This is a genomic window from Martelella sp. FOR1707 (assembly GCF_053484265.1).
This window is the reverse complement of the sequence record NZ_JBAKFP010000010.1, coordinates 111,652-193,285: the sequence shown is the minus strand read 5'-3', so window position 1 is coordinate 193,285 and position 81,634 is coordinate 111,652. Positions and strand designations below refer to the sequence as shown.

Here is an 81,634-nt window from a genome sequence, read left to right as displayed (position 1 = left end):
TCCCGGCCAGCGATCCCGTTTCCGCCAGCATCACCACGACGCTTCCCAAAGGCCAGACGGGCAGGAACTGATTTGCGCTCACTGCCAGGAACATTTGCCCGGACGCCCGGTTAGGAACAGGTCAACACGCCAGTAAGGGAGCAACATCCATGGCTGAGAAGACACTCAACGACCTGTTCTACGAAACGCTTCGCGACATCTACTACGCCGAGCGGAAGATCGTGAAGGCCCTGCCGCGCATGGCCCATGCCGCAAACGAGGACAAGTTGAAACAGGCCTTCGACCACCACCGCGAGGAGACCGAGGACCACATCAGCCGCCTCGAGGACATTTTCGAAATTCTCGGGAAGCCGGCGCGCGGTCGCACCTGCGACGCGATCAACGGCATTCTCGATGAAGGCGATGAGGTGATGCAGATGTTCAAGGGAACCGCGGCTCTGGATGCCGGTCTGGTCGCGGCGGCGCAGGCCGTCGAACATTACGAAATCGCCCGCTACGGCACGCTCAGAACCTGGGCCAAGCGCCTTGGCCATGACGACGTGCGGGCGCTGCTGGAACAAACGCTTTCGGAAGAAAGCAACGCCGACAGCAAGCTGACCGAGATCGCCGAAACGGCAGCCAATGCCGAGGCGGAAAACAAGGCCGCGTAAACAGCCGGGAGTGGGTGCGCCACTTCGAAGCCCGTCGCCTGCGAGCGGCGGGCTTTTTCGTGCGCGAAGCAATGTCAGCCTGCGGAAACGAACGGGCAGACGGCATGTCCCGCCGCCCGCCCAAATCGGTCACTCGTTGTTGTTCAACTGAGAGGCCGGAGAATCGAAGCTTCCCTCGGTCCTGACCCTCAGATTGTTCTGTACATGGGTAACGCCGGACACGCTGTCGACGCAGTCTTCCGCGCGGCGTTTCTGCCACCGGCCGATCACATAGCCGTCGAGTGTGACCTCGCCATTGTCGACCGAGACCGAGATGTCGCTGGCATCCAGCGTCGGCTCGTCGGTCAGGCGGTCGTGAACGTCCTCGTTGATGCGATCATCCGACCGTTTGTAGCCGCGCGGCCCCTTGCCGCGATGATCGGCCTCGCGACGGCGCTCGGCATCATCGTCGCCGAACCACGACTGCACCTCGTCCGTGGCCCTGTCCCAGAAATCGCGATCGTCACGCCCGCGCCCGCGAGGTTCGTCCCATGACCGGCGGGGGCGGGCCCGCGCCGGCGGGTAGAGACCGGGAAAAGCCGGATAGCCGAATTCGTCATAGTCGGAATAGTAGCGGTCTTCCTCGTAGCGCGGATTGCTCGGGCGACCGCGATGATCGGTGTAACCCAGATCATCCGTCTGCCAGTCTTCGGGCGCGGGTCGTCCGCGCCAGGGCCGCGACGGCATTTCCCGTTCACGGTCGCGCATGCGTCTGAATCTGTCATTAGCCATTTTTCTACTCCCTGTTTCCTCAGGATCGAGGTAGCGTCCCAACAGGGAAAACAGCTGAATGTTCCGCGACAGCGATGATCGAATCGCGCCTCAGGAAAACTGGCTACTGCACCTCGCCAAGTTCTTCGAGAAGCAGTTGACGCGCGCGGTTTACCCGGCTTTTCACGGTTCCGATCGCGCAGTCGCAGATCTCGGCGGCATCGATATAGCTCTCGCCGAGCACCATCACCAGGACGAACATTTCGCGGTAATGCGGGGGAATGCGCGCCAGCGCATCCAGCAGTTCCTGCCCCCTGACCGACCAGTCCTGCGTCGCGTCATTCTGCGGCAGACTGGCGACGCAATCTTCCTCCCCGGGCGCCTCGCGATTCCTCACTTTGATCTGGGTGTAGAAGGTATTGCGCATGATCGTGAACAGCCAGGATTTCAACCTTGTTCCCGGCTTGAACTTGTCGAGGTTGGCGACACCCTTCAGCATCGTCTCCTGAACCAGGTCATCGGCGTCGTTGGGATTGCGGCAGAAGGTTCGGGCGAATGCCCGCAATGCCGGGATGAGGTCCACAATCTCCTGACGTTGCCGGCTCCTCAGTCTCACTTCTTGCTGGTTCATCGTGGGCTCCGTCTGGATTTGGTCCCTCTGAACCTAACGAAGCTGACGGGGCGGCGGTTCCTCTCTTTCTGTTTTCTTTCATAGTTCAGGCGCTGACGCTGCGCCGGGTGGTTGTCGCGGCTGTGCCGGATTCCGGAACGTGAAATGGCGGCCGGGGCCGCCATCTGTTCGTATCGCGCCGAAATCATTGCGCTCAACCGCCACCAGTGACCGGGAACACCTCGCCGGTGATATAGCTCGCCGTGTGCGGCGAAGCGAGGAAGACATAAGCGGGGGCCAATTCCTCCGGTTGCGCGGGTCGTTTCATGGGCACAGATCCGCCGAACTGCGCAACGTCCTCCGCTTCCTTGTCCGAAGGATTGAGCGGCGTCCAGACCGGCCCGGGCGCTACGGCATTCACCCTGATGCCGCGCGGAATCAGGCTCGAGGCGAGCGAGCGGGTGAAGGCGTGAATTCCGCCCTTGGTGATAGAATAGTCGAGCAGTTGCGCCTTGCCATGGAGACCGACGACGGAACCGCTGTTCACGATCGCGCCGCCATTGGCCATATGCGGGACGGCGGCCGCGCACATGTTGTAGAGGCCGTAGAGATTGGTTTTCATCGTCTGGTCGAAATGCTCTGGGGAAAGATCCTCCAGCGCATTCGCGTGGACCTGAAATCCCGCATTGTTGACCAGTATATCGAGCTTGCCGAGCGTGGTCACAGCCTCGTCGACGAGGCTGCGGCAATAGGCGGGGTCGGCGATGTCGCCGCGGCTCAGGATGCAGCGGCGCCCTTCCGCTTCGACCGCACGCCTGGTCTCCTCGGCATCGGCTTCTTCGGAGAGATAGGAGGCGACGATATCGGCACCCTCGCGGGCATAAAGGATCGCGACGGCGCGCCCGATGCCGGAATCAGCACCCGTGATGATCGCCACCTTGTCTTTGAGCTTTTCGGAGCCCTTGTAGTAGGGCGCGCCATACATCGGGCGCGGCTCGAGTTCGTGCTCCTGGCCGGGCTTTGGCTGTCGCTGCTCGGGAAGCGGCGGCACGGGATAGCGCCTCGCGCCAGCTTGCATGGCACCGCCGGCATCCGATGATGTTGCGCGCTGATCGCGGCGGTGGATTTCATCCTGAATCTCGCGCTGGAGATTTGAAGTCCGTTCGCTCGATTGCTCGTTTGTCATGTCTGGTCCTTTCGCTGGTGTTGACCTGGCCCGGCGCTCGGGCTTTCCGGCTCATCGCCTTCCTCGTCGTAGAGACGCTCGACGGAAGCATCGCCCTCCGCCCGTTCCCGGCACGAATAACCACGTTCGCGGTACCTGCCATAGGCGATGGCGCCTCCAAGCAGCACCGCGCCGATGGCAACCGAGAAAGCCAGAGAGCTACGGAGAGAGATATTGGCTTTCCTTTCGCTCCTGATTGCGCCCGAACAGGAACAGGGGCTCGATGTTCCCGCTCGCGACCGACAAAAACGGGAACAAGCTCCGGGCACACCAGTTCTGAGGCACCTCAGTTGCAAGAAAGGAATGAACATGCCCCCAACCTTCCGTCGCTATTCAAAAGAAGCCGCCACCCGCGACACGGTTCTCCTGCGCGTGATCCAGCGCGGCGATCGCCCCGTCGGCTTTGTCGATTCGATCGACTTCGGCAATGAGGACACGCCCTTTTATCCGACCGAGGAGATGTCGATGCCTGAGGCAATCCGGCTCGCTGAGAACCGGAACGACACGGGCGGACCGATCATGGTGAAGCTGGAGGAAGACGCAGAATGGGATCCGCGATGGGGCAAGCTGGAATGAGCACGCTTGAAAAGCCGACCATCTTTCAAGACAGGACCCTCGCACTTCTGCGCGAGGGTTACCTCTTCCTGCCGCGCCGCCTCGCGACGCGAACTCCGCCGATCTGGCGCACGCGGCTGATGCTGCGCGACGTCGTCTGCATTTCCGGTCCCGAAGCCGCCGAACTGTTCTATACCGACGATACGGTGACCCGGCGCGGCGCGATGCCCGGCACGACGCTGCGCCTGCTGCAGGACAAGCACAGCGTCCAGCAACTCGACGGGGAGGCGCACCGCCATCGCAAGGCGATGTTCGTGCGCATGCTGGTCAATCATCCCTCGAATGTCGACGATCTGGTCGCCCGTTTCGAGGACGCCTGGCTGCGCAGGCTTGCAACATGGGAGAGGCGAGGGCGGATTTCGCTCGCCGCCGCCGCGGAAACAACGCTCGCCGAGGCAGCCCTGTCATGGGTCGGTCTGCCGGCCAATCAGGAATCGATAGAGCGTGACGCGCCCGTGCTTGCGGGCATGGTCGAAAATGCGGGCCGCTTCCGTCCGGCAACGGTCGCTGCCCTTCTGCGCCGCCGCCGGATGGAAAGGCGCCTGCAGGCAGAGATCAGGGCAGTCCGTTCCGGCGGGCGCAAGGTTCGCGAAGGCGCGCCGATCGCTGAGATCGCCGGCTATCGCGATGCCGACGGTCGACCGCTTCCGGCTTCCGTCGCGGCGGTCGAAGTGCTGAACCTGTTGAGGCCGATCGTGGCGGTTGGCCGCTATATTACCTTTGCCGCGCTGATGCTGCACCAGAAGCCCGCCTGGCGCGAGCGTTTCGCCGATGGCAGCCGCGAGGGCCTCATCCAGTTTACCGAGGAGGTGCGCCGCTATGCGCCGTTCTTCCCCTTCGTTGGCGGCATACTGACGCGTGACGCCGAGTGCTACGGCTACCGCCTGCAGAAAGGTCAGTGGCTGTTGTTCGATCTCTATGGAACCTGCCACGATCCGCGCTGGTTCGCGGAACCGGACGCGTTCCGTCCCGAGCGGGACCTTTCCTGGCAGAAGGACAGGAAACGCTTTGTTCCGCAGGGCGGAGGAGAAACGGCGCAATCGCACCGCTGCCCCGGCGAGAAAGCGACGGTCGCGCTGATCGCAGAGGCCGTGCGGCTGCTGACATACCATATGGCCTTTGATGTGCCGGAGCAGGAACTGGATGTTCCGCTGGGAACCGTGCCGACAGGCCCCGCAAGCGGCTTTATCCTTGAGAATGTGCGAAAACGCTGAGAAGCGTCGTTTGGCGGAGTGACTGTCTTTGCCGGTCGGCCGCGAGCGTTTCCGGAGCGTCGGGCAAAGAGCTGGTCGCTCACCCGCCGCGCCGGAACAAGCAATCTAGAGCATTGGGGGATGATGCGGCCTGGGACCGGTAGCGCCCGGCATGAAATTGCGGGCACGCCCCGAATGACCGCTGAAAAGCCCGGCCTCCAGGGCGGCGGCGATGAAGGCCTCCCGCGACATTTCCAGCCAACCCGGCTGTGCAACGGCGTGCTCGCAGCAGTTCACGGCCGCATGGTAGTGCCGCCCGCGTCGGTGCGGCCAGTTTTCCGCGAGCAGGTCGCGGGCCTGGGACGGCCCTTTGACGGCAAGCGGACCGTCTTCGCCGAAGCCAAGATATACCGGCGCGACCCACCTTGCGAAATGTCCCATTGCGGTCTCCTCCTTCATTTGTCTTCAGCCGGGCCTTCGGAGGGCCGGTCCCTATCGTCACGTCTTGTTTTCATGGCGTCGGAAAGATCGCGCTTGCGGGGATGATCGAGATTTTCCCGCATGGCATCGCGGTCCTTGCCGGGGTCGTCCTTGGCGGGCTTGTACGCGCTCGGCCGGCTTTCTTCAGGGCCTTCCCAGCGGGGCCGCTCATCGCTGGTGCCCGGAGCGGCGCCGGATGGTTTATCGGTCATGGTGTGTCCTCATGTTTCTCCAACCAGCGCCAAACCAATTCGGGCGGGTTTTGTTCCGGTCTCTTTTGCTGGAACAGGCCACGGAGGCGCGGATTGGGCATCCATGAACGAAGGCACCTTCGACTACGCAGAAACGTGAACGCCCACGGCGATCTAAATCGACCTCGGTTGCGTAAAGTGAGCGCTAACAGTTAAAAGGCTATCTGACGAGAAAACGCTCATAGATCATGGCTATCCGAGAGTTTCCTCATCTGGAAACGTAGAATTTTTTCCGCAAGCAACGATTTGCTTCTGCCAACCGATTGTGCGAGACAAATTAAATCCACCGGCGATCTGGAAACGTAGTGTCGTATGACAACTCAAAGATTATGCGCGAGAACAAAGTAAGGCAACAAGATGGCAGAAAGCAGCGATAAGCATAAAGTTTCGGAAGACCATTCCGAAGCGTTTCTGGATAGCAGGACCACAGAACTCCTCTCCCAGATCAAGCGGGAGCCTGTACCCGACCGGCTGCTCGAGCTTGCTGTGAAACTTCAGCAGGCGCTGAATGAGCGGGAGAACAAATCCTGATAAGCCAAGATTGCCGGAGACCTCGCGGAAACGCCGTGCGGATCGCACGGCGTTTGTGTACTCGGGAACTGCCGGTTTTCATCGCATCAGGAAATTGTCCGGGTTGTCCGCGAAAGCCTCTGCGTCATATGTCGGTTGCGCTTCGAGTTCTGTCTCGCTGAACGGGGTAAAGACTGCAAAATCGTCGCCGTCGCGCCGCACATCGAGATTTTGCGAGGCGATCGCCACCTCCTTCTCACCGATGCCGAGAAAGCCGCCGACATCGACGATATATGCCTGAACTTCGCCCTGTGGCCTAAGAATCACGTCACCGATGTCGCCGATTTCATCGCCACTCTCGCCATAGACCACGGCATCAAGCAATTCGTCGGCCCTCAGGTTTGCGTGGGCGACCGGCTCGGTGTCGCGCCAGGCCATACCGGCAGGCGATTGGGCAAACGCATTGTCGGCCATCCTGTCTTCGAAAGCCTGCGCATGGCCACTGTCGTTGCCTGACGTCTGATCTGTCGGCCTTGTCGAGGTTGTGTCGCCGTCGTCGCGGGAAATGTCGGTTTGCAGGTCTGCCGAGGGCCTGACCGTGCCATAGTCGAAATCAGGCGCGCTTTCCAGTTGTTCGCGGCTCGTGGCGAGCGTCAGGTACAGCATGCCTTGGTCGTCACGGTTCTGCTCGACCTTGTCGAATGGAACGGCGACGTTCTTCTCGCCGATTTCCAGAAAACCGCCAACGCCGATAATCAGACCAACAATTTCCCCATCCTGACTGATGAGCAGATCGTCGACATCGCCGACAGCTTCGCCGGTGGGACCCGGGTTGGTGTAGACCGTGCCGCCCATCAGATCCGTTCCGAGGATCTGGTTTTCTGACACCTGCACGGAGTTGATATCGGTCGTCTGCATGGCTGCCGTGTTTTGCATTGTGTCGGCATCAGTTTGGCTCTGGGCCCAGGCGCTGCCCGCCAGAACGGCGCACACGGCGGTGGTGGCTGTGAACTTGGTCATGAACATATCAATGTCCCCTTCTGTTGTTGCAGATTCTCGCAAACGGAAACGATGAATTCTGTCCCGCCCACTGACCTGCCAACCGTGAACGCGACGCGATGTTCCCGACAAACCGAGGGCGCTTTTGGGCCGCTGGAACAAAACCGGCATGCGCCTGTTCGGCGCCAAACGGACATTCACAGATGGAGATTGTGACGTGGCGAAAGAGAACAAACCGGCCAGCGATCAGACACGTGGATCGACCATCCCGCAAGAGAAGGCGAAACAGGGAACGACAGTCCTTCGAACGCGCTTTGCACGGATCGTCTTCGTTGGCGGACTCGTCCTCTTCATCTTGCTGGCCCTCTCAACGCTCTTTTTCCCATGGCGTGAGGACACAGGTCAGCAGCCGGCGAGCATAACGTTGCCGGAGTGACGACCCGAGGGCAGGGGCCGCGAAAGGCGGTCTGTGTCTTAACCGTGCGAAAACATAAGAATGGAAACTCGAACTCCACCCAAAAGGGCCAGGCGTGCGCGCCGCTCTCCAAGTTTGCATGATCCTCGCCATCTCGATCGCGCTGGCTGTGCTCGCCTCAGCAGTAGCGGAACTCTACTGCCATCTGGCGATTGCTCGGCGGATCCGATGGAGAATGCCGACCCTTCGGCCCTCGACCGGCAGACGACGTCCTCCGAGGAAAGAGCGCTGCCCCCGGTTAATGAGTGACAAGGCCGGAGAACGGAAGGCCGCAGGCGTGGCTCAGGATTTGTGTTCAGGTTTTCCCTTGCGCTTTCCGGATGCCAGATCGTCCAGCTCCTTCTGCGACATTGACTTTTCCATCTGCCGCGCCGGCCCCTTGAGGTCGCTTTTCTTCTGTTCGCCGCGCTTTGCGGCAAGCGCCGCGCCGGCGGCCTTCTGCTGGGATTTTGATTTCGCGGGCATGTCAGCTCCTCGGTCTGATGGGCATTGCCGCCCAACAGGCGAGGCCGGCATATGTTCCCGCCGCGAACAAAAAAGCGTTTCAGCCGTTTGGTCACACCATCGATTGAGACAATTCAAGAGGACATCCCATGGCCGATATCGTTCGAACTGCGAGTAAAGACCCGACGCGGAGATTTTTCGGGAACCAAACCGGCGAGCTGATGATTGGGCAGGGCGAACATTGCAAAGGAGTGTCCGTATGACACAGACCACGACAGATCACGCAGAAATCCGCCGCTGGGCCGAAGCCCGCGACGGTCGGCCAAGCATCGTACCGGCGGGTGGCGAAGGCGGCATCCTGCGGATCGATTTCGCCGAGCCGGAGGAGAACCTGGAGCCCATTGAGTGGGAAGAGTTCTTCCGTATCTTCGAACAGAATGATCTCGCCTTTCTCTATCAGGAAGAGACAAGCGACGGCGAGACGAGCCGGTTCAACAAATTTGTTTCGCGGGCATGAGGCCCGACGGCCGGACGACCGCGAGCCTGCCTCGCGGCCAACTCCGGACCTGAGTTTCAACGATCAAGGGAGCATTAAATGCTGAAATGGGCACTGATTTTTCTGGTCATCTCATTGGTGGCCGGCTTTTTCGGCTTTACCGGCGTATCAGCCGCCGCCGCCAAAATCGCGAAAATCCTGTTCTTCATCGCGATCGCGATCTTCCTGATTCTGCTCGTGCTCGCGCTGCTGGGCATTGGCGCCGCTATCTAGCGCCGAGACCTACGAAAGCCGCCGCGCGCCTTTCAGAAAGGCGGTGAGGCGGCTTTCGGAAACGCGCAGACCGTTGATCGGCTTTGCCGGACGCGCCGCCTGGCGCATCAGCAGGCGGCGCTCCGCCGCGTCATTGGAAAGCGCCAGCACGGCGGGATGGATGTAGCTGTTGCGGCAAATGGTCGGCGTGTTGGAAAGTTCGCTCGCGGCAGCTTCCGACATGGTCTTGATGAGCGGCGTCTCGCCGTTGCGGATATCCCGTTGCGCCACGTCGAAGGCGGCGACGGTCCCGCCCCAGGTGCGGAAGGTCTTTGCCGAGAATGGTGCGCCGGCAATTTCGGCGAGATAGGCGTTCAGCTGTCCGGAACCGATGGACCGCGGCGTGCCGTCCTCCTCCCGCCAGCCGAAGAGCTGGCGGCCGGGCAGGTCCGCGATCCGCTCCAGGACACGCTGCAGGCGCGGCGCCTGCAGCCGGCGGCGCGCCCGCCGTCCGCCCTTTCCGGCAAATTCGAGCTCCAGGTGATCGCCGAAGCGCACATGCCGCTTGAGCAGAGTCGAGGCGCCGTAGGTGCCGTTTTCCTCGAGATAGGAACGGTTTCCTATTCTTAAGTGCGCGGCGTCGAGAAGCATTGTCATGGCGCCGAGAACGGCGCGCGGCAGATCATCGAACTGTTCGGCATCGCTACGGGCGCGTCGGCGGATCCGCGGCAGGGCCGCCGCGAAATCGACGAGCTGGTCATACTTCTTTTCCTCCCGAAGAGCCCGCCAGTCCGGATGATAGCGATATTGCTTGCGCCCGCGCGCATCGTAGCCTGTCGCCTGCAGGTGGCCATCAGGACGAATGCAGATCCAGACGCGCTCATGGGCGGGCGGGATCGCCAGTGCATCCAACCGCCGACGCATTGCCTTGTCGCGCACCAGAGCGCCGTCTGGCATCCTGTAGCTGAATCCGCGGCCGCGGCGTTCGCGCGAGATGCCGGGGTCCCGGTCGCTGACATAGACAAGGCCGGCCTGTTCCAGAATGTAGACCTCATCGTCCATTTCGTCTTTCACTGAAGATGTCCTCGCCCCAGTGAACATGGGAAGGATCCGGGCCTCGCCCCGCCATTGCCGCCTTCAGACGGTCGCGACGATTTATGCGCTTCGCGCTGAACCAGGAACATTCGCAGGTCCTTCAAGTTTGATGAGCAATGAAACGGCATCCAATGCCGAAACACGCGCTATGGATTGGATAAATCATGTTCAAGAACGGTCTCTCCCCGCTTACTCTGGCCCTCGTGGTGGCGGTTCTGATGCTGCTGGCGGTGGTCGGTGTCTATCGGTTCAACGCAGCGCCGGTTGAAGCGCCGACCCGGCATCCGCCCATCGAAGACGTGCCGCCGAGCGCCACGGGCGACGCCGACACCCCTTGAGCGGGCGTCGGCGTCGATATTTCTCAGGCCACGCTCAGTACCACCTTGCCCTGCGTATGCTGGTTTTCCAGAACCGCCTGGGCCTTCGCCGCTTCGGAAAGCTGAAAGGTGTCCTGAACGGAAATCCGCAGCTTGCGCCGCTCGACGAGTTCGGCGATCTCGGCGAGCTGGCCGCCGTTGGGCTTGGCCATGTAGCCGGCGGTGCGGACCTTGAATTTCGAGGCGGTTTCCCGGTCGGGCTCGCCAAGGGTGGAGACCATGATGCCGCCTTCCTTCAGCACCTCAAACGAACGCATGCGCGTTTCGCCGCCGATCAGGTCGAACACGAGATCGACCGGATCAAGGACGTCCTCGAAGATTTCCGATTTGTAGTCGATCACCTGATCGGCGCCGAGCTTGCGCGCGAATTCCATGTCTTCGGGCGAGACCGTCGTCGCCACCCAGGCGCCCTTCGCCTTTGCGATCTGAACGGCAAGATGGCCGACGCCACCGCCGCCGCCATGGACGAGGACGCGTTGGCCCTCCTGAAGCCCGCCGTGATCGATGAGACCCTGCCAAGCGGTGAGGCCTGCAAGCGGAACGGCCGCGGCTTCCTCGGCGCTCAGCGATTGCGGCACGGCGGCGAGATGCTCTGCTGGCACCGCCACATACTCGGCATAGCCGCCGCGGCCCATGTCGAGGAAGGCGAACACGCGGTCGCCGACCGCAATGTGCCCCACCCCTTCGCCAAGCGCCTCGACGTCTCCGCAGATATCGCGGCCAAGGATCATCGGCAGCCTGTCCTCGCCAACGGCGCCGTAATCGCCGGAACGGATCTTCCAGTCTACCGGATTGACGCTCGCGGCAAGCACCTTGATCAAAACCTCGCCAGCGGCCGGCTCCGGCCGCTCGACCTGCTCGAGCTTCAGAACCTCGGGCGTCCCGAAATCGTGGATGCGGATCGCTTTCATTTCTGCCGTCTCCTTTGTTGGTGCGGCGGTCACACCGCCGTCATTCTGTGCCCAAACGATTGAAACGGCGGATTGTTCGCACCGTCGTCCAAACGACAAGAAGATTCCGGAACCAAACGGGATGACTTCAGTTAGGCGCTCAACCAGGGATCGACCGGGAAGGCCGCGCGGCGAGCGCGCGGCAACCGGGGCCCCAACAGGAGGACGCCCAATGAAAGCTCTGCGTTGGCAAGGAAAACACGATATCCGCTGCGAAGCCGTGCCCGATCCCGAGATCGAGGATGGCCGCGATGCAATCATCAAGGTCACGGCCTGCGCCATCTGCGGCTCGGACCTCCATATCTACGAGGGCACGATCCCGGAAATGCACCATGGCGACGTCATCGGCCACGAGGCGATGGGCGAGGTCGTGGAAGTCGGCCGCGACAACAGTAACCTCAAGGTCGGCGACCGGGTTGTCGTGCCCTTCACGATCGCCTGCGGCGAATGCTTCTTCTGCAAGCGCGGATATTTCTCCGGCTGCGAACGCTCGAACCCCGACAGGGACAAGGTCAGCAAGCTCTGGGGCAATTCCCCCGGCGGCCTCTTCGGCTATTCGCACCTGCTCGGCGGCTATAGCGGCGGCCAGGCGGAATTTCTGCGGGTGCCCTTTGCCGATGTCGGCCCGGTGAAGGTGCCCGAGGGTCTGAATGATGAACAGGTCCTGTTTCTCTCCGACATTTTCCCGACGGGCTACATGGCGGCCGAAAATTGCGACATTCAACGCGGCGACACCATTGCGATCTGGGGCTGCGGGCCGGTCGGCCAGATGGCCATCCGCTCGGCTTTCCTTCTCGGCGCCGAACGCGTTATCGCCATCGACACCGTGCCCGAGCGACTGGAGCTCGCCCGAAAAGGCGGCGCGGAGACGATCGATTTCCGTGAGGACGACGTCTACGACCGTATCATGGAACTGACCCGCGGCCGCGGCGCCGACGCCTGTATCGACGCTGTCGGTACAGAGGCCGATGCCTCGGCTAGCTGGGACTCGCGCTGGGATCGGATCAAGGTCGCGACCTTCATGGGCACCGACCGTCCGCACGTCCTGCGGCAGGCGATCCATTGCTGCCGCAATTTCGGAACGGTCTCGATTGTCGGCGTCTATGGCGGCTTTCTGGACAAGGTGCCGATGGGCTCCGCCATCAATCGCGGCCTGACCTTCAAGATGGCGCAGACCCCGGTGCAGCGCTACCTGCCGAAGCTGATGGACCTCATCGAGCGCGGCGAAATCGATCCGTCCTTCGTCATCACCCATACGGCGTCGCTGGAGGACGGTCCCGAACTCTACAAGACGTTCCGCAACAAGGAGGATGGCTGCATCAAGGCCATCATGAAACCATGAGCAATGATCAGAAGAATGAGCTTGCCGTCATTACCGGCGCATCGTCGGGCATCGGTTTCGAGCTGGCGAAATGTGCGGCCGAAGACGGCTACGACCTTGCGATCGCGGCGAACGAGCCAGAGATCCAGGCCGCCGCCGACAAGCTGACGGCAATGGGCGTGAAGGTCTATGCCGCGGAGGTCGATCTGGCAACGCGGGAGGGTGTCGCCCGCTTCGCCCATGCGATCGAGCAGACCGGGAAGCCGGTCGGGTTGCTGATGGCAAACGCCGGACGCGGTCTCGGCCACGCCTTCCTCGATCAGGCGCTGGAGGACGCACAACAGGTCGTTGTCACCAATATCAGCGGCACGATCACGCTGGTGCATGAGCTCGGCCGGCAAATGCGCGAACGCGGTGAAGGCCGGATCCTGTTCACCGGCTCGATTGCCGGGCTGATGCCCGGCAGCTTCCAGGCGGTCTACAACGGCACCAAGGCCTTCGTGAATTCCTTCTCCTTCGCCCTGCGCGAGGAGCTGAAGGACACGGGCGTGACCGTCACCTGCCTGATGCCGGGCGCCACCGATACTGCGTTCTTCGAACGCGCCGGGCTTACCGATACTGCGATCGGGCAGGGCGACAAGGACGATCCGGAAAAGGTCGCCAGGGCCGGTTACGACGCGATGATGGCAGGGGAGGGCGATGTCGTTGCGGGCTGGAAAAACAAGGCCATGGCCGCCGCTTCCGGCATGGTATCGAGTGAAAGGCTGGCGGCCCAGCACCGCAAGATGGCCGAACCGGGCTCCGGCAAAAGCTGAGCGCAAGGGGTAGCGGCGCGGTGGCTCCTGGCTCCCCCTGAATGATGTAAGGAAACCTCCGGCCCGGGAGGCCGGAGGCGCCGACCTCAGATTTTGCTGACGGCGTCCTTGCCCTTCATGCCGTCGCGGCTGTGCCCGAGATCGAGGTCCGTCTCGGGCTCGGCTTTCAATTCGTCCGGAACCATCTGGCCGGGGCCGCCCTTGGCGATCGTCGTGCCGCCATCGACATACCATAGCGCGCCGGTAACGTTCGACGCCTCGTCCGAAGCGATGAAGGCGTAGACATTGGCAATTTCCTCCGGCGTGCCCCGGCGTCCGAGCACTGTCCCGGCGAGCGTCATCTTCTCCATCTGATCGTTCATCGGACCGGTATCGGTATGGGTCCAGGCCGTGTCCACCGGTCCCGGGCAGACGCAGTTCGCCCGCACGCCGTATTTGCCCTGCTCGAACGCGACGCCGCGCATGAAGGCGTGCACGAAACCCTTGGTCCCGCCGTAGGGCGTGTTGTTCGCTTCGCCGACCTCTCCGGCTTCCGAACCGGCGGATATCACGACGCCGTGGGTCTCCTGCAGATGCGGAAGCGCGTATTTGGTCATCAGGAATACCGAGCGGACGTTGTCGGTTATGGTGCGGTCGAAATTCTCGACGGAGTAGTCCTGGCACTCAGCGGCCTCGAGAAACACCCCCGCATTGTTGATCAGGATGTCGAGACGATCATACCGCTTGATGGCTTCCGCAACACAGGTTTCGGCAACGCCATGGTCGCCGAGATCGCCGGGGAAGGTTTCCGCCTCGCCGCCCTTGTCGCGGATTGCGGCGGCGACGTCATCGATCGGATCGCCGGGCAGGCCGGCAAGCAGCAGCCTCGCGCCCTCCCTGGCGAATTTGTGCGCGATGGCCTCGCCGATCCCTGTACCGGCTCCGGTGATGAGGGCGATCTTTCCGTCCAGTCGTCCAGCCATGATCTTGTCCTTTCCTGTCATGTGGTTCGCCCGCCCAACTGAATGGACTGGGCGATGTTCCGAGAAATGGTGAGACCACGATCAGGACAGGACCAGTCGGATGACGTATCCGAGGGCAAGCATCGCCGCCACGCCGATCAGCCAATAGCAGACGAACCAGCCCAGGCGCTTCAGCCACTTCTGTCGGGGCATCAGTGATAGCCCTCGGAGAGGTCGACCTTAAACGCAGGGAACTCTCCGGAGCGGCGGCCTACTCGATGGTGAGCGCGCCGGGCACCATATAGGGGTAGAAGGAAATGCCGAGGCCGGCATAACTCAGGACGAACATGCCCAGCGCCGCGAGAAACGGCTGGAGATGCTTTTCGCGTTCCAACCCGATCCAGAGCCAACAGGCGCAGGCAATCACGGCGAGCGGCACCAGCGCCGAGAAGAAGGCCTTCGGCCAGCCGAACCAGCGTTCGAAATAGACCCGGTTGATGAACGGGGTCCAGAGCGAGACGATGGCGATCGCGGCGATCATCGCATTGATGGGCAATCAGACGATGTTCAGCCGTCCGCCGCCGGCCCGCGCTGCGGAAGCGGCGGACAGTGGTCCTTGCCGCCCCTGATATTGCAGCGCGGCATATTGCCTGCCGTGTTGGCCACCATGAATTCCTCGATCCGCCGTCGCCTCCGGCCCGAACGGATCTGGGTCGCGGCATAGCGCCGCGGCCGAAGGATGGTCTCGTCTTCCACGAGGTCAAAGGTGCGCTCGGCGGCGATCAGGCTTTCGCGGGCGGTATAGGAGGCAACGGCGATCACCGTAAGCGACTGAATCGCTCCGAAATCCGCGTTGCCGATCTTCTGAAGTTCGCCTTTTCGGAACCGTTCGATGATCGAGCGGTAGGAGCCGATATCGCTGAGCTCTCCACTTGAAAGCGGTCCCTGATACCATTTCTGGGGGCTGCTTCCGTTTGGGCTGCCGGCTCCGACCTCGGAAAGCGCGAAGGTCTGGTCGCCCTTGTCGCCGACGACATGGAGCAAGACAGATTCCAGGTAGATCGGCTCGGCGCTCATATTGGTGATGATGCAATGCGTGTCGGGTGTGTCGCCGCCGGCCCGGTTGATGAGGATTTTAGGCCGCGAGCGATGCCGGTAGGTGGTGAGCAGAAGCTGAAAGTACAGAACCCACACGACCAGGGTTGCGCCGCCGAGCAGGCTGTCGATTGCCGCGCCATGTTGATCGAGCCATGTCCACATGGTCTTCACGCCCTTTGCTGATCCGGTTGATCGGAGCCTCAGAACCTCCCTCGCGGCGCATTGTTCCGACCTGGAGCATCGGGCGCGGCTTCTTCCGGAACCTTTGGCGTCTTTCCCAGTTCGAGGGCTCAACCAGGAAAGGAGTTGAGATGACGTTATTCCCGAACGATCAGAGCGACATCATGGAACGCATTTCGGCCCGCAGCACCATGCGGGCTGCCCTGGTGACCGGACCGGGGCGCGTGCATATCGAGGAGAGGCCGCTGCCGACGCCGCAGGCGGGCGAAGTCCGCATCCGGCTGCAGGGTTGCGGCGTCTGCGCTTCCAATCTGGTGCCATGGTCGGGTCCGGAGTGGATGGAGTTTCCGCTACCGCCGGGCGATCTCGGCCACGAAGGCTGGGGGCATGTTGACAGCATCGGCGCGAATGTCGATCCCGGCCTACTCGCCCAGCGCGTGGCCACACTTTCCCATGCGAGCTATGCCGAATACGACATTGCCCGAGTGGATGAAATCGTCCCCCTGCCGAAGGAACTGGATGGCCGTCCCGTGCCGGGCGAGCCGCTCGGCTGCGCCGTGAACATCTTTCATCGCAGCGGTATCCGGCCTGGCGATCGGGTGGCGATCATAGGTATCGGCTTCCTCGGAGCTTTGCTCACGCAGCTTGCGGCCAATGCCGGAGCGAAGGTGATTGCGATTTCCCGGCGGCAATCCTCGCTCGCGCTCGCCGAACAGTTCGGCGCGGCAACGACGATTGCGATGGACGACCACTGGCAGATCATAGAAACCGTCAGCCAACTGACCGAAGGCCGGTTCTGCGACGTGGTCATTGAAACCGCAGGAAAGCAGTGGCCGCTCGATCTTGCCGCAGAACTCTGCGCCGAGCGTGGTCGCCTGATTATCGCCGGCTACCACCAAGACGGTCCGAGGCAGATCAACATGCAGCTCTGGAACTGGCGCGGCCTCGACGTCATCAACGCCCATGAACGCGCGCCGGAAGCCTATCGCAAGGGCACGACGGAAGCGATCGAGGCCGTGGTCGCGGGACGGCTGAATCCCTGGCCGCTCCTGACCCACAGCTATCCGCTGGATCGTCTCGGCGAGGCTCTGGACGACGCGGAGGCCAGACCCGACGGTTTTGTCAAGGCTTTCGTTAGTTTCGACTGACGTGGCCGTCTACCGCTCATCCTTCTTCGGCTTTTCCGCCTTCTTCGGCGGTAGAGGGTGGACGGTAGCGTCCTCCGACCCGGTGATCACGGTCGGCTTGGCGCTGGCCACGCCATCGCTGTCACCGCCGGATTGCTTCTTTGCGAATTGCGGTTTGGCATCCTTTTCGATGCGCTTCTTGGACTTCGAATGATCGGACATGGTCACTCCTCGGTGGGTTTTTCTGGCTCTTCTGTCGATCCGCAGCCGACGGTCCCACCGTTTCCGCGCGGCGGGCTGTTCAGAACCGGTGAGCTGGAGAAAGGTTCCGGGATCGCCGTAAGCCGCGCCTTTTGCGAGGGACGAGCCGCCTATCGCGGAATGATGCTGACACCGCCGTCCGCTTCGAGAACCGCCGACTTGATCTGGTCGAGGCGTTCAAGCCCGTGAAGCTGTCGCGCTGTCGCCAGGACGTCCTCCAGGCTCACCCGGGACCGTTTCAACGCCCTCAGGTCGGGTCTGCCGTCGGATATCAGCACGGTCGGCGTGCCATCCAGGAACAATGCAAGCCTTGGCGTACACCGCTTGACGTAGGAAAGACCGATATCAATCGTGAACAGCACGATGATAAGAATGACCGCGTTGGTAATCGAAAAATCGTCCCCGAGAAGCGCCTGTTGGGTGGTTTCCGCGACGATCAACAGGAGGACAAAGTCGAAGGGCGTCATCTGGGCCACGGCGCGCCGGCCGGAGAAGCGCAGGATCGCTAGCAAGGCGATATAGATGGCGAAGCCGCGAATAACGGTTTCCATGGTGACCTCACGGTAGAACCAATGTTGAGAATTGAACGGGCGCTTCTTCGTCCACGGAGATGGCAAAACGCTTCCAGCCCGGCGACTGGGCGCGTAGATTGATGACGACAGAGCCCTGCTGATCGCCATTCGCGGCAAATAAAAGCCGATGACCGTCCTCTGCGAGCTCCGTTCGGGTCGGAGGCGGCTGGGTGCTCTCGATCTGAAAGGCGTCCTCGAAAGCGGCGCTGAGCAGGACAGTATGTCCAGCAAGGGCTTGCTCGAAGTCGATCTCCATCCTGTCGGAAGTCTGCCAGCGCGTCACAGCCGGGAGCTGAATGGTCGCCACGCCGCTGCCCTTCGTGGCGGCGGAGAACGGGCCGCCGGACCCGGTGAAGCCCAGCATCGCCAACAGCACAAGACCGATAAATCCGAGCCAGGCGCACCGTTGAGCAGACCAGAACCGCTCCTGGAAGGTCCGGTTCTCGTCAAGCTGCAGGCCATCGAGCCGGATCGGCGGCGTGCGGCGAGCGGTCGGCGAATGAGCGTCCGGGACGTCGGATATGCCAGTCTGTCGTTTTCCCATGCATTTTCTCTGAATGACCCAAAGACGGATAGAGCGTGTTCGGCCGATTGCGCCTGCGCTGCCAAGAAAACGATCGTATCGGTTCGAATGTTCCTCGCTCGCAGGCGATCATCCGTCCCGTCTGTGGCTCTTAAACGGACCGCCTTCATCAATGGGAACAAAAGCTTCAACGCCCGGTTAGGAGCATCTTCGCCGAGGACGACCAAGGCTGGACATCGACGGGCCCCCCGCATGATCCGCCTATCCGGTTGCTGTCGGACAAGCTTCTGCAATGACATGGCGGGCCACTGCCGTGGCGGTGCCTTGCCGCCGCGCGCGCAGCCCATAATTGAGGACTTCAAACGATGCCGAAAATGACAGAGCGACCAAAACACATCATTGTTGCCGGCGGCGCCGGTTTTCTTGGCTCGCATCTTTGCGAACGCCTTCTAGCGGAGGGACATTATGTCATCTGCGTTGACAGCTTTGTTTCGGGCGACAAGGCCAATCTGAAGCATTTGTCGCGCAAGATGCGGTTCCGCTCCATCGCCCACGACATCTGCTCGGATCTGGAAATCGACGGGCAGATCGACCAGATCTATAACCTCGCCTGCCAGGCCTCGCCGCCGCGCTACCAGCAGGATCCGACCCATACGTTGATGACGAGCGTGATCGGGACGGACAAGCTTCTGAAGCTCGCCAGCAAACATTCGGCGCGGTTCCTGCAGGCTTCGACCAGCGAAGTGTATGGCGACCCGCAGCAGCACCCGCAAAAGGAAGATTACTGGGGCAATGTCAACTGCACCGGTCCGCGCGCCTGTTATGATGAGGGAAAGCGCGCCGCGGAGACACTCTGCTTCGACCGGCTGCGTCGCGGCGAGGCGGATGCACGGATCGCCCGCATCTTCAATACCTATGGCCCGCGCATGCGGCCCGATGACGGGCGGATCGTTTCCAATTTCATCCTCCAGGCTCTCCGCGGCGAACCGCTGACGATCTATGGCGACGGCAGCCAGACCCGCTCCTTCTGCTTTGTCGACGATCTCGTCGATGGTCTCGTGCGGTTAATGAACCACCCCGAAAATCCCGGCCTTCCCGTGAATCTTGGCAATCCCGGCGAATATACGGTGCGGGAGGTCGCCGAGAAAGTGGCTGAGCTGACAGCCACGGAGCTTAACCTGGAAGACAGGCCGCTGCCGGTGGATGACCCGCAACGCCGCCGCCCGGATATCGGCCGCGCCTTGTCCCTGCTCGGCTGGAGACCCGTCACGGAGCTTTCGGACGGCCTGAAACAGACGATCGACTGGTTCCGTGGAGGCGCGCCCGTGCTCCCAATGCATGCAAGCGGTGCAGGCCGGTCTCCCGCGCCCGCCCTGTCGGCAAATGCCGAGCGGCGCTGACAACGCGAAAAGAGGCGGATCGTTCTGGAAAACGATCCGCCTCTCGGCTGAGTGACAGCACAATTCTGCTATTTCCGGTCCTTGACCCGATGAGGCTTTCCATCCCTGGCGGTTTGCGCACCCACCTTGTCCGCCTGCTTCTCGACGCCGTAGGGCGACGGGCTGACGGCGCCAAGGTCGGCGGAATCGCCAACGCGCTCTGAAAGCGGCTGGTCGGTATCGTCTGCGGTCGGCGTCGTTTCGCCCTCCTTCCAGACCTCTTTCGGTTTCTTCAGGTCGACGGCCTCGGCGGAGGCTTTCGGCCTTTCGTGCTGTGTCTGCGGCGCGGGAAGCGGTCCCCTCGCAGGGCTTGCTTTCGGATCTGCCATTTCTGTTCTCCTGTCAGTTTGCGTTCGCCGTGAGATAAGGCCGGACCAAACTGGTCCGGCCACAGGCTTCGTCTCATTCTGCCGGCTCGAGAACGGCGCAGGCGAGGCGGTCGCCCGCGTCGCCCGAGGGCTGCGTGCTGTAGTCGTCGGGACCTGCGTGAATGATCACGGCCGATCCATCCTCATCGAGGATGCGCTGATTGCCGGTCCGCCCGAGCGTGAAGCCGCGAACGAAAACATCGGCCTTGGCGATGCCGTCGGATCCCACATGCAGGTTCGGCATATCGCCGGGATGAGGTCCGTTTTGGCTCATGATGCCGTGATCGAGCCCGCGCGCAAGATGACCTCCAGCGCTCTTGAAACCGTTTTCGCCATCGCACTGGCCGACTTCATGCACGTGAAAGCCGTGCTCTCCTTCCGGCAGCCCTTCGGCATCGATCTCGACGAGCACGACGCCGGAAGCGGTCTCCAGCATGGTCACCGTTCCGCTGATGTTGTCTCCGGCAAGACTGCCCTGAACGCGGTCCCCATCCGCAGCCATTGCGAGGTTGGAAGCCAGCGCCGCCACTGCGACGGTCAGCGTAAAGTTCTTCGTTCTCATGAAACAATCTCCTCTTGTTGCGGGCCTTAGCCCGGTGCGTGCCTAACAGCGAGGGAGGGAAATTGTTCGCAGATCCGTCGCCGACATTCCGCTGGAACATTCCGCGCGGCCTGCAGTTGGGCGGGCTCCAAGGAGAAAACGCCAAGGAGAAAACGATGCGAATTTCAGAAATCATGACACGCGACGTCGCCCTTGCGAAACCCGACGACATCATTGTCGAAATCGCCAGGCGGATGACGAATGAAGATATCGGCTTCCTCCCGGTCGGAGAAAATGACCGGCTGGTCGGCATGGTGACGGACCGCGACATCGTCACGCGCGGCGTTGCCACCGGCCTCGACGGGCGCAGCAAGGTGAGCGAGGTGATGAGCACCGACGTCAAATATTGCCGCGACACGGACGAGGTGGATGACGTTCTCGCCAATATGGGCGATATCCAGGTGCGCCGCCTCGTCGTGCTGGACGACAACAAGCGCATGTGCGGTATCGTCTCGCTCGCGGATGCCGCCCGCAGCAGCCTCAGCCATACCGGGCGCAGCGTGAAGGGTGTCGTGCGCGACGGCGGCAGCCATAACCAATCCGCCGCCTGAAGGCGATTTCAGGCGCCATCGCCGAACAACCGGCGATCCGAACAATCAGCTCTGCCGCCCCACTCCCGCCGCCCATGTCTTCGTTCGCGATCAACACAGCGGCGCGTGCGAGCGGCAGACGCTGAGGGAATTGAGACCGGAGCACGGGCGGTGCTTTCAACCGCTCTTTGCAATCGGAACAATCTGCCGTCCCGCCGGTTCAACCTATGAACCCTGCCGCATCATCGCGGCGCACGCACAGGTTATCCTCCACGAGCGAGCGACATCATGCCCGAAGACGGCAAAGGCCGCGAAAACCGAACACAGCTTATTGGTTGGGCAATTGCCATTGCGGTTCTCTTGGCAGGCGGCGCTGTCGCCGCCTTCAGTTTTTTCTGGTCCTCGAATGAGACCCAGGCGGAAGCGCCGGCCGCGCCCTTGGTCAAGGTCGCCAGCGCCGTCGAACTGGACCAGCCTCTGACCATCTCGCAAACGGCGCTGGTCCGTTCGGGCGCCGAGGTGGTTCTGGCGCCCGAGGTTGGCGGACGCATAGAACGGATCGGCGAAAATTTCGCGGTTGGCAGCCGACTGGCCGAAGGCGATCTCGTCATCGAACTCGATGACGCCCGTTTCCGATCCGATCTGCAGGCTGCACAGGCCGCCGTTGAAGAGGCCGAGGCAAGCCTCGATGAAGCCCGCGCCGATCTCGATCGCCAGAACCAGCTTGCCGAGCGCGGCGCAACGCCGGAAGCTACGACCGAGGATGCCGCCGCACGGGTCAAACGCGCCCGCGCCAGCCTGTCTTCGGCGCGCGCGCAACGCCAAAGCGCGGAGATCGCGCTCGACGATACGCGCCTGGAAGCGCCGTTTCCCGCCGTCGTGCTGAGCGCCGATGCGGCGCGGGGCCAACTGGTCAGTGCCGGCACAAGCGTCGGCACGGCAGCGCTCGCGGGATATGCGGAGGCGGCTGTGGGGCTTTACGAGCGCGATTTCGCGCTTCTGGGCGGTGAGGCCACGCTTCTGGGCAAGCCCGTCGGCATCCGCCCCGTGCGGGCGGACGGCAAGGACCAAGCCGTCCGGATCGGCACGGTCACGGCCGTCATTCCGCGTATCGAGTCATCCGCCAGAACCACCGAGGTCATTGTCAGCATCGGCAATCCCTTCATCGCCGACGAAGGCGCGCCGGCGCTCAGGATCGGAGAGGTCGTTCGCGTCCATTTCGCCCTTCCTGATGAAGAGAGCCCTTTCGCAGCCCCGTCAGGTGTCGTGCAGGCCGGCCAGCAGGTGTGGGGCGTCGACAGCGACGACAGGCTGGTCCGGCTGGAGGCAGAAGTGCGCCGCCGAATCGAGGGCGCGGTCTTGCTAAGCGGCAATCTCGAAGGACGACGTTTGTTGCTGACGCCGGTCGACACGCCGGTCGATGGGCTGAAGGTCAGGGTTGATGGCGAGACGCCGGTCACTGTCGGCGATCTCTCCGACCCGGTCGCGGACCGGATCGCCACGGCCCCATCAGGTCTCGTCCATGTGCCGGATGACATTGCCTCCGGCTCGGCGTCCTCCGCCACAGGCGCAACCGCAACCGGCGGCAACAATGCCGCCGGCGCAGATACGGCAGGTGGCGCGGCGCAATGAACTGGCTGATCAGACGCGTTTTCGAGACGGGCGTTTTTGCAAATCTTCTTCTGGTCGGCCTGGTCGCGGCGGGGCTTCTGTCGCTCGCCACGCTGACGGTCAAGAACTTCCCAGACCTTTCGACCGGCACCATCAGCATCACCGTCACCTACCCGGGCGCAACGGCACAGGATGTCTCCGATTCCGTGGTCGAGCCGATCGAATCGGCCATCCGCAGCATCGAGGGCATCCGCAAGATCACCGCCACGGCGAGCGAAGGACAGGCAAGGGTGATCGCGGACCTGACGCGCGGGGCGGACCCCGAGACGGTGAAGGACGATATCCAGACCGAGGTCCGAAGTCTCACCTCGCTGCCTCAATCCGCCGAAGAACCGGTGATTGTCGAGGTCGAGCCGGAGGAACTCGCGATACAGTTCGCCCTTTCCGGCGATCTGCCCGCGGACACGCTGAAGGCCATCGCCGTTTCCGCGCGCGAGGACCTTCAGGCCATCGATGGCATATCGCAGGTGAGGATCAGCGGCGCGCCGGAGGATCGTATTTCGGTCGAGGTGCCGCAGGCGCAGCTTCTCGCCTATGGCACGACGCTCGGCGCGCTTGCCGAGCGCATCGGCAATGCGACCGCCGACTATTCCGCCGGAACGCTTGACGGGCCGGAGGACCGCGTTTCGGTGCGCACCGCCGGCGAACGCGATACTGGGGCGGCGATCGGGGATATCGTGATGTTTTCCTCGCCGGCTGGCGCGCAGGTGCGGCTTGAGGATTTCGCTGAAATTTCCGACGGGCTTGCCGAAGACCCCGTGCTGGCCGAGATCGACGGCAAGCCCGCCGTCTTCGTCAATGTTTTCCGCGCCGGAAGCGAACCGCTGCTCAACATCGTCAGCCTGACGCAGGACTATCTCGAAAACGAGCTCGAACCGCGGCTGCCGGAAACCGTGACGCTCACCGAGTGGCGCAATCAGGCGACGTCGCTTCAGGGCCGGATCGACCTCCTGGTCAAGAACGGCATCATCGGCGCGGCGCTGATCCTGGTCATCCTGACGCTGGCGCTCGATATCCGCATCGCGGCCTGGGTGTCGGTCGGCATCGCCGTGTCCTTCATTGGCACCTTCGCGCTGATGGCTTTGTTCGGCGTCAGCATCAGCCAGCTTTCGCTATTTGCCTTTATCCTCTCGCTCGGTATCGTGGTCGACGACGCCATTGTGGTCGGGGAAGCCATCTATACCGAGCGGCAATCGGGAAAAAGCGGGCCCGAGGCCGCGTTGGACGGAACGCTCAGGATGGCGCGGCCGGTTTTCTTTTCGGTAGCGACAACCGTTCTCGCCTTCGTGCCGCTGCTGTTCATTCCGGGCCTTTCCGGCTCCTTCCTCGCGCCGGTGGCCGCCGTGGTCATCATGGTTCTCGGTCTGTCGCTGGTCGAGAGCTTTTTCGTGCTTCCCACGCATCTCTCCCATCTGCGCTCCGGCGAGCCGCGCCGGTTTTCGCCAAGACGTCTTGCCGATCCGCTGCGCCGGCAGGTCGGCGGGCGGATCGACAGTTTTGCCGATACCCGGTTTCGCCGGGTCGCCGAAACGGTCGACCGTCATCCGGGCCCGACGCTGGTGCTCTGCCTCGGCCTGCTTCTCGCCTCGCTGGCGCCGCTGTCGTTCGGCTTCGTCCGTTTCGTGTTCTTTCCCGATATCGAAGGAAACTTCGTCTCCGCCGAACTGCAGATGAGCGATGGCTCATCCGTGGCGGCCACGCGCGCGGAAGCCAAAAAGCTGGCCGCAGCGATGGACCGGGCGGCCGGCCAACTGGCCGATCAGACCGGCAGCGATGCCGGCGATATCCGCCAGGCAAGCGCCATCCTGATCGGCGTTCCCGCCGTTTCCGGCGGTCCGCCGGGCGGGACGGAAAGTACAGCCGCCAGCACGGCGCGCATCGAGGTCAAGATCGCCGATGCCGAGAGCCGCGACTTTTCCGCCGGCGAGCTGGTCGAGCTCTGGCGCGCGGAGGCGGGCGAGATCGCCGGCGCGCGCTCGCTGAGCTTTTCCACCAGCGAGGTCGGCATCGGCGCGGATATCGTCCTCAATATTGCGGCCGGCACGCCGGAGGCGCGCGCAGCCGCGGTCGACCGGATCAGGAGCGCGCTCGTTGAAAAAGCCGGCGTCACCGCCGTCAGGGACAGCCGGGGCTTTTCCTCCGAAGAAGTCGTCGCCACGCCTTCCGATCAGGGGCGGGCGCTTGGCGTTGAACTGAGCTCTGTGGCGCGCGGGCTTCGCAATGCGCTGTTCGGCGCGGTGGCCACGGAGTTTCAGCGCAACCGCGAAGAGGTGGAGGTGCGCGTGCGCCTGCCGGCATCGGATCGCGATACAATTGCCGATCTTCAGAACCTGCGGCTGCCGGCGGAGGGCGGGCTGGTTCCGATCGGCACGGTGGCCAACCTCGCTTTCCAGCCGGCGCCATCGACGATCACAAGGATCGACGGCAGTCGCGTGACCACGGTCACCGCCGATGTTACGGGCGGCTCGACTACCGGCAGTGAAGTGACGGATCAATTGATGACGGAAGCCGTGCCGCAGCTGCGCCGGGATTATCCGGACCTCGAAATCACGCTGGGCGGCGAGCAGGAGGAGCAGAGCCGCTTCGCGCCGGCGCTGCTGCGCAATGCTGTCCTCGCGCTTTTAGGGATTTACGCCCTTCTGACGCTGGCTTTCGGTTCCTATACGCGCCCGCTGATCCTGCTGACGGTTCTGCCCTTCGGTCTCGTCGGCACCATACTCGGGCACTGGGCGCTGGGGCTCGAACTGACGCTCCTGTCCATGTTCGGCCTCATCGGACTGATGGGTATTCTGCTGAACAACGCCCTGCTGCTTGTGATCCGCACCTTCGAATGCGCCGAAAGCGGCAGTTCCAGGCCGGTGGTTGACGCCATGGTGGAGCGCCTGAGGCCGATCATCCTGACAACCGTGACGACCTTCCTCGGCGTCACGCCGCTCATTCTGGAAGCCAGCCTGCAGGCCCAGTTCCTGATCCCGACCGCGGTCGCACTCGGCTTCGGCATCCTTGTCGGCTCATTCTTCACCCTCGCCGTCGTCCCCGCCGTCAGCGTGCTCTATCTGAGGCTTTCCGGTCACAAAAAGACAACGGGTTGATTCTCGGTCGATGGCCGACGCGCCGAAAGTGTTGACCGTTTCAGTCAGAACAGCCGCCGTAATGGCGCTGCGATCAATAGAACTCGAAGCCGTACAAGCGAAGTCCGCCCCCCTTGGAAGAGAGGCGGACCTTTTGTCGGCCATTCAAGGCGCGTTTAATGCTCGAAAGCTTCCGTCAGCTTTCGGGCAGACCATAGGCGATGATCGTGTCGCTGATCGGCGTCTCCATGAAGTGATGGCCGCCGGGATAGATGATCACGAACTGCCTGCCCGCGACTTCGACCACGAGCGGATTGGCCTGGCCGCCGCCCGGCAGTCTGTCGCTCCAGAGCGTTTCGCCGGTTTCAGAGTCGATCGCGTGGATCAGATTATCCGTGGTCGCCGCGATGAAGATCAGCCCGCTTGCGGTGACAGCCGGACCGCCATTGTTGGGCGTGCCGATGGTGATTGGCAGCATGGAGTGGATGCCGAAAGGCCCGTTTCTGGCGGCCGAACCGAAGGGCCGGTCCCAGACCGTATCGCCGGTCGCCAAATCGATGGCGCGAATTCCGCCATAAGGCGGCTCCTTGCAGAGCAAACCGGTAAATTTGACGCGCCAGCCGGCATTGACGTCGATCGCATAGGGCGCGCCGATCTGCGGGCCCGCTTCGCCGAGCGGGGATTCTCCTTCCGTCGGCGGCTCGTAAATCGCCCGCAACCCGGCTTCGTCTGCCTCTTCGCGCGGCACCAGCCTGTTGTGGTTCGGCATGTTATTGTAATTGGCGATCAGTAGGCCGCGCTCTGGATCGACGGCGACCGAGCCCCAGTCGTTGCCGCCATTGTAACCCGGATATTGTATCCAGTATTGCTCCGTCGTGGGCGGGGTATAGATGCCGTCATAATGCGACCGCTTGAACTGGATCCGGCACCAGAGCTGGTCAATCGGCGACATGCCCCACATGTCTTTCTCTTCCAGCCGCGGAAAGGCCAGCGTGTGATAGGCGGAGAAAGGCTGCGTCGGCGAAATATAGTCAGGCTCAACGCCGCCGCCAGGGACCGGACGTTCCTCCACGGGAAACAGCGATTCCCCGGTTTCGCGGTTGAGGATGTAGATATCCCCTTGCTTGGAGGCGAGAACCAGTGCCGGGACGGAGCCCTCGTCGGTCGGAAAATCGACCAGTGTCGGCTGGCTGCCGAGGTCGTAGTCCCAGACGTCCCGATGGACGGTCTGGAAATGCCAGACTGGCTGGCCCGTCGTCACATCGATCGCGACTAGGGACGTCGAATATTCGTTCTCCTCTTCGCTGCGGTTGGAGCCGTAATAATCGACCGCGGAATTGCCGAGGGGGAGGTACACATAGCCGAGTTCCTCGTCGCCGGCGGCAATGGTCCACATATTGGGCGTGCCGCGCGTATAGACCTCGTCGGGTCCGGCCTGGCTTGTATCGCCCGGCCGGCCCATATCCCAGGCCCATTCGAATTCGCCGGTAACCGCATCGAAGCCCCGGATGACGCCGGACGGCGAATCCTCCGCATTGCCGTCCGTCACCTGGGCACCGACAACCACCACACCGCGCACGATGGTGGGCGGAGAGGACATCGCATACCACCCCGGCACGGTCTCGCCGAGGCCGCGTTCGAGATAGACCATGCCATTGTCGCCGAAGTCGTTGCAACGCTGGCCGGTTTCGGCATCGATGGCGATTAGGCGGGCATCGAGCGTTCCCCAGATGATGCGCGTCGCGCAAGGATCGTAGGGACCGGCGTCAGGCACTTCAAAATAGCTGACGCCGCGGCAGGTTGCGCCATATGGGATTGCATCTGCGGGCACGTCAGGATCGAATCGCCATTCCTCCTTGCCCGACTGCGCATCGATCGAGATGATATTGCCCATGGGGGTGCAGGTGAACAGCTTGTCGCCGATCTTCAGCGGCGTATTTTCCGGCGAGTATTTCCCCTTGGCTTCCGGTCCGGGAAGATCTCCGGTGTGGAATTCCCAGATGCGCTCCAGCTTGCCGACATTTTCGGGCGTGATCTGGGTGAGCGGCGAGTATTTGTCGCCACGGATGCTGCCGCCCCAGGCCGGCCAGTCTTCTCCCGCCTCGCGCATCGCCAGTGCCGGCCGGGTTTCGCCGACTTCCGCTGCGTCGGCGTCGCTCTGCGTCATCGATCGCTTGCCCGGCTCGTTCTCCGGCTCCAGCACAACGCCGCCACGCAAATCGGCAGGCGTTTCAGGCGCGGATTGCGTTTCTTCACTGGTGTCCGCCTGGGCGAAGGCGGGTGGCCCTGCGGACCATTGCGTGGTCAGCGCGCCGAGGCCGATTGCCGCAAGCGCCGCTGTCGCCGCTGTCGTGCTCCGGCCCCCTCTCCACAGCGCCCGATCGCGGCGGCGCAGCTCAGGCACCGCAAGCGCGACAAGCGCGAGGATAACGGTGGGCGCCACCAGACGCGGCACCAGAGGCCAGCCCTGCAGCCCCACTTCCCACAGGGCCCAGACAAGCGTGAAAATGTAGGTCGCGCCATAGACGAGCGCGCCAGAGATCTTGCCTTTTGTCATCAGTACGCCTGAAGCCACAAGGCCCAATCCGGCGATGAGATAGTACCAGGAGCCGCCAAGCGATATCAGCCAGACGCCGCCGGCGCCGATTACGGCGCCAAGCAGGACCAGCAGCGCTCCAAGCAGGATGGCATACCAGTGGGCTATGGGGTGGCGGGATTGTCGATGCTCTGTTTGATGTGACATGAACCTGTCCCTTCAGATTTTCGCTATGGGTGCTGCGGTTTTCGGACGCCGTCGAATGCCAAGGCAGAAAAGTCGGGGCGCCAACAGGTTTCCGACGCCCGCCTTGAGCGGGACGTCCGTTGTTTGGTCCGATGCCTTGCCGATCGGCCGAAGCCGGGTTCGCAGTTTCTCGCGTGATGCAGCAGCGCGTTCCGCTCGGGTATAAGTCCGTGCCGATAACGAAAAACCGGAGACCGGCACCTCTGCGCCGGCTCCGGCTTTCGCCAGCGTCAACTACTGCGTCGCCGACTGCTGCTCTTCATTCCGGGCGGCGACCGAAAGATCATATTGATTCGGCGGTAGTCTCCATCCACTCCCGATGACGCAACTCGTCTTGATGCGCCTTCGTAAAGAATGCCTTCGATTGCGGGATCGCATCGTCATGCCGCGAGGCGCGCTCGTAAGCTGTGACGGTGTCGTCCTCGTTTGTCTTCATCGCCTTTATGATCGCGGAATCGCCCATCAGGTCCGCGAGGGCGATCTTGCCCGTGGTCAACATCTCCTTCATGTCGCCTTCGCTCGGCGCTTCAATGCCGAGTTCGCGCGCCATTTCGTTCAGGACCTCGACGTGTTGGAGATGATCCTCTCTGAATTCGGCGATCTTGGCGCTGAGCGACTTGTCATTCAGCCGCTCAATGCAGGAATCGTATGCAGCGATGGCATCGTGTTCGAGAGACAACAAATCCTCGACGAGTTTCTCGATGCCTCCTTCGTTGCCGACCATGGTGACCATGAGCTTCTCTCCTTTGCCGTTATGGGGACCCTACAACAACAGTGGAGATGAAATGTTCCGCCCGGATGTTGGAAAGCTCAACAACCGATTTTCCCACGCTTCGCCTGTCTCACGGGGACACGGCCGATAAAAATTGCTCGGTCTTTACCAACTCCAGCTGGGCTGAGAAGCGCTCGCCCAGCAGGTTAATTACGGCGTCGTGGGTTTCGTCGGCACCACTACAGACGGCATCGCTCAACACGATCACGTGAAACCCGAGATCGATGGCACCAAGCACGGTCGCGAGCACACAGACATCTGTTTCGCCACCGGTGACAACGACGGAGTCCACGCCCTCCTGTTGCAGGCGGGAATAAAGCCTGCCATCGACCCAAGGAGAATAGGTCATCTTGTCGAAGATGCGAGCGGGCGGAACAAGTGCGTGCAGAACGGGCATCAGCTCGACCATTTCTTGCGGCAGATGCTCGCCAGCCATCATCCACCATTTCTGGTAATAGACCTTCCAGCCCCCTGTTAAATCTTCCTTACGCTGCGGAGGAATGAAGCGCGTGAAAATTGTCCGGTCGACGTGATTTGCGGACACTTCAAGGAGCTGGGGCAGCACCTTTGCCATCCAGGGTAAATGCCACGGCGTGTCTTCAGCGAACATGCGTTGGGCATCGACACAAATATGCCGCCAGTTTGCGATTTCTCTCATAACCTCGTCCTCCAAACTCTGGCCAAAACTGAAACGCCATGGTCAACCGGGAGCCTTTTGTTTCAACTCCGTCAGCACACGTGCGTTCCCGTCAGAAAGCGCTCGTCAGATGCGCAGCGATTGGGTTGTTTATCTGCGCGACCATCCGGCGCCGGTGGAGCCGGCCGATCTCAGCGCCCATTGCTGTAGCGCCTACGCCGACGCGTATGGCAGGCTGTCGCCCTGATCATTCGAGCACGATGGCCGCGCGGTGACGGTTAAGTCGGGTCGGGGACTGGTGTTCATCGATATTGGCGACAATCATGTAATGCTGCCAGTGGAAGACGCGAGGTGCGTCGCCTTTGAAGATAAAAGCTATCTGAAGATGCGCGTCGACGTGGAAATCGCCACGCCCGATGATGCTGTTACGACGCTTCAGGCTGACCAGGCCGATATCGTGCTGGCTTTAAACATGAAGCCCCAGCGCGATATACATGTCCTCTGGACCGACGACCTGCCGCTCCACTGCATCGCCGCGCCCCGCCGCGCCGTCATGGCGCAAATCGTGGAAATGCAGGTCTTCAATTCCAAGCAGCTTGCAAGCTTGCGTGAAGTTCGCTGTGATTGCATCCGGGGAGTAGGGGAATATCTCCGATTTACGCTTGGGCATGCTGTCGGTGATACGGATAGCTTCGTCGGGGTAGGTCGACCCATGTATCATTGCCGAGCTTCTCACCCGGGGGCTTCATGTGCCTTCGTGCGTCCGATTTCTTTGAGGCTTCTTCAATATAGCGCTCGATGCTTCGGACAGTGGTGGATTTCGCGTGTTTACTCCTCCAGTGCGCCAAGCCTGAGCAGTTCTTTCGCGCTCTTCTTTCCAAGGAGTTGCGGCAGGGCGTTTGGCAAAAGTCTTGGTCTCATGATAGGACGTTCGCTCTCGCATCACTCGCATGCGCGCACGGCAGCTGCTGCTGCCAGCTTTGCGTTTGCGTGTCCTGATCGAGCCCCTGGTGATCTCCTGATTTGGTACTCGATGTCTATTTGGCACTTTGTACCCAGGCCAGTGTTGAGATAGACGCCTTTGGCACCGAATGAGCGGCAAAGAGGCAGATAAAGAGTTCCTATAAGTGGCTGAAAAAACTAAAAAACGAAAGTTTCCAGCGGCTTCCCGCTTTGCCGTTGCACCCATGATCGATTGGACGGATCGGCATTGTCGGTTTTTTCATCGGCAGGTGATGATGCGCGGGCAGGTGTATACGGAGATGATCGTGGCCGATGCTGTGCTGCGTGGCGATCGCGAGAGGCTGCTGGGCTTTTCGCCGGTGGAGCATCCCGTGGTGCTGCAGCTTGGCGGGTCCGATCCGGTGAAGCTTGCGGAGGCGGCGGCGATCGGCAGCGATTTCGGGTATGACGAGATCAATCTCAATGTCGGTTGCCCGTCGGACCGCGTTCAGTCCGGCACGTTCGGTGCCTGCCTGATGAAGACGCCCGAGGTCGTGGAACGGGCGGTTTCGGCGATGAAGGCGGCTGTTTCGGTTCCCGTCACGGTCAAATGCCGGATCGGCGTGGATGATCAGGATCCCGAGACGGTGCTTCCGGATTTCGTCGACCGGATGGCGGGCGCCGGGGCCGATGCTCTATGGATTCACGCCCGCAAGGCATGGCTGAAGGGGCTGAGCCCCAAGGAAAATCGCTCGGTTCCGCCGCTCGACTACCCGCTCGTCTACGCCATGAAGGCGCGGCATCCCGATTTCTTCATCGGTATCAATGGCGGCATCCTGACCATGGATGCGGCCGAGGACCATCTCGAAAAAGTCGATGGCGTGATGATGGGGCGGGCGGCCTACCAGACGCCTGCAATTCTGGCTAACGTCGATCATCGACTGTTCGGCGAGCCGCGCCGGGCGCTGAACCGGGAAGCGCTGCGCGACGCTATGATGGCCTATGCGGACCGTGAACTGGCAGCGGGCACCCGGCTATCCCAGATCACGCGCCATATGGTTGGCCTCATGAACGGCTATGCCGGCGCGCGCCGCTATCGCCAGATTCTCTCGACCGAGGCGACCAAGCCTGGCGCCGGGCCGGAGGTCATCGCGCGGGCTTTCGCAGCAGTCGCGCTGGATGAAAAAGCGGCCTGAGCCGGCCGCTTGATCCAGACGCGAAGCAGGAGCGTCACAAACAAGACCCCCGCAAGGTTCAAGTGGACCGTTGCCGGCCTCAGCCGGCAAGCGCTGCCCGCACGGCATCGATCGCGGCATCGGCATTCGCGCCATCGGGGCCGCCGGCCTGGGCCATGTCCGGACGTCCGCCGCCGCCCTTGCCGCCGACTGCGGCAGAGGCCGCGCGCACCAGATCGACCGCGGAGAACCTCTGCGTCAGGTCTTCCGTCAGCGACACGACGACGCTTGCCTTGCCGTCTTCCGCCACGGCGATGAAGGCGACGGCGGTATGATCGCGGTTGGTCTTGGCGGTGTCGGCCATGCCCTTCAGGTCTTTCGCCGCCACGCCTTGCAGCACCTTGGCCACCAGATTGATGTCGCCGATCTTCTCGGCTTCATCGGCCGATCCCGAGCCGCCGAGGGCAAGCTGCTTGCGCGCTTCGGTCAGTTCGCGTTCCAGCCGCCGGCGTTCATCGAGCAGCGCCTCGACGCGAGTGCCGACGTCGTCAGGCTGTACCTTGAGGCTCGCGGCCAGCGCCTTCAGCTTTTCGTCCTGGTCGGTGAGATAGCGGCGCGCATCGATGCCGGTGAGCGCCTCGATGCGCCGCACGCCGGCGCCGACCGCGCTCTCGCCGACGATGCGGATCAGGCCGATATCGCCGGTGGCGCGCACATGAGTGCCGCCGCACAGTTCCAACGAATAGGTCTTGCCGGCCTTTTCACCCGACGTCGCGGTACCCATCGACACGACGCGCACCTCTTCGCCGTATTTCTCGCCGAACAGCGCCATGGCGCCTTCCGCGATCGCGTCGTCGACGCTCATCAGCCGGGTTGCGACCGGGGCGTTCTGAAGCACGATCTCGTTGGCCATGTTTTCGACGTCGGTCAATTCCGCCGCGCTCAGGGGCTTGGGGTGCGAAATATCGAAGCGCAGCCGCTCGGGCGCCACCAGCGAACCCTTCTGGGCGACGTGGTTGCCGAGCCGCTCGCGCAACGCCTCATGGATGAGGTGGGTGGCCGAATGGTTGGCGCGCAGCCGCGACCGGCGCGCATGATCGACTTCCAGCGAAACCGGTTCGCCGCGGGTGATTTCGCCCTTTTCGACGGTGGCGTAATGCACGAACAGGCCGCGGCCCTTTTTCTGCGTGTCGGTCACGCGCAGAACGGCCTTATCGGACCGGATCGTGCCGGTATCGCCCATCTGGCCGCCGGACTCGCCATAAAACGGCGTCTGGTTGACGACGACGGCGACGGCATCGCCCTCCCGTGCGGCTTCCACCGAAGCGCCATCCTTGACGAGCGCCAGGGTAATGCCCTCGGCCTTTTCGGTATCGTAGCCGAGAAACTCGGTTGCCTCATGCTTCTCGCCGAGCTCGAACCAGATCGTCTCGGTCGCCTTGTCGCCGGAGCCCTGCCAGTGGGCACGCGCTTCGGCGCGCTGGCGGTGCATGGCGTCCTGAAAGCCGGTGAGGTCGACATGGATGCCGCGGGCGCGCAGTGCATCCTGGGTCAGATCGAGCGGGAAGCCGTAGGTGTCGTAGAGCTTGAAGGCGGTCTCGCCGTCCAGGCTGTCGCCCTTCTTCAGGTTGCTGCTCGCCTCGTCGAGAAGCGTCAGGCCGCGGTCTAGGGTCTTGCGGAAGCGGGATTCCTCAAGCTTCAGCGTCTCGGAAATAAGCGCTTCTGCGCGATGCAATTCGGGATAGGCGCGGCCCATTTCGCCGACCAGCACCGGAAGCAGCTTGTAGAGCACCGGCTCGCGCGCGCCGAGCAGCTCGGCATGGCGCATGGCGCGGCGCATGATCCGGCGCAGGACATAGCCGCGGCCTTCATTCGACGGCAGAACGCCATCGGCGATCAGGAAGGCGGAGGAGCGCAGGTGATCGGCAATCACGCGGTGGCTGGCGCGATGCTCGCCCTCGGCCTTCACGCCGGTGAGATCCACCGATGCTGCGATCAGGTTGCGGAACAGGTCGATGTCGTAATTGTCGTGCTTGCCCTGCAGCACGGCCGCGACCCGCTCCAGGCCCATGCCGGTATCGATCGAGGGGCGCGGCAGGTTCTCGCGGCGATCGGCGGAAATCTGCTCATATTGCATGAACACCAGGTTCCAGATCTCGATGAACCGGTCGCCATCCTCTTCCGGCGAACCGGGCGGGCCGCCCCAGATATGATCGCCATGATCGTAGAAGATTTCGGAGCAGGGGCCGCAGGGGCCGGTATCGCCCATCGACCAGAAATTGTCCGAGGTCGCGATCCGGATGATGCGTTCGTCGGGCAGGCCGGCGATCTTCTTCCAGAGGTTAAAGGCCTCGTCGTCCTCGTGGTAGACGGTGACCAGCAGCTTGTCCTTCGGAAGCGCGAATTCCTTGGTGATCAGGTTCCAGGCAAGCGAGATCGCCCGCTCCTTGAAGTAATCGCCGAAGGAGAAATTGCCCATCATCTCGAAGAAGGTATGGTGGCGCGCGGTATAGCCGACATTGTCGAGGTCGTTGTGCTTGCCGCCTGCGCGAACGCATTTCTGCGCGGTGGTCGCGGTCGAGTAGGGCCGCGATTCAAGCCCGGTAAAGACGTTCTTGAACGGCACCATACCGGCATTGGTGAACATCAGAGTCGGGTCGTTATGCGGCACCAGCGGACTGGACGCGACAACTTCATGTCCATTCTGCTTGAAGTAGTCGAGAAAGGTCGACCGGATTTCATTCACGCCATTCATGCTGCGCACGTCCCTTTGAATTCTGGTGTGTCCGTTTCCCGGCTTTTAACGACAGCCGAAGATACTGTCCAGACAAGAGAAAACAGCGGCCCGAGAAAGCCGCTGTTTAATCGAAATCATGAAATGACCTTACAACAGATCTCAGTCGTCGTTGGTGCCGGTGGCATCGTCGCCGTCTTCATCCGTATCGAGCAGACCTTCGGAAAGCAGACCGGCATTCTGACGCAGCGCAAGCTCGATCTCGTCGGCGATCGCAGGGTTTTCCTTCAGGAAAGTCTTTGCGTTTTCCCGGCCCTGGCCGAGACGCTCGCTGTTATAGGAGAACCAGGAGCCGGACTTTTCGACGATGCCGGCCTTGACGCCGAGATCGATCAGTTCGCCGGTCTTGGAAACGCCCTCGCCATACATGATGTCGAACTCGACCTGCTTGAAGGGCGGGGCCATCTTGTTCTTCACCACTTTCACGCGGGTCTGGTTGCCGACCACCTCGTCGCGGTCCTTGACCGCGCCGATCCGGCGGATGTCGAGACGGACGGAGGCGTAGAATTTCAACGCGTTGCCGCCGGTGGTGGTTTCGGGCGAGCCGAACATGACGCCGATCTTCATGCGGATCTGGTTGATGAAGACAACCATGCAGTTGGAGCGGGAGATCGAGCCGGTGAGCTTGCGCAGGGCCTGGCTCATCAGGCGGGCCTGGAGACCGGGGAGGCTGTCGCCCATCTCGCCCTCGATTTCCGCGCGCGGAGTGAGGGCGGCAACCGAGTCGATCACGATCACGTCGAGCGCGCCGGAGCGCACCAGCGTATCGGCGATTTCAAGCGCCTGCTCGCCAGTGTCGGGCTGAGAGATCAGGAGGTCGTGCAGGTCGACGCCGAGCTTGCGGGCATAGACCGGATCAAGCGCATGCTCGGCATCGATAAAGCCGCAAATGCCGCCATTCTTCTGGGCCTCGGCCACCGTCTGCAGCGCCAGCGTGGTCTTGCCCGAGCTTTCCGGGCCGTAGATTTCGATAATGCGTCCCTTGGGCAGGCCGCCAATGCCGAGCGCGATATCGAGGCCGAGCGAGCCGGTCGACACCGTCTCGATCTCGACGACGCTGTCATTGGCCCCGAGCTTCATGATCGAGCCCTTGCCGAACGAGCGCTCGATCTGGGAAAGTGCCGCTTCCAGCGCCTTGCTCTTGTTCACCGATTTTTCCTCGACGAGTTTTAGTGAATTTTGTGCCATGGACCTTATCCCTTGTTGTCGCTGCCGCCTAGACGATTTCAGAACTTACATATTTGTACTCCATTTGTTCCATTCCTGCAAGCCCCTGTCAAATCATTGTTTTATATATAGAAAGGCAACAATGTTCCGGTTATGTATTTCCGCTTGAAAGCCTGTGTATGGCGTTGCGGGAGAAGGAAGGCGCCCGTGGTGCCGGCTTCAGTCCGCCGTTTCATTTTTCTCGGCTTCGATTCGTGCGGCCGCCTCGTCGAGGGTGGCGCAATAAGCGACGCGCGGTTCTGATATCCCGTGGCTTTCGAGGATAGACCGGACGCCCGGCGTCGCGCCGGCGAGAAGAACCCGAACCCTGCGGTGTTCGGCCTTGCCGATCGTGCCCTCCAGCACGTTGGCGGCGGAGGAATCGACATAGGGCACATCGGAAAGGTCGAGCACGAAATTGCGCGCGCCGCCGGCGACCCGATCGAGCACGGAGCCGACGGTGGCGGCCGCGCCGAAGAAGAACGCGCCGGAAATGCGGTAGACCACGGTGTCGGGGTCGGTGTTGGCGATCGGGGCTTCCGGGCGGGTGTTGTAGTCGGAATAGGGGTTTACGGCGACATTCTTGCCCATGCGGTCGATGAACATGACGGCGCCGAGCGCGAAACCGGCGACGATGCCCTCGGTCAGGTCGCGGAAGACGACGAGCAGCAGCGTCACAAGCAGGATGACGGCATCGCCGCGCGAGGTGCGCAGCAGCGTCCGGATAGCGGCCTTCTCCACCATCGTCCAGGCGACGACCGCCAGAACGCCGGCAAGGGTCGCAAGCGGAATGAAGCGGGCCAGCGGCGCTGCGACGATCATGAACAAGAGCAGGAAAAGCGAATGCAGCATGCCTGAAAACGGGCTGGTCGCGCCGGCGCGCACATTGGTCGCGGTGCGCGCGATCGTGCCGGTCACGCAGATGCCGCCGAACAGGCCGGAGGCGATATTGGCCACGCCCTGGCCGACCAGTTCCATGTTGGAGCGATGCCGGCGCCCCGTCATGCCATCGGCGACGACGGCGGAAAGCAGCGATTCGATCGAGCCCAGCAACGCGAAGGCGAAGGCATCGGGCAGCACGGAGATGACCTTCTGGAACGACAACGCGGGCAGGGCCGGGGCCTGTAGCCCGCGCGGCAATCCGCCGAACTGGCTGCCGATGGTTTCCACCGGCAGGTTGAGGGCAAAGGCCGCAAGGGTTGCAACGGCAACGGCGATCAGCATCCCCGGCCAGCCCGGCCGGAAGCGCTTCACGGCTACGATGATGGCGATGGTCAGCACCGCTATGGCAACGGCCGAAATATTGGTGGTGCCGACATATTGCGCCAGATAGGCCACCTTTTCGGCGAAGGGCCCCGGCTCCTTTTCCGGCAGATCGAGACCGAAGATCGCTGAAAGCTGGCTGGCGAAGATGATGATGGCGATGCCCGCCGTGAAGCCGACCGTCACCGGATAGGGAATGAAGCGGATATAGGCTCCGAGCTTGAGATAGCCGGCGGCGATCATGATCAGCCCGGAGAGAATCACGGCGATCAGCAGTCCGTCAATGCCATGGCGCTCGACGGAGGCCGCGACCAGCACGATGAACGCACCCGCCGGGCCGCCGATCTGGTGGCGGCTGCCGCCCAGCAGCGAGACGAAGAAGCCGCCGATGATCGCCGCGTAAAGCCCCCGGTCGGGCGAGACGCCGGAGGCGATCGCGATTGCCATCGACAGCGGCAGGGCCACGATGGCGACTGTCAAACCGGAAATGGCATCGCTTTTCAGACGGGAAGCGGAATAACCTTCGCGCAGAACGCTGATGGTTTTGGGAACGAGACGGGTGGGCATGGTCATTTCACCTGAAGGCCGCGGAAGGGCGACAGGATCATTGCACCCGGTGGGCGACTCCGTCAATCGGAGGCCTGCCGGACAAGGGAACGCGCGCTATTTCTCGCCAAGCTTCAGCGCCGTAACCGCATCGCCGCTATCGGCAATGTAGTCGCCCGCGTCCTGCTGGCGCTGGAGCAGCAGAATGAAGATGAAGTCTGTGAGCATCAGCTGGGCATCGCGCGCGGTGATCGCCGAGGAGCGCACCTTTTCCTCGTCCGCAATGGTGTAGAGATTGAGATCGGCGACGCGGGCGATGGCGTTCTGTTTCGGGCCCGTGAGCGAGATCACGGTGACGGCGCGCTTGCGGGCGAGCTCGGCGATCCGCACAGTCTCAATGCTCGCGCCGGAATAGGAGAGCGCGAACAGCACATCGCCGGGCCTGGCGGCCGAGACATTGGCCATCTGCACGTGACTGTCGGAATCATGCAGCGCATAGCGGCCAAGCTTCTGCAGCTTGTAGCAGAAATCGCGCGCCACCAGCGAGGAAGCGCCGACGCCGGCCACATGAATGCGTTGCGCCGCGTCGGTGATTTCCAGCGCGCGGGCAATCGCGCCCTCGTCATTGGCGGCCAGCGTCTGTTGCATGGCGTGCATCTTGCTGGCAAGAAGCTTCTGGGCGATCGTCGCGTGGCTGTCGTCCAGCTCTATGCTCGCATGCAGCGCGCCCGGCGCGCGCCATTCGCTGGCCTTGGCCTTGCTGACGGCGATTTTCATGTCCTGATAGCCGGAAAAACCCAGTTTCTGCGCGAATTTCACCACGCTCGACTGGCTGCGCCCGGTCTTCTCGGCAAGGCTTGCGGAAGACAGCCGCAGCACCTCGTCGGGATGGGCGAGGATGAAATCGCCGATCTGCCGGTCGGCCGGCGCAAGGCTTTCGAGTTGGGCTTCGATGATGCTGAGGACGGACACGGCCTGCCTTTCCGAAAGGGTCGATCGGCAAGAATAATAAATTCCTGAATTCGGGAATACAATGGAATTGTTGCAAATTGGTTTCGCGATTGCGTGGTCCGTTTTGGAATAAATTATTCGCGATATTATTTGACAGTTGGAATTCTCGATTATAGCCTCTGGGCAAGATAGAAGGCTGCCGCTGCGGATTCGTCCACCGGCAAGCCTTGAAGGGCAGGGGAATTCCAACGTGAATCTGTTGAATGGCGAGCTCGACAAACTGGTCTCTGAAGGGCGCAATCCGAAAAGCGTCGAACTGGATCTTCTGAGCACGCGCGAGATCCTTGAAACCATCAATGCCGAGGATGGGCTGGTCGCCGGCGCGGTCGCCCGCGAGATCGCGCCGATAACGGCAGCGGTCGATCGCATCGTTGCCGCCTTCAATGCCGGCGGACGGCTGATCTATATCGGCGCCGGCACCAGCGGCCGTCTCGGCGTGCTTGATGCTTCCGAATGCCCGCCGACATTCTCCGTGCCGCCGGGCATGGTGGTCGGCCTGATCGCAGGCGGCAATGCGGCGCTCACCACTGCCGTCGAGGGCGCGGAGGATGACCCTGCTTTGGGCCGCGCCGATCTTGAGGCCGTCAATCTTTCAAAGCGCGACGTCGTGGTCGGAATCGCCGTCAGCGGGCGCACGCCCTATGTAATCGGCGCACTGGAATATGCCCGGGTGATCGGGGCCGGCACGGTCGCGCTCTCCTGCAACCCGTCTTCCGCCATTGCGGCCATTGCCGAGATCTCGATCGCGCCCGTGGTCGGCCCCGAGGTCCTGACCGGCTCCACCCGCCTGAAATCCGGAACGGCGCAGAAGCTGGTGCTCAACATGCTGAGCACGGCGAGCATGATCCGTATCGGCAAGGTCTATCAGAACCTGATGGTCGATGTGACGGTCAGCAACGCCAAGCTTTACGCCCGCGCGGTGCGCATTGTCATGGAGGCGTCGGGCGCCGGCGCCGGCGCGGCGGCGGCGCTGCTGGAGCAAACCGGCAATGACGTAAAGCTCGCCATTCTATTGGCGCTGACCGATATGGAATTGCAGGAAGGCCGCGATCTTCTGACGACATCGGGCGGCTACCTGCGCAAGGCTATCAACCAGAAGACGGCGCAAGGCCGCGAAGACTGAAGTCGCTCCGGTCGCAGGACCGGCAACAATCATCATCTCGAGGGAATTGATCATGGGAAGAGTTCAAATCAAGACAATCGCATCGGCGCTGGCGATTGCCGCCGCGCTCTCGGCAGCGCCAGCTTCGGCGGAGACACTGAAAATGGCATGGTCGCAGGATGCGACCGGCCTCGACCCGCACAAGCAGACCGCTTTCGCGTCGATCCGCCTGCTGGAACTGGTCTACGAGCCGCTTGTGCGCACCGATGCTGAACTGAACGTGGTGCCGGCCATCGCCGCCTCCTGGGAGTTTTCCGAGGATGGCAAGACGCTGACCTTCAAGCTCGATCAGAATGCAAAATTCTCCAATGGCGACAAGGTGATGCCGGCGGATGTGAAAGCTTCGTTCGAACGGATTCTGGATGAAGCCACCAGTGCCGCGGCCCGCTCCAACTTCCTGTCGATCGAAAGCATCGATACGCCGGACGATGAAACCGTCGTCTTCAACCTGTCGCAGCCGGATGTTCCGTTGCTCACCGCAATGTCGTCGATCAACGCGGCGATCGTGCCCGCTGCGGCGATCGAGGCCGGCACGCTTGGCACCGAGACCCTCGGTTCCGGTCCGTTCGTGCTTGACAACTGGGAGCCCAATTCCAGCGAGACGCTGACGGCCAATGAAAACTGGGCTGGCGGCGAACTCGCTATCGACGGGCTCGAGATCTCGGTCCTGCCGGACGAGACCGCGATCCTCGCGTCGCTGCGCACCGGTCAGGTCGATTTCGCGCTGATCAACGATCCGCTGGTCGCGACCCTTGTGCCGTCCAATCCCGGCCTGACGCTCGATCGCGAGCCGGTGCTGTCCTATCACGTGCTTCAGCTCAATGCTGAGGAAGGCGCGATGCAGGAGCTGAAGGTCCGCCAGGCGATCTCCTGCGCGATCGACCGGCAGGATGTGCTGGATGCAGCACTTCTGGGCGAGGGCAAGGTGACCGGCCCGCTGACCATGCCAGCCTTTGCCACCGAGCCTTCCGAACTGTTCTGCTACACGCAGGACCTCGACAAGGCTAAAGCGCTGATGGAGGAGGCCGGTTATGCGGACGGCTTCTCCGCCAAGGTGATGGCCGCGACCGGCGAGCCGCCGACGGCTGCCGCGGAAGCCCAGGTCATCCAGTCGCAGCTTGCCGAAATCGGCATCGATCTCGAGATCGAGATGATGGAGCTGAACGTCTATATCGACCGTTGGCTGAAGGGCGATTTCGATATGGCCGTGGCGCTGAACGGTGGCCGCACCGATCCCTACACCATGTATAACCGCTACTGGACCAAGGACGGCAACCTCAACCACGTCGCCCACTATATCGACGACGAGCTTGATACGCTGATGAATGAAGGTCGCGTGGAAACCGATCCGGCCAAGCGCAAGGAAATCTTCGCGGAATTCTCCAAGCACATCACCGAGGTTTCGCCCTGGGTCTGGCTCTATACCGGTTACAGCTACACCGCCAGCACCGACAAGGTGAAGGGCTTCGAGGCGATGCCGACCGGCTCGCTCTTCGGCCTCACCGCCGTCACCATCGGCGAATAAAGAACGACACGAGGTCAACGCCCCATGAACTATCTGACCCGAAGACTGGTGACCTTTCCTCTGGTCATGCTCGGGGTGTCCGTCCTCGTGTTCATTTCGATCAGGCTGGTTCCCGGCGACGCCATCACGGCGATGCTGGGAACCGAGGCCGGTCTGCTGACGCCGGCCCAGCGGGCCGCGCTCGAAACCTATTTCGGCATGGACCAGAGCTGGTTCGGCCAATACTGGCACTGGCTCGGCGGCGTGCTGCACGGCGATCTCGGCATTTCGGTCACCTATGGCAAGCCGGTGCTCGACGTCATCCTCCGGGTGTTTCCGCTGACGCTGGAACTGGCGCTCTTGTCGATGATCGTGGCGCTCGCCATCGGCCTGCCGGCGGGCATCTATGCCGCGACCCATGCCGAAAAGCCGTCCGATCTCATCGTGCGCGTTGTCGCGATGATTGGCCAGTCGACGCCGAGCTTCGTGGTCGCGCTCTTGGCGATTTACGCGCTCTCCGTCTGGTTCGGCGTGCTGCCCGCCATGGGCACGTTCACGCCTCTGTTCGAAGACCCGCTGAAGAACCTCGCGCAGATGATCCTGCCGGCGTTGACGCTCGGCTTCGCCTTCGCCGCCGCCGTCACTCGCATCTCGCGTTCCGCCATGCTCGATATTCTTTCCGACGACTATGTCCGTACCGCCCGCGCCAAGGGCGTGCCGCAGCGTCAGGTGATCTGGCATCACGCGCTGCCCAATGCGCTTATCCCGGTGGTCACCGTCTCCGGCGTCGAGTTCGGCTATCTGCTGGGCGGGGCGGTGATCGTGGAACAGGTGTTCGCGCTGCCGGGCCTCGGGCGCACGGTTCTCGACGCCATTTTGCAGCGCGACTATGCGCTGGTGCAGGGCAGCGTGCTGTTCATCGCGCTCAATTTCATGATCGTCAATCTGCTGGTCGATCTCGCCTATGCGGCGCTTGACCCGCGCATCCGGCTGGGAGCGCAGTAATGGCTCTCGTCCGTTCCATCTTCGCCCATCCGAGTGGCCGCATCGGCGGCGCGATCGTCGGGCTCTATATCGTGATCGCGATCCTCGGTTTGATCGGCGTCACCCCGCACGACCCGCTGGCGCAGTTCCGCCTTGATCGCCTTCATGCGCCATCCGCGACCTACTGGATGGGCACCGATCTGCTGGGCCGCGATGTCGCGAGCCGGCTGATGATCGGCATCGCGCAATCCTTCATCGTGTCGTTTTCCTCCGTGGCGCTGGCAACGATCGCCGGCATCGTGCTCGGCCTTGCCGCCGCGTGGTTCGGCGGAAACTGGGATGGCGCGATCATGCGGCTGATGGATGTTCTGCTGGCATTTCCGGCAATCCTGCTGGCGCTCCTGATCATCACCATTGTCGGCCCCGGCACATGGACCAGCGTGATGGCGATCGCCTTCGTCTACACCCCGATCTTCACCCGCGTGGTGCGCGGCCCGGCGCTTTCGCTGAAAACTCGCGAATTCGTCGATGCCGCCCGCACCTTCGGCTCATCGCGCTCCTATATCCTGTCGCGCCATATGCTGCTCAATCTGGTCGCGCCGCTCACCGTGCAGGTCACGCTGGCGCTCGCCTGGGCGCTTCTGACGGAGGCCGGGCTTTCCTTCCTCGGCCTCGGCACCCAGCCGCCGCAGGCCTCCCTCGGTCTGATGCTGAGCGAGGCGCGCAACCTGATGGAGATGGCGCCCTGGCTGCTGATCTTCCCCGCGCTTGCGATCATGCTCGGCATTCTCGGCTTCAACCTGCTGGGCGATGCGCTGCGCGACATTCTCGATCCCCGTTCCAGGAGGGCAGAGGCATGAGCAAGCTTCTAACCGTCTCCGATCTCCGCGTCGGCTTTGGCAAGAATCCGGAGAAGAACGAGGTCGTGCGCGGCGTGGGCTTCGACCTTGCCGCCGGCGAGACGCTCGCGATCGTCGGCGAGAGCGGCTCGGGCAAATCCGTCACCTCGCTCTGCCTCAACCGACTTGTCGATTTCGGCGGCGGCAAGATCACCGGCGGGCGGATCGATTACACGCTCTCGGACGGCAACACTGTCGATCTGGCGAGCCTGCCCGAGAAACACCTGACCGGCATTCGCGGCCGCGAGATCGGCATGATCTTCCAGGAGCCGATGACTTCGCTGAACCCGGTCCACACGATCGGCGAGCAGATCGCGGAGAGCTTCCGCCTGCATCACGGCCTGACCGGCAAGCAGGCGATGAATGCCGCGAAGGACGCGCTCGAGCGGGTCCGCATCCCGGATGCCGCAAGACGGCTGAAATACCATCCGCACCAATTTTCCGGCGGCATGCTGCAGCGGGTGATGATCGCGACCGCGCTGTCCTGCAATCCGCGCCTGCTGATCGCCGACGAACCGACGACGGCGCTCGACGTGACCGTACAGGCACAGATCCTGGCGCTTCTTTCCGAGCTGAAGCGCGAAAGCGATATGGGCCTGATCTTCATCACCCACGATATCGGCCTCGTCGCCGGCATTGCCGACAAGGTTATGGTGATGCAGGCCGGCGAAGTGGTGGAGCAGGGTGCGACCGACACGGTTCTCGACAACCCGCAGCACGCCTATACCCAGCATCTGCTGAAGGCGGTGCCGCATTTTGCCAAGGGTCGGGCTGTGCGCAGCGACTTCACACGCAAACCTGATACGAAGCCGGCGCTTGCCGTCGAAAACCTGACCGTTCGCTTTCCCGTCGCCTCCGGGTTTTTCAGAAAACAGACGGGCGCCGTCCATGCCGTCGATGGCATCGATTTCGACCTGATGCCGGGCGAGACGCTGGGTATCGTCGGCGAAAGCGGTTCCGGCAAATCTACCACCGCGCGGGCCATCATGGGCCTCACCAAGCCGACGCGCGGCAATTTCGCTTTGGGCGAGGGCGGTTCGGTCGCCGCCCATGGCGATCCGATCCAGATGGTGTTCCAGAACCCGTATGCCTCGCTCAATCCGCGCCTGCGCGTCGACAGCATTCTCGCCGAACCGGTGATTGCAACCGGCGGCCGGCTGAACGCCGAGACCCGCGCCCGCATGGCCGAACTCCTGAAACGGGTGGGCCTGCCGGAAAACGCGCTGACCCGCTATCCTCACGAATTCTCCGGCGGCCAGCGTCAGCGGCTCTGCATCGCCCGCGCGCTGATGCTGAAGCCCTCCGTCGTGGTGCTCGACGAGGCGGTCTCCGCCCTCGACGTCTCGGTGCAGGCCATGGTGCTGGAACTCTTGACCGAGCTGCAGCGCGACATGAACCTTTCCTATCTGTTCGTCACCCACGACATGGCGGTGGTCGAACGCATCGCCCACCGCATCGCGGTGGTCTACGCCGGTCAGATCGTGGAGATCGGGAATGCCCGTTCCGTGCTTGCCGATCCGCAGCATTCCTATACAAAACGGCTGATCTCGGCGGTGCCGAGCATCGACCGCCGCCGCCAGGACTACCAGATCGACACCACCGAGGTCCCCTCGCTGGTGCGCCCCGCGGGCTACGAGCCGCCACAGGCGGATTGGATATCCTATGGTGATGATCATCTGGCGAGGGCCGAGCCATGAACGAGACCCGTTTCGACAAGGCGTTTACCGCCCTTGAAAAGTCCGTTTCCGACGGATGCATTCCCGGCGGCGTGCTGGGCCTCGTGGACCGCGAGGGCAACCGGCTGACGCGCGCCGTAGGCCGCGCCGCGATCGTGCCGGAAGTGCGTCCGATGACCATCGACACATGGTTCGATCTCGCCTCGCTCACCAAGGTGATCTTCACCACGTCGCGGATTCTGGCGCTGGCCGAGACGGGAGAGATCGATCTCGACGCGCCGCTGACCTCCGTGATCCCGGATTTCCGGCAATATGATCCGAATTGTTGGGAGCGGCAGGTGACCTTCCGCCAGTGCCTCGGCCACCAGACGCGTTTTCCGGCGGTGGAGCCGATCTACACCTATGGCGGCGATCCCGATCGTCTGAGGGCCTTCGTGCTGCAGCGGGAATGGAAGCGGGTGGAAACGCCTGTCTATTCCGATATCAACTTTTTCCTGCTCGGCATCGCGCTGGAACGGCTGTCCGGCAAGACAATCCGCGATCTCGACCCCGGCTCGGGCTTCGCCTGGTCCGCCGCGCCGGAGAAAACGGCCGCGACCGAGCGCTGCACATGGCGCGGCCGGGTTATGGCCGGCGAGGTGCATGACGAGAATTGCTACGCGCTGCAGGGCTCCGGTCATGCCGGGCTGTTCGGCCAGATCGATGCCGTACTGGATTTCGCTCACGATCTTCTGGATCGCGAGGGCGACGCATCGGTCAACCTGATGCGGCAGCCATTGTCCGAACGCCGCACCCATGGCTGGGAGCGGCCCTATGAGGGCTGGCATGGCGGTGCCTTGTGCTCGCCCGCGACCATCGGCCATACCGGCTTCACCGGCACCTCGCTCTGCGTGGACTTCGAACGAGGCCACGCCTGGACGCTGCTGACCAACCGCGTTCACCCCAGCCGCCATTTCGAAAGCGGCATCATGGCGCTGCGCCGCGCCGTCAGTGATTTCATAAACGGAGCGGAGTGATGGCCGAGGAATACAAACCTGTCTGGGCCGTGGGCCTGATGACGGGCACCGTGCTCGACGGCAATATCGACGTCGCGATGCTGAAGACCGATGGCGTCAGCGTCGAGCAATTCGGCGCCTATACGCTGGCGCCCTATCCGCAATCGACCCGCGATCTGCTGGAAGAAACGCTCGCCGTCGCCCGCAAGTGGAATTTCGAGGGCCCGGAACCCGCGATTTTTGCGAAGGCCGAAGAGGTGCTGACCCGCGCCCAGTCCGCTGCCGTGAAGGCGCTGGTCGAAGCCGAGGGCCTGACCATGGCCGATATCGGCGTTGTGGGTTTCCACGGCCAGTCGGTGCTCCATCGCGCGCCGACGAAGGCGCGGATCGGCGACACCCGCCAGCTCGGCGATGGCGCGCTGATGCACGACCTGCTCGGCTGCAAGGTCGCCTATGATTTCCGTACCGCCGATATTCGCGCCGGCGGGCAGGGGGCGCCGCTTTCAGCAGGCTATCACCAGGCCCTGCTGCGCGGCCTCGACACGACGGGCGAAACCGCCGTCCTCAATCTCGGCGGCGTTGCCAATGTCACCTCATGGGATGGCGGCGACCGGCTGATCGCCTTCGACACCGGTCCGGCCAATGCGCCGCTCAACGATTTCATCAAGACAAACGGCCTCGGCGAGATGGACCGCGACGGCAAGCTTGCTCTTTCCGGAACCGTCGACGAGGAACGGCTCGCGCGCCTTCTCGAACGTCCCTATCTTTCAGCGCCTTATCCGAAATCCCTCGACCGTTTTGACTTCACCGCGGAAATGGCCGATGGCCTCGATCCGGCCACGGGCGCGGCAACCTTGACCGCCTTCACCGCGGCCGCCGTCGGCAAGGCGCTCGACCTTTTGCCGGTGCGTCCGAAACGCCTGATCGTCTGCGGCGGCGGGCGGCGCAACCCGGCGATCATGCAGATGCTCGGCTCGCGCGCCGGCGTCGAAGCCGTGCCGGCGGAAACGGTCGGCTGGCGCGGCGATGCCATTGAGGCCGAGTGCTTTGCGTTTCTTGCGGTGCGGACGCTGCGCGGTCTCCCGATCAGCTTCCCGACAACCACGGGCGTTCCCGCGCCGATGACGGGCGGGCGGCTTGCCGGATAGGCGGATGCCGGTGCATTCTCGCGGGGTGACTCGTTTCGCCAAGCCGGGGAGGGACCGGGACTATGACCCGTGAAACATTGCTGGCCCTGTTCGGTTTTGCGGTTGCGGCCTCGTTTACGCCAGGGCCGAATAATTTCATGGTATTTGCCTCGACGGTGAATTTCGGCTTTTTGCGCACGATCCCGCATATGGCCGGCGTCGTGATCGGCTTCATGGTGCTGCTGGCCTCGATCGGCGCCGGGCTTGGCGCGGTCGTCGCCGCCTTTCCGAGCCTTCTGATCGTCGCCAAGGTCGCGGGCGCTGCCTACCTCATATGGATCGCCTGGAAGATCGCCAACACAAGGCAGATGGATTCGGGCCGGACGGTTTCCGGAAGGCCGCTGACCTTCCTCCAGGCAGCCGCTTTTCAGTGGGTCAATCCGAAGGCCTGGATCATGTCGCTGACGGCGATCTCGGTCTATACCGATCCCGAAAACTATGCGTTTTCGGTTGCGCTGGTCTCAGGCATGTTCGGCGTGGTGTCGGTGCCGAGCCTTTCGATCTGGGGCGGCTTCGGCGCGGGGCTGCGCGACTGGCTGTCCGTGGGAAACCGGCTCAGATGGTTCAACATTGCCATGGCGCTCCTGCTGGTCGCAAGCCTCTGGCCGATGCTCGCCTGATAGCGTGGCTGCCAGCCTGCGGCGCGCTCGTGACAGGCGCGACATCACGGTGCCGAGCGGAATGCCAAGTCTTTCCGCGATCTCCTCATAGCCATAACCCTCGATGTCCCTGAGGATCACGATCGCCCGGAAATCGGGTTCGAGCGCGTCGAGCGCGGCCTCGACGCCGAGCCGGTCGATCTCGATGGTTTCAGCCGAATTGTCGGCAACTCCGCAATCTTCCTCCAGAACCATCATAGGAAGCACGCGGTCATGACGGCGGCGGTTGGCATCGATGTGGCGCATGATCGCACAAAGCCAGCCGCCGAGATTTTCGCCGCGCCACTGGTCCTGACGCTCGAAAGCGACCATCAGCGTATTCTGCAAAAGATCGTCGCCGTCAACGGCCGATCCGGCCAAAGCGCCGGCGATGCGGTGAAGCTTCGGCAATTGCTCGAGCAACTGAGTCTCGAATGCGGTGCGCGACGGCGCAGCCTCGCAAGGATGCTGCGCCGTTTCGGCGCGATCATGCCGGGCGCGCCACCTGCCAGTTGCCGTGATCGGCGTTCTGGCCGGTGATGTCGCCGGATTTCTTGTCCGCAGAGCGGAAGTAGAGAGGTTCGCCATTCAATGCCCACTGTCTCTGGCCATCCTTGCGCACCACAAAGCTGTAGTTGGCGAAGGGTTGCGCGGATGAGTTGGCGAGATATGGGGGCCATTCCTTCGCGCAGCTACCGTAGCAAACGGATTGGTGGTTTGCGTCCTTGTCATAGGTGTAGAGCGTCTGGCCGTTCTGTCCGGCGAGAACCGGCCCGTCCGCCGTGTTGATCGCCTGGAAGGTGGTGGTGCCGGCATGGGCGATCCCTGCAAAGGCTGCAAGTGCTGCGGCTGCGAGGATCGGGGTCTTCTTCATCATGGTTGTCGTTTCCGTGTTGCGATAACCGCAGATTGCGGTGGTTACGAGTTATAGACACCTCAACATCGCGGTTTATTCCCGCGCGCTGCGATTTTTTGTTGCCCACGGATGGCGAATCCTGCCAATTCACGCTCATGGACTTTTCGCCGCAACAGGATGAAGCGCTACAGGCGGTCGCCCGATGGCTGAAGGAGGGCCGGGCGCCGGTCTTTCGCCTTTTCGGCTTTGCCGGAACGGGAAAGACCACGCTTGCGCGCTATTTCGCCGAACATGTCGATGGCGAGGTGCTGTTTGCCGCCTTCACCGGCAAGGCCGCGCAGGTGCTGCGCTCGCGTGGGGCCACCAATGCCCGCACCATCCATTCGCTGATCTATCGCCCCAAGGGCGAGGAGATGATCGAGGACGAGGAGACCGGCAAGACCTCTGTCTCGCCGATGTTCACCCTCAACCGCCAGAGCCCGCTCGCCAAGGCGGCGCTGATCATCATCGACGAATGCTCGATGGTGGACGAGAAGCTCGGCCAGGACCTTGTCTCCTTCGGCACGCCGGTGCTGGTGCTCGGCGATCCCGGCCAGTTGCCACCGGTTTCTGGCGGCGGCTATTTCACCAATCACGAGCCCGATTACCTGTTGACCGAGATCCATCGCCAGGCCCGCGACAACCCGATCATCGAGCTCGCGATGAAGGTGCGCGAGGGTCAGGAGATCGGCTATGGCGATTACGGCCTCGCGCAGGTGATCTCCAAGCATGACGTGACCCAGGAACTGGTGCTGGAGGCCGACCAGGTGCTGGTGGGCACCAACCGCACACGGCGGCGCTATAATCAGCGCCTGCGCGAGCTGAAGGGCTTTTCGCAGGTCCATCCGCAGGCCGGCGACAAGCTGGTGTGTCTGAGAAATGATCCGGCGAAGGGTCTGCTCAACGGTTCTCTCTGGAAGGTGATGTCCGCCTCGCGCGAAACGGTGAAGCCCGGCATCAACCTGCTGGTGAACCCGGAGGAAGACGATCCCGATCGCGGCGCGTCTCGCATCAAGCTCCTCAAGGCGGCGTTCGAAGACAGCGAAACCGAAATTCCGTGGTCGACGAAAAAACGCTATGATGATTTCGACTACGGCTATGCGCTGACCGTCCACAAGGCGCAGGGCTCGCAATGGAACAATGTCGTGCTGTTCGACGAAAGCTGGGCGTTTCGCGATACGCGGGAGCGCTGGCTCTATACGGCGATCACCCGCGCGGCCGAAAAACTGACCGTCGTCATGTAAAGACGCAACCGTGTGTTGCCGCAAGGCGCGCTTTGGCGCATACACGGCGAGGCGCCTTTCGGCGCGGTACATCTGGAGGGAGCCATGGTCGCCAAGCTTTCCGTTAATCTGAATGCGATTGCCCAGTTGCGCAACCGGCGCGATCTGCCGTGGCCGAGCGTGCGCCATTTCGGCAGGCTCGCCCTTGAAGCGGGCGCGCATGGCCTGACGGTGCATCCGCGCCCCGACCAGCGCCATATCCGGTTTTCCGATCTTCCGGTGCTGCGGGCGCTGATTGATGACGAGTTCCCGCAGGCGGAGTTCAATATCGAAGGCTATCCGAGCGATTTCTTTATCGGGCTCTGTCTGGAAACCGAGCCCGAGCAGGTGACGCTGGTGCCGGATGACCCGGCCCAGGCAACTTCCGACCATGGCTGGAAATTCGCCGATCATCGCGACCTGCTGAAGAAGTCGGTCGAGAAGCTCAAGAAGAAGAATATCCGGGTTTCGATGTTCGCCGATGGCGACGCGACCGCCGCCGAGCTTGACGTGGCGCGCGAAAGTGGAGCGGACCGGATTGAACTCTATACCGGCCCTTATGGCGCGTGTTTCGATGATCCCGACAGGGAGGCCGCGCTCGCCAGGCAGTTGGGCGAGACGGCCGGTCTTGCGCTCGAACGCGGCCTCGGCGTCAATGCCGGCCACGACCTGACCGTCGCCAACCTTCCGCCGCTTGTGGCCGCGATCCCGGATCTGGCGGAGGTCTCGATCGGCCACGGCCTGACCGCCGACGCGCTGGAATACGGCATGGCGGAGAGCGTTCGTCGCTTCCGCCATGCCTGTGGCGAAAAGGTCTGAGCGGGCGCTGTTTCAGGCGGACAATGCTTCGCGGTTGTTCTCGAAGAAGGCGCGCAGCGGCCTCGGCTTGCGACCGGTGAGGCGCTCGAAATCATCATTGACGATGTCGAAATTGCCGGCGCGGATGTTGTCGTCCGTGCTGACGAGCATGTCCACGAGGAAGGGCGGCAGGCCCGCGCCTTCCAGGGTCTTGCGCAGCGTGGCGCTGTCGACATGCTGCACCGCGAGCGGCTTGCCGCTGAATTCGCGCGCCAGCGCCGCCACATCCTCGATGGTGTGGCCTTCGGGGCCGACAAGCGTGTAGATCGCGTTCCCCTCGGTCTCCGCAAGCAGGGCCGCGGCCAGCGCCCGGGCGCAATCCTCGTGAGCGATGTAGCTGAGCTTACCCTGACCCGCCGCCGACATGATCACGCCGTGCTCCAGCGCCTGCGGCAGGCTCATCAGCAGGTTCTCCTGATACCAGGTGTTGCGCAGGATGGTGTAGTCGAGGCCGCTTTCCTTGACCGCCTTCTCGCTGCCCAGATGATCGCCCGCGAAGCTGATCAGCGAGGTCTCGGGGCCCGGCATCGAGGTATAGATAATGTGACGGACGCCCGCCGCCTTGGCAGCGCTGACGGCAGCGCTGTGCTGGGCGACCCGATCGACCCCGGGGAAAACGGCATCGGTGGAGATGATGGCCACCCGCTCGGCCCCTTCGAAGGCGGGGCCCAGGGTTTCGGGCGCATTGAAATCGGCCTGCCGCACGATCACGCCTTTCTCGGCATAGTCGGCAAGCTTGGTCACGTCGCGGGTGGCGGCGATGATCCGGGCGGGGTCCTTGCCGGAGGCCAGCAGAAAGTCCAGCGTTTCGCGGCCGAGCTTTCCGGACGCGCCGGTGACGAGGATTGTCGGGTTGTTCATGTGTGGTATCCCGATTAGAGTAAAGCTGTGAACGAACTATAGTCTCAAAAAGAGACCATGAACCATCTAATATGACCGTCGTCGTTGTAAAGACGGGTTTTATTTGTGCGGTGGTTACACGGTTGTGACCGGGAGAAAGAAATGGCCGACGATCTTCGCTTGTGGAGTCGCGCGCAGCTTGCCGAGATCATCGCCGATGACGGGGCCGGGAACTGCCCGGTGCGCGATGTGCTCAACCAGGTGTCCGGAAAATGGAGCAGCCTGCTGCTGATGGCGCTTTCGAGCGGACCGCTGCGCTTTGCCGAGCTCAAGCGCATGACGCCGGACATCTCGCAACGCATGCTCACCAAGACATTGAGAGACCTTCACCGCGACGGCTATATCACCCGCACCGTGTTTCCCACCAAGCCGCCCAGGGTGGTCTACGAACTGACGGAGACGGGCCGGTCGTTTCTCGAACCGTTCTCGCTGCTGGTCACCTGGGCGAAGGAAAACCACAGGCAGATCAGCGAGGCGCGTAGCGCATTCGATCGCGCCGAAAACGAATTGATCTTTTGATAGGGCAAAAAATAAACGCCCCGGAGCAGGGGGTGCCGGGGCGTTTACTTGGGGGTCACTTACGAACTTATAGACACGAAACGCTGCCCGTGTCCGTCTAGTTCCCATATATGGTTAATTTTCCGGCGATTTGAAGGCGAAGCGGATTTCGGCCCTTGCCGGACGAAGCGCGCAACCGCCGTTGGCGCCCGAACTTGCCTTGAAATGCCGGAGGAGAGCGGAATCAGAAGCTGCGGCCGAGCCCGATGCCGCCATAGGTCAGGCCGCTATTGGGGGAGGCCAGTTCGGCGTTCGAGGAATGACGCACGGTTGCCGTCAGGCTCCAGTTTTCGTCAAGATTGACGCCGAGCGCAAGATATTCGTGAAACAGCAGGTGCGAGCCGACGCCGGGACCGCGACCGCCTTCGTCAATGTCGGCGTTGGTCAGCGCGCCGCCGAAACCGATATCGGCGAAGGTTGGTCCGAGCAGCGGAAACTTCCAGCTCGCGCCCGCCATGATCTGTGACGATTCGTCTTCGGTCGAGATGCTGGCGCTCAGGAAGAAACGGGGGTGGAAAACCTTGTCGAATCCTTCCCGGCCTTCGCTGTGCAGCGGATCGAAGAACACGCTCGGGATCAGGAACACGCCGCTTTCGAAATCCGACTTGGCGCCGAGCGAGGCGGCCACTTCGAAGCGGACTTCATCGAAAATGCCGTCGGTGGAAACGGGCGCGGGCGAGACGCTGGGGGCATTCATATCGGCGCCGGAGGCAGTCGTCGCGGTTATCAGGGCAAACGCAATTGCTGCCGCCGACGTCGAAAATCTGTTCACATGCATGGGGCCGACCTAATCGAATCAATATGGCAGCAATCACACGCCGCCTTATTTTTTCCTAATACTGAACATTCTGACGTTCAGGTCAAGCCAAACGTGCGCCGTTTCAGGCAACCTCAATCTGTCCAAGCGCGGCCTCGAAAAGGCGGCGGCCGTCGGTGCCGCCATGGGCCGGTTCGATCAGGTTTTCGGGGTGCGGCATCATGCCGAGCACATTGCCGGCTTCATTGACGAGGCCCGCGATATCGTTGACCGAGCCGTTGGGGTTGGTGCCGTCGGCATAGCGGAACGCCACCTGGCCGCGATCTTCCAGGCCTGAAAGCGTGTCGGCATCGGCGAAGTAATTGCCGTCGTGATGGGCGACCGGGCAGCGGATCACCTCGCCGGCAGCGTAACCGCTGGTGAAGACCGTGCGGTTGTTGGCAACCTTCAGGCGGACTTCGCGGCAGACGAATTTCAGCGATGCATTGCGCATCAGCGCGCCGGGCAGAAGGCCGGCCTCGAGCAGGATCTGGAAGCCGTTGCAGACGCCGATGACGCGCACGCCCGCGCGGGCCTTGTCGGCAACCGCGCGCATGACCGGCATGCGGGCGGCGATCGCGCCGCAACGCAGATAATCGCCATAGGAGAAGCCGCCGGGGATCACGATGAGGTCGACATCCGGCAGTTCGGTCTCGGTCTGCCAGACGGTGACCGGTTCGGTACCGGAAATCTGGCTCAGGGCTGCGAACATGTCGCGGTCGCGGTTGAGACCGGGAAGCTGGATAAGAGCGGATTTCATGGCGGCTCCGATCAGTTCAGTTCGATGGCGTAGTTTTCGATCACCATATTGGCCAGCAGCTTCTCGCACATCTCCGCGACGTCGGCTTCGGCCTTGGCGCGGTCATCGGTATCGATCGCGAGGTCGAAGACCTTGCCCTGGCGCGCGCCGGCAAGGCCATCGAAGCCGAGGCCATGCAGCGCGCCTTCGATTGCCTTTCCCTGCGGATCGAGTACGCCGTTTTTCAAGGTGACGATGACGCGTGCGTTGATCACTGGCTTAACCTCAGCTTGTGTTCGAAAATTCTATTTGACCAGAACGGGACCGGCGGCGCGCGTCGGCTCGTTCTCATTCATGATGCCGAGCCGCCGCGCGACTTCGGAATAGGCGCTCGCGGCAACGCCGTCGCCGCCTTCGACGCGCGAATCGAGACGCTGGCGGGTCGCCAGATCCATCAGGCGACAGCTGTCGGGCGAGATCTCGTCGGCCAGGATGATGCGCATCATGTCGCCTTCGAAAAGGCGGCCGCATTCGATCTTGAAATCGACGAGTTGCATGCCGGCGCCGAGAAACAGGCCGGACAGGAAGTCGTTGATCCGGATCGCCAGCGCCATCATGTCGTCGAGCTCGGGCGGCGAGGCCCAGCCGAAGGCGGTGATGTGTTCCTCGGTCACCAGCGGGTTGCCGAGCTCGTCGGAATTCAGGCTGAACTCGACGATCGAGCGGGGCAGGGGGACGCCCTCCTCAATGCCGAGCCGGCGCGACAGCGAGCCGGCGGCGACATTGCGCACGGTGACGATCAACGGGATCATCTCGACTTCGCGCACGAGCTGCTCGCGCATGTTGAGGCGGCGGATGAAATGGGTGGGAATCCCGATCGCGTTCAGATGCCCGAAGACATATTCCGAAATGCGGTTGTTCAGAACACCCTTTCCGTCGATCACGTCGGCGCCCGCACCCGGTTCGGTGCTGGCGTCGTCCTTGAAGAACTGGATCAGGGTTCCGGGCTCGGGGCCCTCATAGAGGACTTTACCCTTGCCTTCATAAACCCGGCGGCGACGACTCATCTCTGTCTCGTATACGTTGGCGCGCCAAGCGCGCTGAAATCCTCAGTTTCGCTGCAATAGCGAGTTTGCGCCGCTTTCTCAATCAAAACCACGTGTTTTTCAAGGCAATTGCGGTTTTGCACGATTTGCTGATGACAAAGCGTCGCATGCGGGCAAATTTTGAAGCAAATGCCGGTTTTTTTCTTCTCAATTGCGCAAAGACATACCATCTTAGGTAAGTAGGACTATCAGGGAGGCCAACATGGCAGATCGAATTTTTGCAGACCGCGGGCGCGCGCACGAGGCCGCCTACACGGCGGAACAGCATGCGCATTTCAATACGCTCGCCCGGCGCAACCGCATGCTGGCAAACTGGGCGGCAGGACTTTTGGGCCGTGAAGGCGATGAGGCCTATATCAGCGAAGTGATGGCCAGCCATTTCATCGAGGCCGGCGACGCCGATCTGACGGGAAAGCTGATGGCGGACTTCAACGCCGCCGGCGTCGAAATGGACGAGCAGACCATTCACGCCAAGCTGAACGAGTTCATGATCGCGGCCGCCGCCCAGGAAAAGGGCTCGGCCTGAATCGACTTGAGCGGTCCCGGCTTTTTCGGAAGGCGTGACCGCTCTGCCTCTTTTTCGAGGCGCGGCCGATAGGGCCGCTCCCCCGGCGCATCGCTCAGCCGAGGTGCACGATCCGAACAGCCTCGCCCGCTTCAACCGCTTTGGCATGGGGCGGGCGGACGATCAGGCAATCCGCTTCGGCAAGCGTGGCCTGTAGGGATGAATCCTGCCGCGCGAAGGGCGCGATCCGGCCCTCGGGGTCGAAACGGCCGCGCATATAGTGCTGGCGCGGTCCGTTTTCCGCGAGCGCTGATGCGGCGATGGCCGTGGTCTCGCGCTTGCGCGGCGGAAAAAGTCCGACATGGCGGATGAGCGGCTCGGCAAAGAGCAGGGCGCAGACAAAGCTCGAGACCGGGTTGCCGGGCAGACCGAGCACGCGCATGTCTGCGAGCCGGCCGACCATTAGCGGCTTTCCCGGCCGCATCGCGATCTTCCAGAAATCGAGTTCCATGCCCATCGCGGAAAGCGTGGGGCGGATCAGGTCGTGATCGCCGACCGACGCGCCGCCGATCGTCACCAGAATATCGGCCTTCGCCTCGATCGCCTTTTCGACTGCGCCACGAATCTCGGCTTTGCTGTCGCCGGCAATGCCGAGATCGATGACATCCGCGCCATTGTCGCGGGCGAGAGCGGCAATTGCGACGCTGCCGGAGGCCGAAATCTGGCCGGGGCCGGGAAGTGTTCCGGGCGGCACCAGCTCATTGCCGGTGGCAAGCACGGCGACGCGCGGCCGGCGGAAGACGGACAGCGTTGCTTGGCCGCCGGCTGCGGCAAGCGAAAGGGCGCGGGCGTCCAGCGCGCGGCCGCGGCGAAGCAGGATATCGCCCGCGGCAAAATCCTGTCCGGCGTCCCGGATATTGTCGCCCACTTCGGCTGTGGTTTTGACGAAGGCGCCGGCATCGCCGCGCTTCTCGGTATTTTCCTGTATCACCACGCTGTCGGCGCCTTGCGGCAGCGGCGCGCCGGTGAAAATCCGCATCGCGGTTCCGGCGGTCACATGCGCATGCGGCATCGCGCCGGCGGCGACCTCGCCGATCACCTGAAGCTCCGCGCCTGCGGGCCCGATATCACCCGCGCGCACCGCATAGCCATCCATGGCGGAGGCCGAAAAGGGCGGTTGGGTGATGCGTGAGACGATATCCTCGCCAAGCACGCGCCCATTGGCATCGGCAAGCGCGACTGTTTCCGTGTCGTTCACCTGCGCAGCATGCTCCAGCAGGATCTCGCCGGCTCTTTCAACGCTCAGCAGGGGATCGGCCATGGCTCAGGCTCCGCGTTTGAAGTCGCCGCTTGCGCCGCCGGATTTCTCGACAAGTCGGATTGCGCCGATTTCCATTTCGCGGTCGGCGGCCTTGGCCATGTCGTAGATCGTGAGGCAGGCGACGGAAACCGCAGTCAGCGCCTCCATCTCCACGCCGGTCCGGCCGCAGAGCGAGGCTGTGGCGACGACCCTGAGACCCGGAAGCGCTGCGTCGGCGTCGATGTCGACGGCGATCTTCGTCAGCATCAGCGGATGGCAGAGCGGGATGAGGTTCGCCGTCTGCTTCGCGCCCATGATCCCGGCCAGCCGGGCGGTGGCGATGACGTCGCCCTTCTTGGCATTGCCGCTTTCGATCAGCGCGAGCGTTTCGGGCTTCATCCGGACATGGCCTTCCGCCGTGGCGGAGCGGACGGTTTCGGCCTTGGCGCCGACATCGACCATGCGCGCCTCGCCGGTCTCGCCGATATGGGTCAGTCCGGCGGGCTTGTCGGTCATGGCGCGGCCTCGGCGCTGCCCTTCAGCAGTGCGCGGGTAGCGGCGGCGATATCGTCCTTGCGCATCAGGCTCTCGCCCACGAGGAACGTCGAAATGCCGACCTGTTTCAGCCGAAGGCAGTCGTCATGAACGAAAATGCCGCTTTCGCCGACGATCAGCCGGTCATCCGGGATCATCGGAACGAGCCTTTCGCTGACCTCCAGCGAGACTTCGAAAGTGCGCAGGTTGCGGTTGTTGATGCCGATCAGCGACGAGGAAAGCTTCAGCGCGCGTTCGCATTCGGCTTCGTCATGGACCTCGATCAGCGCGTCCATGCCGAGTTCGAAGGCGGTTTCTTCCAAGCGCCGGGCCTCGTCATCGGAAAGGCTCGCCATGATGATCAGAATGCAATCGGCCTGCCAGGCGCGGGCCTCATAGACCTGATAGGGTTCGAACATGAAGTCCTTGCGCAGTGCAGGCAGGGCGCAGGCGGCCTTGGCGGCAGCGAGGAATTCCGGCGCGCCCTGGAAGCTTGGCGTATCGGTCAGCACCGAAAGGCAGGCAGCGCCGCCTTTTTCATAGGCCGCGGCAAAGGTCGGCGGATCGAAATCCGGGCGGATCAGGCCTTTGGAGGGGCTCGCCTTCTTGATTTCGGCGATAAGACCGAATTCGTCCGCGGCCTTCCTGGCGAAAAGCGCATCGGCAAAGCCGCGCGGTTTGTCGAGATCGCGGCTTCGCGCCTTCAGCTCATCAAGCGGCACGGTGCTTTTTGCAGCAGCGATTTCCTCGCGCTTGTAAGCTTCGATCTTCTTCAGGATATCGGTCATGGCCGGGCCTCATGCTCTGGCTTGCGGTTCGACACGGCCACCAGACGGTCGAGCGCGAGCGCGGCCTTGCCGCTCTCCAGCGCTTCCGTTGCAATCGCCATGCCGTCTGAGATCGTATCGGCCTTGCCGGCGACAACGAGGGCGGCTGCGGCGTTGCAGAGCGCGATATCGCGATAGGCATTCTTTTCGCCGGAAAGCACCCTGCGCAGCGCCGCCGCATTGACCTTGCCGTCGCCGCCGCGCAGCGCCCTGAGTTCGACCTCCGGTACGCCAAAATCGGAGGGCGACAGCGTGAACTCCCGGATCTTGCCGTCGGCAAGCTCGGCCACCAGCGTCTCGCCCGTGGTGGTGATTTCGTCTAGGCCCTGGCCGTGGACGACCCAGACCTTTTCCGAACCATGATCGCGCAGAACCTCGGCGAGCGGCCGCACCCATTCGGCAGCAAACACGCCGAGCAATTGCCGTTTGACGCCCGCGGGATTGGAAAGCGGGCCAAGGAGATTGAAGATCGTGCGGGTGCCGAGCTCGACGCGCGACGGGCCGACATGACGCATGGCGGCATGATGCTTCTGCGCGAACATGAAGCCGATGCCGGCCTCCTCAAGACAGGCCTCGATCAGGGCCGGCGTGATATCGAGGTCGACGCCGAGTTCCGACAGGCTGTCGGCGGTGCCCGAGCGGGAACTGAGCGCGCGGTTGCCATGTTTGGCGACCGTGACCCCGGCGCCGGCGGTGATGATCGCCGCCAGCGTGGAGATGTTGTAGGTTCCAGCACCATCGCCGCCGGTGCCGACGATATCGATGGCATCGGCCGGCGCTTTGACGGGCGTCATCTTGGCGCGCATGGTCGAGACCGCGCCGACGATCTCGTCGACCGTTTCGCCCTTGACCCTCAGCGCCATCAGGAAACCGCCGATCTGCGATGGCGTGGCCTCGCCCGACATCAGCAGATCGAAGGCCCGGCGGGCTTCGTCACTGGTAAGCGACTGGCCGCTTGCGACTTTCGCGATGAAGGGCTTCAGCTCGGACATTGTTCGCTCTTCTTATCTGAGGTTGATAGCCTGCTGGGCCAGCGTCTGGTTGATCGTGACGCCATATTCGCCCTGCAGCTTGTTGATCATTTCGTCGAGAATGTCATCGCCGGCATAGGATGCGATGGCGTTGACCGCCTGGTCGTCGCCGGATGCCGCCAGCGTGCCGACCGGGTTGACGACGGCCACGACCTTCAGCACCACCTGCTCGGTGCCGCTGTCGCGCGGTGCTGTGGCCACGGTGCCCAGCGGACCGCTGAAGGCTGCGGCGACGGCTTCCGGACCGAGATCGTCATTTTGCGTGGTGCGGGTGACGGAGGTCACGCTGTTGACGTCGATCGCCAGTTCATCGGCAATCTGCTGCAGCGACTCGCCGCCTTCGACGCGCGCCTGCAACTCGTTCGCCTTGTCGGCCAGGGCCTCGCGCTGCTGCTCGGCCGCCCAGTCGACCTCCACCTGGCTGCGGACCTCGTCGAATTCGCGGTCGCGCGAGGGGGTGATGTCGACGACCTCGTACCAGACGACGCCGCCGTCATTGAGCGTGAGCGGCAGGTTTTCGACGCCGATATCGCTGTCGAAGGCTGAAGCGACAAGCTCGGTGCCAAGCGGAATGTCTGCAACAGGCGATCCGCTTTCATCATTGCCCTGGGCGTCGATGGCGTCGATGGTCACCGGCTCGAGGCCCAGGCTTTGGGCTGCTTCGGCCATCGAAGCGCCGCCGGCGCGCTGGTCCTCGTACTGGTTCTCGACATTCAGGATATCGTCCGTTGCCTGCTGCTCGGCGAGTTCCTGACGGATCCGGTCCTTGACCTCGTCGAAGGGCGTGACCTGTTCGGGCGAGATCGCGGTGACGCGCAGGATCACCGGGCCGAAATTGCCTTGGACGACTTCGCTGGTGCCGCCCTCGTTCTCTATGGCGAAGGCCGCCTCGTCGATCGAGGCGTCCGGAAACTGGCCCTTGGTGAAGATGCCGAGGGTTACGTCGCCGGTTGTCTTGCCCTGTTCGCTGATAAGCTGGTCGAACGTCTTGGTGCCGTCGGCAAGCGCCTGGGCGGCCTGTTCGGCTTCGGCCTGATCGGAGAAGGTGAGCTGCTGGATACGGCGTTCCTCCGGCGTGGTGAAGCTTGAAATCCGGGCGTCGTAATCCTCGCGCACGGCGGCATCGGTGATGGCGTCGGGATCGGCGATATCGGACGGATGAAGCGCCACATAGGAAAGCTTGCGGTATTCCGGCGCGCGGTAGGCGGCCTTGCGCTGCTCGAACCAGGGCTTCAGCACCTCGTCGCCCGGCGATTTCACCGGCTCGATGAAGGCGTTGTTGAGGACGATGTAATCAACGCCGCGGGACTGGTTGCGGTATTCGCTGATGGCATCCACCAGCGTTTTCGGCGGGACGAAGCCATCGGCGATGCCATCGACGACCTGGGAACGCACGGCAACCTTGGAGCGTTCGGCGACATAGTCATCCTCGTTGAGGCCGACATTGCGCAGCAGCGCGCTGAAGCGCTGGCGGTCGAAACGGCCATCGGCATTCTGGAAGGCGGGGTCCTGGGCGATGATCTCTGCCAGGCGGTCCTCGGAAAGGCCGAGATTCATGTCGTCGGCAAGCTGATCGAGAGAGGCGCCGGCAACGAGCTGGGCGTTGACCTGCTGGTCGACGCCGATCATGCGGGCTTCCTCGCCGGTCAGCCGCCGGCCGAACTGGTTGCTGAGACTATTGAGCTGGCGCTGATAGGCGAGGCGGTATTCATTGGCCGAGACGGTCTTGTCGCCGACCTTCAGCACCACATCGGAGTTGCCGGACAGGAACGCGCTCGACGCCCCCCAGACGCCGAAGGATATGATCAGCAGGATCAAGAGGAGTTTCGCGACCCAGGTCTGGGCGCCTTTGCGCAGTGTCTCAAGCATTCTTGTGCAGTCCCTGTTTGCCGGTCCTTCGGTTTGTGACGCTTCATAGACGAAGATGCAACCGAATTGAAGCCGCAGATGCAATGGCCGGCCGGGCAGAGGTGATAACCATTCATTAACCATAAATGTTAAGCATGTTCGCAAAAGCACGCATGGCAATAGGTTCTTAAGGACCTGCAACCAGAATCACTTCAGTTTTTGTAAAGGCGTCCGATTCCCAGTTGTAGCGGATCGGCTCGCAAGGGGTGGGTAATGCGTGGTTTGAAATTTCGGCAGGGCGCTGCCAGAGCATTGTTTCTGAGTTCCTCTGCACTTCTGGTGGCCTGGAGCGCGCCGGGACTGGCCGCCGACTTCAACTGGACGGGCGCGACCTCCACAGACTGGTATACAACGACAAACTGGACCGTGGGCGGCAACCCGCCGCCGCTTCCGCCGAAATCCGGTGATAACGTAACCATCAATACGCTGAACAATGCTCCGGTGCTGACCCCCGACCGCGGCACGGAATACATAAGCAACTTCATCGTGGGCGACACGGCCGCCGGCAAGCTGACCTCCAACGCCACTGTTCAGGGTGAGGTGCTTACCCTTGGCGCATCTACCGGCGGCAACGGGACCATCATCGTTCAGGGCGCGGGCAGCGCGATCCAGTTCGACAAGCTTGTCACGGTCGGCGGGGCCGGTGCCGGCGTCCTGACGATGCAATCGGGCGCCAGGGCGGAGATAGGCGCAATCACCATCGGCAACGCGGCGAGCGGTGAAGGCACCTACACGCTCGACGGCGCGGGGACTCAGGTGCGCACCTACGGCACCGGCGCAAACAGCGTCGTGATCGGAAACCTTGGCGAGGGTACGCTCAATATTACCGGTGGCGCACGGCTCGAATCGAATCAGACGATCATGGGCCAGGGGGCCAGCGGCGACGGTACCGTGTTGATCTCGGGGGCGAACTCCGAATGGAACGGCTATGGTGATCTAACGGTCGGTCTGTCCGGGACCGGCTCGGTGACCGTGAACAATGGCGGCCATGCCATCAGCGGCTCGCTCAGCATCGGCCAGAACAACAGCTCCACCGGGAACACCGCCACGGTGACGGGCGCGGGCTCGCTCTGGAACGTCTACAACGACATCGCGATCGGCGGGAGCGTCGCCGGCGGCGGCTCCGGCGGCGAGGGTGAGCTGTCCGTTCTCGCCGGCGCGACGATGACCGCCAGCAACATGACGGTCGGCTATGTCACCGGCGGCGAAGGCACGGTCACGATTGATGGCGCTGGCACGCAGCTGCAGCTTTCGGCGGCGCTCAAGGTCGGCAATTCCGGCGATGGCGGCCTTACCGTATCTAACGGTGCGACGGTTACCGCTGACTACGCGATGCTGGGCGTCAATGCTACGGGCTATGGCGGTGCCGTGATTACCGGCGCCGGCAGCAGCGTGACGCTGACCAACAGGATGACGGTCGCCGCCAGGGGCGATGGCGCGCTCGGCATCTTCGATGGCGCGACGCTGACTTCCAATGGCGGCGTCATCGGCCGCGACGCCGACAGCGAGGGCGGCGTCGCGCTGACGACCGGCGGCGTCTGGACCAACACCTCCAATCTCACCGTCGGCCAGGATGGCACAGGCCTTCTCGGAATCGCCAGCGGCGCGAAGGTCACCAACAAGACAGCCGTGCTCGGCGCTTCTGCGACCGGTAGCGGCGGGGTACTGGTCGCGGGCGCCGGCTCGAGCTGGGATGTCGACGGCAGCATTACCGTCGGCGCAAGCGGCACAGGTCTGTTCTCCGTCACGACCGGGGCGACGGCCACCAGCACGGCAAGCGTGGTTGCCGATGCGGCGGGATCGTTCGGCCTCGCCGAAGTCTATGGCGGCAGTTGGACGGTCAATGGCGATCTTGTGGTCGGCAATGGCGGCTCCGGCGTTCTCAACGTAGCAGAGAACGGCATCGTCACGGCCGACAGCCTGATTCTTGCCGCAGAGAGCGGTTCGCAGGGCGGCCTCGTCATCGGCGGCATTCCCGGTGTCGGCAGCGCTGTCGCGCCGGGCGAAGTGGCGATACCCACCGTCGCTTTCGGCGAGGGCACCGGCCTTATCGTCTTCAATCACACCTCGTCTGATTATGTCTTCGCGCCGACCATCAGCGGGGCGGGGCAGATAGCTGCGTTGTCCGGCACCACGATCCTGACTGCCGACAACACCAATACAGGCCTGACGACGATCGGCTCCGGCGCTGAAATCCAGGTTGGCGCGGGCGGCACGACGGGAACGCTCGGCGGCGATGTCGCGATCGATGCCGGCGGCACCCTGAGCTTCGCCCGCTCCGACGATATCGAATTCCGCGGCGCGTTGAACGGCGGCGGCGCTCTGGTTCAGAAGGGCCCGGGCGAGCTCAACCTTTCCACCGACAGCGCGGACTTCACCGGTTCGCTTGAAGCGGCCGGCGGCACGCTCGACATCGACGCCGATCTGCGCGGCGCGACCGCCGAAGTGGCGAGCGGCGCGACGCTTGGCGGTTCCGGCATCATCGGCGATACGCATGTGAGCACCGGCGGCACGTTCCGCGCCGGCGACAGCAAGGGATCGATCACGGTCGATGGCGATCTCGATTTCGATCCCGACGCCACCTATGTCGCCGTGATCACGATCAATCAGGAGCCGGCGATCGTCACAGGTACCGTCGCCTTCGACGACACCGCGATCGATCTCGACTTCGATCAGGGCGGCGTGCTGAAGAAGGAATATACGCTGCTTCAGGCCGGTAACCTGACCGGCACCTATGATCCCTCGCTTGATTCGCTTCCCTCCCAGTTCCGCGGGACGATCACCGACGAGGACAATGCGCTGAAGCTCGGCCTTGCCTATGTCGGCGGCAATTTCAACTTCTCGGCGCTCGGCCAGGGCGTCAACACGGCGCTGGTCAACGCGTTCAACGATGGCGTTCCGCTGCAGGGAACGCTTGCGGCCGGCATGCTGCAATCGGGCGAGGCCTATGAAGCGGCGATGACGACGCTCGGCGGCGAGCTCGGCATCAACGCGACGATGACGGCGACGCTCGGCATGGATAATTTCCTGCGCCGCTCGTCCAATCCCAACCGTCTGCTGGCCGGCTGGCGGCCGATCGAGAAGGATAGCGGTGACGACACGGTGCAGAACGCGCCGGCGGCGACATCGGGTCTCGCCTACTGGGCGGTCGGCGGCTATGACGGCTATGCTGGCGCTGCCGGCGATCCGCGCTGGGACTGGTCCGCGGCGCGACGCAGGGGGATTTACGCCGCGCTCAACCCGGTCAATACCGGCTGGCTCGAATATAACGGCGGCAGTTCGAGCGTCGACGGCAACGCGCAGGCCGGCAATTCCGGCGCTGATATCGACAGCAGCATGATCGAGGGCGGCTATCTGGCGCGGCTCGACGATGCCAACGCGATCGGCATCGTGTTCGGCGGCGGCAGTTCGACCTACAAGCAGACGGATCAGGGTGGCAAGGCGGATTCGCAAAGCTTCCACGCCGCCATCAACGGCGTCACCCAGTCCAAGGAAGGGTTTTATGCCACCGCTGCCCTCGGCGGCGGCGTTGACAGCATCGACACCAAACGCACGGTCGCATTCGGCGATGCCGTCGACCAGTTGCGCGGCTCATATTCTGCGACAACCGTCGGCGGGCGGATCGAGGCGGGCGGCCGCATCGTCCAGAACGGCGTGGCGCTGATGCCGTTCGTCGGGGCGAGCGCGGTCTACACCCACGCGCCTGATTATCAGGAAGAGGTCGAGGCCGGTTATGGCAATGCCGCGCTTGCCTATTCCGATGTGGGCCTGTTCCGCGGCACTGTCGAGGCCGGGCTCGGCTTCGATACCGCCGCCGGCGACGTGGCGCGCCGGTTCGCGCTCAATGGCCGCGTTTCCTATCTCTACCGCTATGGCGGCGGCGGCGATGCCAGCGCGCGCTTCCTGGCGTTGCCGGGCTACGGCTTCTCGATCTCCAGCAATGCGCCCACCGGCAGCGCCGTTGCCGCCAATGTCGCTGCCAGGATCCAGCTCACCTCGCAGGCTGACCTCAACCTTGGCGCCTATGGCGAATGGGGCGCGGGCTATTCGGCGCTGATCGCCTCGGCGAAACTGCGTTACGTCTGGTAGGTCTTCGCGCAAGCCCGTGCGCTCCTTCTTGAGGCGCGGGCGTTTCTGTGCCATCAAGAGCGCCGAAAAGGAGGGGCCATGTCTCTTTCCCACCGTCCTCTTGATCATCTGGTTCTGCCGGTCGTTGACCTTGCGACCGCGCGGCTCAGGCTTTCCGCGCTCGGCTTCGCCGTGGCGCCGGAGGCGCGGCATCCGTTCGGTACGGAGAATGCCTGCGTCTATTTCGCCGATTCGACCTATCTCGAACCGATCGCGATCGCCGATCAGCAGATCTACGACCAGAATATCGCGAAAGCCGAATTCGTCCGCCGCGACCGCGCCTATCGCTTTCGCAACGGCGATGACGGGCTCTCCGCCATCGTCTTAAAGAGCGAGGATGCTGAAGCCGATCATGCAGAATTCGCCGAAGCCGGTATTGGCGTGGGCGATCTGTTCAGCTTCCAGCGCCCCTATAAGCTTGCCGACGGGACGGAAGCGACAGCCGGCTTCCGGCTCGCCTTCGCCGCCGATTTACGCGCGCCGGATCTGTTCTTCTTCACCTGTGAACGCCTGCAGGCCCTGGCACCCGATGAAACCCTCATGGGCCATCAGAACGGCGTGACCGGCATTTCGGGAATTCTGCTCGGCGCGGACTACCCGATGGAATTCGAGCCGCTGCTGCAGACGCTCACCCGCGCCGGCGAGGCCGATATTCATCCCGACGGCTTCACCACGGATGCGCTGACGGCTAGGTTCTCGGTGTTTTCCCACGACCATCTCGAACGGCAGTATGGCATCGCGCGGTCGGGCACGGGGCGCGGGCTTGAAGCCGCCGCCGTCGTGTTCGAGGTGGCCGATCTGGAAAACCTTGCCGATATTCTGAAAACCAACGAAATCGCCTCACGGCAGGCCGGCGAGAGCATTGTCGTGCCGCCGGCGCCCGGTCAGGGCGTGAGCTTCATATTCAGGGAAAGCTAGAATGACCCACCGAACCGTGACCGCCGGCGCTGGCGAAAAAGCCGTCAGCTTCAGCAACGCCGGAAAGCTGTCGCTGATCGCCGGACCATGCCAGATGGAAAGCCGCGATCACGCCTTCATGGTGGCCGGCCGGCTCTCCGAAATCTGTGCTGCGGCCGGCATCGCGCTGGTCTACAAATCCTCCTTCGACAAGGCCAACCGCACCTCGCTCAAGGCGACGCGCGGCATGGGTCTCGACAAGTCGCTCGAGGTTTTCGCCGACCTGAAGAAGGAATTCGGCTTTCCGGTGCTCACTGACATTCACACCGAGGCGCAATGCGCCGAGGTGGCGACCGTCGTCGACGTTCTGCAGATCCCGGCCTTCCTGTCGCGCCAGACCGACCTTCTTGTCGCCGCCGCCAAGACCGGGCGCGTTATCAACGTCAAGAAGGGACAGTTCCTGGCGCCCTGGGACATGAGGAATGTGCTCGCCAAGATCGTCGACAGCGGCAATGACAATGTTCTGCTGTGCGAGCGCGGCGCCTCCTTCGGATACAACACGCTGGTCTCCGACATGCGCGCTCTGCCGATCATGGCGTCGACCGGCGCGCCGGTGATCTTCGACGCCACCCATTCGGTGCAGCAGCCGGGCGGGCAGGGCGGCTCCACCGGCGGCCAGCGCGAATTCGTCGAAACGCTGGCGCGCGCCGCGGTCGCCGTCGGCGTTGCCGGCGTTTTCATCGAAACCCACGAGGACCCGGACAACGCGCCGTCCGATGGCCCGAACATGGTGCCGCTCGACGACATGCCGCGGCTTCTGGACAAGCTCCTGGCTTTTGACGCCATCGCCAAGGGAAGGTAAGTTCTTTCGAAATCGGATGATCGTGCCGCAAATATGCGCGGCTTGATCGCCAAAATCATTCATTCGTCATAGTGCTGGCGCACGAACTGCATTAAGCAGAATTCCAGCGACGCGATCCGCCTGCCCAAGGGGCGGACCCTCGCAAAGTTCCAGCGCTTCGACGCGGTCGTTTCAATTTCTTGTAGCAAGGTCGACAGGTAGACAGACATGACGACAATCACCGACATTCTCGCCCGTGAAATCCTCGACAGCCGTGGCAATCCCACGGTCGAGGTCGATGTGTATCTGGAAGACGGCACGATCGGCCGCGCCGCCGTTCCCTCCGGCGCCTCCACCGGCGCCCACGAGGCCGTGGAGTTGCGCGATGGCGGCGAACGCTATCTCGGCAAGGGCGTTGAGAAGGCGGTCGACGCCGTCAACAACGAAATCCTCGAGGCGATTGTCGGGCTCGATGCCGAAAACCAGATGGAAATCGATCAGACCATGATCGAGCTTGACGGCACCTCCAATAAGGGCCGCCTCGGCGCCAACGCCATTCTCGGCGTTTCGCTCGCCACCGCCAAGGCTGCGGCCACCGCCTGCGGTCTGCCGCTCTACCGTTATGTCGGCGGCGCTTTTGCCCATCTGATGCCGGTTCCGATGATGAACATCATCAATGGCGGCGAGCATGCCGACAACCCGATCGACTTCCAGGAATTCATGATCATGCCGATCGGCGCCGATACGCTGCGCGATGCGGTGCGGACCGGCTCGGAAATCTTCCATACGCTGAAGAAGGAATTGTCCGCCGGCGGTTACAACACCGCGATCGGCGATGAGGGCGGCTTCGCGCCGGCGCTTCCGAGCACCACCTCGGCGCTCGACATCATCATGAAGTCGATCGAAAAGGCCGGCTACAAGCCGGGCGAAGACGTCTATCTCGCCATGGACGCCGCCTCGACCGAATTCTACAAGGGCGGCAAATACGTGATGGAAGGCGAGGGCAAGACGCTCGATTCCGGCGAGATGGCCGCTTACCTCGCCGAACTTATCGGCAAATACCCGATCTTCTCGATCGAGGATGGCCTTGCTGAGGACGACTGGGATGGCTGGAAGGAGCTGACCGCGCTGATCGGCGACAAGTGCCAGCTCGTCGGCGACGACCTGTTCGTCACCAACACCAAGCGCCTGAAGGACGGCATCAAGATGGGCGTCGGCAATTCGCTGCTCGTCAAGGTCAACCAGATCGGCTCGCTGACCGAAACGCTCGACGCCGTCGAGACCGCCCACAAGGCCGGTTACACCTCGGTCATGTCGCACCGCTCGGGCGAGACCGAGGACGCGACCATCGCCGACCTCGCGGTCGCGACCAATTGCGGTCAGATCAAGACCGGCTCACTGTCGCGCTCGGACCGTCTGGCCAAGTACAACCAGCTCATCCGCATCGAGGAAGAGCTCGGCGGCCAGGCCGTCTACGCCGGCCGGTCGATCCTGAAGGGTTGATTTTTCGGGGGGCGGCGGCCGCATAGCCCCCAATCAATCTCCCCCCTTGAGGGGGAGATGCCCCGACAGGGGCAGAGAGGGGTGAAACCTCTCCGAGAGCACCGAGTTTGCGGCTTTTAGGGCTTACGCCCTTTACCCCTCTCTGTCGCTTTCGCGACATCTCCCCCTCAAGGGGGGAGATTGTAGGCGGTCAGGTCCTTGGGTGGCGCCGACGTCGAGCAAAACTGAAATCCCAGCGGGTATGAATACTCCTCAGCCGGTCCCGATTGCCGGTCCGGGTTCGCTACGAAAGCCGCAATTCCTCCCATCCCGCCCGCGCCCGGTTTAGCCTTGGTTAAGGTTCACGCGTTAATGTGAATCCATTGTATTGCGTAGCCTTCCGGACAGCCTCATGTGGACCCGACATCATAAATCCCGGTTTTACGGCCGCCTGATCGTACCCGCGATCACCGTCTGCTTCATGAGCTACTTCATCTATCATTCGATCCATGGTGATTACGGCCTGATCGCCGGCGAGCGGTTTGCCGCCCACAAGGCGCTCAACGAGCGCAAGCTGGAGAAGCTCGTGGCCGAGCGCGAGGCCATGGAAAAGCACGTCAAGATGCTCTCCGATGGCTCGCTGATGAAGGATGCGCTCGATGAGCAGGCACGATACGCGCTGAACCTGCTGAAAGCCGACGAGATCGTGATTTTCGAGCGAAATCTTCAATAAACTGAAATCAAGTTAATAGCTATTTTAATAAGCAATTACAATGATTTGATGCGGCACATGTTGTGCTAAATCTAGCATTGCCGTGTCGCACAAAAGCGCTTAATGTGACTGCCAATTCCACGTCTTTCCTTAACGAAGGAGACCCTGATGGCGTCCCAAGCGTCCGCTTCACGGAAATCACCCAAAAAAGAAGATAACAAACGGATCACGGAATTCGACCGTGATCAGGAAATGCATGCTCTTCGTGAGATGCTGATGATTCGCCGTTTCGAGGAAAAGGCCGGCCAGCTTTACGGCATGGGCTTCATCGGCGGTTTCTGTCACCTCTATATCGGTCAGGAAGCTGTCGTTGTCGGCATGCAGATGGCCTTGCAGGATGGTGACCAGATCATCACCAGCTATCGCGACCACGGCCATATGCTGGCCACCGGCATGGAAGCGCGCGGTGTTATGGCTGAGCTTACCGGCCGCCGCTCGGGCTATTCCAAGGGCAAGGGCGGCTCGATGCACATGTTCTCCAAGGAGAAGGCGTTTTACGGCGGTCACGGCATCGTCGGCGCGCAGGTTCCGCTCGGAACCGGCCTTGCCTTTGCCAATCGCTATCGCGAGGACGACAAGGTCGCCGTGGTCTATTACGGCGACGGCGCGGCCAATCAGGGTCAGGTCTATGAAAGCTTTAACATGGCCGAGCTCTGGAAGCTGCCGGTGGTCTATGTTGTCGAAAATAACCGTTATGCCATGGGCACCTCCGTCTCGCGCTCGTCGGCCGAGACCGATTTCTCCAAGCGCGGCGCCTCGTTCGGCATTCCCGGCAAGCAGGTCGACGGCATGGATGTGCGCGCCGTGAAGGCGGCCGCCGAAGAAGCGGAAAGCTTCGCGCGTGAGGGCAATGGCCCGTTCATCCTCGAAATGATGACCTATCGTTATCGCGGCCACTCGATGTCTGACCCGGCGAAGTACCGCTCCAAGGACGAGGTCCAGAAGATGCGCGCCGAGCACGATCCGATCGAGCAGGTCAGGAAGCGGCTTCTGGACAAGAAGTGGGCGACGGAAGACGAGCTGAAGGCGATCGACAAGGATGTGCGTTCGGTGATCTCCGACGCCGCCGATTTCGCCCAGACCGATCCGGAGCCGGATGCGTCCGAGCTCTACACCGACATCCTGCGCTAAGACGGGGAGGGATACCATGCCTACCAATATTCTCATGCCGGCACTCTCCCCGACGATGGAAGAGGGCAACCTTACAAAGTGGCTCAAGAAGGAAGGTGACAGCGTCGCCGCCGGTGACGTGATCGCCGAGATCGAGACCGACAAGGCGACGATGGAAGTCGAAGCCGTGGACGAAGGCACGATCGGCAAGATCCTGGTTGAGGAAGGCGCCGAGGGCGTCAAGGTCAACACGCCGATCGCCGTTCTGCTGGAAGAGGGCGAAAGCGCCGACGATATCGGCAAGGCCGACGCCGCCGAGCAGCCGAAACAGTCCGAAAAGGCCCCCGAGGTCGAGCAGGAAGAAAAGCCGCAGGCCTCTGCTTCGAATGCACCGGCAGAGCCGAAGGCCGTCGAGGTCGCCTCTGATCCTGATATTCCGGAGGGCACCGAAATGGTTTCGACCACGGTGCGCGAAGCGCTGCGCGACGCCATGGCCGAAGAAATGCGCGCCGATGGCGATGTCTTCGTCATGGGCGAGGAAGTCGCCGAATATCAGGGCGCCTACAAGATCACCCAGGGCCTGCTGCAGGAATTTGGCGCCAAGCGCGTTGTCGATACGCCGATCACCGAGCACGGCTTCACCGGCGTTGCCGTGGGTGCGGCCCTTGCCGGCCTGAAGCCGATCGTCGAGTTCATGACCTTCAACTTCGCCATGCAGGCGATGGACCAGATCATCAACTCCGCCGCCAAGACGCACTACATGTCCGGCGGGCAGATGGAGAGTTCGATCGTGTTCCGCGGCCCGAACGGCGCGGCGGCCCGCGTTGCAGCGCAGCATTCGCAGTGCTATGCCTCGTGGTACAGCCACATTCCGGGTCTCAAGGTGGTCATGCCCTATACGGCCGCCGACGCAAAGGGGCTGCTGAAGGCGGCGATCCGCGATCCCAATCCGGTGATCTTCCTCGAAAACGAAATCCTCTACGGCCACAAGTTCGATGTGCCGAAGCTCGATGATTTCGTGCTGCCGATCGGCAAGGCCCGTATCCACAAGACCGGCAAGGACGCAACGATCGTCTCCTTCGGCATTGGCATGACCTATGCTGTGGAAGCGGCGGCCAAGCTTGAGGAAGAAGGCATCGACGTCGAGATCATCGATCTGCGCACTATTCGCCCGATGGATCTGCCGACTGTCATCGAATCGGTGAAGAAGACCGGCCGTCTCGTGACTGTCGAGGAAGGCTTCCCGCAGTCCTCCGTCGGCACCGAGATCGCGACCCGCGTCATGCAGCAGGCATTCGATTATCTCGATGCACCGATCATGACGATCGCCGGCAAGGATGTTCCGATGCCCTACGCCGCCAACCTCGAAAAGCTCGCCTTGCCGAACGTCGGTGAAGTCATCGATGCGGTTAAGGCCGTCTGCTACAAGTAAGGGAGCGCCAAGATGCCCATCAAGATTACGATGCCGGCGCTTTCGCCGACCATGGAAGAGGGCAATCTTTCCAAGTGGCTGGTCAAGGAAGGCGACAGCGTCTCGGCCGGTGATGTGATTGCCGAGATCGAAACCGACAAGGCGACGATGGAAGTCGAAGCCGTCGATGAGGGCACGGTCGCCAAGATCGTGGTGCCGGAGGGCACCGACGGCGTCGCGGTCAACGCCCTGATCGCGATCCTTGCCGAAGACGGCGAGGACGCTGCCGAAGCCGCCAAGGCGGCCGAAAGCGGCGGCGAGGCTCCGGCCAAGGCGGAAAAGCCGAAGGAAGACAAACCGAAGCAGCCCGCCAAGGAAGAGGCCGAGAAATCGTCCTCCGACGAAACGGCCGAAAAGGTCGCCAAGGGCGGCATTCCGTCTTCCGATACGCCGGTTCCCGAGCCCAAGGCGCCCGCCGCACCCAAGGCTGATGGCGAGCGCATCTTCGCCTCGCCGCTCGCCCGTCGTCTGGCCAAGGAAGCCGGTCTCGACCTCGCGCAGCTTTCCGGTTCCGGCCCGCATGGCCGAATCGTCAAGCGCGATATCGAGAAGGCCGAGAGCGAAGGCGTCGGCAAGGCTGCCGCCAAGCCGGAAGCAGGCAAGGAAGAGGCTGCCGCCGCTCCGCTGCCGAAGGCGACTTCGGAAGAGGCCGTTCTCAAGCTGTTCGAGGAAGGCTCCTACGAACTCGTGCCGCATGACGGCATGCGCAAGACGATCGCCAAGCGCCTCGTCGAATCCAAGCAGACCGTGCCGCATTTCTATGTCACGATCGATTGCGAGCTCGATGCGCTTCTGGCGCTCAGGAGCCAGCTTAACAAGGCAGCGCCCGTCAAGGACGACAAGCCGGCCTACAAGCTCTCCGTCAACGACATGATCATCAAGGCCATGGCGCTGGCGCTGCGCGATGTCCCGACCGCCAACGTCTCCTGGACGGAAAACAACATGGTCGTCCACAAGCATGTCGATGTCGGCGTCGCCGTGTCGATCCCGGGCGGCCTGATCACCCCGATCGTACGCCGGGCGGAGGAAAAGCCGCTCTCGGTCATCTCCAACGAGATGAAGGATCTGGGCAATCGTGCGCGCGACAAGAAGCTGAAGCCCGCCGAATACCAGGGCGGAACGACGGCCGTTTCGAACATGGGCATGATGGGCGTCAAGGATTTCGCCGCCGTCATCAACCCGCCGCATGCCTCGATCCTCGCCGTCGGCGCGGGCGAGAAGCGTCCGGTGGTCAAGAACGACGAACTGGCGATCGCGACCATGATGTCGGTGACGCTTTCGACAGACCACCGCTGCGTCGATGGCGCGCTCGCGGCCGAAGTGCTGGCGGCGTTCAAGGGCTATATCGAAAACCCGATGTCGATGCTGGTCTGAGGGCGGTCCGATGAAGACGGTTCTTTGCTATGGCGATTCGCTGACCTTCGGGCATGACCCGAACGGAGAGCAGCGGCATGCGCATGAGGACCGCTGGCCGATGGTGCTGCAGAAGGCTCTGGGGGAGGGCGTCCACGTTCTCTCCGAGGCGCTGGGCGGCCGCACCACGGCGTTCGACGATCACACGGCGGCGGCGGACCGCAATGGCGCGCGGGTACTGCCCACGCTGCTTGCCAGCCACACGCCGCTCGATCTGGTCATCATCATGCTCGGCACCAACGACCTGAAGCCCTGGACCGGCGGCGGGGCGTTGGCGGCCAGAAACGGCATGAAGCGGCTGATCGAGATCGTACGGTCGCATCCCTATCCGTTCGATCATGCCGCGCCGGATATTTTGGTGGTTGCGCCGCCGCATGCCGTGCCCACGGCCAACGATACCGGCATGGGCTTTCTGAAGGGCGTGGTCGAACAGTCGCAGATGCTTTCGACCTTCTACAGCGAACTGGCCGACGAACTGGGTTGCGGTTTCTACGACGCGGCCTCGGTCGCAAGCGCGAGCCCGGTGGACGGCGTTCACCTTGACGCGGAAAACACCCGCGCCATCGGCCGCGGTCTCGAGCCGATCGTCAGGATGATGCTCGGCCTGTGATTTTTTTGATTAATATCAAGGAGTGGACACGAAGCGCGGATAGGGTGGATATCAACCACAACAGAGGAGATATCCATGTCGAACACCCCGCACGAACTGGCCGATGAATTCCCGGAATTTGCCGACCGGATTCACGAATTGAAGGTCGAGGATGCGCATTTTGCAAAGCTCTTCGACGACTATCACGAGGTAAACCGCGCCATCCACCGCGCGGAGGAAAACATCGAACCGACCGATGACGTGCATATGGAAGAAATGCGCAAACGCCGGATGGTTCTGAAGGACGAAATCTACGGGATGCTGAAACAGTAGCTGCGGCGGCATCCCTCAAGCGGGCCGGGCGGGCAACGTCCGGCTCCCCTTAAAGGAGATGAACACCGTGTCTGAGACCTACGATGTCCTCGTCATCGGCGCCGGCCCCGGCGGCTATATTGCAGCCATCCGCGCCGCCCAGCTCGGCCTGAAGACCGCCGTTGTCGAACGCGAACACATGGCCGGCATCTGCTCCAACTGGGGCTGCATCCCGACCAAGGCGCTGCTCAGATCCGCCGAGGTGCTCGACAACACCAATCACGCCAAGGAATACGGGCTCGTGATCGAAGGCCAGGTCAAGGCCGATCTGGATGCGATCGTGAAGCGCTCGCGCGGCATTGCCGAGCGGATGAATGCCGGCGTGATCTATCTCATGAAGAAGAACAAGGTGGACATCATCTGGGGCGAGGCGACGCTGTCGAAGCCCGGCGAGGTCACCGTCTCCGAGGTCAAGAAGAAGATCGTCGAGCCGCAGGCCCCGACGCCGAAGGGCGCCAAGGGGCCCGGCACCTACAACGCCAAGCACATCATCGTCGCGACCGGCGCGAGGCCGCGCGCGCTGCCCGGCATCGAGCCCGACGGCAAGCTGATCTGGACCTATTTTGACGCGCTGAAGCCCGCCAAGATGCCGAAGTCGCTGCTGGTCATGGGTTCGGGCGCGATCGGGATCGAATTCGCCTCCTTCTACCGCTCGCTCGGCGTCGAGGTGACGGTGGTCGAGGTGATGAAGCAGGTGATGCCTGTCGAGGACAACGAGATCGCCAAATTCGCCCAGAAGCGGCTGGAAAAGCGCGGCATCAAGATCATGCTGGAAGCCAAGGTTTCCAAGGTTGAAAAGGGCGGGGACAACATCACTGCCCATGTGGAGACCAAGGACGGCAAGGTCGAAAAGATCACCGCCGATCGGATGATTTCTGCCGTCGGCGTTCAGGGCAATATCGAGAATATCGGGCTGGAAAAGCTCGGCATCAAGACGGATCGCGGCTGCATCGTCATCGACGATTACTGCAAGACCAATGTCGAGGGCATCTATGCGATCGGCGATGTCGCCGGCCCGCCGATGCTCGCCCACAAGGCCGAGCACGAGGCCGTCATCTGTGTCGAGAAAATCGCCGGAGAGAAGAATGTCCATCCGCTGGACAAGCTGAAAGTACCGGGCTGCACCTACTGCAATCCGCAGGTTGCCTCGGTCGGCCTCACCGAAGCCAAGGCCAAGGAAGCCGGCCGAGAGGTCCGCGTCGGCCGCTTCAGCTTTAACGCAAATGGCAAGGCCGTCGCGCTCGGCGAGGATCAGGGCATGGTCAAGACCGTGTTCGACAAGAAGACCGGCGAACTGCTCGGCGCCCATATGGTCGGGGCGGAGGTCACCGAACTGATCGAGGGCTTTGTGGTCGCCATGAACCTGGAGACCACCGAGGAAGAGCTGATGCACACGATCTTCCCGCACCCGACGCTTTCGGAAATGATGAAGGAAAGCGTGCTCGACGCATATGGCCGTGTACTTAACGCATGATTCCTCTATGTTATCGTTAGCGGGAACGACAGAACCTGCTTTGACGTCTAGCAAAAAAGGGAGACGCATTACATGGAAGAACAGGGTGTAGGCTGGATTGCCGCCATCATCATCGGCGGTATCGCTGGATGGCTCGCCGAGAAGTTCATGAAGTCCGAAATGGGCATTTTCATGAACATCATCCTCGGCATTGTCGGTGCCATTGTCGCCAACGCAATTCTGGGCGTGTTCGGCATCGCCCTTGGCGGATGGCTGGGCTATCTGATCGCCGGCTTTATCGGCGCGGTCATTCTGATTTTCGTCGGACGTCTGATCCGGCGCTAGAGCATTTCGCTGTCGGGTGAAATCCTGACATTCGCGAAAATGCCGCAAGAACAAGATAGACCGGGTTCGAACACCACGAATCCGGTCTAACGAAAAACGAAGTCGACCGGGCCGGAGAGGCCCACCGGCGGTCAAGGACGAACAGATGGTTACGCTTCTCGATACGACAAGTGACGCACAAAAGCGCGTGCGCCATCCCGAAAAGGCCCACAGGCCCGATACCGAAGTGCTGCGCAAGCCGGACTGGATCCGCGTCAAGGCGCCGGTCTCTCGCGGCTATCAGGAAACCCGCGGCATCGTGAAGGAGAACAAGCTCGTCACGGTCTGCGAGGAAGCCGGTTGTCCGAATATCGGCGAGTGCTGGGACAAGAAACACGCCTCGTTCATGATCATGGGCGAGATCTGCACCCGCGCCTGCGCCTTCTGCAATGTCGCGACCGGCAAGCCCGGCGCGCTCGATCCGAACGAGCCGGAAAATATCGGCAAGGCCGTCGCCCAGATGGGGCTGATGCATGTCGTGATCACCTCCGTCGACCGCGACGATCTGGCCGATGGCGGCGCTGAACATTTCGAGAAGGTGATCTACGCCATCCGCGCGGCTTCGCCGGCCACGACGATCGAGGTGCTGACGCCCGACTTTCTGCGCAAGCCCGGCGCGCTGGAGCGCGTGGTGGCCGCGAAACCGGACGTGTTCAACCATAATCTCGAAACCGTGCCGTCGAACTATCTGACGGTGCGTCCCGGCGCGCGTTACTTCCACTCGATCCGGCTTTTGCAGCGGGTCAAGGAACTCGATCCGAACATGTTCACCAAGTCCGGCATCATGGTCGGTCTCGGCGAGGAGCGCAACGAAGTGCTCCAGCTCATGGACGATCTCAGAACCGCCGATGTCGATTTCCTGACCATCGGCCAGTATCTGCAGCCGACCCGCAAGCATCACCGGGTGGTCAGCTTCGTGACGCCGGACGAGTTCAAGTCCTATGAGACGGTCGCCTATACCAAGGGCTTCCTGATGGTGTCCGCAAGCCCGCTGACGCGCTCGTCGCATCACGCCGGCGAAGACTTCGCCCGGCTGCGCGAAAACCGCGAGAGGAAACTTGCCATGGTGGCGGCTGAATAGGCGCATCAGAGGGAATGGGGTTCAAAGATTGCCGCAAATGCTCAACCATGCGCTGATCGTCGCCATCGGCGGCGGTCTTGGCGCCAGCGGCCGCTATCTCGTCGGTGTTTTTGCCATTCGCTTTTTCGGCCACGGTTTTCCGTGGGGCACGTTTATCGTCAACGTGCTGGGCTCGCTTCTGATCGGGCTTCTGGTGGAGGCGGTGGCGCGCCTTCTGAACCAGTCTGCGGAGATGCGCATGTTCCTGGTCACCGGCTTTCTTGGCGGCTTCACGACGTTCTCCTCGTTTTCGCTGGATGCGATGAACATGATCGAGCGCGGCGATTACCTGCCGGCCGCTCTCTATATCGGCGCAAGCGTCGCATTGGGGCTGATCGCCGTCTTCGCGGGCCTCGCGATCGGGCGGTTGGTATTTTAGCCCGTTTCATTCCTGTCGATCATGCGATAGAAGCCTTCTCCTGAGAACAAGGGCGTACCGCATGGCAGGCATCGAACATATCAAGGTGGATCAGGACGAGGCGGGCATGCGCCTCGACCGCTGGTTCAAGCAGCATTATCCGGGCCTCGGCTTCGGCGCGCTGCAAAAACTGCTGCGCTCCGGGCAGATCCGCGTCGATGGCGGACGGGTGAAAACCGATACCCGGGTCGAGCCCGGTCAAATGATCCGCATTCCGCCGATGAATGTCGACCCGAAGAAATCCGGGCCGATCCCGGGCAGGGACCTCAAGCACTCATCGGACGGCGATCTGCTGTCGCGCATGCTGCTGCATGAGGATGAGCGGGTGTTCGTGCTGAACAAGCCGGCAGGCCTTGCCGTGCAGGGCGGTTCCGGCGTGGTGCGGCATATCGACAAGATGCTGGAGGCCTGGACCAACAAGAAGGGCGAAAAGCCGCGCCTCGTTCACCGCCTCGACCGCGACACCTCCGGCGTGCTGGTAATTGCCCGCTCGCGCCGCGCTGCGCAGTCGCTCACCGAAGCTTTTCGCCAGCGCACCACCAAGAAGACCTACTGGTCGCTGGTCAAGGGCGTGCCGCGCAAGCGCGAGGACAAGATTTCCACCTGGCTGGTGAAGGAGCAGACGCCGGATGGCGACCGGATGCGGATCGCGAAACACGGCGAGCCGGGCGCCGATCACGCTGTCTCCTACTACCGCGTGGTCGATACCGCGGCCCACAACCTCGCCTGGCTGGAGATGGAACCCTATACCGGGCGCACCCATCAGCTGCGCGTCCACGCCCATCACATCGGCCACCCGATCATCGGCGATCCGAAATATTTCGATGACGACCCCAACTGGGAGTTTCCGGGCGGCATCCAGAAACGGCTGCACCTCCACGCCCGCCGTATTGATGTGCCCCATCCCGATGGCGGCCGGCTCCGCGTAACCGCGCCGCTGCCGCCGCACATGGTGCAGAGCTGGAACCTGCTCGGCTTTGACGCCGACCGCGAGGATCTCGATAAGGAATAACATGAAACTTGTATTGTTCGATTGCGACGGCACGCTGGTGGATACGATCGCCATCATCCAGGAATCGATGGCGCGTACCTTCACCCATTTCGGATACCCGGTTCCGGCCATCGAGAAGACCCGCGCGACCGTTGGTTTGACGCTCGATACATCGATTTCGCTGCTGCTCGGCCGCGAAGGGCCGGACGAGGAATGCCGCGAGATGATGGCTTATTACCGTTCGCTGTTTTCCGTCGTGCGCGCCGATCCGGCCATGCAGGAGCGGCTGTTCGAGGGCATCGCGCCGATGCTGGAGCATCTTTTCCTGCAGGATGACCTCCTGATCGGGGCCGTGACCGGAAAATCGCGGCGCGGACTCGATCACATGCTCAATCTGCATGGCTATGCCAGCAAGTTCGTGGTTTCGCGCACCGCCGACGACTGCCCCTCCAAGCCGCACCCGGCGATGGTGCTGGAATGTTGCGTGGAGACCGGCATCGAGCCGGCCGAAACCGTGGTGATCGGCGATTCCGTCTACGACATGCAGATGTCCCGCTCCGCAGGCGCCGATGCGATCGGCGTCTCGTGGGGCTATGGCGCAACCACGGACCTGACGACCTCGGGCGCCTCCGCGATTGCCGAAAGCCCCGACGATATCCTCAAACTCGTGCTGAAGAGCGCCCAATGACCGAGACCGACCCGATCCGCCGCTCGCAGGAACTGATGCGCGCCGAACTGCCGAAGAAATTCTATCAGACCGCCACCGTCGAACGGGACGGCGAAGGGTTCGCAATCAAGCTCGATGGCCGCGGTGTAAAATCGCCCGGTCGCAATCCGCTGATCCTGCCGACGGCAGACGCGGCCGAAATGGTGCGCGCCGAATGGCAGGCGCAGGAAAAGGTGATCGATCCGGCGAAAATGCCGGTCACACGGCTTGCCAATACGGTGATCGACGGCGTGGCGCAAAACGCCGAGGCGGTGTTCGAGGAGATCATCGCCTATGCCGGCAACGACATGCTGTTCTATCGCGCCGAAAGCCCCGAGGAGCTTGTGGCCCGGCAGGCAGAGCGCTGGGACCCGGTTCTGGACTGGATGGCGGAGGAAATCGGCGCCCGATTCGTGCTCGTGGAAGGGATCATGTTTTCCGAGCAACCCTCTGAAAGCGTTTCTGCTTTCCGTAGCGAGCTCGATCGTCACCGCGCGCCCTTCGCCCTTGGCAGCCTCCACGTCATGACCACGCTCACCGGCTCGGCCCTTGTCACCCTTGCGCTGGCGCGCCGGCGCTTGACGCTTGACGAGGCCTGGGCGCTCGCCAATCTGGAAGAGGACTGGACCATCGAGCACTGGGGCGAAGACGCCGAAGCCGCCGCCCGCCGCGCCAAGCGGTTCGAGGACATGAAGGCCGCGCATGATTTGTTCGTGGCGCTGGGGTAGCGAACTGGGTTATGCGCGGGCCCGGTGGTAGGCTTGATACATACCTGACAGATGTTCGTAGACAGGCCTGGCACACCCCGAATTGCAATCCGGCTGGAGCGTCTGTGAAATCACGCCATCGGTTCCTGCTCGGCCGTCACGCCGGCCGAGCAGGAGAACAGCCTCGCGCTACCAGCGCTGGTGCACGTGGGGGGCGATGCGGGTGCGGTAGATTTCCGTCATCGCGGCCATGACCTCGTCGCCGATGACCGGCAGGTCGGAGGCGGACGCATTGGCTTTTGCCTGTTCGGCGTTGCGCGCGCCGGGAATGGCGACGGTCACCGCCTGGTTCATCAGGATCCAGCGCAGCGCGAAGGCTGCCATGGCCGTGCCGCGCGGTACGTGCTTGCGGACTTCTTCCACGGCGTCGAGCGCGATTTCGAACGGCACGCCGGCAAAGGTCTCGCCGACATCGAAGGCATCGCCCCCGCGATTGAAGTTGCGGTGATCCTCGCTGTCGAACACGGTGTCGCGGGTGATCTTGCCCGACAGCAGCCCGCTTGCCAGCGGCACCCGAACGATGATGGCAATGTTCTTGCGCTTTGCTTCCGGGAAGAACAGCGAGGCCGGGCGCTGGCGGAAGATGTTGTAGATGATCTGCACGCTGGCGACGCCCGGAAACTCGATCGCCTTCAGCGCTTCCTCGACCTTTTCGACGCTGACGCCGTAATTGGCGATCTTGCCCTTGGCCTTCAGCGCGTCGAGCGCCTCGAACACTTCCGGACGGTAAAACGCCTCGGTCGGCGGGCAGTGGAGCTGCACGAGGTCGAGCCGCTCCATCCTGAGGTTCTTCAGGCTGCGGTCGACGAAAGCCTCAAGATTTTCCAGATTGTAGCCATCGGCGGTATGCGGGTTAAGCCTGCGACCGGCCTTGGTGGCGACGAAGGGCTTCTGGCCGCCGCGATCGGCGAGCACATCGGCGATGATCTTTTCGGAGCGGCCGTCGCCATAGACATCGGCCGTATCGACGAAGTTGATGCCCGAATCAAGGGCTGCGTGCAGGGCGGCGCGGCCATCCTCCTCGCTGACCGAGCCCCAGCTGCCGCCGATCTGCCAGGCGCCGAAGCCGATATTGGAGACGGGCCGCCCGGTGCGGCCGAAATTGTGATAGTGCATGAATTCCTCCGGTGATGGCCAGCCCGCGAAAATGCGGGCGGGATAAAGCGCGACGCCGGCGCTTTTGGGTTGAAGTGTCGTCGCGAACTCTTTTACCCCTTTGAGACGAGAAGACAAATGAGGGAAACTTGACCAGCTTCCGTTTCATCCACGCCGCCGACCTGCATCTGGGAAGCCCGCTCTCGGGACTGGCGCTCAAGGACCGGCAGATCGCCGAGCGCTTCGCCGCCGCCGGCCGTGACGCCTTCACGGCGCTGATCGACTGTGCGATCGAGAACGAGGTGAATTTCATGGTGATCGCCGGCGATGTCTATGACGGGGC

The 81,634-nt window shown here is 62.6% G+C and carries 83 protein-coding genes and 2 pseudogenes (1 of these 85 cut by a window edge); 46 read left to right on the top strand and 39 right to left on the bottom strand.

The window, feature by feature from the left end:
- Positions 1–149: 149 nt before the first annotated feature.
- Positions 150–650, top strand: coding sequence for a YciE/YciF ferroxidase family protein (locus V6765_RS23140; protein ID WP_448432963.1), 501 nt, complete (start codon positions 150–152; stop codon positions 648–650).
- Between the two features lie 129 nt (positions 651–779).
- Here the strand turns inward: V6765_RS23140 and V6765_RS23135 are convergent, their stop codons facing one another.
- The 3 genes from V6765_RS23135 to V6765_RS23125 form a co-directional block, all read right to left on the bottom strand.
- On the bottom strand, positions 780–1,421 hold the full coding sequence (locus tag V6765_RS23135) for a BON domain-containing protein (protein ID WP_448432962.1): 642 nt from the start codon (positions 1,419–1,421) through the stop codon (positions 780–782).
- Positions 1,422–1,524: 103 nt separating this feature from the next.
- Positions 1,525–2,031 (bottom strand): sigma-70 family RNA polymerase sigma factor, encoded by a 507-nt coding sequence (locus V6765_RS23130; protein WP_448432961.1) that lies wholly within the window; start codon positions 2,029–2,031, stop codon positions 1,525–1,527.
- Positions 2,032–2,224: 193 nt separating this feature from the next.
- Entirely contained in the window at positions 2,225–3,196 is a 972-nt protein-coding gene (locus tag V6765_RS23125; protein WP_448432960.1) for an SDR family oxidoreductase, read from the bottom strand.
- A 213-nt stretch (positions 3,197–3,409) separates the two neighbouring features.
- Here V6765_RS23125 and V6765_RS23120 point away from each other — a divergent pair, with 213 nt between their 5' ends.
- On the top strand, positions 3,410–3,811 hold the full coding sequence (locus V6765_RS23120) for a hypothetical protein (protein WP_448432959.1): 402 nt from the start codon (positions 3,410–3,412) through the stop codon (positions 3,809–3,811).
- Complete coding sequence (locus V6765_RS23115; RefSeq protein ID WP_448432958.1) at positions 3,808–5,064, top strand: cytochrome P450; 1,257 nt, start codon at positions 3,808–3,810, stop codon at positions 5,062–5,064. Before V6765_RS23120 ends, V6765_RS23115 begins: the two co-directional genes overlap by 4 nt.
- Positions 5,065–5,169: 105 nt before the next feature.
- Here V6765_RS23115 and V6765_RS23110 read toward each other — a convergent pair whose 3' ends face one another.
- Positions 5,170–5,484 carry a DUF982 domain-containing protein gene (locus V6765_RS23110; RefSeq protein ID WP_448432957.1) on the bottom strand — a complete coding sequence of 105 codons (315 nt, stop codon included), beginning with the start codon at positions 5,482–5,484 and terminating at the stop codon, positions 5,170–5,172.
- 14 nt (positions 5,485–5,498) lie between these two features.
- The gene (locus tag V6765_RS23105) at positions 5,499–5,735 is read right to left on the bottom strand and encodes a hypothetical protein (protein ID WP_448432771.1); all 237 of its coding nucleotides are present in this window, start codon (positions 5,733–5,735) and stop codon (positions 5,499–5,501) included.
- A gap of 396 nt (positions 5,736–6,131) precedes the next feature.
- On the opposite strand from V6765_RS23105, the gene V6765_RS23100 reads away from it, so the two are divergent.
- Positions 6,132–6,305, top strand: a complete 174-nt coding sequence (locus V6765_RS23100) for a hypothetical protein (RefSeq protein WP_448432956.1) — start codon at positions 6,132–6,134, stop codon at positions 6,303–6,305.
- Between the two features lie 78 nt (positions 6,306–6,383).
- Here V6765_RS23100 and V6765_RS23095 read toward each other — a convergent pair whose 3' ends face one another.
- A complete protein-coding gene (locus tag V6765_RS23095) occupies positions 6,384–7,310 on the bottom strand; it encodes a PRC-barrel domain-containing protein (protein ID WP_448432955.1) in 927 nt (308 codons plus the stop codon).
- Between the two features lie 142 nt (positions 7,311–7,452).
- Here V6765_RS23095 and V6765_RS23090 point away from each other — a divergent pair, with 142 nt between their 5' ends.
- The gene (locus V6765_RS23090; protein WP_448432954.1) at positions 7,453–7,719 is read left to right on the top strand and encodes a hypothetical protein; all 267 of its coding nucleotides are present in this window, start codon (positions 7,453–7,455) and stop codon (positions 7,717–7,719) included.
- A 321-nt stretch (positions 7,720–8,040) separates the two neighbouring features.
- On the opposite strand, the gene V6765_RS23085 is transcribed toward V6765_RS23090, so the two are convergent.
- Complete coding sequence (locus tag V6765_RS23085; RefSeq protein WP_448432953.1) at positions 8,041–8,223, bottom strand: DUF3008 family protein; 183 nt, start codon at positions 8,221–8,223, stop codon at positions 8,041–8,043.
- A 238-nt stretch (positions 8,224–8,461) separates the two neighbouring features.
- Between V6765_RS23085 and V6765_RS23080 the strand changes: the two genes are divergently transcribed.
- Entirely contained in the window at positions 8,462–8,719 is a 258-nt protein-coding gene (locus tag V6765_RS23080; RefSeq protein WP_448432952.1) for a hypothetical protein, read from the top strand.
- Between the two features lie 78 nt (positions 8,720–8,797).
- Positions 8,798–8,971: a DUF1328 domain-containing protein gene (locus tag V6765_RS23075; protein ID WP_200337643.1), complete on the top strand. Its 174-nt coding sequence runs from the start codon at positions 8,798–8,800 to the stop codon at positions 8,969–8,971.
- A gap of 9 nt (positions 8,972–8,980) precedes the next feature.
- Here the strand turns inward: V6765_RS23075 and V6765_RS23070 are convergent, their stop codons facing one another.
- Complete coding sequence (locus tag V6765_RS23070) at positions 8,981–10,012, bottom strand: DNA topoisomerase IB (RefSeq protein ID WP_448432967.1); 1,032 nt, start codon at positions 10,010–10,012, stop codon at positions 8,981–8,983.
- 197 nt (positions 10,013–10,209) lie between these two features.
- Here V6765_RS23070 and V6765_RS23065 point away from each other — a divergent pair, with 197 nt between their 5' ends.
- A complete protein-coding gene (locus V6765_RS23065) occupies positions 10,210–10,383 on the top strand; it encodes a hypothetical protein (RefSeq protein ID WP_200337644.1) in 174 nt (57 codons plus the stop codon).
- Positions 10,384–10,406: 23 nt separating this feature from the next.
- On the opposite strand, the gene V6765_RS23060 is transcribed toward V6765_RS23065, so the two are convergent.
- Complete coding sequence (locus tag V6765_RS23060) at positions 10,407–11,333, bottom strand: NADP-dependent oxidoreductase (RefSeq protein ID WP_448432951.1); 927 nt, start codon at positions 11,331–11,333, stop codon at positions 10,407–10,409.
- Between the two features lie 211 nt (positions 11,334–11,544).
- Here V6765_RS23060 and V6765_RS23055 point away from each other — a divergent pair, with 211 nt between their 5' ends.
- Entirely contained in the window at positions 11,545–12,714 is a 1,170-nt protein-coding gene (locus V6765_RS23055; protein ID WP_448432950.1) for a zinc-dependent alcohol dehydrogenase, read from the top strand.
- A complete protein-coding gene (locus V6765_RS23050; RefSeq protein ID WP_448432949.1) occupies positions 12,711–13,508 on the top strand; it encodes an SDR family NAD(P)-dependent oxidoreductase in 798 nt (265 codons plus the stop codon). The genes V6765_RS23055 and V6765_RS23050 overlap by 4 nt, the downstream gene beginning before the upstream one ends.
- Before the next feature lie 86 nt (positions 13,509–13,594).
- Here V6765_RS23050 and V6765_RS23045 read toward each other — a convergent pair whose 3' ends face one another.
- From V6765_RS23045 to V6765_RS23035, 3 genes are all read right to left on the bottom strand, one after another.
- Entirely contained in the window at positions 13,595–14,470 is an 876-nt protein-coding gene (locus V6765_RS23045) for an SDR family NAD(P)-dependent oxidoreductase (RefSeq protein WP_448432948.1), read from the bottom strand.
- Between the two features lie 250 nt (positions 14,471–14,720).
- A complete protein-coding gene (locus tag V6765_RS23040; RefSeq protein WP_448432947.1) occupies positions 14,721–15,005 on the bottom strand; it encodes a cytochrome d ubiquinol oxidase subunit II in 285 nt (94 codons plus the stop codon).
- An 11-nt stretch (positions 15,006–15,016) separates the two neighbouring features.
- A complete protein-coding gene (locus V6765_RS23035; RefSeq protein ID WP_448432946.1) occupies positions 15,017–15,718 on the bottom strand; it encodes a hypothetical protein in 702 nt (233 codons plus the stop codon).
- Positions 15,719–15,858: 140 nt separating this feature from the next.
- On the opposite strand from V6765_RS23035, the gene V6765_RS23030 reads away from it, so the two are divergent.
- Positions 15,859–16,875, top strand: a complete 1,017-nt coding sequence (locus tag V6765_RS23030; RefSeq protein ID WP_448432945.1) for an MDR/zinc-dependent alcohol dehydrogenase-like family protein — start codon at positions 15,859–15,861, stop codon at positions 16,873–16,875.
- Between the two features lie 9 nt (positions 16,876–16,884).
- On the opposite strand, the gene V6765_RS23025 is transcribed toward V6765_RS23030, so the two are convergent.
- From V6765_RS23025 to V6765_RS23015, 3 genes are all read right to left on the bottom strand, one after another.
- Positions 16,885–17,076 (bottom strand): hypothetical protein, encoded by a 192-nt coding sequence (locus V6765_RS23025; protein ID WP_448432944.1) that lies wholly within the window; start codon positions 17,074–17,076, stop codon positions 16,885–16,887.
- 149 nt (positions 17,077–17,225) lie between these two features.
- The gene (locus V6765_RS23020) at positions 17,226–17,666 is read right to left on the bottom strand and encodes a DUF421 domain-containing protein (RefSeq protein WP_448432943.1); all 441 of its coding nucleotides are present in this window, start codon (positions 17,664–17,666) and stop codon (positions 17,226–17,228) included.
- A 7-nt stretch (positions 17,667–17,673) separates the two neighbouring features.
- A complete protein-coding gene (locus V6765_RS23015) occupies positions 17,674–18,231 on the bottom strand; it encodes a hypothetical protein (protein WP_448432942.1) in 558 nt (185 codons plus the stop codon).
- Positions 18,232–18,575: 344 nt separating this feature from the next.
- On the opposite strand from V6765_RS23015, the gene V6765_RS23010 reads away from it, so the two are divergent.
- Entirely contained in the window at positions 18,576–19,610 is a 1,035-nt protein-coding gene (locus V6765_RS23010) for a UDP-glucuronic acid decarboxylase family protein (protein WP_448432941.1), read from the top strand.
- Positions 19,611–19,678: 68 nt separating this feature from the next.
- Here V6765_RS23010 and V6765_RS23005 read toward each other — a convergent pair whose 3' ends face one another.
- Positions 19,679–19,978 (bottom strand): hypothetical protein, encoded by a 300-nt coding sequence (locus tag V6765_RS23005; protein ID WP_448432940.1) that lies wholly within the window; start codon positions 19,976–19,978, stop codon positions 19,679–19,681.
- 73 nt (positions 19,979–20,051) lie between these two features.
- On the bottom strand, positions 20,052–20,579 hold the full coding sequence (locus V6765_RS23000; RefSeq protein ID WP_448432939.1) for a superoxide dismutase family protein: 528 nt from the start codon (positions 20,577–20,579) through the stop codon (positions 20,052–20,054).
- Between the two features lie 155 nt (positions 20,580–20,734).
- Between V6765_RS23000 and V6765_RS22995 the strand changes: the two genes are divergently transcribed.
- The 3 genes from V6765_RS22995 to V6765_RS22985 all read left to right on the top strand — a co-directional run bounded on the left by V6765_RS22995 (position 20,735) and on the right by V6765_RS22985 (position 25,911).
- Positions 20,735–21,169 (top strand): CBS domain-containing protein, encoded by a 435-nt coding sequence (locus V6765_RS22995; protein ID WP_448432938.1) that lies wholly within the window; start codon positions 20,735–20,737, stop codon positions 21,167–21,169.
- Between the two features lie 267 nt (positions 21,170–21,436).
- Complete coding sequence (locus V6765_RS22990) at positions 21,437–22,780, top strand: efflux RND transporter periplasmic adaptor subunit (protein ID WP_448432937.1); 1,344 nt, start codon at positions 21,437–21,439, stop codon at positions 22,778–22,780.
- Complete coding sequence (locus V6765_RS22985; protein WP_448432936.1) at positions 22,777–25,911, top strand: efflux RND transporter permease subunit; 3,135 nt, start codon at positions 22,777–22,779, stop codon at positions 25,909–25,911. Before V6765_RS22990 ends, V6765_RS22985 begins: the two co-directional genes overlap by 4 nt.
- A gap of 175 nt (positions 25,912–26,086) precedes the next feature.
- On the opposite strand, the gene V6765_RS22980 is transcribed toward V6765_RS22985, so the two are convergent.
- The 4 genes and pseudogenes from V6765_RS22980 to V6765_RS22965 all read right to left on the bottom strand — a co-directional run.
- Complete coding sequence (locus V6765_RS22980) at positions 26,087–28,633, bottom strand: membrane-bound PQQ-dependent dehydrogenase, glucose/quinate/shikimate family (RefSeq protein WP_448432935.1); 2,547 nt, start codon at positions 28,631–28,633, stop codon at positions 26,087–26,089.
- A gap of 322 nt (positions 28,634–28,955) precedes the next feature.
- Entirely contained in the window at positions 28,956–29,405 is a 450-nt protein-coding gene (locus tag V6765_RS22975; protein ID WP_448432934.1) for a DUF892 family protein, read from the bottom strand.
- A gap of 109 nt (positions 29,406–29,514) precedes the next feature.
- Positions 29,515–30,102, bottom strand: a complete 588-nt coding sequence (locus V6765_RS22970) for a cysteine hydrolase family protein (protein ID WP_448432933.1) — start codon at positions 30,100–30,102, stop codon at positions 29,515–29,517.
- Between the two features lie 520 nt (positions 30,103–30,622).
- Positions 30,623–30,836, bottom strand: a pseudogene (locus tag V6765_RS22965) (site-specific integrase); the annotation flags it as partial.
- Between the two features lie 372 nt (positions 30,837–31,208).
- Between V6765_RS22965 and dusA the strand changes: the two are divergent.
- Positions 31,209–32,219 carry a tRNA dihydrouridine(20/20a) synthase DusA gene (dusA, locus tag V6765_RS22960; protein ID WP_448432932.1) on the top strand — a complete coding sequence of 337 codons (1,011 nt, stop codon included), beginning with the start codon at positions 31,209–31,211 and terminating at the stop codon, positions 32,217–32,219.
- A 79-nt stretch (positions 32,220–32,298) separates the two neighbouring features.
- Here the strand turns inward: dusA and alaS are convergent, their stop codons facing one another.
- The 4 genes from alaS to V6765_RS22940 all read right to left on the bottom strand — a co-directional run bounded on the left by alaS (position 32,299) and on the right by V6765_RS22940 (position 38,979).
- Entirely contained in the window at positions 32,299–34,953 is a 2,655-nt protein-coding gene (gene alaS, locus V6765_RS22955) for an alanine--tRNA ligase (RefSeq protein WP_448432931.1), read from the bottom strand.
- Between the two features lie 141 nt (positions 34,954–35,094).
- A complete protein-coding gene (gene recA / locus V6765_RS22950) occupies positions 35,095–36,180 on the bottom strand; it encodes a recombinase RecA (RefSeq protein WP_448432930.1) in 1,086 nt (361 codons plus the stop codon).
- A 198-nt stretch (positions 36,181–36,378) separates the two neighbouring features.
- Positions 36,379–38,028: a SulP family inorganic anion transporter gene (locus V6765_RS22945; protein ID WP_448432929.1), complete on the bottom strand. Its 1,650-nt coding sequence runs from the start codon at positions 38,026–38,028 to the stop codon at positions 36,379–36,381.
- A 96-nt stretch (positions 38,029–38,124) separates the two neighbouring features.
- Positions 38,125–38,979 carry a MurR/RpiR family transcriptional regulator gene (locus V6765_RS22940; protein WP_448432928.1) on the bottom strand — a complete coding sequence of 285 codons (855 nt, stop codon included), beginning with the start codon at positions 38,977–38,979 and terminating at the stop codon, positions 38,125–38,127.
- 229 nt (positions 38,980–39,208) lie between these two features.
- On the opposite strand from V6765_RS22940, the gene murQ reads away from it, so the two are divergent.
- The 8 genes from murQ (at position 39,209) to V6765_RS22900 (ending at position 48,045) form a co-directional block, all read left to right on the top strand.
- Positions 39,209–40,141: an N-acetylmuramic acid 6-phosphate etherase gene (gene murQ, locus V6765_RS22935; RefSeq protein ID WP_448432927.1), complete on the top strand. Its 933-nt coding sequence runs from the start codon at positions 39,209–39,211 to the stop codon at positions 40,139–40,141.
- 52 nt (positions 40,142–40,193) lie between these two features.
- Positions 40,194–41,705 carry an ABC transporter substrate-binding protein gene (locus V6765_RS22930; RefSeq protein ID WP_448432926.1) on the top strand — a complete coding sequence of 504 codons (1,512 nt, stop codon included), beginning with the start codon at positions 40,194–40,196 and terminating at the stop codon, positions 41,703–41,705.
- Between the two features lie 24 nt (positions 41,706–41,729).
- Complete coding sequence (locus tag V6765_RS22925) at positions 41,730–42,689, top strand: ABC transporter permease (RefSeq protein ID WP_448432925.1); 960 nt, start codon at positions 41,730–41,732, stop codon at positions 42,687–42,689.
- A complete protein-coding gene (locus tag V6765_RS22920; RefSeq protein ID WP_448432924.1) occupies positions 42,689–43,528 on the top strand; it encodes an ABC transporter permease in 840 nt (279 codons plus the stop codon). Before V6765_RS22925 ends, V6765_RS22920 begins: the two co-directional genes overlap by 1 nt.
- On the top strand, positions 43,525–45,264 hold the full coding sequence (locus V6765_RS22915; RefSeq protein WP_448432923.1) for an ABC transporter ATP-binding protein: 1,740 nt from the start codon (positions 43,525–43,527) through the stop codon (positions 45,262–45,264). The genes V6765_RS22920 and V6765_RS22915 overlap by 4 nt, the downstream gene beginning before the upstream one ends.
- Positions 45,261–46,259, top strand: coding sequence for a serine hydrolase domain-containing protein (locus tag V6765_RS22910; protein ID WP_448432922.1), 999 nt, complete (start codon positions 45,261–45,263; stop codon positions 46,257–46,259). The genes V6765_RS22915 and V6765_RS22910 overlap by 4 nt, the downstream gene beginning before the upstream one ends.
- Positions 46,259–47,386 (top strand): anhydro-N-acetylmuramic acid kinase, encoded by a 1,128-nt coding sequence (locus V6765_RS22905; protein WP_448432921.1) that lies wholly within the window; start codon positions 46,259–46,261, stop codon positions 47,384–47,386. Before V6765_RS22910 ends, V6765_RS22905 begins: the two co-directional genes overlap by 1 nt.
- 62 nt (positions 47,387–47,448) lie before the next feature.
- Positions 47,449–48,045 carry a LysE family translocator gene (locus V6765_RS22900; RefSeq protein ID WP_448432920.1) on the top strand — a complete coding sequence of 199 codons (597 nt, stop codon included), beginning with the start codon at positions 47,449–47,451 and terminating at the stop codon, positions 48,043–48,045.
- 24 nt (positions 48,046–48,069) lie between these two features.
- On the opposite strand, the pseudogene V6765_RS22895 reads toward V6765_RS22900, so the two are convergent.
- Positions 48,070–48,651 (bottom strand): annotated as a pseudogene (locus tag V6765_RS22895) (RNA polymerase sigma factor); the annotation flags it as partial.
- Positions 48,551–48,940 (bottom strand): COG4315 family predicted lipoprotein, encoded by a 390-nt coding sequence (locus tag V6765_RS22890; RefSeq protein ID WP_448432919.1) that lies wholly within the window; start codon positions 48,938–48,940, stop codon positions 48,551–48,553. The pseudogene V6765_RS22895 and the gene V6765_RS22890, both read right to left, overlap by 101 nt.
- Positions 48,941–49,074: 134 nt before the next feature.
- Between V6765_RS22890 and V6765_RS22885 the strand changes: the two genes are divergently transcribed.
- Both V6765_RS22885 and V6765_RS22880 read left to right on the top strand, forming a co-directional pair.
- On the top strand, positions 49,075–50,202 hold the full coding sequence (locus V6765_RS22885; RefSeq protein ID WP_448432918.1) for an ATP-dependent DNA helicase: 1,128 nt from the start codon (positions 49,075–49,077) through the stop codon (positions 50,200–50,202).
- A gap of 84 nt (positions 50,203–50,286) precedes the next feature.
- Entirely contained in the window at positions 50,287–51,039 is a 753-nt protein-coding gene (locus tag V6765_RS22880; RefSeq protein ID WP_448432917.1) for a pyridoxine 5'-phosphate synthase, read from the top strand.
- A 12-nt stretch (positions 51,040–51,051) separates the two neighbouring features.
- Here V6765_RS22880 and V6765_RS22875 read toward each other — a convergent pair whose 3' ends face one another.
- Complete coding sequence (locus V6765_RS22875) at positions 51,052–51,939, bottom strand: SDR family oxidoreductase (protein ID WP_448432916.1); 888 nt, start codon at positions 51,937–51,939, stop codon at positions 51,052–51,054.
- A 141-nt stretch (positions 51,940–52,080) separates the two neighbouring features.
- Here V6765_RS22875 and V6765_RS22870 point away from each other — a divergent pair, with 141 nt between their 5' ends.
- Positions 52,081–52,497 (top strand): winged helix-turn-helix transcriptional regulator, encoded by a 417-nt coding sequence (locus V6765_RS22870; RefSeq protein WP_448432915.1) that lies wholly within the window; start codon positions 52,081–52,083, stop codon positions 52,495–52,497.
- A gap of 223 nt (positions 52,498–52,720) precedes the next feature.
- Here V6765_RS22870 and V6765_RS22865 read toward each other — a convergent pair whose 3' ends face one another.
- From V6765_RS22865 to V6765_RS22850, 4 genes are all read right to left on the bottom strand, one after another.
- On the bottom strand, positions 52,721–53,233 hold the full coding sequence (locus V6765_RS22865) for an acyloxyacyl hydrolase (protein ID WP_448432914.1): 513 nt from the start codon (positions 53,231–53,233) through the stop codon (positions 52,721–52,723).
- Between the two features lie 184 nt (positions 53,234–53,417).
- Positions 53,418–54,092, bottom strand: a complete 675-nt coding sequence (purQ, locus tag V6765_RS22860) for a phosphoribosylformylglycinamidine synthase subunit PurQ (RefSeq protein ID WP_448432913.1) — start codon at positions 54,090–54,092, stop codon at positions 53,418–53,420.
- Positions 54,093–54,103: 11 nt separating this feature from the next.
- On the bottom strand, positions 54,104–54,346 hold the full coding sequence (gene purS, locus V6765_RS22855; protein WP_448432912.1) for a phosphoribosylformylglycinamidine synthase subunit PurS: 243 nt from the start codon (positions 54,344–54,346) through the stop codon (positions 54,104–54,106).
- Positions 54,347–54,376: 30 nt separating this feature from the next.
- On the bottom strand, positions 54,377–55,138 hold the full coding sequence (locus V6765_RS22850; protein ID WP_448432911.1) for a phosphoribosylaminoimidazolesuccinocarboxamide synthase: 762 nt from the start codon (positions 55,136–55,138) through the stop codon (positions 54,377–54,379).
- A 241-nt stretch (positions 55,139–55,379) separates the two neighbouring features.
- Here V6765_RS22850 and V6765_RS22845 point away from each other — a divergent pair, with 241 nt between their 5' ends.
- Positions 55,380–55,703 (top strand): DUF1476 domain-containing protein, encoded by a 324-nt coding sequence (locus tag V6765_RS22845; RefSeq protein WP_448432910.1) that lies wholly within the window; start codon positions 55,380–55,382, stop codon positions 55,701–55,703.
- Between the two features lie 94 nt (positions 55,704–55,797).
- Here the strand turns inward: V6765_RS22845 and V6765_RS22840 are convergent, their stop codons facing one another.
- The 5 genes from V6765_RS22840 to V6765_RS22820 are packed head-to-tail and all read right to left on the bottom strand — an operon-like array spanning position 55,798 to position 61,243.
- Positions 55,798–57,003 (bottom strand): molybdopterin molybdotransferase MoeA, encoded by a 1,206-nt coding sequence (locus V6765_RS22840; protein WP_448432909.1) that lies wholly within the window; start codon positions 57,001–57,003, stop codon positions 55,798–55,800.
- A gap of 3 nt (positions 57,004–57,006) precedes the next feature.
- Entirely contained in the window at positions 57,007–57,498 is a 492-nt protein-coding gene (moaC, locus tag V6765_RS22835; protein ID WP_448432908.1) for a cyclic pyranopterin monophosphate synthase MoaC, read from the bottom strand.
- Positions 57,495–58,304, bottom strand: coding sequence for an indole-3-glycerol phosphate synthase TrpC (gene trpC / locus V6765_RS22830; RefSeq protein ID WP_448432907.1), 810 nt, complete (start codon positions 58,302–58,304; stop codon positions 57,495–57,497). The genes moaC and trpC overlap by 4 nt, the downstream gene beginning before the upstream one ends.
- Complete coding sequence (trpD, locus tag V6765_RS22825; protein ID WP_448432906.1) at positions 58,301–59,335, bottom strand: anthranilate phosphoribosyltransferase; 1,035 nt, start codon at positions 59,333–59,335, stop codon at positions 58,301–58,303. The genes trpC and trpD overlap by 4 nt, the downstream gene beginning before the upstream one ends.
- A 12-nt stretch (positions 59,336–59,347) precedes the next feature.
- The gene (locus V6765_RS22820; RefSeq protein WP_448432905.1) at positions 59,348–61,243 is read right to left on the bottom strand and encodes a SurA N-terminal domain-containing protein; all 1,896 of its coding nucleotides are present in this window, start codon (positions 61,241–61,243) and stop codon (positions 59,348–59,350) included.
- 252 nt (positions 61,244–61,495) lie between these two features.
- On the opposite strand from V6765_RS22820, the gene V6765_RS22815 reads away from it, so the two are divergent.
- From V6765_RS22815 to kdsA, 3 genes are all read left to right on the top strand, one after another.
- On the top strand, positions 61,496–65,371 hold the full coding sequence (locus V6765_RS22815; protein WP_448432904.1) for an autotransporter domain-containing protein: 3,876 nt from the start codon (positions 61,496–61,498) through the stop codon (positions 65,369–65,371).
- 78 nt (positions 65,372–65,449) lie between these two features.
- Positions 65,450–66,328: a VOC family protein gene (locus tag V6765_RS22810; RefSeq protein WP_448432903.1), complete on the top strand. Its 879-nt coding sequence runs from the start codon at positions 65,450–65,452 to the stop codon at positions 66,326–66,328.
- Between the two features lies 1 nt (position 66,329).
- A complete protein-coding gene (gene kdsA / locus V6765_RS22805) occupies positions 66,330–67,169 on the top strand; it encodes a 3-deoxy-8-phosphooctulonate synthase (RefSeq protein WP_448432902.1) in 840 nt (279 codons plus the stop codon).
- A 59-nt stretch (positions 67,170–67,228) separates the two neighbouring features.
- Here kdsA and V6765_RS22800 read toward each other — a convergent pair whose 3' ends face one another.
- Positions 67,229–67,378 carry a hypothetical protein gene (locus V6765_RS22800; RefSeq protein ID WP_448432901.1) on the bottom strand — a complete coding sequence of 50 codons (150 nt, stop codon included), beginning with the start codon at positions 67,376–67,378 and terminating at the stop codon, positions 67,229–67,231.
- Here V6765_RS22800 and eno point away from each other — a divergent pair.
- From eno to V6765_RS22730, 14 genes are all read left to right on the top strand, one after another.
- Positions 67,377–68,651 (top strand): phosphopyruvate hydratase, encoded by a 1,275-nt coding sequence (gene eno, locus V6765_RS22795; RefSeq protein ID WP_448432900.1) that lies wholly within the window; start codon positions 67,377–67,379, stop codon positions 68,649–68,651. The genes V6765_RS22800 and eno overlap by 2 nt on opposite strands.
- Positions 68,652–69,042: 391 nt before the next feature.
- Positions 69,043–69,363, top strand: a complete 321-nt coding sequence (locus tag V6765_RS22790; protein WP_448432899.1) for an FtsB family cell division protein — start codon at positions 69,043–69,045, stop codon at positions 69,361–69,363.
- Positions 69,364–69,510: 147 nt separating this feature from the next.
- Positions 69,511–70,533 (top strand): pyruvate dehydrogenase (acetyl-transferring) E1 component subunit alpha, encoded by a 1,023-nt coding sequence (pdhA, locus tag V6765_RS22785; RefSeq protein WP_448432898.1) that lies wholly within the window; start codon positions 69,511–69,513, stop codon positions 70,531–70,533.
- 16 nt (positions 70,534–70,549) lie between these two features.
- Positions 70,550–71,944 (top strand): pyruvate dehydrogenase complex E1 component subunit beta, encoded by a 1,395-nt coding sequence (locus V6765_RS22780; RefSeq protein ID WP_448432897.1) that lies wholly within the window; start codon positions 70,550–70,552, stop codon positions 71,942–71,944.
- Between the two features lie 12 nt (positions 71,945–71,956).
- Positions 71,957–73,357, top strand: coding sequence for a pyruvate dehydrogenase complex dihydrolipoamide acetyltransferase (locus V6765_RS22775; RefSeq protein WP_448432896.1), 1,401 nt, complete (start codon positions 71,957–71,959; stop codon positions 73,355–73,357).
- 10 nt (positions 73,358–73,367) lie between these two features.
- Entirely contained in the window at positions 73,368–74,006 is a 639-nt protein-coding gene (locus V6765_RS22770) for an SGNH/GDSL hydrolase family protein (protein WP_448432895.1), read from the top strand.
- Between the two features lie 75 nt (positions 74,007–74,081).
- Positions 74,082–74,318, top strand: coding sequence for a YdcH family protein (locus V6765_RS22765; protein ID WP_018063076.1), 237 nt, complete (start codon positions 74,082–74,084; stop codon positions 74,316–74,318).
- A 67-nt stretch (positions 74,319–74,385) separates the two neighbouring features.
- Positions 74,386–75,831 (top strand): dihydrolipoyl dehydrogenase, encoded by a 1,446-nt coding sequence (gene lpdA / locus V6765_RS22760; protein WP_448432894.1) that lies wholly within the window; start codon positions 74,386–74,388, stop codon positions 75,829–75,831.
- Between the two features lie 72 nt (positions 75,832–75,903).
- On the top strand, positions 75,904–76,155 hold the full coding sequence (locus tag V6765_RS22755) for a GlsB/YeaQ/YmgE family stress response membrane protein (protein WP_448432893.1): 252 nt from the start codon (positions 75,904–75,906) through the stop codon (positions 76,153–76,155).
- A 145-nt stretch (positions 76,156–76,300) separates the two neighbouring features.
- Positions 76,301–77,275, top strand: a complete 975-nt coding sequence (gene lipA, locus V6765_RS22750) for a lipoyl synthase (RefSeq protein ID WP_448432892.1) — start codon at positions 76,301–76,303, stop codon at positions 77,273–77,275.
- Between the two features lie 37 nt (positions 77,276–77,312).
- Positions 77,313–77,693, top strand: coding sequence for a fluoride efflux transporter CrcB (gene crcB / locus V6765_RS22745; RefSeq protein WP_448432891.1), 381 nt, complete (start codon positions 77,313–77,315; stop codon positions 77,691–77,693).
- Between the two features lie 61 nt (positions 77,694–77,754).
- Positions 77,755–78,744: an RluA family pseudouridine synthase gene (locus V6765_RS22740; protein ID WP_448432890.1), complete on the top strand. Its 990-nt coding sequence runs from the start codon at positions 77,755–77,757 to the stop codon at positions 78,742–78,744.
- A 1-nt stretch (position 78,745) separates the two neighbouring features.
- A complete protein-coding gene (locus V6765_RS22735; protein ID WP_448432889.1) occupies positions 78,746–79,411 on the top strand; it encodes an HAD-IA family hydrolase in 666 nt (221 codons plus the stop codon).
- Positions 79,408–80,157, top strand: coding sequence for an ATP12 family chaperone protein (locus V6765_RS22730; protein ID WP_448432888.1), 750 nt, complete (start codon positions 79,408–79,410; stop codon positions 80,155–80,157). Before V6765_RS22735 ends, V6765_RS22730 begins: the two co-directional genes overlap by 4 nt.
- A 168-nt stretch (positions 80,158–80,325) precedes the next feature.
- On the opposite strand, the gene V6765_RS22725 is transcribed toward V6765_RS22730, so the two are convergent.
- Positions 80,326–81,312 (bottom strand): aldo/keto reductase, encoded by a 987-nt coding sequence (locus V6765_RS22725; RefSeq protein WP_448432887.1) that lies wholly within the window; start codon positions 81,310–81,312, stop codon positions 80,326–80,328.
- A 128-nt stretch (positions 81,313–81,440) separates the two neighbouring features.
- Here V6765_RS22725 and V6765_RS22720 point away from each other — a divergent pair, with 128 nt between their 5' ends.
- Positions 81,441–81,634, top strand: partial view of a metallophosphoesterase family protein gene (locus V6765_RS22720; protein WP_448432886.1) — the start only. It continues 1,039 nt past the right edge of the window; 194 of the gene's 1,233 nt are visible here — the first part of the coding sequence; its start codon is at positions 81,441–81,443; its stop codon lies off the right edge, out of view.

Coding starts and splice junctions, on each gene's coding strand:
- V6765_RS23140 (WP_448432963.1), top strand. CDS start 150: ATGGCTGAGAAGACACTCAACGACCTGTTCTACGAAACGCTTCGCGAC.
- V6765_RS23135 (WP_448432962.1), bottom strand. CDS start 1,421: ATGGCTAATGACAGATTCAGACGCATGCGCGACCGTGAACGGGAAATG.
- V6765_RS23130 (WP_448432961.1), bottom strand. CDS start 2,031: ATGAACCAGCAAGAAGTGAGACTGAGGAGCCGGCAACGTCAGGAGATT.
- V6765_RS23125 (WP_448432960.1), bottom strand. CDS start 3,196: ATGACAAACGAGCAATCGAGCGAACGGACTTCAAATCTCCAGCGCGAG.
- V6765_RS23115 (WP_448432958.1), top strand. CDS start 3,808: ATGAGCACGCTTGAAAAGCCGACCATCTTTCAAGACAGGACCCTCGCA.
- V6765_RS23110 (WP_448432957.1), bottom strand. CDS start 5,484: ATGGGACATTTCGCAAGGTGGGTCGCGCCGGTATATCTTGGCTTCGGC.
- V6765_RS23105 (WP_448432771.1), bottom strand. CDS start 5,735: ATGACCGATAAACCATCCGGCGCCGCTCCGGGCACCAGCGATGAGCGG.
- V6765_RS23100 (WP_448432956.1), top strand. CDS start 6,132: ATGGCAGAAAGCAGCGATAAGCATAAAGTTTCGGAAGACCATTCCGAA.
- V6765_RS23095 (WP_448432955.1), bottom strand. CDS start 7,310: ATGTTCATGACCAAGTTCACAGCCACCACCGCCGTGTGCGCCGTTCTG.
- V6765_RS23090 (WP_448432954.1), top strand. CDS start 7,453: ATGCGCCTGTTCGGCGCCAAACGGACATTCACAGATGGAGATTGTGAC.
- V6765_RS23085 (WP_448432953.1), bottom strand. CDS start 8,223: ATGCCCGCGAAATCAAAATCCCAGCAGAAGGCCGCCGGCGCGGCGCTT.
- V6765_RS23080 (WP_448432952.1), top strand. CDS start 8,462: ATGACACAGACCACGACAGATCACGCAGAAATCCGCCGCTGGGCCGAA.
- V6765_RS23075 (WP_200337643.1), top strand. CDS start 8,798: ATGCTGAAATGGGCACTGATTTTTCTGGTCATCTCATTGGTGGCCGGC.
- V6765_RS23070 (WP_448432967.1), bottom strand. CDS start 10,012: ATGGACGATGAGGTCTACATTCTGGAACAGGCCGGCCTTGTCTATGTC.
- V6765_RS23065 (WP_200337644.1), top strand. CDS start 10,210: ATGTTCAAGAACGGTCTCTCCCCGCTTACTCTGGCCCTCGTGGTGGCG.
- V6765_RS23060 (WP_448432951.1), bottom strand. CDS start 11,333: ATGAAAGCGATCCGCATCCACGATTTCGGGACGCCCGAGGTTCTGAAG.
- V6765_RS23055 (WP_448432950.1), top strand. CDS start 11,545: ATGAAAGCTCTGCGTTGGCAAGGAAAACACGATATCCGCTGCGAAGCC.
- V6765_RS23050 (WP_448432949.1), top strand. CDS start 12,711: ATGAGCAATGATCAGAAGAATGAGCTTGCCGTCATTACCGGCGCATCG.
- V6765_RS23045 (WP_448432948.1), bottom strand. CDS start 14,470: ATGGCTGGACGACTGGACGGAAAGATCGCCCTCATCACCGGAGCCGGT.
- V6765_RS23030 (WP_448432945.1), top strand. CDS start 15,859: ATGACGTTATTCCCGAACGATCAGAGCGACATCATGGAACGCATTTCG.
- V6765_RS23025 (WP_448432944.1), bottom strand. CDS start 17,076: ATGTCCGATCATTCGAAGTCCAAGAAGCGCATCGAAAAGGATGCCAAA.
- V6765_RS23020 (WP_448432943.1), bottom strand. CDS start 17,666: ATGGAAACCGTTATTCGCGGCTTCGCCATCTATATCGCCTTGCTAGCG.
- V6765_RS23015 (WP_448432942.1), bottom strand. CDS start 18,231: ATGGGAAAACGACAGACTGGCATATCCGACGTCCCGGACGCTCATTCG.
- V6765_RS23010 (WP_448432941.1), top strand. CDS start 18,576: ATGCCGAAAATGACAGAGCGACCAAAACACATCATTGTTGCCGGCGGC.
- V6765_RS23005 (WP_448432940.1), bottom strand. CDS start 19,978: ATGGCAGATCCGAAAGCAAGCCCTGCGAGGGGACCGCTTCCCGCGCCG.
- V6765_RS23000 (WP_448432939.1), bottom strand. CDS start 20,579: ATGAGAACGAAGAACTTTACGCTGACCGTCGCAGTGGCGGCGCTGGCT.
- V6765_RS22995 (WP_448432938.1), top strand. CDS start 20,735: ATGCGAATTTCAGAAATCATGACACGCGACGTCGCCCTTGCGAAACCC.
- V6765_RS22990 (WP_448432937.1), top strand. CDS start 21,437: ATGCCCGAAGACGGCAAAGGCCGCGAAAACCGAACACAGCTTATTGGT.
- V6765_RS22985 (WP_448432936.1), top strand. CDS start 22,777: ATGAACTGGCTGATCAGACGCGTTTTCGAGACGGGCGTTTTTGCAAAT.
- V6765_RS22980 (WP_448432935.1), bottom strand. CDS start 28,633: ATGTCACATCAAACAGAGCATCGACAATCCCGCCACCCCATAGCCCAC.
- V6765_RS22975 (WP_448432934.1), bottom strand. CDS start 29,405: ATGGTCACCATGGTCGGCAACGAAGGAGGCATCGAGAAACTCGTCGAG.
- V6765_RS22970 (WP_448432933.1), bottom strand. CDS start 30,102: ATGAGAGAAATCGCAAACTGGCGGCATATTTGTGTCGATGCCCAACGC.
- alaS (WP_448432931.1), bottom strand. CDS start 34,953: ATGAATGGCGTGAATGAAATCCGGTCGACCTTTCTCGACTACTTCAAG.
- recA (WP_448432930.1), bottom strand. CDS start 36,180: ATGGCACAAAATTCACTAAAACTCGTCGAGGAAAAATCGGTGAACAAG.
- V6765_RS22945 (WP_448432929.1), bottom strand. CDS start 38,028: ATGCCCACCCGTCTCGTTCCCAAAACCATCAGCGTTCTGCGCGAAGGT.
- V6765_RS22930 (WP_448432926.1), top strand. CDS start 40,194: ATGGGAAGAGTTCAAATCAAGACAATCGCATCGGCGCTGGCGATTGCC.
- V6765_RS22925 (WP_448432925.1), top strand. CDS start 41,730: ATGAACTATCTGACCCGAAGACTGGTGACCTTTCCTCTGGTCATGCTC.
- V6765_RS22920 (WP_448432924.1), top strand. CDS start 42,689: ATGGCTCTCGTCCGTTCCATCTTCGCCCATCCGAGTGGCCGCATCGGC.
- V6765_RS22915 (WP_448432923.1), top strand. CDS start 43,525: ATGAGCAAGCTTCTAACCGTCTCCGATCTCCGCGTCGGCTTTGGCAAG.
- V6765_RS22910 (WP_448432922.1), top strand. CDS start 45,261: ATGAACGAGACCCGTTTCGACAAGGCGTTTACCGCCCTTGAAAAGTCC.
- V6765_RS22905 (WP_448432921.1), top strand. CDS start 46,259: ATGGCCGAGGAATACAAACCTGTCTGGGCCGTGGGCCTGATGACGGGC.
- V6765_RS22900 (WP_448432920.1), top strand. CDS start 47,449: ATGACCCGTGAAACATTGCTGGCCCTGTTCGGTTTTGCGGTTGCGGCC.
- V6765_RS22890 (WP_448432919.1), bottom strand. CDS start 48,940: ATGATGAAGAAGACCCCGATCCTCGCAGCCGCAGCACTTGCAGCCTTT.
- V6765_RS22885 (WP_448432918.1), top strand. CDS start 49,075: ATGGACTTTTCGCCGCAACAGGATGAAGCGCTACAGGCGGTCGCCCGA.
- V6765_RS22880 (WP_448432917.1), top strand. CDS start 50,287: ATGGTCGCCAAGCTTTCCGTTAATCTGAATGCGATTGCCCAGTTGCGC.
- V6765_RS22875 (WP_448432916.1), bottom strand. CDS start 51,939: ATGAACAACCCGACAATCCTCGTCACCGGCGCGTCCGGAAAGCTCGGC.
- V6765_RS22870 (WP_448432915.1), top strand. CDS start 52,081: ATGGCCGACGATCTTCGCTTGTGGAGTCGCGCGCAGCTTGCCGAGATC.
- V6765_RS22865 (WP_448432914.1), bottom strand. CDS start 53,233: ATGAATGCCCCCAGCGTCTCGCCCGCGCCCGTTTCCACCGACGGCATT.
- purQ (WP_448432913.1), bottom strand. CDS start 54,092: ATGAAATCCGCTCTTATCCAGCTTCCCGGTCTCAACCGCGACCGCGAC.
- V6765_RS22850 (WP_448432911.1), bottom strand. CDS start 55,138: ATGAGTCGTCGCCGCCGGGTTTATGAAGGCAAGGGTAAAGTCCTCTAT.
- V6765_RS22845 (WP_448432910.1), top strand. CDS start 55,380: ATGGCAGATCGAATTTTTGCAGACCGCGGGCGCGCGCACGAGGCCGCC.
- V6765_RS22840 (WP_448432909.1), bottom strand. CDS start 57,003: ATGGCCGATCCCCTGCTGAGCGTTGAAAGAGCCGGCGAGATCCTGCTG.
- moaC (WP_448432908.1), bottom strand. CDS start 57,498: ATGACCGACAAGCCCGCCGGACTGACCCATATCGGCGAGACCGGCGAG.
- trpC (WP_448432907.1), bottom strand. CDS start 58,304: ATGACCGATATCCTGAAGAAGATCGAAGCTTACAAGCGCGAGGAAATC.
- trpD (WP_448432906.1), bottom strand. CDS start 59,335: ATGTCCGAGCTGAAGCCCTTCATCGCGAAAGTCGCAAGCGGCCAGTCG.
- V6765_RS22820 (WP_448432905.1), bottom strand. CDS start 61,243: ATGCTTGAGACACTGCGCAAAGGCGCCCAGACCTGGGTCGCGAAACTC.
- V6765_RS22815 (WP_448432904.1), top strand. CDS start 61,496: ATGCGTGGTTTGAAATTTCGGCAGGGCGCTGCCAGAGCATTGTTTCTG.
- V6765_RS22810 (WP_448432903.1), top strand. CDS start 65,450: ATGTCTCTTTCCCACCGTCCTCTTGATCATCTGGTTCTGCCGGTCGTT.
- kdsA (WP_448432902.1), top strand. CDS start 66,330: ATGACCCACCGAACCGTGACCGCCGGCGCTGGCGAAAAAGCCGTCAGC.
- eno (WP_448432900.1), top strand. CDS start 67,377: ATGACGACAATCACCGACATTCTCGCCCGTGAAATCCTCGACAGCCGT.
- V6765_RS22800 (WP_448432901.1), bottom strand. CDS start 67,378: ATGTCTGTCTACCTGTCGACCTTGCTACAAGAAATTGAAACGACCGCG.
- V6765_RS22790 (WP_448432899.1), top strand. CDS start 69,043: ATGTGGACCCGACATCATAAATCCCGGTTTTACGGCCGCCTGATCGTA.
- pdhA (WP_448432898.1), top strand. CDS start 69,511: ATGGCGTCCCAAGCGTCCGCTTCACGGAAATCACCCAAAAAAGAAGAT.
- V6765_RS22780 (WP_448432897.1), top strand. CDS start 70,550: ATGCCTACCAATATTCTCATGCCGGCACTCTCCCCGACGATGGAAGAG.
- V6765_RS22775 (WP_448432896.1), top strand. CDS start 71,957: ATGCCCATCAAGATTACGATGCCGGCGCTTTCGCCGACCATGGAAGAG.
- V6765_RS22770 (WP_448432895.1), top strand. CDS start 73,368: ATGAAGACGGTTCTTTGCTATGGCGATTCGCTGACCTTCGGGCATGAC.
- V6765_RS22765 (WP_018063076.1), top strand. CDS start 74,082: ATGTCGAACACCCCGCACGAACTGGCCGATGAATTCCCGGAATTTGCC.
- V6765_RS22755 (WP_448432893.1), top strand. CDS start 75,904: ATGGAAGAACAGGGTGTAGGCTGGATTGCCGCCATCATCATCGGCGGT.
- lipA (WP_448432892.1), top strand. CDS start 76,301: ATGGTTACGCTTCTCGATACGACAAGTGACGCACAAAAGCGCGTGCGC.
- crcB (WP_448432891.1), top strand. CDS start 77,313: ATGCTCAACCATGCGCTGATCGTCGCCATCGGCGGCGGTCTTGGCGCC.
- V6765_RS22740 (WP_448432890.1), top strand. CDS start 77,755: ATGGCAGGCATCGAACATATCAAGGTGGATCAGGACGAGGCGGGCATG.
- V6765_RS22735 (WP_448432889.1), top strand. CDS start 78,746: ATGAAACTTGTATTGTTCGATTGCGACGGCACGCTGGTGGATACGATC.
- V6765_RS22730 (WP_448432888.1), top strand. CDS start 79,408: ATGACCGAGACCGACCCGATCCGCCGCTCGCAGGAACTGATGCGCGCC.
- V6765_RS22725 (WP_448432887.1), bottom strand. CDS start 81,312: ATGCACTATCACAATTTCGGCCGCACCGGGCGGCCCGTCTCCAATATC.